Source organism: Arthrobacter sp. KN11-1C (assembly GCF_052180225.1).
In the GTDB taxonomy this organism is placed as follows: domain Bacteria; phylum Actinomycetota; class Actinomycetes; order Actinomycetales; family Micrococcaceae; genus Arthrobacter.
In genome coordinates this window covers 1,707,851-1,821,341 of sequence record NZ_CP197467.1, presented here as the reverse complement: position 1 = coordinate 1,821,341, position 113,491 = coordinate 1,707,851, and the positions used below count along the sequence as shown (strand labels likewise).

General features: G+C 63.9%; 104 protein-coding genes, 6 tRNA genes, 1 other RNA gene and 2 riboswitches (2 of these 113 cut by a window edge). Of the genes, 33 read left to right on the top strand and 78 right to left on the bottom strand.

Translation table 11 applies throughout. The annotated features are described in order from the left end of the window. Positions 1 to 636, bottom strand: partial view of an aromatic ring-hydroxylating dioxygenase subunit alpha gene (locus tag ACSBOX_RS08540; protein WP_442545612.1) — the 5' portion only. It extends 459 nt beyond the left edge of the window; the window shows 636 of its 1,095 coding nt (coding positions 1–636); the start codon lies at positions 634 to 636; the stop codon falls past the left edge of the window. A gap of 174 nt (positions 637 to 810) precedes the next feature. Between ACSBOX_RS08540 and ACSBOX_RS08535 the strand changes: the two genes are divergently transcribed. Continuing rightward, complete coding sequence (locus ACSBOX_RS08535) at positions 811 to 1,395, top strand: helix-turn-helix transcriptional regulator (RefSeq protein ID WP_442545611.1); 585 nt, start codon at positions 811 to 813, stop codon at positions 1,393 to 1,395. Between the two features lie 149 nt (positions 1,396 to 1,544). Here ACSBOX_RS08535 and ACSBOX_RS08530 read toward each other — a convergent pair. The 12 genes from ACSBOX_RS08530 to ACSBOX_RS08475 form a co-directional block, all read right to left on the bottom strand. Then, positions 1,545 to 1,620: transfer RNA gene (locus ACSBOX_RS08530), tRNA-Ala, on the bottom strand. 143 nt (positions 1,621 to 1,763) lie between these two features. Further along, positions 1,764 to 2,162: a ribosome silencing factor gene (rsfS, locus tag ACSBOX_RS08525; RefSeq protein WP_059389355.1), complete on the bottom strand. Its 399-nt coding sequence runs from the start codon at positions 2,160 to 2,162 to the stop codon at positions 1,764 to 1,766. Positions 2,163 to 2,225: 63 nt separating this feature from the next. Further along, positions 2,226 to 3,467, bottom strand: coding sequence for a hypothetical protein (locus tag ACSBOX_RS08520; protein ID WP_442545610.1), 1,242 nt, complete (start codon positions 3,465 to 3,467; stop codon positions 2,226 to 2,228). A gap of 7 nt (positions 3,468 to 3,474) precedes the next feature. Continuing rightward, positions 3,475 to 4,095: a nicotinate-nucleotide adenylyltransferase gene (gene nadD, locus ACSBOX_RS08515; protein WP_442545609.1), complete on the bottom strand. Its 621-nt coding sequence runs from the start codon at positions 4,093 to 4,095 to the stop codon at positions 3,475 to 3,477. Positions 4,096 to 4,150: 55 nt separating this feature from the next. Then, positions 4,151 to 4,384: a hypothetical protein gene (locus ACSBOX_RS08510; protein ID WP_442545608.1), complete on the bottom strand. Its 234-nt coding sequence runs from the start codon at positions 4,382 to 4,384 to the stop codon at positions 4,151 to 4,153. A gap of 79 nt (positions 4,385 to 4,463) precedes the next feature. Then, positions 4,464 to 5,834, bottom strand: coding sequence for a glutamate-5-semialdehyde dehydrogenase (locus tag ACSBOX_RS08505; protein WP_442545607.1), 1,371 nt, complete (start codon positions 5,832 to 5,834; stop codon positions 4,464 to 4,466). Beyond that, the gene (gene proB / locus ACSBOX_RS08500; RefSeq protein ID WP_442545606.1) at positions 5,831 to 7,021 is read right to left on the bottom strand and encodes a glutamate 5-kinase; all 1,191 of its coding nucleotides are present in this window, start codon (positions 7,019 to 7,021) and stop codon (positions 5,831 to 5,833) included. Before proB ends, ACSBOX_RS08505 begins: the two co-directional genes overlap by 4 nt. Beyond that, on the bottom strand, positions 7,011 to 8,600 hold the full coding sequence (obgE, locus tag ACSBOX_RS08495; protein WP_442545605.1) for a GTPase ObgE: 1,590 nt from the start codon (positions 8,598 to 8,600) through the stop codon (positions 7,011 to 7,013). The genes proB and obgE overlap by 11 nt, the downstream gene beginning before the upstream one ends. A 143-nt stretch (positions 8,601 to 8,743) precedes the next feature. Further along, on the bottom strand, positions 8,744 to 9,007 hold the full coding sequence (gene rpmA / locus ACSBOX_RS08490; protein WP_003803426.1) for a 50S ribosomal protein L27: 264 nt from the start codon (positions 9,005 to 9,007) through the stop codon (positions 8,744 to 8,746). A 60-nt stretch (positions 9,008 to 9,067) separates the two neighbouring features. Then, complete coding sequence (gene rplU, locus ACSBOX_RS08485; RefSeq protein WP_028267456.1) at positions 9,068 to 9,376, bottom strand: 50S ribosomal protein L21; 309 nt, start codon at positions 9,374 to 9,376, stop codon at positions 9,068 to 9,070. Between the two features lie 421 nt (positions 9,377 to 9,797). Beyond that, entirely contained in the window at positions 9,798 to 11,318 is a 1,521-nt protein-coding gene (gene thiD / locus ACSBOX_RS08480; protein WP_442545604.1) for a bifunctional hydroxymethylpyrimidine kinase/phosphomethylpyrimidine kinase, read from the bottom strand. Then, a riboswitch (TPP riboswitch) is annotated at positions 11,310 to 11,406 on the bottom strand. (Overlaps the previous gene by 9 nt.) A 148-nt stretch (positions 11,407 to 11,554) precedes the next feature. Continuing rightward, positions 11,555 to 14,686 carry an Rne/Rng family ribonuclease gene (locus ACSBOX_RS08475; protein WP_442545603.1) on the bottom strand — a complete coding sequence of 1,044 codons (3,132 nt, stop codon included), beginning with the start codon at positions 14,684 to 14,686 and terminating at the stop codon, positions 11,555 to 11,557. Positions 14,687 to 15,155: 469 nt separating this feature from the next. Here ACSBOX_RS08475 and ACSBOX_RS08470 point away from each other — a divergent pair, with 469 nt between their 5' ends. Continuing rightward, positions 15,156 to 15,851 carry a vitamin K epoxide reductase family protein gene (locus ACSBOX_RS08470; RefSeq protein WP_442545602.1) on the top strand — a complete coding sequence of 232 codons (696 nt, stop codon included), beginning with the start codon at positions 15,156 to 15,158 and terminating at the stop codon, positions 15,849 to 15,851. 73 nt (positions 15,852 to 15,924) lie between these two features. On the opposite strand, the gene ndk is transcribed toward ACSBOX_RS08470, so the two are convergent. From ndk to ACSBOX_RS08440, 6 genes are all read right to left on the bottom strand, one after another. Next, positions 15,925 to 16,344, bottom strand: coding sequence for a nucleoside-diphosphate kinase (gene ndk / locus ACSBOX_RS08465; protein WP_442545601.1), 420 nt, complete (start codon positions 16,342 to 16,344; stop codon positions 15,925 to 15,927). Positions 16,345 to 16,397: 53 nt separating this feature from the next. Further along, entirely contained in the window at positions 16,398 to 16,844 is a 447-nt protein-coding gene (locus ACSBOX_RS08460; RefSeq protein ID WP_442545600.1) for a DUF4233 domain-containing protein, read from the bottom strand. Positions 16,845 to 16,846: 2 nt separating this feature from the next. Continuing rightward, positions 16,847 to 18,208: a bifunctional folylpolyglutamate synthase/dihydrofolate synthase gene (locus tag ACSBOX_RS08455; protein ID WP_442545599.1), complete on the bottom strand. Its 1,362-nt coding sequence runs from the start codon at positions 18,206 to 18,208 to the stop codon at positions 16,847 to 16,849. 3 nt (positions 18,209 to 18,211) lie between these two features. Then, the gene (ileS, locus tag ACSBOX_RS08450) at positions 18,212 to 21,529 is read right to left on the bottom strand and encodes an isoleucine--tRNA ligase (RefSeq protein ID WP_442545995.1); all 3,318 of its coding nucleotides are present in this window, start codon (positions 21,527 to 21,529) and stop codon (positions 18,212 to 18,214) included. A gap of 327 nt (positions 21,530 to 21,856) precedes the next feature. After that, the gene (locus tag ACSBOX_RS08445; protein WP_442545598.1) at positions 21,857 to 22,615 is read right to left on the bottom strand and encodes an SDR family oxidoreductase; all 759 of its coding nucleotides are present in this window, start codon (positions 22,613 to 22,615) and stop codon (positions 21,857 to 21,859) included. Next, positions 22,608 to 23,555, bottom strand: a complete 948-nt coding sequence (locus ACSBOX_RS08440) for a hypothetical protein (protein ID WP_442545597.1) — start codon at positions 23,553 to 23,555, stop codon at positions 22,608 to 22,610. The genes ACSBOX_RS08445 and ACSBOX_RS08440 overlap by 8 nt, the downstream gene beginning before the upstream one ends. 249 nt (positions 23,556 to 23,804) lie before the next feature. On the opposite strand from ACSBOX_RS08440, the gene valS reads away from it, so the two are divergent. Together valS and ACSBOX_RS08430 are read left to right on the top strand one after the other, a co-directional pair. Next, positions 23,805 to 26,426, top strand: a complete 2,622-nt coding sequence (gene valS, locus ACSBOX_RS08435) for a valine--tRNA ligase (RefSeq protein WP_442545596.1) — start codon at positions 23,805 to 23,807, stop codon at positions 26,424 to 26,426. A gap of 362 nt (positions 26,427 to 26,788) precedes the next feature. Beyond that, the gene (locus ACSBOX_RS08430) at positions 26,789 to 27,664 is read left to right on the top strand and encodes an Fpg/Nei family DNA glycosylase (protein WP_442545595.1); all 876 of its coding nucleotides are present in this window, start codon (positions 26,789 to 26,791) and stop codon (positions 27,662 to 27,664) included. 55 nt (positions 27,665 to 27,719) lie between these two features. On the opposite strand, the gene ACSBOX_RS08425 is transcribed toward ACSBOX_RS08430, so the two are convergent. The 6 genes from ACSBOX_RS08425 to ACSBOX_RS08400 form a co-directional block, all read right to left on the bottom strand. Further along, positions 27,720 to 28,289, bottom strand: coding sequence for a mycothiol-dependent nitroreductase Rv2466c family protein (locus tag ACSBOX_RS08425; protein ID WP_442545994.1), 570 nt, complete (start codon positions 28,287 to 28,289; stop codon positions 27,720 to 27,722). Positions 28,290 to 28,414: 125 nt separating this feature from the next. After that, positions 28,415 to 29,701 (bottom strand): ATP-dependent Clp protease ATP-binding subunit ClpX, encoded by a 1,287-nt coding sequence (gene clpX / locus ACSBOX_RS08420; protein ID WP_078108672.1) that lies wholly within the window; start codon positions 29,699 to 29,701, stop codon positions 28,415 to 28,417. A gap of 184 nt (positions 29,702 to 29,885) precedes the next feature. Next, complete coding sequence (locus ACSBOX_RS08415; protein WP_078108671.1) at positions 29,886 to 30,545, bottom strand: ATP-dependent Clp protease proteolytic subunit; 660 nt, start codon at positions 30,543 to 30,545, stop codon at positions 29,886 to 29,888. 36 nt (positions 30,546 to 30,581) lie between these two features. Then, on the bottom strand, positions 30,582 to 31,211 hold the full coding sequence (locus tag ACSBOX_RS08410) for an ATP-dependent Clp protease proteolytic subunit (RefSeq protein ID WP_442545993.1): 630 nt from the start codon (positions 31,209 to 31,211) through the stop codon (positions 30,582 to 30,584). 242 nt (positions 31,212 to 31,453) lie between these two features. Then, positions 31,454 to 32,821: a trigger factor gene (tig, locus tag ACSBOX_RS08405; RefSeq protein WP_442545594.1), complete on the bottom strand. Its 1,368-nt coding sequence runs from the start codon at positions 32,819 to 32,821 to the stop codon at positions 31,454 to 31,456. Positions 32,822 to 32,889: 68 nt separating this feature from the next. Next, positions 32,890 to 32,964 (bottom strand) — tRNA-Pro (locus ACSBOX_RS08400). A 153-nt stretch (positions 32,965 to 33,117) separates the two neighbouring features. Here ACSBOX_RS08400 and ACSBOX_RS08395 point away from each other — a divergent pair. After that, a tRNA-Gly gene (locus tag ACSBOX_RS08395) sits at positions 33,118 to 33,191 on the top strand. Positions 33,192 to 33,276: 85 nt separating this feature from the next. Here ACSBOX_RS08395 and ACSBOX_RS08390 read toward each other — a convergent pair. The 3 genes from ACSBOX_RS08390 to ACSBOX_RS08380 all read right to left on the bottom strand — a co-directional run bounded on the left by ACSBOX_RS08390 (position 33,277) and on the right by ACSBOX_RS08380 (position 35,798). Continuing rightward, positions 33,277 to 34,179, bottom strand: coding sequence for an Fpg/Nei family DNA glycosylase (locus tag ACSBOX_RS08390; protein ID WP_442545593.1), 903 nt, complete (start codon positions 34,177 to 34,179; stop codon positions 33,277 to 33,279). Beyond that, a complete protein-coding gene (locus tag ACSBOX_RS08385; protein WP_442545992.1) occupies positions 34,179 to 34,619 on the bottom strand; it encodes a ribose-5-phosphate isomerase in 441 nt (146 codons plus the stop codon). The genes ACSBOX_RS08390 and ACSBOX_RS08385 overlap by 1 nt, the downstream gene beginning before the upstream one ends. Positions 34,620 to 34,796: 177 nt before the next feature. Beyond that, positions 34,797 to 35,798, bottom strand: coding sequence for a hypothetical protein (locus tag ACSBOX_RS08380; protein ID WP_442545592.1), 1,002 nt, complete (start codon positions 35,796 to 35,798; stop codon positions 34,797 to 34,799). A gap of 137 nt (positions 35,799 to 35,935) precedes the next feature. Between ACSBOX_RS08380 and pepN the strand changes: the two genes are divergently transcribed. The 4 genes from pepN (at position 35,936) to ACSBOX_RS08360 (ending at position 40,425) form a co-directional block, all read left to right on the top strand. Continuing rightward, entirely contained in the window at positions 35,936 to 38,497 is a 2,562-nt protein-coding gene (gene pepN / locus ACSBOX_RS08375; protein WP_442545591.1) for an aminopeptidase N, read from the top strand. A 100-nt stretch (positions 38,498 to 38,597) separates the two neighbouring features. Beyond that, on the top strand, positions 38,598 to 39,077 hold the full coding sequence (locus ACSBOX_RS08370; RefSeq protein ID WP_442545590.1) for an OsmC family protein: 480 nt from the start codon (positions 38,598 to 38,600) through the stop codon (positions 39,075 to 39,077). 147 nt (positions 39,078 to 39,224) lie between these two features. Further along, entirely contained in the window at positions 39,225 to 39,950 is a 726-nt protein-coding gene (locus ACSBOX_RS08365) for a mechanosensitive ion channel family protein (protein WP_442545589.1), read from the top strand. Between the two features lie 55 nt (positions 39,951 to 40,005). Further along, complete coding sequence (locus tag ACSBOX_RS08360; RefSeq protein ID WP_442545991.1) at positions 40,006 to 40,425, top strand: globin; 420 nt, start codon at positions 40,006 to 40,008, stop codon at positions 40,423 to 40,425. A 111-nt stretch (positions 40,426 to 40,536) separates the two neighbouring features. Here ACSBOX_RS08360 and ACSBOX_RS08355 read toward each other — a convergent pair whose 3' ends face one another. Then, positions 40,537 to 41,211, bottom strand: a complete 675-nt coding sequence (locus tag ACSBOX_RS08355) for a hypothetical protein (protein ID WP_442545588.1) — start codon at positions 41,209 to 41,211, stop codon at positions 40,537 to 40,539. Between the two features lie 63 nt (positions 41,212 to 41,274). On the opposite strand from ACSBOX_RS08355, the gene tesB reads away from it, so the two are divergent. Next, complete coding sequence (gene tesB, locus ACSBOX_RS08350; protein ID WP_442545587.1) at positions 41,275 to 42,183, top strand: acyl-CoA thioesterase II; 909 nt, start codon at positions 41,275 to 41,277, stop codon at positions 42,181 to 42,183. A 129-nt stretch (positions 42,184 to 42,312) separates the two neighbouring features. Here the strand turns inward: tesB and ettA are convergent, their stop codons facing one another. From ettA to ACSBOX_RS08335, 3 genes are all read right to left on the bottom strand, one after another. Further along, on the bottom strand, positions 42,313 to 43,995 hold the full coding sequence (gene ettA, locus ACSBOX_RS08345) for an energy-dependent translational throttle protein EttA (RefSeq protein ID WP_078108659.1): 1,683 nt from the start codon (positions 43,993 to 43,995) through the stop codon (positions 42,313 to 42,315). A 47-nt stretch (positions 43,996 to 44,042) separates the two neighbouring features. Next, positions 44,043 to 44,312: a DUF6993 domain-containing protein gene (locus ACSBOX_RS08340; RefSeq protein ID WP_416030512.1), complete on the bottom strand. Its 270-nt coding sequence runs from the start codon at positions 44,310 to 44,312 to the stop codon at positions 44,043 to 44,045. 372 nt (positions 44,313 to 44,684) lie between these two features. Further along, a complete protein-coding gene (locus ACSBOX_RS08335; protein WP_442545586.1) occupies positions 44,685 to 45,251 on the bottom strand; it encodes a single-stranded DNA-binding protein in 567 nt (188 codons plus the stop codon). A 218-nt stretch (positions 45,252 to 45,469) separates the two neighbouring features. On the opposite strand from ACSBOX_RS08335, the gene ACSBOX_RS08330 reads away from it, so the two are divergent. Next, positions 45,470 to 45,542, top strand: a tRNA-Arg gene (locus ACSBOX_RS08330). 136 nt (positions 45,543 to 45,678) lie between these two features. Here the strand turns inward: ACSBOX_RS08330 and map are convergent. Further along, positions 45,679 to 46,446, bottom strand: coding sequence for a type I methionyl aminopeptidase (gene map, locus ACSBOX_RS08325; protein ID WP_442545585.1), 768 nt, complete (start codon positions 46,444 to 46,446; stop codon positions 45,679 to 45,681). Between the two features lie 134 nt (positions 46,447 to 46,580). Between map and ACSBOX_RS08320 the strand changes: the two genes are divergently transcribed. Further along, a complete protein-coding gene (locus ACSBOX_RS08320) occupies positions 46,581 to 47,258 on the top strand; it encodes a DNA alkylation repair protein (RefSeq protein WP_442545584.1) in 678 nt (225 codons plus the stop codon). A gap of 7 nt (positions 47,259 to 47,265) precedes the next feature. On the opposite strand, the gene mptB (ACSBOX_RS08315) is transcribed toward ACSBOX_RS08320, so the two are convergent. Beyond that, a complete protein-coding gene (gene mptB, locus ACSBOX_RS08315; protein ID WP_442545583.1) occupies positions 47,266 to 48,888 on the bottom strand; it encodes a polyprenol phosphomannose-dependent alpha 1,6 mannosyltransferase MptB in 1,623 nt (540 codons plus the stop codon). A gap of 293 nt (positions 48,889 to 49,181) precedes the next feature. Here mptB (ACSBOX_RS08315) and ACSBOX_RS08310 point away from each other — a divergent pair, with 293 nt between their 5' ends. Next, the gene (locus ACSBOX_RS08310; protein ID WP_442545990.1) at positions 49,182 to 50,495 is read left to right on the top strand and encodes a glycosyltransferase family 87 protein; all 1,314 of its coding nucleotides are present in this window, start codon (positions 49,182 to 49,184) and stop codon (positions 50,493 to 50,495) included. 34 nt (positions 50,496 to 50,529) lie between these two features. Beyond that, positions 50,530 to 51,783: a glycosyltransferase 87 family protein gene (locus ACSBOX_RS08305; protein WP_442545582.1), complete on the top strand. Its 1,254-nt coding sequence runs from the start codon at positions 50,530 to 50,532 to the stop codon at positions 51,781 to 51,783. Here the strand turns inward: ACSBOX_RS08305 and mptB (ACSBOX_RS08300) are convergent. Then, a complete protein-coding gene (mptB, locus tag ACSBOX_RS08300) occupies positions 51,767 to 53,392 on the bottom strand; it encodes a polyprenol phosphomannose-dependent alpha 1,6 mannosyltransferase MptB (RefSeq protein ID WP_442545989.1) in 1,626 nt (541 codons plus the stop codon). The two genes, ACSBOX_RS08305 and mptB (ACSBOX_RS08300), sit on opposite strands and share 17 nt — an antisense overlap. Positions 53,393 to 53,585: 193 nt before the next feature. Between mptB (ACSBOX_RS08300) and orn the strand changes: the two genes are divergently transcribed. The 4 genes from orn to ACSBOX_RS08280 all read left to right on the top strand — a co-directional run bounded on the left by orn (position 53,586) and on the right by ACSBOX_RS08280 (position 55,925). After that, a complete protein-coding gene (gene orn / locus ACSBOX_RS08295; protein WP_442545988.1) occupies positions 53,586 to 54,170 on the top strand; it encodes an oligoribonuclease in 585 nt (194 codons plus the stop codon). Positions 54,171 to 54,300: 130 nt separating this feature from the next. Next, positions 54,301 to 54,373 (top strand) — tRNA-His (locus ACSBOX_RS08290). 124 nt (positions 54,374 to 54,497) lie between these two features. Continuing rightward, positions 54,498 to 55,070, top strand: coding sequence for a peptide deformylase (gene def, locus ACSBOX_RS08285; RefSeq protein WP_442545581.1), 573 nt, complete (start codon positions 54,498 to 54,500; stop codon positions 55,068 to 55,070). A gap of 3 nt (positions 55,071 to 55,073) precedes the next feature. Next, entirely contained in the window at positions 55,074 to 55,925 is an 852-nt protein-coding gene (locus ACSBOX_RS08280; RefSeq protein ID WP_442545580.1) for an acyltransferase domain-containing protein, read from the top strand. Between the two features lie 15 nt (positions 55,926 to 55,940). Here the strand turns inward: ACSBOX_RS08280 and ACSBOX_RS08275 are convergent, their stop codons facing one another. The 4 genes from ACSBOX_RS08275 to rnpB form a co-directional block, all read right to left on the bottom strand. Next, complete coding sequence (locus ACSBOX_RS08275; RefSeq protein WP_442545579.1) at positions 55,941 to 56,738, bottom strand: HNH endonuclease family protein; 798 nt, start codon at positions 56,736 to 56,738, stop codon at positions 55,941 to 55,943. Positions 56,739 to 56,835: 97 nt separating this feature from the next. Further along, on the bottom strand, positions 56,836 to 57,045 hold the full coding sequence (locus ACSBOX_RS08270; RefSeq protein ID WP_442545578.1) for a hypothetical protein: 210 nt from the start codon (positions 57,043 to 57,045) through the stop codon (positions 56,836 to 56,838). A gap of 85 nt (positions 57,046 to 57,130) precedes the next feature. Continuing rightward, positions 57,131 to 58,591 (bottom strand): glyceraldehyde-3-phosphate dehydrogenase, encoded by a 1,461-nt coding sequence (locus ACSBOX_RS08265; protein WP_442545577.1) that lies wholly within the window; start codon positions 58,589 to 58,591, stop codon positions 57,131 to 57,133. Between the two features lie 281 nt (positions 58,592 to 58,872). Beyond that, positions 58,873 to 59,263: RNase P RNA component class A (gene rnpB, locus ACSBOX_RS08260), an RNA gene on the bottom strand. 103 nt (positions 59,264 to 59,366) lie between these two features. On the opposite strand from rnpB, the gene ACSBOX_RS08255 reads away from it, so the two are divergent. After that, on the top strand, positions 59,367 to 60,131 hold the full coding sequence (locus tag ACSBOX_RS08255) for a YaaA family protein (RefSeq protein WP_442545576.1): 765 nt from the start codon (positions 59,367 to 59,369) through the stop codon (positions 60,129 to 60,131). Positions 60,132 to 60,202: 71 nt separating this feature from the next. On the opposite strand, the gene ACSBOX_RS08250 is transcribed toward ACSBOX_RS08255, so the two are convergent. Beyond that, positions 60,203 to 60,940, bottom strand: a complete 738-nt coding sequence (locus tag ACSBOX_RS08250; RefSeq protein ID WP_442545575.1) for a zinc ribbon domain-containing protein — start codon at positions 60,938 to 60,940, stop codon at positions 60,203 to 60,205. 110 nt (positions 60,941 to 61,050) lie between these two features. Then, positions 61,051 to 61,962 (bottom strand): Nif3-like dinuclear metal center hexameric protein, encoded by a 912-nt coding sequence (locus ACSBOX_RS08245; RefSeq protein ID WP_442545574.1) that lies wholly within the window; start codon positions 61,960 to 61,962, stop codon positions 61,051 to 61,053. 146 nt (positions 61,963 to 62,108) lie between these two features. Here ACSBOX_RS08245 and msrA point away from each other — a divergent pair, with 146 nt between their 5' ends. From msrA to epsC, 3 genes are all read left to right on the top strand, one after another. Continuing rightward, positions 62,109 to 62,633 (top strand): peptide-methionine (S)-S-oxide reductase MsrA, encoded by a 525-nt coding sequence (gene msrA / locus ACSBOX_RS08240; protein ID WP_059387765.1) that lies wholly within the window; start codon positions 62,109 to 62,111, stop codon positions 62,631 to 62,633. Positions 62,634 to 62,708: 75 nt separating this feature from the next. Beyond that, positions 62,709 to 63,644: a cysteine synthase A gene (cysK, locus tag ACSBOX_RS08235; RefSeq protein WP_059387764.1), complete on the top strand. Its 936-nt coding sequence runs from the start codon at positions 62,709 to 62,711 to the stop codon at positions 63,642 to 63,644. 50 nt (positions 63,645 to 63,694) lie between these two features. Further along, positions 63,695 to 64,279, top strand: a complete 585-nt coding sequence (gene epsC / locus ACSBOX_RS08230) for a serine O-acetyltransferase EpsC (RefSeq protein ID WP_059387763.1) — start codon at positions 63,695 to 63,697, stop codon at positions 64,277 to 64,279. Here the strand turns inward: epsC and ACSBOX_RS08225 are convergent. Both ACSBOX_RS08225 and gndA read right to left on the bottom strand, forming a co-directional pair. Next, a complete protein-coding gene (locus tag ACSBOX_RS08225) occupies positions 64,276 to 65,109 on the bottom strand; it encodes an oxidoreductase (protein WP_442545573.1) in 834 nt (277 codons plus the stop codon). The genes epsC and ACSBOX_RS08225 overlap by 4 nt on opposite strands. Before the next feature lie 135 nt (positions 65,110 to 65,244). Continuing rightward, positions 65,245 to 66,681: an NADP-dependent phosphogluconate dehydrogenase gene (gene gndA, locus ACSBOX_RS08220; protein ID WP_442545572.1), complete on the bottom strand. Its 1,437-nt coding sequence runs from the start codon at positions 66,679 to 66,681 to the stop codon at positions 65,245 to 65,247. Between the two features lie 231 nt (positions 66,682 to 66,912). Here gndA and ACSBOX_RS08215 point away from each other — a divergent pair, with 231 nt between their 5' ends. Then, entirely contained in the window at positions 66,913 to 67,641 is a 729-nt protein-coding gene (locus ACSBOX_RS08215; protein WP_442545571.1) for a FadR/GntR family transcriptional regulator, read from the top strand. Positions 67,642 to 67,669: 28 nt separating this feature from the next. Here the strand turns inward: ACSBOX_RS08215 and ACSBOX_RS08210 are convergent, their stop codons facing one another. From ACSBOX_RS08210 to ACSBOX_RS08200, 3 genes are read right to left on the bottom strand one after another with little or no spacing between them, the layout of a single operon-like run. Continuing rightward, the gene (locus tag ACSBOX_RS08210) at positions 67,670 to 68,728 is read right to left on the bottom strand and encodes an L-idonate 5-dehydrogenase (RefSeq protein WP_442545570.1); all 1,059 of its coding nucleotides are present in this window, start codon (positions 68,726 to 68,728) and stop codon (positions 67,670 to 67,672) included. Then, on the bottom strand, positions 68,728 to 69,498 hold the full coding sequence (locus ACSBOX_RS08205) for an SDR family oxidoreductase (protein WP_078108638.1): 771 nt from the start codon (positions 69,496 to 69,498) through the stop codon (positions 68,728 to 68,730). The genes ACSBOX_RS08210 and ACSBOX_RS08205 overlap by 1 nt, the downstream gene beginning before the upstream one ends. A gap of 14 nt (positions 69,499 to 69,512) precedes the next feature. After that, positions 69,513 to 70,424, bottom strand: coding sequence for an NAD(P)-dependent oxidoreductase (locus ACSBOX_RS08200; RefSeq protein ID WP_442545569.1), 912 nt, complete (start codon positions 70,422 to 70,424; stop codon positions 69,513 to 69,515). Between the two features lie 71 nt (positions 70,425 to 70,495). Between ACSBOX_RS08200 and ACSBOX_RS08195 the strand changes: the two genes are divergently transcribed. After that, positions 70,496 to 71,563, top strand: coding sequence for a D-2-hydroxyacid dehydrogenase (locus ACSBOX_RS08195; protein WP_442545568.1), 1,068 nt, complete (start codon positions 70,496 to 70,498; stop codon positions 71,561 to 71,563). 277 nt (positions 71,564 to 71,840) lie between these two features. Here the strand turns inward: ACSBOX_RS08195 and ACSBOX_RS08190 are convergent, their stop codons facing one another. The 7 genes from ACSBOX_RS08190 to ACSBOX_RS08160 form a co-directional block, all read right to left on the bottom strand. Further along, positions 71,841 to 73,196, bottom strand: a complete 1,356-nt coding sequence (locus ACSBOX_RS08190; RefSeq protein ID WP_442545567.1) for an MFS transporter — start codon at positions 73,194 to 73,196, stop codon at positions 71,841 to 71,843. A gap of 154 nt (positions 73,197 to 73,350) precedes the next feature. Continuing rightward, positions 73,351 to 74,148, bottom strand: coding sequence for an IclR family transcriptional regulator (locus ACSBOX_RS08185; protein WP_442545566.1), 798 nt, complete (start codon positions 74,146 to 74,148; stop codon positions 73,351 to 73,353). 287 nt (positions 74,149 to 74,435) lie between these two features. After that, complete coding sequence (locus ACSBOX_RS08180; protein ID WP_442545565.1) at positions 74,436 to 74,963, bottom strand: methyltransferase family protein; 528 nt, start codon at positions 74,961 to 74,963, stop codon at positions 74,436 to 74,438. Between the two features lie 112 nt (positions 74,964 to 75,075). Then, positions 75,076 to 75,151, bottom strand: a tRNA-Val gene (locus tag ACSBOX_RS08175). Positions 75,152 to 75,233: 82 nt separating this feature from the next. Continuing rightward, positions 75,234 to 76,166: a Sir2 family NAD-dependent protein deacetylase gene (locus ACSBOX_RS08170; protein ID WP_442545564.1), complete on the bottom strand. Its 933-nt coding sequence runs from the start codon at positions 76,164 to 76,166 to the stop codon at positions 75,234 to 75,236. 5 nt (positions 76,167 to 76,171) lie between these two features. After that, positions 76,172 to 76,675 (bottom strand): peroxiredoxin, encoded by a 504-nt coding sequence (locus tag ACSBOX_RS08165; RefSeq protein WP_442545563.1) that lies wholly within the window; start codon positions 76,673 to 76,675, stop codon positions 76,172 to 76,174. Beyond that, positions 76,672 to 77,094, bottom strand: a complete 423-nt coding sequence (locus ACSBOX_RS08160) for a DUF3052 domain-containing protein (RefSeq protein WP_078108631.1) — start codon at positions 77,092 to 77,094, stop codon at positions 76,672 to 76,674. Before ACSBOX_RS08160 ends, ACSBOX_RS08165 begins: the two co-directional genes overlap by 4 nt. A gap of 400 nt (positions 77,095 to 77,494) precedes the next feature. On the opposite strand from ACSBOX_RS08160, the gene aceE reads away from it, so the two are divergent. Next, the gene (aceE, locus tag ACSBOX_RS08155) at positions 77,495 to 80,263 is read left to right on the top strand and encodes a pyruvate dehydrogenase (acetyl-transferring), homodimeric type (protein ID WP_442545562.1); all 2,769 of its coding nucleotides are present in this window, start codon (positions 77,495 to 77,497) and stop codon (positions 80,261 to 80,263) included. Here the strand turns inward: aceE and ACSBOX_RS08150 are convergent. Beyond that, positions 80,260 to 80,457, bottom strand: coding sequence for a hypothetical protein (locus ACSBOX_RS08150; RefSeq protein ID WP_442545561.1), 198 nt, complete (start codon positions 80,455 to 80,457; stop codon positions 80,260 to 80,262). The genes aceE and ACSBOX_RS08150 overlap by 4 nt on opposite strands. Before the next feature lie 3 nt (positions 80,458 to 80,460). Between ACSBOX_RS08150 and ACSBOX_RS08145 the strand changes: the two genes are divergently transcribed. The 5 genes from ACSBOX_RS08145 (at position 80,461) to fabF (ending at position 85,511) form a co-directional block, all read left to right on the top strand. Further along, complete coding sequence (locus ACSBOX_RS08145; RefSeq protein WP_442545560.1) at positions 80,461 to 81,705, top strand: PucR family transcriptional regulator; 1,245 nt, start codon at positions 80,461 to 80,463, stop codon at positions 81,703 to 81,705. Between the two features lie 88 nt (positions 81,706 to 81,793). After that, positions 81,794 to 82,723 (top strand): ACP S-malonyltransferase, encoded by a 930-nt coding sequence (locus tag ACSBOX_RS08140; protein WP_442545559.1) that lies wholly within the window; start codon positions 81,794 to 81,796, stop codon positions 82,721 to 82,723. Next, the gene (locus ACSBOX_RS08135; RefSeq protein ID WP_442545558.1) at positions 82,720 to 83,781 is read left to right on the top strand and encodes a beta-ketoacyl-ACP synthase III; all 1,062 of its coding nucleotides are present in this window, start codon (positions 82,720 to 82,722) and stop codon (positions 83,779 to 83,781) included. Before ACSBOX_RS08140 ends, ACSBOX_RS08135 begins: the two co-directional genes overlap by 4 nt. A 108-nt stretch (positions 83,782 to 83,889) precedes the next feature. Further along, complete coding sequence (locus ACSBOX_RS08130; RefSeq protein WP_028267518.1) at positions 83,890 to 84,135, top strand: acyl carrier protein; 246 nt, start codon at positions 83,890 to 83,892, stop codon at positions 84,133 to 84,135. Between the two features lie 140 nt (positions 84,136 to 84,275). Next, a complete protein-coding gene (gene fabF, locus ACSBOX_RS08125; protein ID WP_241710849.1) occupies positions 84,276 to 85,511 on the top strand; it encodes a beta-ketoacyl-ACP synthase II in 1,236 nt (411 codons plus the stop codon). Positions 85,512 to 85,632: 121 nt separating this feature from the next. Here fabF and ACSBOX_RS08120 read toward each other — a convergent pair whose 3' ends face one another. From ACSBOX_RS08120 to ACSBOX_RS08035, 18 genes are all read right to left on the bottom strand, one after another. Beyond that, the gene (locus ACSBOX_RS08120; RefSeq protein ID WP_078108617.1) at positions 85,633 to 86,136 is read right to left on the bottom strand and encodes a DUF3145 domain-containing protein; all 504 of its coding nucleotides are present in this window, start codon (positions 86,134 to 86,136) and stop codon (positions 85,633 to 85,635) included. Positions 86,137 to 86,396: 260 nt separating this feature from the next. Beyond that, a complete protein-coding gene (locus ACSBOX_RS08115; protein WP_442545557.1) occupies positions 86,397 to 87,362 on the bottom strand; it encodes a tyrosine recombinase XerC in 966 nt (321 codons plus the stop codon). Positions 87,363 to 87,652: 290 nt separating this feature from the next. After that, the gene (locus ACSBOX_RS08110; RefSeq protein WP_442545556.1) at positions 87,653 to 87,988 is read right to left on the bottom strand and encodes a hypothetical protein; all 336 of its coding nucleotides are present in this window, start codon (positions 87,986 to 87,988) and stop codon (positions 87,653 to 87,655) included. A gap of 141 nt (positions 87,989 to 88,129) precedes the next feature. Continuing rightward, positions 88,130 to 89,356, bottom strand: a complete 1,227-nt coding sequence (dprA, locus tag ACSBOX_RS08105; protein ID WP_442545555.1) for a DNA-processing protein DprA — start codon at positions 89,354 to 89,356, stop codon at positions 88,130 to 88,132. Between the two features lie 11 nt (positions 89,357 to 89,367). Further along, positions 89,368 to 90,909, bottom strand: a complete 1,542-nt coding sequence (locus tag ACSBOX_RS08100; RefSeq protein WP_442545554.1) for a YifB family Mg chelatase-like AAA ATPase — start codon at positions 90,907 to 90,909, stop codon at positions 89,368 to 89,370. Further along, positions 90,910 to 91,266 (bottom strand): YraN family protein, encoded by a 357-nt coding sequence (locus ACSBOX_RS08095; protein ID WP_442545553.1) that lies wholly within the window; start codon positions 91,264 to 91,266, stop codon positions 90,910 to 90,912. A 128-nt stretch (positions 91,267 to 91,394) separates the two neighbouring features. Continuing rightward, the gene (locus ACSBOX_RS08090; RefSeq protein ID WP_028267525.1) at positions 91,395 to 91,739 is read right to left on the bottom strand and encodes a DUF2469 domain-containing protein; all 345 of its coding nucleotides are present in this window, start codon (positions 91,737 to 91,739) and stop codon (positions 91,395 to 91,397) included. A gap of 78 nt (positions 91,740 to 91,817) precedes the next feature. Further along, positions 91,818 to 92,564, bottom strand: coding sequence for a ribonuclease HII (locus tag ACSBOX_RS08085; protein ID WP_442545987.1), 747 nt, complete (start codon positions 92,562 to 92,564; stop codon positions 91,818 to 91,820). Then, complete coding sequence (gene lepB / locus ACSBOX_RS08080; protein ID WP_442545552.1) at positions 92,564 to 93,511, bottom strand: signal peptidase I; 948 nt, start codon at positions 93,509 to 93,511, stop codon at positions 92,564 to 92,566. The genes ACSBOX_RS08085 and lepB (ACSBOX_RS08080) overlap by 1 nt, the downstream gene beginning before the upstream one ends. Next, the gene (lepB, locus tag ACSBOX_RS08075) at positions 93,512 to 94,189 is read right to left on the bottom strand and encodes a signal peptidase I (RefSeq protein ID WP_442545551.1); all 678 of its coding nucleotides are present in this window, start codon (positions 94,187 to 94,189) and stop codon (positions 93,512 to 93,514) included. 78 nt (positions 94,190 to 94,267) lie between these two features. After that, positions 94,268 to 94,627 (bottom strand): 50S ribosomal protein L19, encoded by a 360-nt coding sequence (rplS, locus tag ACSBOX_RS08070; protein WP_059387674.1) that lies wholly within the window; start codon positions 94,625 to 94,627, stop codon positions 94,268 to 94,270. 289 nt (positions 94,628 to 94,916) lie between these two features. Further along, entirely contained in the window at positions 94,917 to 95,762 is an 846-nt protein-coding gene (gene trmD, locus ACSBOX_RS08065) for a tRNA (guanosine(37)-N1)-methyltransferase TrmD (RefSeq protein WP_442545550.1), read from the bottom strand. Beyond that, positions 95,763 to 96,326: a ribosome maturation factor RimM gene (gene rimM / locus ACSBOX_RS08060; RefSeq protein ID WP_442545549.1), complete on the bottom strand. Its 564-nt coding sequence runs from the start codon at positions 96,324 to 96,326 to the stop codon at positions 95,763 to 95,765. Positions 96,327 to 96,452: 126 nt separating this feature from the next. After that, positions 96,453 to 96,695, bottom strand: coding sequence for an RNA-binding protein (locus ACSBOX_RS08055; RefSeq protein ID WP_028267532.1), 243 nt, complete (start codon positions 96,693 to 96,695; stop codon positions 96,453 to 96,455). A gap of 1 nt (position 96,696) precedes the next feature. Beyond that, complete coding sequence (rpsP, locus tag ACSBOX_RS08050; protein ID WP_059387673.1) at positions 96,697 to 97,119, bottom strand: 30S ribosomal protein S16; 423 nt, start codon at positions 97,117 to 97,119, stop codon at positions 96,697 to 96,699. 195 nt (positions 97,120 to 97,314) lie between these two features. After that, a complete protein-coding gene (locus tag ACSBOX_RS08045) occupies positions 97,315 to 97,758 on the bottom strand; it encodes a hypothetical protein (protein ID WP_442545548.1) in 444 nt (147 codons plus the stop codon). Between the two features lie 71 nt (positions 97,759 to 97,829). Further along, a complete protein-coding gene (locus ACSBOX_RS08040) occupies positions 97,830 to 98,708 on the bottom strand; it encodes a VOC family protein (protein WP_442545547.1) in 879 nt (292 codons plus the stop codon). Positions 98,709 to 98,786: 78 nt separating this feature from the next. Beyond that, positions 98,787 to 99,881: an amidohydrolase family protein gene (locus ACSBOX_RS08035; protein WP_442545546.1), complete on the bottom strand. Its 1,095-nt coding sequence runs from the start codon at positions 99,879 to 99,881 to the stop codon at positions 98,787 to 98,789. Between the two features lie 93 nt (positions 99,882 to 99,974). Continuing rightward, a riboswitch (TPP riboswitch) is annotated at positions 99,975 to 100,082 on the top strand. Between ACSBOX_RS08035 and thiC the strand changes: the two genes are divergently transcribed. Further along, a complete protein-coding gene (gene thiC, locus ACSBOX_RS08030; protein ID WP_442545545.1) occupies positions 100,077 to 101,906 on the top strand; it encodes a phosphomethylpyrimidine synthase ThiC in 1,830 nt (609 codons plus the stop codon). It overlaps the preceding riboswitch by 6 nt. Here thiC and ACSBOX_RS08025 read toward each other — a convergent pair whose 3' ends face one another. Continuing rightward, positions 101,907 to 102,656: an alpha/beta hydrolase gene (locus ACSBOX_RS08025; RefSeq protein ID WP_442545544.1), complete on the bottom strand. Its 750-nt coding sequence runs from the start codon at positions 102,654 to 102,656 to the stop codon at positions 101,907 to 101,909. 145 nt (positions 102,657 to 102,801) lie between these two features. After that, the gene (gene ffh / locus ACSBOX_RS08020) at positions 102,802 to 104,367 is read right to left on the bottom strand and encodes a signal recognition particle protein (protein ID WP_442545543.1); all 1,566 of its coding nucleotides are present in this window, start codon (positions 104,365 to 104,367) and stop codon (positions 102,802 to 102,804) included. Between the two features lie 151 nt (positions 104,368 to 104,518). Between ffh and ACSBOX_RS08015 the strand changes: the two genes are divergently transcribed. Next, positions 104,519 to 105,919, top strand: coding sequence for a glucose-6-phosphate dehydrogenase (locus ACSBOX_RS08015; RefSeq protein WP_442545542.1), 1,401 nt, complete (start codon positions 104,519 to 104,521; stop codon positions 105,917 to 105,919). A gap of 87 nt (positions 105,920 to 106,006) precedes the next feature. Here the strand turns inward: ACSBOX_RS08015 and ACSBOX_RS08010 are convergent, their stop codons facing one another. Then, complete coding sequence (locus ACSBOX_RS08010; protein WP_028264639.1) at positions 106,007 to 106,345, bottom strand: P-II family nitrogen regulator; 339 nt, start codon at positions 106,343 to 106,345, stop codon at positions 106,007 to 106,009. Continuing rightward, complete coding sequence (locus tag ACSBOX_RS08005; protein ID WP_442545541.1) at positions 106,342 to 107,682, bottom strand: ammonium transporter; 1,341 nt, start codon at positions 107,680 to 107,682, stop codon at positions 106,342 to 106,344. Before ACSBOX_RS08005 ends, ACSBOX_RS08010 begins: the two co-directional genes overlap by 4 nt. 223 nt (positions 107,683 to 107,905) lie before the next feature. Here ACSBOX_RS08005 and ACSBOX_RS08000 point away from each other — a divergent pair, with 223 nt between their 5' ends. After that, positions 107,906 to 109,150, top strand: a complete 1,245-nt coding sequence (locus ACSBOX_RS08000) for an MFS transporter (RefSeq protein WP_442545540.1) — start codon at positions 107,906 to 107,908, stop codon at positions 109,148 to 109,150. Positions 109,151 to 109,217: 67 nt separating this feature from the next. Here the strand turns inward: ACSBOX_RS08000 and ftsY are convergent, their stop codons facing one another. Continuing rightward, positions 109,218 to 110,441, bottom strand: a complete 1,224-nt coding sequence (ftsY, locus tag ACSBOX_RS07995; protein WP_442545539.1) for a signal recognition particle-docking protein FtsY — start codon at positions 110,439 to 110,441, stop codon at positions 109,218 to 109,220. Between the two features lie 20 nt (positions 110,442 to 110,461). Beyond that, a protein-coding gene (gene smc, locus ACSBOX_RS07990) for a chromosome segregation protein SMC (protein ID WP_442545538.1) crosses the window boundary here: on the bottom strand, positions 110,462 to 113,491 show its 3' portion. Its footprint extends 564 nt past the window's final position; only the last 3,030 of its 3,594 coding nucleotides appear in the window; its start codon lies off the right edge, out of view; the stop codon is at positions 110,462 to 110,464.

Here is a 113,491-nt window from a genome sequence, read left to right as displayed (position 1 = left end):
TGCGTCGATGTTGAACATCCATCGGGACACCGTCACGGTCCCGTCGTCGTGCGCCACGGTGAAGTCGGACTCGCTGAGCTCGTCCTGTCCTATCGAGGAGGAGTGGATGAATTCCTCGTGCGTGAGGTCCATGAGGTTGTCCAGCACCAGCTGGAAGTTGCAGGGGGCGTGGATGGTTTCGCCATCGCCTGCCCATTCCGTGGAGTCCAACTGGTACATGTCCGGAACCAGCGAGGGGTCGGCTTTTGTGGGATCCCCGAGCCACACCCACACGTAGCGATGCCGCTCCACTACGGGGAAGGACGGCACGGTAGCGCTGGGATTGATGGTCTCCTGCGCCGGCATGGAGACGCAGCGGCCGGCTGAGTTGTAGACGATGCCATGGTACGGGCATTGGATCTGGTCCTTGCTGAGGGTTTTGCCCATGGACAGCGGTGCCAGCCGGTGCCAGCACGCGTCAGCCAGGGCCACCGCTTTGCCGTCCTCCGTGCGGTACAGAGCCAGCGGCCGGCCGGCCACCTTGCGTGACATCGGCTTGCGGGTCACTTCCTTGTCCCAGGCGGCGACGTACCAGACATTCAGCGGGTAGCCGAGGACCTTGTTGGTGGTGGAGCTTTGTGTGCGGACTTCAGTCATGGTTCTTCCTTCCAGTCGCCGGTCCGGCGTCGACCATGACGCCGCCGGGTGGGTGGTCTTGGAATGCTGCGGTTCGCCCTGCTACGAATGAGTATCTATCTCCATAGTTAGTGCGTTGGATCACAGACTATCTATCGATATAGTTATTGGCAAGAGCTAAGAATGGAGTCATTCATGAGTCTTCGCTACGCGTTGCTGGCACTGCTTTCCGTTGAGCCAATGACCGGTTACGACTTGTCCAAACGCTTCGAGTCGTCGGTGGCCTACGTCTGGCACGCTCCCGATTCGCAGATCTATCCGGAGTTGCGGAAGATGGAAAAAGACGGACTGCTTGCCGGCGAGGACATCCCCTGGGGGCCGCGGGGCAAGAAGACGCAATACCGGATCACAACGGAAGGCAGGGAAGCTTTCCGAAAATGGATGAACACACCCTTGGAGTACGCCCGCGAACGGGATCCAGTTCACCTCAAAGCGGCCTACTTGGAGTGGGCGGACCCTGATGCCGCGCGGGACCATATGCAGGCACACATCGATTACCACACCCTGCGCCGGGAGCAGTGGGCAGGGATGATCGAGGAATTGAAGAACGGCACGAATGTGATGTTGGCGAAGCGACTTGCTGTAACTCCGGAAACGGATCACCGTCGAACCGTGGAGTACAAGATCTTCACCTATGAAGGCCTGATTGCCCGCGCGGAGACGGAAATAGAATGGGGCCGCCGCGGCCTGGAGCTCATCAATTCACTCGAGCGCTCGTAACCGCAGAGGCCGACGCGGCCAACAGAGGGCCACCAACGCCAAAACACCCAGGAAACGAAAAGAGCCACCCAATCGGGTGGCTCTTTCGACTTCCAAAAAGCAGAGGCCCCGCCCGGAACTTCGAACCAAAGTCCCAAACAAGGCCTCTATGGTGGAGCTGAGGGGACTCGAACCCCTGACCCCCTGCATGCCATGCAGGTGCGCTACCAGCTGCGCCACAGCCCCATATTTTCGCTGCTTCACGAACCGTGAACAGGCCGGAAAACCCCGTCCAGTTTTCGGATTCCTCCGAAGCAACTCAAATATCTTAGAACAGCATTTCCGATAATTCCAAATCGGGCATATTCAGTTGGTTTGCGCCTGAAAGCCTAGGATTCCTCGACGGCGGGAGCCTTCGCGGAGGCATCGTCGCCGAGCTCCAGGTCCACTACCGGGCAGTCTTTCCAGAGACGCTCCAGGGCGTAGAAGACCCTGTCCTCGGAGTGCTGGACGTGCACCACGATGTCGGCGTAGTCCAACAGGACCCAGCGGCCTTCGGAACGTCCTTCGCGGCGGACGGGGCGGAGATCCTGCTTGAGCAGTTCTTCCTCGATGCCGTCGACGATGGCGTTGACCTGGCGTTCGGTCGGGGCCGAAGCAATCAGGAAGACGTCGGTCAGGGCCAGACGTTCGCTGACATCCAGGGCGATGATGTCCTCGGCCAACTTGTCCGCTGCCGCGCGGGCGGCGTGGCGGGCCAAGAGGACGGATTGTTCATGTGCAGTCACGGGACTCCTTGTATGCGGCTTCGAGAATGAACGAAGCCTGTTTGGTGGCAAAAGCCGTTGTGGTCAGCGGGAAAGTCCGCTGGTGATCATGATGATGCCCGCAATCAGGGCGATGGCTCCGATGCCAACGAGTCCGAGGACCAGAAGCCGGGTACGCTGGGCGCGCCCAAGTCCCGCCGTCGCGGCGTCGAGCGGTTCAAGTCCGTAAGCCGAACTTGCAGAAACGGGCGGATGTTCGGCCGCTTCCGCGAATGCCTGGCCGTCCGATGCGGAGTCCGACGCCGGGCGTCGGCCTGCCGCTTTCGCAGCGGCCTCGGCGCGCGCCAAGACTCCTGCCCGGCCGCGCATGCTGCGGGGCTTGCCCGACGCCGACTGCCCCGGCTTCAGTTTCGGCGCAGGGGACGTCACCAGGGGAACAAAGGTGGTGCCGGGAGGCTTCATGACGGGACGATCGAGTCCCGGAACCTTCACGAATTCAAGGGGCGTCACCATGGCCAGGTTGCTCGCCGCGGACGGTTCAGCACGGGCCTGGGCAGGACGGCTGTTCTGCTCGGCAAGCTTCTGCTTGGCCATTGCCCTCTTGTTGAGGATCGCCTCGCGTTCGGCCTGGGCGATTTGTTCAGCCAAAACAACCGGATCCGCCGGCTCAGCGTCGGTTCCGGATGCCTCGGATTCAGCGGCAGGGACCTTTTGCACGGCGGATTCCATTGCCGCGATCTGCTCGAGCTTGTTGGTCTGGTTGTTGGCTTGGGCGGCGAGGAGCTCACGGGCCATCAAGGCCTGCTCCACCGTCATTTCCGGGGCGCCGGGAGGTGGGCCTGCCGTGATGCGGACACCACCGCCAGGCGATGCGCCTTTGCGATCCGGTCCGGGCTGTTGTTTGGCCGGAGTCTGGGCCGGGATGCTGGATGTCCTCGGCCCGGATCCTGGTACCGGTACAACGGGGATCGCCGAGGTTCCTGGGGCAACTTCTTCCTGCAGCTGCTGCAGGCGCAACTGACGGCGCGTGGGCGGACCGCCGCGGGAAAGCTGCTGTTCCTTATCCGCGAGTTCCTTGATCGCGCGGAGGGCCGCGCGGTCACGTGCGCGCGCCTGGGAAGAACGTTCCGAGGCGGGTTGGGCGTCCAGCGGAGCATCGGCCACCCGGCGCACCCGATTGACCGAAGCGCCACCGGACGCGTGGTTGGCGTCGTCGGTGGTCACGGCCTCGGCTACCGCGGGACGTGCGCCGGTTTCTTCCACGCGTGCGTCCCGGGCTCGCCGAAGCTCGCGCCGGCTAGGGATGGGGGGCTGTTCCTGGCTCATTCAAAACTCACTCGGTACGGGCTTGGTGTTCTGGTCCGGTCATAGCATGCAGGGGCTCCCCCATGCCGGGTGTGCCCGAGTACAGCTTGTATTTGGCGATGTACTGCACTACGCCGTCAGGTACGAGGTACCACACCGGGTTGCCTGCGCCCACGCGGGCGCGGCAATCCGTCGAGGAAATCGCCATGGCGGGCACTTCCAAGAGACTGACGTCCTCCCTGCCCATGCCATCAAGAACATGACCCGGCCTGGTGACGCCGACAAAATGCGCCAAGGACCACAGCTCATCGACGTCTTTCCAGGACAGAATCTGCGCCAGGGCATCCGCGCCGGTGATGAAGAACAGGTCTGCGTCCGGCCGCTGCTTCCGGAGATCCCGCAAGGTGTCGATGGTGAACGTGGGACCGGGGCGGTCCACATCCACCCGGCTCACCGTGAAATTGGGGTTTGAGGCCGTGGCAATAACCGTCATCAAATAGCGGTGCTCCGCCTCGCTGACCTGCTTGTGCGATTTCTGCCAGGGCTCTCCGGTGGGCACGAAGACCACCTCGTCCAAGCGGAACTTGGCAGAAACCTCACTGGCAGCAACCAAGTGGCCGTGGTGGATGGGATCGAAGGTCCCGCCCATCACGCCCAAGCGATGCCGGCGCCCCGTTTCCTCGAAGGGTTTTGCGGCGGAAATGTTAGTGACCCAGCCCTGGGTGCTTGGCCGGGTGCTGGCGGTGCGGATCCGAGTGCTCGTCGACGGCGTCGTGACGGTTGCCGAGGTTCGTGTAGGAGACCGCCACGAACATCAGGACCAGGAGGATGGAGAAAATGGTGATCCCGAAGACGAAGGGAGGAGCCCACAACGGCGCCGGGGCCTCACTCTCGCCCCCTTGAGCGAGAATGGAAATGGCGATCTGCTGAAACTGCATTTTCTCCCCTAGCGGTTCAAAGGATTTCGACGGCGGATCCTCCCACCGTTCAGGACTTCTGTTCTATGTTACAGCGTCGCTAGCCCCGGATCTGGCCTTCACCCTGCACGATCCACTTGGTGGTGGTCAACTCCGTGAGGCCCATGGGACCGCGTGCGTGCAGCTTCTGGGTAGAGATTCCCACCTCGGCACCCAGGCCAAGCTCGCCTCCATCGGTGAAACGCGTGGAAGCGTTCACGATGACCGCCGCAGAGTCGATGTCCGCAATGAACTTCTCGGCGTTCGCCAGGTTGTTCGTCAGGATGGCTTCCGTGTGGCCCGTGGACCATTTGCGGATGTGCGCGACTGCCTCATCCAGGTTGTCCACCATGGCAACGGCGAGGTCAAGGTCCATGTATTCCGTGGCCCAATCGACGTCGTCGGCGGGGACTGTCTCCACGGAACCGGACAGCGCCGCTTGAATCCGGGGGTCGGCATGAAGGGTGACTCCCGCGGACCGCAAAGCCGTGGCGACGGCGGGCAGCACCGTGGATTTCGAGTGCACCAGGAGCGTCTCCACGGTATTGCACACGCTGGGGCGCTGGGTCTTGGCGTTGAGCAGGATATCGACGGCCATCTCTTCGCTGGCGGATTCGTCGATGAAGATGTGCACATTGCCTTCGCCGGTCTCAATGACGGGCACGGAAGAGTTGTTCACCACGGTCTGAATCAAATCCCGCCCACCACGGGGAATCAGCACGTCCACCCGGCCACGGGCACGCATCAGGACATTGGCACCCTCGCGGCCGAATTGGTCCACGCTCTGGACGGCGTCGGACGGCAAGCCCACCGATTCCAGCGCGTCACGGAGGATGGTCACAAGGGCTGCGTTGGTGTGGGCGGCAGCCGATCCACCGCGCAGGATCACGGCATTGCCGCTCTTCAAGGCAAGTCCGGCGATGTCGACAGTGACATTGGGGCGGGCCTCGTAGATCGCTGCGACCACACCCATGGGCACGTTGACCTGGCGCAAGCGCAGTCCGTTGGGGAGGGTCTGGCCACGGACGACGTTGCCCACGGGATCCGGCAAGCCGGCAAGGTTCTCAAGGGCAGCCACAAGTCCGTCGATGCGGGCAGGAGTCAGCGTCAAACGGTCCAGCATGGCAGCGTAGGTTCCGTTGTTGCGGCCGGACTCGACATCCTTGGCGTTGGCAGCGAGGATTGACGCCTGCTGTTCCCGGAGGGCTGCGCCGATGGCGTGCAGCGCGCGGTCCTTCCAGGCGCGGTTCGCCTGGGCCATGCGCCGCGCGGCCTGCCGCGAGCGGTCCGCAATCGAATGCACGGCCGCTTCCACCTGCTCGGGCGTGAGCGGCGCGGTTCCCAGCTCCGGGGTTTCCGGCACCTGGCCGGCATTGCCGGAAGCCAGGGTGTCAGTCATCACAGGAGAATCAGGGGTAAGGGCCTCAGTCATTCTCCAAGTTTAGTGGAGCGGGGCTGCTGAACCAGTACGAGGTCGTCAACATGAACAACTACGCGGTCATATCCGCGGCCAAGGTCCTTGGCGAGCTCCTTGGTCGAGCGGCCAAGCATGCGGGGAAGCTCTTCCACGGAATAGTTCACCAGGCCCCGGGCTATCACGGCGCCTTCGGCGGAAACCATCTCCACGGGATCGCCTGGCTCGAAGTCCCCTTGCACCGACGATATTCCGGCGGGCAGCAACGAAGTGTGACGGTCGCGCACCGCCCTGACGGCACCGTCGTCGAGCACCAAACGGCCGCGGACCGAAGCGAGGTGGGCCAGCCACAGCAGGCGTACTGGCTTGCGGTTGCCGTTGATGGCGAACCATGTGCCCACGTCCGCGCCGGCCAGTGCCGCGGCGGCATTGGCCGTGGACGTCACGAGGGCGTGGATCCCGGAGCCCGCGGCGATCGACGCCGCTTCCACCTTGGTAGTCATGCCACCGGTACCGACGCCGGCCTTGCCGGCCTTTCCGATGGTCACGCCGACGAGGTCAGCGGGACCTGTGACGAGCGGAATACGCTTGGCACCCAACGACGGCGGACCGTCATACAGGGCGTCGACATCGGAAAGCAGGACCAACGCGTCGGCCCGCACAAGGTGCGCCACCAAAGCGGCCAGGCGATCGTTGTCACCGAAGCGGATTTCGTGCGTAGCCACGGTGTCGTTTTCGTTCACAACGGGCACGACGCCGAGGTTCAGCAAGCGGTCCAGCGCCCGGTAGGCGTTGCTGTGCTGCGTGCGACGCATCAGGTCATCCGCCGTCAACAGGACCTGGCTGACCGTGACCCCGTGTGCCGCAAACGCCTGAGAGTAGCGCGCCATCAAAAGCCCTTGGCCCACACTGGCCGCAGCCTGTTGCGTGGCGAGGTCCTTGGGACGCTTGGCGAGACCGAGCGGAGCAAGGCCCGCCGCGATGGCACCGGAGGAGACCAGGATGATCTCGGTCCCCGAATTGCGCTTCTCGGCCAGGGCATGGACGAGTGCCGTCAGCGCCTTCTCCGAGATGCCGCCTTTGATGCTGGTCAGCGAGGACGAACCCACTTTGACCACGATCCGCTTGGCGCCGGCCAGGGCCTGGCGTTCTGCGGTGTCGTCGCCGTCAACGGCTTCAGCGATGCGGGCCGTGCTAGTCGTCATTTTCGGCTTCCAGGCCGCTTTCCTTCAGGGGCTGGGCTGCGCGACGGCGGCTGACGGACTCGGTCCAGATGCCCGCCTTGCGCTCGGCTTCGAGCTCGGCCCGCGCGGCAGCCTTGGCCTCGCGGCGTTCGATCTGCTCATCACGCTTCTGCGAACGGGTGGGACGGTCGCCGATGTCGGCAACACGGATGTCGGTGCCTCGAGGCGTCGCCAAGAGTTCGGCGCCCGCCATCATGGTGGGCTCCCAGTCGAAGACGACGCCGTCCTCTTCGCCGATCACCACGGTGTCGCCCGGGACGGCACCCATCTTGAACAACTCGTTTTCGATGCCGAGCTTGGCGAGGCGATCGGCCAGGTAGCCGATGGCTTCCTCGTTGGTGAAGTCGGTCTGCTTGACCCAGCGGACCGGCTTCTCCCCCAATACCCGGAAGAGCGGCTCGAGGTTCTTTTCCTCGCGGCGGATCTTGAAGCCGGACTCATTGACTGCACGCGGGCGGAGAACGGGCGCTGCGACCTTGGGAGGCGCAATGGCAACGGCCTTGCGGGCGGCCATGACGATCTCGCCCATGGCGAAGCTCAATTGGCGCAGGCCTTCATGGCTCGTAGCGGAGACTTCGAAGACGCGGTAGCCGCGCTGTTCCAGTTCGGGACGGACGAACTCGGCCATGTCCCGGCCGTCGGGCAGATCCACTTTGTTGAGGACCACAAGCTTGGGGCGCTCGTTCAGGGGGACAACTTCGCCGTCAACGCCGGCGTAGCTCATGTCCACTGCGTACTTGTCCAGCTCTTGCTCGATGATCGCAAGATCCGAGAGCGGATCCCTGTCGGCTTCCAAGGTCCCGCAGTCCAGCACGTGCACCAGCGCCGCGCAACGCTCTACGTGGCGGAGGAAGTTGTGGCCAAGGCCCTTGCCTTCGCTGGCGCCCTCGATCAACCCGGGGACGTCGGCAATGGTGAACCGGACCTCACCGGCTTGCACCACGCCAAGGTTGGGGATCAGGGTAGTGAACGGATAGTCGGCGATCTTGGGCCGAGCCGCCGACATCGCCGCGACAAGGCTCGACTTGCCTGCGGAGGGGAAGCCAACCAGCGCGATGTCCGCAATGGACTTCAGTTCCAGGACGATGTCGCTGGACTCGCCTTCGATGCCGAGGAGGGCGAAACCCGGTGCCCGGCGCTTCTGGGAAGACAACGACGAGTTACCGAGGCCGCCCAGGCCGCCTGCGGCGGCGACGAACTCGGTGCCTTCACCGACGAGGTCGGCGAGGACGACGCCGTCCTTGGTCTTGATCACGGTGCCGTCCGGGACGGGAAGCACAAGGGTTTCACCGTTCTTGCCACCGCGCCAGTCGCCCATGCCGGGGCCGCCATTGGTCGCGTGGCGGTGCGGAGCGTGGTGGTAATCAAGCAAAGTGGTGGTCTGGGCATCGACGCGCAGGATGACGTCGCCGCCATTGCCGCCGTTGCCGCCGTCGGGTCCGCCGAGCGGCTTGAACTTCTCGCGCTTAACAGAGACACAGCCGTGGCCGCCTGTTCCGCCGGATACGTGAAGTACTACCCGGTCTACGAAGGTCGCCACGTGTTTCTCCTCTTTGTGGAAATTACTGCTTGAATGCGCGTTGCGGGCTCATGCGCCGCCGCCCGCCCTAGTAAATTCTAGTGCGGTTAAAAAGACAGGTGGAGCGGGCCATACGGCCCGCTCCACCCGTTCAGAACGTGTTTTTACTCTGCAGCTGCAGCAGCAACGATGTTCACTACGCGACGGCCACGGCGAGTACCGAACTCAACCGCACCTGCCTGCAGGGCGAACAGGGTGTCGTCGCCACCGCGGCCGACGCCGGCGCCCGGGTGGAAGTGGGTGCCGCGCTGGCGGACGATGATCTCGCCTGCGGAAACGACCTGGCCACCGAAGCGCTTCACGCCGAGGTACTGGGCGTTGGAGTCACGACCGTTGCGAGTGGAGCTCGCGCCTTTTTTATGTGCCATTTGAAATGCCTGCCTTTAAATTCTGGGGAATCTGTTGAAAACCTGAACAGCAACCAGTGGTTACTTGATACCGGTGATCTTGATCTTGGTCAGTTCTTGACGGTGACCCTGGCGCTTCTTGTAGCCGGTCTTGTTCTTGAACTTCTGGATGACGATCTTCGGACCACGGAGGTCTTCGAGGATCTCAGCCGTAACCTTGACCTTGGCCAGATCCGCAGCAGCGGAGGTGACCTTGTCACCGTCCACCAGGAGCAGTGCGGGCAGCTCAAGGGTGCTGCCGGCTCCACCGGGGACGCGGTTCAGGGTTACGTAGTCTCCAACGGAAACCTTTTCTTGGCGGCCGCCTGCGCGGACAATCGCGTACACCACTTGGGCACTCACTTCTCTCGACGTTTATTACTAAATTTGCGTGCGGAACCCCGATCCGAAAACGGGCCTGGTTCACGCTGTGCCTCAACGCCGTGGACTCCGGTACGGAATCCATGAGTCATCCCTCGAACAAATCCAAGTGAAATGTCAATTCCAAATGAAAGGTCTCTAGGGGCATAACCCAAGTGTTGGCGTAAGCACCGAAGATCTAGATTACGCTAGTTTCGCCTTCGGCTGCAAATGAGGCCAGGTCCGGAGGCTGCCACGTGATGGCTGCCACAGACTGGCTATGCCGCCATCCGGTACCGTGCCCGTCCACCTTACCCTGCCGACCGGGAAAAGCTTGGATCCTCACGCCGACACGCTGCGGCGTCCGCCGGAAAGGCCCCGATATCCCATCCTTACGCACCGGGAAACGGGTTCAAGCATGCAGCCTTGGGGCATCGAAGAACGCAGTTTCATAGCGGCAGGATTCGGAGAATGCCTCCATCATGGCCGTGCGCTCGGCAGGAGAAGCGGCCCTCGCGGCGGCATCCGTGATGTCGATCGCCTTGCGGGTGGCCTCGGCGAACGCCTCGTCCGCATAAGTGCGCAGCCAGTCGGCATAAGGGTGCTCGTCCGACGCTCCGGCCTGAAGATAGCCATGGTGGAGCTGCTGTCCCACCTCGGCGTACAACCAGTAGCAGGGCAGCACGGCAGCCAACAGCACGGCATAGCTGCCCGACGCAGACGCCGCGAGCAAGTGGTCGACGTAGGCCTTCGTGACGGGGCCTTGCTTTTCGCTTACCTGGCGTCCGCTGAGCCAATTCCGATGCAGCTCGGACTCGACTTCAAGGCACATCTGCGAGCCGCGGGCCCAGAACAGCTGTTCGTTTTCGCTGGGGGCGAGGGCGCTTGCCCTGGCCAGGACCCTGGAATAGCCGTTGAGATAAAGGGCATCCTGCGACAGGTAATAGCTGAACTGCGCTTCGCTGAGGCCACCGGTTTGCAAATGCTGGATGAAGTCCAGGCCATAAATGGCCGCAAGTTCCGATTGGGCGGCGTCCCACATCCGGACGGCGAAATCCCCCGGCCGCAGCTCTTGCTGAAGCGCGTGGAAATGATGGATCGGCCCGTTGCCCTTCCCCACTTCCAGCACCCCGGACTGGGTCAGCGCCTCCTGGAGCCAAGGCTTGACCACGCGCAAGGCAGATTCCCAATCGCCGAGCCGCGCCTTGGCCGTCGCCATCGCCGACGACAGGGAACATCCCGTGCCGTGGCTGTTGCGGGTCTCCACACGTTGGCCGGCGAATTCCACCACGTCCTGGCTCAGGACTCCCCCGGTGTTGACCAAGGCATCGGGGCAGCCCGCTCCCTGCAGATGGCCGCCCTTCACCAGGACGGTGTTTCCGCAGGCAGCTGCCAGTCGTTTGCCTTGCTCCAACGCCGATGCCCAGTCGGTCGCCTCAGCTTCGCCAAGCAGCATGGCCAGTTCGGGAAGGTTGGGGGTCACCAAGTCGGCGAGGGGCAGAAGTTCCCGCAGCGCGGTTTCAGCGGATTCCGCGAGGAGCCGGTCTCCACTGGTGGCGATCATCACCGGATCCAGCACGACGACGGCGGGGCGCACCTCGCCGAGCCAGCGGCGGACCTCGTGGATGACCGCGGCGTCCCCGAGCATGCCGATTTTGACGGCATCAACAATGATGTCGTCGCTGATGGCATCCAATTGCTGCCTCAGGAACTCCACGGGAGGCACATGGACGGCAGTGACTCCTTGCGTGTTTTGTACAGTGAGGGCCGTGATGACGGCCATGCCGTAGCCGCCGTTGGCCGCGATGCTCTTCAGGTCGGCTTGGATTCCGGCGCCACCCGAGGGATCCGAGCCGGCAATGCTGAGGACCCTGGGGATGGGGTTCTGGACAGCCTTGAGCGGGTAGACGGCTGATTGCGCCGAAACAGTCATACGAGACATCCCTTCGCCGGTGCTAACCGGACAGGTTCAACGGGTTTGGTCTCAGCCGGCTTGGTGCGCGGCACCCCGTGTCAGTCCCTTAGCTTAACCCGGATGACACCTCGCCCGCTGAAATCGCCCAATGCAACCGCACCGTGCGGGGATCCGGTGAATCAGCCGGAAACGCAGAAGCCCCGGCCGTTTCCACGAGGGTGGAAACGGCCGGGGCTTCGGGCAGGGTACTGCGTTTAGAGTTCGGACTTCGGCACGCCGACTCCGAGAATGATCGGTTCGGCTGCCGGAGCCGACTTGGCCGGTGCAGCGTCCGGTGCCTTGGCCTCGTGTGCGGCCCCACCGGAGGCAGCCACAGCGACCTCGTGGTGCTCGACGTTGGTGGCGTTGGCGGCACCCTGGGCACGGCTGGCACTGCGGTTGCGGCGCCCTCGGCGTCCACGCAGACCCGAGTCCGGAGATTCCCCGCTTGCAACGCCCACGCGGGCCCCTGCTGGGGATTCCTGGGCTTCCGTGGCTGCCGGGGCGGTGCCGGGTGCTTCTCCGAGTCCCGCGAACGCCTGAGCCAACAGATCCAGGCTCATGGCCGGTGCGCCACTTGCAGGTTCCTCTTCGTGGTGGACGAAGGGCAACGCCACTTCCTCGCCGCCGAATCGCAGCACAGGCTTCGAACGTTCCTCTCCACCCGATGCAGCGGCAGGAGCCGGGGCGGCCGGGGCTGCCGGAGTTGCTTCGGCTAGGTGCCCGTCAGCGAGCAATTCCGCCGCGTGGTGGAGCTCGTCGTCGTGCAGGTGGGCAGCGTGGGCTGCCGCCGCGATGGTGGCAAGGGCGGCGCGGGTGGCTGCCTGGCGGTTCGGATCAGTGGATTCCACCGTGTGGACGGGCACCGGAGGGGCGACCGGGAGTTCGGCAGTTCCCTGGCCCGTGCCCCTGCCGCGGCGGCGCTTGCGCTGCTCCGGGCGGACGGCCGGCTGTGACTCAGTGCGCGGGTGGTGGTGTTCGGCTGCCACTACGTTTGCCCGACGGTGCTCGACAGGCTCGTCGTGCGTGACGATTCCGCGCCCTGCGCACGTCTCGCACTGCTCGCCGAAGACCTCAAGCAGGCCCGTGCCCATGCGCTTGCGGGTCATCTGGACCAAACCAAGGGACGTCACTTCCGCGACCTGGTGCTTGGTGCGGTCCCGGCCGAGGCACTCGACCAGGCGGCGCAATACGAGGTCGCGGTTGGATTCCAGGACCATGTCGATGAAGTCGATGACGATGATTCCGCCGATGTCGCGCAAGCGCAACTGGCGAACCACTTCCTCGGCAGCCTCAAGGTTGTTCTTGGTGACGGTTTCCTCGAGGTTGCCACCGCTGCCGGTGAACTTCCCGGTGTTGACGTCGACAACCGTCATGGCCTCGGTGCGGTCGATCACGAGCGAACCACCGGAGGGCAGGAAGACCTTGCGTTCCAGCGCCTTGTGGATCTGCTCGTCCACGCGCCAGGCCGAGAAGATGTCCTGGTCCGAGGTCCACTTCTCAAGGCGTCCCACCAGGTCCGGCGCCACGTACGTGACATAGGCCTCGATGGTGTCCCAGGCTTCGTCGCCGGAGACGATCAGCTTGGAGAAGTCCTCGTTGAAGACGTCGCGGACAACCTTGATGGTGAGGTCCGGTTCGCCGTACAGGAGCTCCGGGGCCAGGATTTTGGTGGACGTGGACTGGCTTTCGATGCCTTCCCACTGGGCCCGCAGGCGGTTGATATCGTGCGTCAGCTCTTCCTCGGAAGCACCTTCGGCGGCCGTGCGGACAATGACGCCCGCGTTCTCCGGGAGGCGATCCTTGAGGATCTTCTTCAGGCGGTTGCGCTCGACGTCGGGCAGCTTGCGGGAGATGCCGGTCATTGAACCGCCGGGCACGTACACGAGGTACCGGCCGGGAAGCGAAATCTGGCTCGTCAGGCGCGCGCCCTTGTGGCCCACGGGGTCCTTGGTCACCTGGACCAGCACGGAATCGCCTGATTTCAGCGCATTTTCAATGCGGCGCGGTTTGCCTTCCAGGGTGACGGCATCCCAATTGACTTCACCGGCGTAGAGCACTGCGTTGCGGCCGCGTCCGATGTCGACGAATGCCGCTTCCATCGACGGAAGCACGTTCTGGACCTTGCCCAGATAGACATTGCCGATGAGGGAATCCTGCTGGGTCTTGGACACGAAGTGCTCCGCGAGCACGCCGTCTTCGAGGACACCGATCTGGATCCTGTCGTCGCGCTGGCGAACGATCATCTGGCGGTCGACGGACTCACGGCGGGCCAGGAATTCGGCCTCGGTGATGACCTGGCGGCGGCGGCCGGTCTCGCGGGACTCGCGGCGGCGCTGCTTCTTGGCTTCAAGGCGGGTGGAGCCCTTGACGCTCGTGACACGGTCCGAACTGCTGGTGGACTCGACGTGCGGGCGCGGAGCGCGGACACGGGTGACCGTGTTGGGGGGATCGTCGTCCCCGCCACCTGTCAGCTCCAGGTCCTGATCGCCACGGCGACGGCGACGGCGACGGCGGGAGGTCACGCCTTCTTCGAGGACTTCCTCGGTACCGGCTTCTGCCTCGTCCTCGGATTCCGCGGCGGTTTCTTCTCCCGCGGCTTCATCACGCTCGGTCCCCCGGCGTCCACGACGGCCACGGCTGCGACGCCGACGGCGGCTTCCGGATTCGTCCAGTTCGTTGTCCTCGGAAACTTCCTCGGCCTCGGCCCGCGGTTCTTCTTCGACCACGGCCGGACGGGGGACGGCGCTCAAATCCGGCGCCTGGAAGAGCATGGACGTGACGGAGGCCGGCTCCAGGAACAGCGAAGCGATCGGGCTTGCGGCTTCCGCCTCGACGGCCGGCTCCTCAGCCGTTTCCTCACTTGCTTCCTCGGGCACAACTTCCGCAACCGGAGCTTCGACCACTGCTTCTTCGGCAACGGGCTCGGTGCTCTTGGCTTTCGTCGTACGACGACGGCGGACCGGCTTTTCGGGGGCAGTTTCGGCCTCTGCGGCTACTTCAGGTACGACGACGGCAGCATCCGGTGCCTCGCCGCCTCCGGTGGAAGCTTCTTCGGCGAAACCGGGCAACGGTTCGGGAGTTTCGACCTTCTTGCGCGACCTGCTGCGCCGGACAGGAGCCTTGGGCTCTTCGGTGTCCACCGACTCGGCGAGCGGCTCAACGGTGGCTGCGGCAGCTCCGGCGTCGGGGGTTGCGTCCGCAGCGAGCGGCTCAACGGGGGTCGCGTCCGCGGCGACCGTCTTCGGCGCCGCCTTGCGGCGGGTGCGGGTGACCTTCTTGGGTGCTTCAGTGGTCTCAGCGGACGCCGCATCTTCGGCGGCGGCTACAACTTGCTCATTATCCATATGTGGCAACACTCCTGCCCTTGCGCAACCGCCACATCCGGTGCCCAGAGGGGCAATATTGTCAAAACCCGCAGGCGTTGACAGAAGTCAGTAGTGTTCTTTCCGGTTCGCACCAGCATGGGGGTGCGGCATCCACGGAAAGCCGGCTTCGCTCCAAACCCGTTGTTCTAACAACACAACCAGGTGCCGTCCATTGCCACTGCGGCGCTTCCGCGGATCATTGGATCCTGGGCATGCCCTGCATATGACTGGCGGTCTTGGGAACAAGATACCGGACCGGATTCCGCATGTGGATCGGCTTCCGGCCATGTTCATTCTCTCACACGCCCGCACTCCCGGCAGGAAGCACGCCCTGAAACCTTCCGTGCCGTCGCCCTCGCTGGACGCGTCCTCCAGCCGCCGCGGCTAGAATCCTCCCAAGAGCACTCCCCGGTTCCGCGCCGGGCCTCCCAGAAAAGGACAGCCAACCATGCCGAGCCCCGCCAGCCCGAACCTGGCCAACAACGATGCCCGATCCCTCCGGCAGGAGAACGCGAAAACGCCCGACGGGAAGAACGCCGCGGACACCGCATTGCCGCGCATGGTCCGCGACCGCCCCTTTGCGTGGCTGCTCCTCGCCACCGGTGCCATAGCGTGGCTTGCATCCGGGGCGCTCGTGCTCGAAAAGCTGCAGGTCCTCATCGACCCGAACCACATAACGGCCTGCGACCTCAATCCCTGGGTATCGTGCGGCAGCGTCATGAAGACGCCGCAGAGTTCGGTTTTCGGTTTCCCCAACATGTTCATCGGCATTGTCGCGTTCGCCGTGATCATCACCACGGCCATGGCAATCTTTGCGGGGGCCAAGTTCGCCCGCTGGTACTGGATCGGCCTCCAGACCGGCGTCACACTGGGCTTCATCTTCATCGTCTGGCTATGGTCCCAGGCACTGTATGTCATTCACATCCTGTGCCCGTTCTGCATGGTGGTGTGGGCATGCATGATCCCGCTCTTCGTCTTCGTGACCATCAGGAACGTGGCGCACGGGGTCATTCCAGCGCCGGCAGGCCTGGCGAAGATCCTGGCCGAATCCGGCTGGATCATTTCCGCGCTGCTCTACGTTGGCGTGATCGCCAGCATCTTCTTTGCCTTCATCAACGTCTTCATCGGCACGTCGGGTTACTGAGCATTTCTTAACCGCCGAAGGGGCCCATGTTCGCGTGAACATGGGCCCCTTCCGCTTTTGGTGTGTCTGGAAACTACGCGCCGAACCAGATCTTGATCTCGCGCTCGGCGGAGTCCACCGAATCGGAACCGTGGACGAGGTTCTGCTGCACAGCCAGGCCCCAGTCACGGCCGAAGTCGCCACGGATGGTGCCGGGCGCCGCCGTCGTCGGGTCCGTGGTTCCCGCAAGGGAACGGAAGCCTTCGATCACGCGGTGACCCTCGAAGATGGCAGCGACAACCGGGCCGCTGAGCATGAATTCGACCAGCGGCTCGTAGAACGGCTTGCCCAGGTGCTCTTCGTAGTGCTCCTCCAGCAGATCGCGGGTGGCGTTGACCTTCTTCAATTCGACCAAGGAGTATCCCTTGGACTCGATGCGGGCGAGGATGCTGCCGCTCAAGTTGCGGGCGACGCCGTCGGGCTTGATCAGTACAAGGGTGCGCTCAATGCTCACGGTTGCTCCAATGTTGGATGTGTGGGTTTCCCAGCCAGTTTACGGGGTTTCGCTCAGGCTGATTGCCCGGCGGAATCTTCCCCGTGCGAAGCGTTCCATTCGGCTTGCTCACGATCGCGCTGGGCGTTCTCGCGGTCGATCCTCATGCCGGCCCGGATGCCGTACCACCAGCAGGCCGCGAAGAGGACTCCCACCACGAACATCGTGGGCTCGACGAAGCCTGAAAGAATCAGGACCAGCTGCATTGCCCAGCCGACGCCGATGCCCCACGGCCTGCTGAGCACGGCACAGGCAAGGATCAGCACGACGCTCAAGGTGATGCCGAAGCCCAGCACCAGTGCAGGCTCTCCACGCTTCAGTCCGAAGACAGCCAAGGTGGCGAAGAACGCGACGAAGGCCTCCAAAAGCAGCACGGTCGAAGCGAACATCACCTTGGTGGAGCGGCGCTTCTTGGGCATCCCGGGCCGCCATTCGCGCTGGGCTTTGGTGAGTTTGGCCATGCTCAGGAACCTACCTTCCCGAGGAGCATGCGCGCTTCCGCCACTACGGTGATGGACCCCGTGACGAGGACGCCGCCGGCCAGGTCATCGTTGGCTTCGGCACGCTCCACGGCCCACTCGATCGCGTCATCCAGCTTCTCGGCGATGTGGACGTTGTCCGCACCGAAGCCAAGGTCGACGGCGAGATCGGCCAGTTGCGCGGCCGGAATGGCCCGCGGCGAGCTGGACTGCGTGAAACAGAACTCCTCTGCCAGTCCGCCCAGGGATTCCTTGAGCTGCCGCAGGATTTCTTCGGCGTCCTTTTCCTTCAAGACCCCGAGGACCACCACGAGTTTGCTGAAGCTGAAGGCCTCTTCGATTGCCTCGGCTGAGACGCGGATGCCCTCAGGGTTGTGGGCGGCATCCACGATGATCGTGGGAGCGGTGCGCACCACCTCAAGACGGCCAGGCGAGGTGACGTTGCCGAAAGCCTCGCGCAGGACGTCGCCGTCGAGCTCCTTCTCGCCTCCGCCGAGGAAAGCTTCCAAGGCCGCGACGGCGACTGCCGCGTTCTCGGCCTGGTGGGCGCCGTGCAACGGCAGCAGCAGGTCCTCATAGCGGCCTGCGAGCCCCTGGATGGTAAGCACTTGGCCTCCGACGGCGACGCTGCGGGACTCGACGCCGAATTCGACGCCTTCGAAGCGGAACGGCACCCCCACCTCGCGGGCCTTCTCAAGGAGCACCTGGGCGGCGTCCACCGGCTGGGCCGCGCTGATCAGGAAGCCGCCGGGCTTGATGATTCCGGCCTTCTCGTGGGCAATGTCCTCAGTGGTGTCGCCGAGGAGATCCGTGTGGTCGAGCGAAATCGGCGTCACCACGGAAACCTGTCCGTCGCCCACATTCGTGGCATCGGTGATGCCGCCCAGGCCAACCTCGATGACAGCGACGTTGACGGGCTGGTCAGCGAAGATCGCGAAGCCCAGGATGGTCAGGCACTCGAAGTACGTGAGCCGGGGCTGCCCCTCGGCCTCAAGTTCCTTGTCCACGATTTCGAGGTACGGCCGGATCTCGTCCCAGATCCGGACAAAGGTCTCGTCCGAAACCGGCTCGCCGTCGATGCTGATGCGCTCGGTGACCTTGGACAGGTGCGGACTCGTGTAGCGGCCGGTGCTCAAGCCGTGGGCGCGAAGCCCCGACTCGATCATGCGGGCGGTGGATGTCTTGCCGTTGGTGCCCGTGATGTGGATGATCGGGAACGCCTTGTTGGGCTCCCCCAGCACGTCCATGGCCCGGTACAGGGGCGCGAGCCGCGGCTCCATTTTGTTTTCCGGGGCGCGCCCCAGGAGTTCGGCGTAGACGCTTTCTACGGAGAATTCGTCGCTCATGTACTAGGCCTCGATCTTGGTAACGGTGATCTGCGGCTCGGCGGCGTCGCCGGTGACGACGGGGTCGAGCTTGAGGGACAGGGTTTCGGTCTTGACCAGCTCTTCATTGGCGCGCAAGGCGTCAACCACGTCGTGGACGGCCAGGACGGTGGTGTGGATGCGGTCGCTGACGTTGAGTCCTGCGTCCTTGCGGGCCTGCTGGATGGCGCGGACCATGTCCCGCGCCAGGCCTTCGGCAGCCAGCTCCGGAGTGACTGCGGTGTTCAGGACCACGAAACCACCGCCCTGAAGGACAGCGACGGCAGCGGACGAACCGTCAGCGGATTCCGCGACGACAGTCTCGAGCGTGTACTCCTGCGGTTCCAGCTCGAGGCCGCCGGCCGTGACCACTCCTTCATCGGAAACAGACCAATCGCCGGACTTGGAGCCCTTGATGGCCTGCTGGACGTTCTTGCCCAGCCGTGGGCCTGCCGCGCGGGCATTGACCACGAGTTTCTGCTCGATCCCGAATTCCTCCGGCGACGCCGTAGCGGCGTCCAGGAGCCGGACCGAGCGCAGGTTCAGTTCATCCGCGACGACGGCGGCGAATCCTTCCAGCGCGTCCGCACCGGGTGCCACCACCGTGAGCTCCTGGAGCGGCAGGCGGACGCGAAGGTTGGCGGCCTTGCGCAGGCTGGAGCCCGTGGAACAGATCTGCTGCACCCGGTCCATGGCCTCGACGAGTTCCGGGTTTGCCGGGAACAGCGAGGCCTCGGGCCAGTCAGCCAAGTGCACGGAACGCCCTCCGGTCAGGCCGCGCCAGATCTCCTCGGAAACCAAGGGAAGCAGCGACGCCGAGACGCGGCAGACTGCCTCGAGTGCCGTGTAGAGGGCGTCGAAGGCGTCGGTGTTCTCGTCGAAGAAGCGCTGCCGGCTGCGTCGGACATACCAGTTGGTGAGCATGTCCAAGTAGCTGCGCAGTTCATCGCAAGCCCCGGAAATGTCGTATTCATCCAGGCTCGAGGTGATGTTGCGGACGAGGTCGCCGGTGTTTGCCAGCAAGTACTGGTCCAGGGTGTCCGCGTAGCCGTCGTAGCGCAGTTTGGCGTCATAACCGGCGCCGCCGTTTGAAGCGTTCGTGTACAGCGTGAAGAAACTGTAGACGTTCCACAATGGCAGGATGACTTGGCGGACGCCGTCGCGGATTCCCTGTTCGGTGACCACGAGGTTGCCGCCGCGCAGGATGGGGCTGGACATCAGGAACCAGCGCATGGCGTCCGAGCCGTCGCGGTCCAGGACCTCGGAGACGTCCGGGTAGTTGCGCAGGCTCTTGGACATCTTCTGCCCGTCCGAACCCAGGACGATGCCGTGGCTGATCACGTTGCGGAAGGCCGGCCGGTCGAAGAGTGCCGTGGACAGGATGTGCAGCATGTAGAACCAGCCGCGGGTCTGCCCGATGTACTCGACGATGAAGTCGGCAGGGTTGTGGGTCTCGAACCATTCCTCGTTTTGGAACGGATAGTGCACCTGGCCGTAGGGCATGGAGCCGGAGTCGAACCAGACGTCCAGCACGTCCTCCACCCGGCGCATGGTGGACTGGCCCTCTTCGGGAGAGCGCGGGTCGTCAGGGTTGGGCCGGGTCAGTTCGTCGATGAACGGGCGGTGCAGGTCAACCTGGCCGCTGTTGTTCATCGGAAGGCGGCCGAAATCGGCCTCCATCTCGGCGAGGGAGCCGTAAACGTCCGTGCGCGGGTACTCGGGATCGTCGGACTGCCACACCGGGATCGGCGAGCCCCAGTAGCGGTTGCGGCTGATGGACCAGTCGCGGGCGTTGGCCAGCCACTTGCCGAACTGTCCGTCCTTGACGTTCCCCGGGATCCAGTTGATCTCCTGGTTCAGTTCGGACATCCGGTCCTTGAACTTGGTGACCTCCACATACCAGGAAGACACGGCACGGTAGATCAAGGGGTTGCGGCAGCGCCAGCAGTGCGGGTAACTGTGCTCGTAGCTGGCCTGGCGAACCAGGCGACCGCCGGAACGGAGTGCCTGCGTGATCGGCTTGTTGGCATCGAACACCTGCAGTCCGGAGATTTCAGCGAGCGGTCCGTGCGCGAACAGGTGGAGGAACTTGGCGCCTTCGTCGACGGAAAGGACCACGGGGATGCCTGCGTCCTCGCAGACCTTCTGGTCATCTTCACCGTAGGCCGGGGCCTGGTGGACGATGCCCGTACCGTCGGTGGTGGTGACGTAGTCCGCCACGAGGAAACGCCAGCCGTTCTGGGTGCCGTATTTCTCGGTGTCGGAGAAGTAGTCCCACAGCGGCTCGTATTCCAGGCCCGCCAACTCGGTGCCCGTGAAGGTGGCGGTGACGGCGGCAGTAGCGGCAGCGCCGTCGTCGTACCCCAGGTCCTTCGCGTAGCTGCCGAGCAGATCGGCGGCCAGCAGGAAGCTGCCCGTCACCGGAGCCTCCGCGGAGGCGGCCTTGATGCCGTTGGGACCGGCGGGAACCACCGCGTAGGAGATGTCCGGCCCGACCGCGAGCGCGAGGTTGGTAGGCAGGGTCCAGGGGGTCGTGGTCCACGCGAGCGCCTGCACGCCGGCAAGGGACTTGGAGAGCTCGGATTCCCCGGCCTTGATGGGGAAGGTCACCGTGACGGTCTGGTCCTGGCGGTTCTTGTAGACATCGTCATCCATGCGCAGCTCATGGTTGGACAGCGGCGTCTCGTCCTTCCAGCAGTACGGCAGGACGCGGTACCCGTTGTAGGTGAGGCCCTTCTCGTGGAGCTGCTTGAAGGCCCACAGGACAGACTCCATGTACTCGACGTTGAGGGTTTTGTAGTCGTTGTCGAAGTCCACCCAGCGTGCCTGGCGCGTGACGTAGCTCTTCCATTCGTCCGCGTATTTCATGACGGAGGCACGGCAGGCGTCGTTGAACTTGTCGATGCCCATCGCTTCGATCTGGGTCTTGTCCGTCATGCCCAGTTGCTTCATGGCCTCGAGTTCAGCGGGCAGCCCGTGGGTATCCCAGCCGAAGCGCCGTTCGACGCGCTTGCCGCGCTGGGTCTGGTAGCGGCCCACCAGGTCCTTGGCGTAGCCGGTCAGGAGGTGGCCGTAGTGGGGCAGCCCGTTGGCGAAGGGAGGACCGTCGTAGAAGACGAACTCGTTGCTGCCGGGGTGTCCACCGGGCAGATCGGCGCTGCGGTTGTCGATGCTGGCTTGGAAGGTGCCGTCTTCATCCCAGTACTTGAGGATGCGCTCTTCGATCTCCGGGAACTTCACGGAGGCGGACACCCCTCGCGAGGTGCCGGACGGAGTTGTGGAGGCCTTGGGGTAATACGTCATCTCTTCATCCTGGGTTGAGCCGGTGAACACAAAGTTTCATTCAGGATGCGAGGACGGCGCCAGCTGCGTTGTTTCCAACTGCGCCGGTACCGCGGTACCACCTCACTTACCGCCGCTGGTGCTGCTCCCTGTGAAGGGGAGCCGTTCCGGCGTCGGCCGCTCATTGCTGCTGTGACGGGCTTACCCGTCCGGTTCTACTGACTCCCATGGTGGCGGGGGCGTTCTTCCGGAAGCTCACCGGTGATGTCCGGGTCAAAGCTTGTGCCACAAGTCTAGCGGCAGCGGCGCCGCGAGCTCCACTTGGGCGGAACGCGCGGCGCCTCGACCTTAGCCCTTGCGGATCAACTTGTGGGTAGCTGCCTGTGCCACCGGGCGGACGATGATCTCGTCGAGGTTGATGTGGTGCGGGACGGAGACCGCGTACTTGACGACGTCGGCGACGTCCTCGGGGGTGAGCGGCTTCTCGACCCCGGCGTACACCTTAGCCGCCGCGGTGGCATCGCCGAGGCGATTGAGCGCGAATTCCTCCGTTTGGACGAGGCCGGGTGCCACCTCGATCACGCGGATGTTGTTCTCGGCCTCTTCAAGGCGCAGGGCACCGGTCATGGCGTGCTGTGCGAACTTGGCCGCGTTGTACCCGCCGCCGCCCTCGTAGGCCGTGAATCCCGCAGTCGATGTGAGGTTCAGGACAGTGCCCTCTCCGTTGGCCCGCAGCATCGGGAGGAAGGCCCGGGTCAGCTTCAGGGTGCCGAGCACGTTGACTTGGTACATCCAGTCCCAGTCTTCGGTCTGCGCGTTGGCCAGGGTGTCTGCGCCCCGTGCGCCGCCGGCGATGTTGATGAGCGTGTCCGCTCCCCCTGCTTCGGTGACGGCGGAGAGCAAGGCCGCGACATCGTCGTCGTTGGTGATATCCGCGGCGAACGGCACAGCGCCGCTCTCGGCGCCGAGTGCCTCAAGCCGCTCGGCACGGCGGGCGACGGCGAATACCTTCCATCCATCGGCGGCGAGGGCCCGCACCGTGGCTTCGCCGATTCCGGTGCTGGCGCCGGTCACTACTGCGGTCTTCGTCTGTACTTCCTCAGTCATGGCACCAGCCTATCTCCGACTCCTCCCCCTCCCAGTTGTCCCATTCACCGTTTCCCTTGCGCTGGATGTCAACACCAAGCGCACCAGCTCTCTCTGCCCTCACCAAGGCTGGGACAGACGGCGCGGAATTCATCGCCGAGAGTGCCCCGGACACAATGGGCAGCACAGAATTCGGATCTCGGAGTACCCAACTCGCTGGAATACGCACCACGGGGATCCCTTGCATAACCAAGGAATTCCAGCGATTGCGGTCGTTCTCGAATTCCCGTGGCCCCGAATGGAACCTCCGGCCATCAACTTCGTAGACGAGTGCCCCATTGACGACACCATCCACTCGGCCCACTCCGGCGATCTGCACTTGCGTGTTCACCCGGAATCCTGCGTCTTCGAGGGCCAGGCGCGCCAAAGTCTCAGGCATGGACTGCGAATCGGCACGGATCCTGGCAATCAGGAGGCGGATCCGCCAGTCGTGGGATCCCGAGAAATGCGCTTTGAGGTCCCTCAGCATGACGCGTCCGCCCGCAACGGCCCCTTCTGCCACGACGAGTGCCTGCCACGCCGGAACACACCTGAAGGCCTGGCACACCGCGTCGAATTCTGAAACCACGAGCTGCTTGGCTGAACGTTTGCCCCGATGGACCACACAGCCCGGAATCTTCTTGGCGCTGTCCCTGACAACGTGGGGCACGGCGGCCGGTTTCCAGACCCAAAGGCCCCGGGCCGACGCCGCAGACACGCACGCCAAGGACACATTCTGCCCGGCTGCTTTGACAATGTCGGGCCTGGCCGACGGAAGAGCATACGTACCGCGCGCAGTCTTCACCAAGAGCCCGTGGTCCACAAGCTCCCGAATTTGGAACCTGTCGAGGCCCATCCGCCGTAAATGGCTGAAGCGGCATACACCCCAATTGCGCTGAAGCATGCGCTGAATCTCGTCCATGGTTCAACCGTGCTTCGCGCCGACAAGGCAATTCCAGCCGTCAAGTGCCGTATGTGGACATCCCGCCGACCGCGTTCCTCCCCAGCTGTCCCATCGCCGGTGACGGGTGTGGGCCTTGTCAATACCACCCGCCCCACGCTCATCCTGGGACGCAGACAGTGGGACAACTGGAAGAGGGAGCAAGGGCGGCCCGCTGCTACTGCACCTCCGGGTGCCACGGAACAAAGGGGGCCATGAAACAATTGGCGCATGGCTGAATCAACGCAGGGTACAGACACGCCCGCCACCGCCCCCATCAACGTTCCCGACAAGCCGGCCCTTGAAGGCCTTGAGGCTGCCCTGACGCAGCGCTGGCTGGACGAAGGAACCTACAAGTTCAACCCGGACACCACCCGGGAGCAGGTCTACTCGATCGACACTCCCCCGCCCACCGCATCCGGCTCGCTCCACGTGGGCCACATGTTCTCGTTCACGCAGACGGATGTGCAGGCCCGCTACATGCGCATGACCGGCAAGAACGTCTTCTACCCGATGGGCTGGGACGACAACGGTCTGCCCACCGAGCGCCGCGTGCAGAACTACTACGGCGTCCGCTGCGATCCCGCCATTCCCTACAACGCCGACTACCGTCCGCCGGCACAGCCTGCGAAGAACCAGCGCGACTTCGACGTCGTCTCGCGGCAGAACTTCATCGAACTCTGCGAGGAACTCGCCGTCGAGGATGAAAAGGTCTTCGAGAACCTGTTCCAGACCCTCGGCCTGTCCGTTGACTGGGACCTGACGTACCGCACCATCGACGACACCTCCCGTGCCGTGTCCCAGCGCGCCTTCATTGCCAACCTGAACGCCGGGGACGCCTACATGGCCGAAGCACCGACGCTGTGGGACGTGACCTTCCGCACCGCAGTCGCGCAGGCCGAGCTGGAAGACCGTGACGTCGCCGGCGCGTACTACCGCTACCCCTTCTTCACTGCTGACGGCGAGAAGATCTACATCGAGACAACGCGTCCGGAACTGCTCGCAGCGTGCGCGGCGCTGGTGGCAAACCCCGACGACGAGCGCTACCAGCCGCTGTTCGGCAAGACCGTCACGTCTCCCCTGTTCGACGTCGAACTCGAGGTTAAGGCCCACCCGCTCGCCAAGGCGGACAAGGGATCCGGCATCGCCATGGTCTGTACCTTCGGCGACCTGACCGACGTCACCTGGTGGCGAGAGCTGCAGTTGCCCACACGCGCCATCATGGGCCGTGACGGACGCATCATCGCGGAGACCCCTGAGTGGATCACTACCGACGCCGGCAAGGAAGCCTACGCGGCGATTGCCGGCAAGACGGCGTTCTCCGCCAAGGAGGCAGTGGTCGAGCTGCTCATTGCCGCGGATCTGCTGGACGGCGAGCCCAAGAAGATCACGCACCCCGTGAACTTCTTCGAGAAGGGCGACAAGCCCCTTGAAGTTGTCACGTCGCGCCAGTGGTACATCCGCAATGGCGGACGGGACGAGGACCGCCGCGAACGATTGATCGCGCGCGGACACGAGATCGAATTCCACCCGTCCTTCATGCGTTCCCGCTACGAGAACTGGATCAGCGGGCTCAACGGCGATTGGCTCGTTTCGCGTCAGCGCTTCTTCGGTGTGCCGATTCCCGTCTGGTACCCGCTGGATGCGCAGGGCAACCCGGACTACGAAAACCCGATCCTGCCGTCCGACGAATCCTTGCCCGTAGACCCCGCGGCAGACGCGGCACCCGGCTTCGACGAGTCCCAGCGCGAGCAGCCCAACGGCTTCATCGGCGACGCCGATGTCCTGGACACCTGGGCCACGTCTTCGCTGACTCCGCAGATCGTGGGCGGCTGGAGCCGTGACGAGGAACTGTTCGGCAAGGTTTACCCCTTCGACCTCCGCCCCCAGGGCCACGACATCATCCGCACCTGGCTCTTCTCCTCGGCTGTCCGGGCTGATGCCTTGCAGGACAGCGCCCCATGGAAGCACGCAGCCATCTCGGGCTGGATCCTGGACCCGGACCGCAAGAAGATGTCCAAGTCCAAGGGCAACGTGGTTGTTCCCACCGACGTCCTGAACGAATTCGGCTCGGACGCCGTCCGCTACTGGGCCGCCTCGGCCAAGCTCGGCGCGGACACGGCGTACGAGATCGCCCAGATGAAGATCGGCCGCCGCCTGGCGATCAAGTTGCTCAACGCCTCCAAGTTCGTGCTGAACCTGGGCGCCACGGAGAACTCGGTGGTCGGCTCGGACCTGTCCGTCCTGAGCAACCCCCTGGACCGCGCACTTTTGGCGCAGCTTGCCGACGTCGTGGCCCAGTCCACCAAGGCGTTCGACAACTACGACTATGCCCGTGCCCTGCAGATCACGGAATCGTTCTTCTGGCAGTTCACGGACGACTACGTGGAGCTCATCAAGGACCGCGCCTACGGTGCGGCCGGCGAGACTGAGCAGGCCTCCGTGCTTGCTGCCCTCGCCACCACGCTGGATTCGCTGTTGCGCCTTTTCGCGCCGTTCCTGCCCTTCGCCACCGAAGAAGTCTGGAGCTGGTGGCGCACGGGTTCGGTCCACCGGGCGCCGTGGCCGTCGGCCGTGGAAATCGTCGACGGCGACACCACCATGCTGGGCACGGTCGGCATCGCGCTGAGCGGCATCCGCAAGGCCAAGTCCGAAGCCAAGGTCAAGCAGCGCACCGAGGTCCTCTCCGCCACCATCAGCGCAACCGAGTCGTTTGTTGCACAACTGGAAGCCGGACTGGGAGACCTGAAGGCCGCGGCCAACGCACAGGAGATCTCGCTGGTAGCAGGGGACGGCGAACTCACCGTGAGCGACGTCGTCCTGGCACCCGCCGAGGAGCCCGCGCAAGCGTAGTTCGTAAGGTGCCCGGGAGTTTCCGGGCAAAGGGGAAGCCCCATCAGCGTTTAGCCGTTGGTGGGGCTTCGACTCTTCGGCTGCTTGGTGACGTCTTGGCAGTCTGGCGGAATCCTCGGACTTTCAGGTCTTCCTACCTCGTCACAGGTAGCTTGCATCCAACTTTGCCGAAGGCTGCGTCAGATACATATCACTGAATCTCTGGTTTCCGTGTCCCTCTTCTTTCGAAGTGGGTAAGTTCTATTCTTGACCTGCTCCCCAGCCAGCACAAGCCCCCTTCGGGAACTACTGCTCTGTAATTCGGGGCTTCAAGGCATGCCTCCAGGGTTCTGGACATGGGGGCTTTGTGGCACAGTGTTGCTATGCCAGAACTTCCCGAAGTGGCCGGGTTGACTGCCTTCCTGGGCAGGAATCTTCTCGATGCCGAACTGACGAAGATTCAGATCACTTCCTTTGCCGTGCTGAAGACGGCCGATCCCCCGTACTCAGCCCTGGAGGGTCGCAAGATCGTCGGGGTGGAACGCTTCGGCAAGTTCGTCAGTCTCGACGCCGAGGGCATCCATTTCATCTTCCACCTCGCCAAAGCCGGGTGGCTGCGCTACACGGAGCAGCCATCGCAAGCCCAGCTACGGATGGGCGGCAGCAATATTGCCGCGAGGCTCGGCTTCACCAAGGGCGACGGCTCGACTCACGTCGGCGTCGACCTCACGGAGGCGGGAACGAAGAAAAGCCTGGCCATCTACGTGGTGCGCGACCCCTTGGACGTTCCCGGGATCGCGACGCTCGGCCCGGACCCGCTGGGCCCCGAATTCACGGAAGAAACACTGGCCGGAATCCTGGCCGCAAGCCCGCACCAGATCAAGGGGCTCCTTCGGAGCCAAAGTGTCATTGCCGGCATCGGCAACGCCTACAGTGACGAAATCCTGCACGCCGCGAAGATTTCACCGTTCGCGATCGCCAAGTCGCTGGACCAGGGCACAACCCATGTCCTCTATGAGTCCATCGAAAGCATCCTGGGCGCGGCCGTCACGGTGGCCGTCGGGAAGGCCTCCAGCGAACTCAAGGACACGAAGCGCAGCACCATGCGGGTCCACGGCAGGGCGGGACAGCCCTGCCCAGTGTGTGGAACCACGATCCGCGAGGTGTCCTTTGCCGACACGGCTTTGCAGTACTGCCCTGTCTGCCAGACGAACGGAAAGATCCTCGCGGACCGCAGAACCTCGCGATTCCTGAAATAGCCTGCGGCTTAGACGACGGCCCAGGCTACTTGAATTCAGACGGGTTGAATTCCCGCTAGTTGAATTCGGGGCTTTCCGTGCGGCTGCGCTTCAGCTCGAAGAAGTGCGGGTAGCCGGCGAGGGTAACGGTGGCGTCCCAGATCCGGCCGGCTTCCTCGCCACGGGGAATACGGGTGAGGACCGGGCCGAAGAAGGCCGTGCCGTTGACCGCGACCACTGGCGTGCCGACGTCCTGGCCCACGAGGGAGATTCCCGCTTCGTGGCTGGCACGCAACTGGACATCGTATTCCTCGGAATCGGCAAAGCGGGCCAACTCGGCAGGCAGGCCGGTTTCAGCCAATGCCTTGGAGATGACCTCGGCGAAATCCTTGATGCCTTCGTGGTGGATGAGTGAACCCATCGCGTCGTACAACGGCTTGATGTACTCATCTCCGTGCAGCTCGCGGGCGGCAATGATGACGCGGACCGGTCCCCAGCCCAGCTTCATCTTCTCGGTGTATTCAGCAGGCAGCTCGCGGCCTTCATTGAGGACGGAGAGGCTCATGACGTTCCAGGTGGTTTGGATGCCACGGACGTCTTCGACTTCGCCGATCCAGCGGGAGGTCACCCAGGCAAAAGGGCACATGGGATCGAACCAGAAATCAACCTTGTTGGCGGTCTGCTCGGGCACAGGGAAACTCCTTGGGTAGGAAGAAAGGGACGCGGCTGCCGGACGAACGGGTGTCCGGCACCAATCATGCAAACCCCAGGCTAGGCGGACTTATTCCGACGCTTCGCAACGACCTCGTGCGCGATCATGGTGGGCTGGCCCTTCTTGGCCACGGCGTCGGCGGTAATGACAACGCTCGCGATGTCGTCCCTGCTGGGCAGGTCGAACATGACCGGGAGCAGCACTTCCTCCATGATGGCGCGCAGGCCACGGGCTCCGGTGCCGCGTTCCAAGGCTTGGTCCGCAATCGAGTCAAGGGCGTCATCGTCGAACAACAACTCCACGCCGTCCAGCTGGAACATCTTCTGGTACTGCTTGATCAGGGCGTTCTTGGGCTTGGAGAGAATCTGGATGAGCGCGGAACGGTCAAGGTTGGACACGGTGGTGATCACGGGCAGGCGTCCGATGAATTCAGGAATGAGCCCGAACTTGAGCAGATCCTCCGGCATCACCTCGCCGTAGCTGTCAGCGTTGTCCTTGACCTCGTTGAGCGGGGCCCCGAAACCAATCCCTTTGCGGCCAGAGCGGGATCCGATGATGTCCTCGAGCCCGGCGAACGCACCGGCAACAATGAACAGCACGTTGGTGGTGTCGATCTGGATGAATTCCTGATGCGGGTGTTTGCGTCCGCCCTGTGGCGGAACCGAAGCCACTGTGCCTTCGAGGATCTTCAGGAGTGCCTGCTGAACGCCTTCGCCTGACACATCGCGCGTGATGGACGGGTTCTCGCTCTTGCGCGAAATCTTGTCGATCTCGTCGATGTAGATAATGCCCTGTTCGGCCTTCTTGACGTCATAGTCCGCGGCCTGGATGAGCTTCAGCAGGATGTTTTCAACGTCTTCGCCGACGTATCCGGCCTCAGTCAGGGCCGTTGCATCGGCGACGGCGAAGGGGACGTTAAGACGGCGGGCCAGGGTTTGTGCCAAGTAGGTCTTGCCGCACCCGGTGGGGCCGATCAGCAGGATGTTGGATTTGGCGATCTCCACGTCTTCGTGGTGTCCGCCTTCGCCAAGGCCGGTCTTGGGCGCGTGGCCCGCCTGGATGCGCTTGTAGTGGTTGTACACCGCGACGGCGAGGGAGCGCTTCGCGGGTTCCTGGCCGATCACGTACTCCTGGAGGAAATCGAAGATCTCCCTCGGCTTGGGCAACTCGAAGCTGCCAAGATCCGATACTTCCGCGAGTTCCTCTTCGATGATCTCGTTGCAGAGTTCGATGCACTCGTCGCAGATGTACACGCCGGGCCCGGCAATCAGCTTCCGAACCTGCTTCTGGCTCTTTCCGCAGAAAGAACACTTCAGCAGATCCGTGCTCTCGCCAATCCGAGCCATGTGGGAATCCCTTCGTTTCATGCGGGTGGTGCAGCCCCGTACCTATCTTCCAAGAACGGAAGATCGCAGCGGGGGCGCCACCATGACAACTTCCACTGTAGGTCACAATGGGCTGCTTGGGTTGAAACAGAACGCCGATGCGGCCCATATTTCCTGAACCGCACCGGCGTCGAGTTTTTGCCAGCTACCTGGCGATCGCCTGGGGCTTGATCTTGCGGGAATCGAGCACCTGGTCGATCAATCCGTAGTCCATCGCCTCAGCGGCGGTGAGGATCTTGTCGCGCTCGATGTCATTGTTGACCTGCTCGGAGGTACGGCCCGAGTGGTGGGCCAGCGTGTCCTCGAGCCACGTGCGCATGCGCATCACTTCGGCCGCCTGGATCTCGAGGTCCGAAGCCTGTCCACCCTGGCCGCCTGACAGGGCCGGCTGGTGGATCAGGACGCGGGCGTTCGGCAACGCGAGGCGCTTACCGGGAGTGCCGGCGGCGAGCAGCACTGCTGCGGCGCTGGCGGCCTGTCCCAGGCAAACGGTCTGGATCTCGGGACGGATGTACTGCATGGTGTCGTAGATAGCCGTCATGGCCGTGAACGAACCGCCCGGGGAGTTGATGTACAACGTGATGTCGCGGTCCGGGTCCGTGGACTCGAGCACGAGCAGCTGGGCCATGATGTCGTCAGCCGAAGCGTCGTCAACCTGGACACCGAGGAAGATGATGCGGTCCTCGAAGAGCTTGGTGTACGGGTCCTGGCGCTTGAAGCCGTAGGGCGTGCGCTCCTCGAACTGCGGGAGGACGTAACGGCTGGACGGGAGATTACCGGCAGACCATCCAAAGTTGTAGTTCATTTTATTGCTCCTGATCTGAATGTTTCTTGGTGCCGGTTACTTCTCGGAGTTCGACGGGGTCTCGGAATTCGAGGAATTGGCCGTTCCGCCACCGCCGGCAACCGAGCCTGCGTGTGCGGCGATCTTGTCGAAGAAGCCGTAGTCGAGAGCGTCGACGGCCGTGAACCACTTGTCGCGGTCGTTGTCCTTGAGGATGGTCTCCACGGTCTGTCCAGTCTGTTCGGCTGTCAGCTCGGCCATGACCTTCTTCATGTGCAGGATCAGCTCCGCCTGGATCTTGATGTCCGACGCCGTTCCACCGATGCCGCCGGAAGGCTGGTGCATCAGGATGCGTGCGTTCGGAGTGGCGTAGCGCTTGCCCTTGGTGCCCGAGGAAAGGAGGAACTGGCCCATGGAGGCTGCCAACCCGGTGGCGACGGTCACGACGTCGTTCGGAATGAACTGCATCGTGTCGTAGATGGCCATGCCGGCAGTCACCGAGCCGCCGGGAGAGTTGATGTACAGGTAGATGTCCTTCTCCGGGTCTTCAGCGGAGAGAAGGAGGAGCTGGGAGCAGATCGCATTGGCGTTTTCATCGCGGACTTCGGATCCGAGCCAGATGATGCGCTCTTTCAGCAGGCGGTTGTAGATGTAGTTGTCCTGGGCCGCTGGATCGACGGTTGCCATCCTGGGCGCCTCTGCGTGCTGTGACATAAGTACTTACCTCTCGCTGGTGACAGGGCCATTGCTGAACTTGCCATCCCTGATCTTCACTACTTGGACACTAACCGTTTTCCACGGCGATTTGTTCTCCCAAATCGCACTGTTCGCTGACGGCGCACGATTGCCGAAGAGCTCGCTTTCCATGCTCACCGGGCTTAAACCAAGCCGCCCCCGGATCAAGGATCCGGGGGCGGCGAGAGTTGAAACTAGAACTTCACTGCAGCGGGGTCGTCGCTCGGAACAACGGCTGCATCTTCAGCTTCCTCGACAGAAGCCTCTTCGCCGGCGGGGCGCACGAAGTCGCTGAGGTCGACCTTGTTGCCTTCGGAGTCGACAACCTCGGCCTGGCCGAGGACCACTGCGAGGGCCTTACGGCGGCGTACCTCGGAAACCATCATGGGAACCTGGCCGCTCTGATCGATGATCTGGGCGAACTGGTTCGGGTCCATGCCGTACTGGCTTGCGGTTGTGACGATGTAGTCGATCAGCTCGTTCTGGCTGACGCTCACTTCTTCCTTGTCGGCAATGGCGTCAAGGATGATCTCGTTCTGGAAGGCGCGGGCCGTGTTGGCCTTGACCTCGGCGCGGTGCTCCTCGGTGTCGTGCTCGCCTTCACCGTGGGCGTTCTCGGCGTTGAAGTGCGCTTCGAGCTGCTCCTCGACCACAGAGTCCGGAACCGGAACCTCGATGAGCTCGACGAGCTTGTCCAGGACCTTGTCGCGGGCTTCGACGCCCTGGCCGACGACCTTGGACTCAGCGGCCTGCTTGGCAAGGTCTTCGCGGAGTTCGGCAAGGGTGTCGAACTCAGACGCCAGCTGGGCGAAATCGTCGTTGGCCTCGGGGAGCTCGCGCTCCTTGACGGTCTTGACAGCAACCTTGACCTGGGCTGCCTCACCGGCGTGCTCGCCGCCAACCAGCGTGGTGTCGAAGATTGCTTCCTCTTCGGCGGAGAGGCCGGTGACGGCCTCGTCGAGGCCTTCAAGCATGGTGCCGGCGCCAACCTGGTAGGACAGGCCGGTGGCGGAGTCAATCTCGGCGCCGTCGATCGTGGCGGTGATGTCGATGGTCAGGAAGTCACCATCGGCGGCCGGGCGGTCAACGGACTTCAGCGTGCCGAAGCGGCCGCGGAGCTCGTCGAGGGCCTTGTCGACGTCGGCGTCGGAGGAATCCGCTGCAGCGACCTCGACCTTGATGCCGGCGTAGTCCGGGAGCTCAACCTCGGGACGGACGTCGATCTCAACCTGGAACTTCAGTTCACCGTCGGTCGACGACGGGTCCGGAACCTCGGTGATCTCAACCTCGGGGCGGCTCAGCGGGCGAAGGCCGGCTTCCTGGACGGCAGCCTGGTACCAGCCGTTGAGGCCATCGTTGATGGCAGTCTCCAGGACGTAGCCGCGGCCGACGCGCTGGTCAACCAGCTTGGAAGGAACCTTGCCCTTGCGGAACCCGGGAACCTGGATTTGCGAAGCTACGGTCTTGTAAGCGGCATCGATGCTCGGCTTCAGTTCCTCAAAGGGAACCTCAACGTTGAGCTTGACCCGCGTGGCGGTGAGGTTCTCGACAGCGCTCTTCACAGTCTAAGTACTCCTGGTTTTGTGGGATGGGGTTCTGCCGCGTCCCGGACCGGGACAGGCACACAGAGTCGGGGTGACAGGATTTGAACCTGCGACTTCCTGCTCCCAAAGCAGGCGCTCTAGCCAAGCTGAGCTACACCCCGTGAATGCACAGGACAGTCTACGGGCATCTCGCCGGAGAATGCACATTTGACACTTGGCCCCTGAATTAGGTTTAGTTATATCCGGCTTCAACAGCCGCCGGAAAGATGCGCGGAACACTCCCCGAGGTTTGGAGGGTGCATGCGGTCTTGCCCGGGGACGTAGCTTAATGGTAAAGCCTCAGTCTTCCAAACTGATTACGCGGGTTCGATTCCCGTCGTCCCCTCCATGGTACGAAGGGCCCCTCACTGAGGGGCCCTTCGTGTTTTCAGGATGCAACCGGTGAGCGCGGTGCACCAGGTCAGCGCCGGACTTCAGTTCTGGCAGCCGGGGCACCAGTAGAGTTTGCGCGCACCGATCTCGGCCATCCCCACCGTTTCGCCGCATCGCCGGCAAACCTGCCCCTGCCGCTTGTAGACAAAGTGGGCCTCGCCGTCGAGCGCTTCTGCGTTCCCGCCGCTCCACAATGCCGATGGCGTCGTAACAATCCGGCCGTCGCGGACGCCGTCGGACATCGCCGTCACGCTGTCATCCCACAGTCGTCCGGCAGTTTCCGGGTCCAGGGAGCTGCCCGGAGTCCACGGATCGACGCCCTGGCGGAACAGCACTTCCGCGCGATAGATGTTGCCGATTCCGGCCACGACCGACTGGTCCATGAGGAGGAGCCCGACGGCGGTCTTGCGGCGCAGCAGGCGGCGGACGAACTCCTCGCGGTCGCCGGGGCGGTTGTGGAGCGGGTCCGGACCCAAGCGGGCAAGGACAGCAGCGGCCTCTGCCTCGGTGATCGCTGCGCACGTGGTGGCGCCCCTGAGGTCTGCCCAGCCGTTCGCCGCGACGAGGCGCACGCGGACTGCACCAACAGGCTCGGGCGGACCCGAGTAGCGGCTTCCCAGGCTTCCTATGCCGGCTTCCTGGGCGAAGCTCTCGCGTTCGCCGATCCGCCGCGGCGCCCCGATGCTCGAGGCCCCGCGGAAGGATTCATCGCCACCGAAGCTCCACGCACCGTAGAGACCCAGATGGACATGCAGAACCAACCCATGGTCAAAACGCAGGAAGAGCTGCTTGCCGTGCGCCGTCGCTTCGAGCAGCTCGTGGCGGTCCAAAAGCGCTGCGCCCGCGACGAACCGGCCTTGTGGGCTGGAGACCTCCAGAACCTGCCCGGCAAAGACATCCTGGAACTGGCGTGCCAGGCGATGGATGGAATGCCCTTCAGGCATTAGGCAACGATTTCGCCGGTGTTCTCGTAGGTGGCGATCTTTCCGATGCGGCGCACGTGGCGTTCGTCGTTGCTGAACGGTTCTTCCAGGAAGGCCTCGATCAGTCCGGTGGCTTCCTCGACCGTGTGCTGGCGTCCGCCCACGGCGACGACATTGGCGTCGTTGTGCTCTCGGGCCAGTTTCGCAGTGGAGAGGTTCCAGGCAAGCGCTGCCCGGACACCCTTGACCTTGTTCGCGGCAATTTGTTCGCCGTTGCCGGATCCGCCCAGGACGATGCCCAATGCGTGAACGCCCGCCTCTTGGTCGGCGACCACGGCAGCAGCCGCGTTGATGCAGAACGAGGGGTAGTCGTCGAGGGCGTCGTACACCTTGGGACCGTGGTCGACGACGTCGTAGCCCTTGGCCGCCAGGTGGCTTACGAGGTGGGCGCTCAGCTCCATGCCGGCGTGGTCCGTGGCGATGTGGACGCGGGGTGTGGTCACAGGAAGTCCATTCAGTCTGGCGCGCGAACGCGGCAAAGCCGGGCGCGGCGGTGAGGGATGCGGTTCCTAGGTTACTAGGATCGGGCACCAGCCCACCTCTTAAGACGAAGCCCCCGGTTCGATGCCCTCCGGCCCTCAGGTGGCCGGTGGCTGCTCGCCGCGTTGGGCACGCGCCGCGACACGGTTCAGGATCCCCGCGAGCCGGTCCGCCGTGGCCGAGGTCCCGGCGCTGAACGCCACCCTGCGGCCGCTGACCTGGCGCACGACGACGGCGGGACCGCTGCTGACGAGCATGGCCGTGGCCCCTCCGTGGTGCCGGAGTCCCCAGCCACCGAAGTCGGCGGCCCTGACTTCCTGGGCGGCCGCGCCTGCGATGTCCACGGCCGGCACCGTGAGCACCCTGAGTACGCCCGCGACGAAGACCTGCACCCCGCCACGGTCCGCCCGCACCCGGACGAAAAGGAAACACGCCCCGACGACGGCGACCACGGCCAGCAATGCGCCCAACCACGGCAGCGCAATCGCGATCAGCATGGCGGGAAACAACGTGGCCACGCAGATCATGACGAACACCGAACTCCGCGCGTGGACCCACAGCAACATGGAATCCTCTGCCAGGCCGGGGTCTTCCGTGCGGATCCTTTCGGCCTCGAGGGCTGCGTCGTCTTCCGGTGTCCAGTGCGGATCAGGCTTGAATGCCATCATCATAACGATGCCGAGCGGCAACGCCGCGCCCGAGCCCAACGCGAGGACGGTCGGATCGACGTGCGAGCCGCGGGCGTCGGCAAGGCCCGTTTGCCCCACGAGTCCGGCGGCCAGCACAGCGGTGATGAAGAGGGTCACCATGAGGCCCAAGCCCATCATGACCCGGCGCATCATCACGGGCCGGGAAAGGGGAACCGCCTGGAGGAACACGAGCCACCCTGCCACGACCAGAATCCCTCCTCCGCCCAGGACATAGGCGAGGAACGGAGCAAAGCTGATTCCGCCGTCGGCGTTCCACGCGATGGCGACAGGATCCGGAAGGTTGTTGCGCAACATGAGTGCGCACGCGGCGAACGCGGCGGCCAGCAGCAGCGGAAATGCCACCGCAAAGCGGAGTGCCCGGAGGTCCATGGAGTCGCGCATCTTTCCCATATTCCAACGCTACCCCGAGCCGGCGACACTGTGATCGAGCTTCCTTGCCAAGCCGGAATCAAGTGAAAGAATGACTTCACAGCGCCGGCGCTGGCTGAAACCAACCGGCTTCTCGAAACCATTCTTGGAGGCAAACCTTGCCAGGCCTGAACCTGACGCGCGCCGAAGCCGGACAGCGCGCAGAATTGCTCACCGTGAGCTCGTACGATGTCACCCTCGACTTGACGAAGGGCTCCACGGTCTTCGGCTCCACCACGGTGGTGAAGTTCTCCGCCGTCGAGGGCTCCTCGAGCTTTATCGACGCGATCACGGACACCGTGCACAGCGTGACCCTGAACGGCACCGAGCTCGATCCCGCGGCGGTGTCCGACGGTGTGCGCATCCAGCTGCCCGGTCTCGCCGCCGAGAACGAACTGACGGTTGTGGCCGACGCCCCCTACATGAACACAGGTGAAGGCCTGCACCGCTTCGTGGACCCGGTGGACAACGAGGTCTACCTGTACACACAGTTCGAGGTGCCGGATTCCCGACGCATGTTCGCCGTGTTCGAGCAACCGGACCTGAAGGCGGCATTCACTTTCACGGTCACGGCGCCTTCGCACTGGGACCTGATCTCCAACTCGCCCACTCCGGTACCGGTGGAAACAACTCCAGGGGACGACGGCGGTGCGCGCTCCGTCTGGAGCTTCGCCCCCACTCCCCGCATCTCCTCCTACGTCACCGCCTTGATCGCGGGACCGTACCAGTCCGTGCGCAGCAAGGTCACGAGCTCCGATGGCCGCGTCATCCCGCTCGGCGTGTTCGCCCGCAAGTCCCTCATGCAGTACCTGGACGCCGACAACATCTTTGAACTGACCTGCCAGGGATTCGAGTTCTTCGAGGCCCAGTTCGGATTCCCGTATCCCTTCGAGAAGTACGATCAGCTCTTCGTTCCCGAGTTCAATGCCGGCGCCATGGAAAACGCCGGCGCGGTAACCATTCTCGAAGGCTACGTCTTCCGCGGAAAAGTCACCGGTGCCCAGATCGAACGCCGCGCCATCACCGTGCTGCACGAGCTGGCCCACATGTGGTTCGGGGACCTCGTCACGATGCGCTGGTGGAACGACCTCTGGCTCAACGAGTCGTTTGCCGAGTACATGTCCCACCTCGCCGCAGTCGAAAACACCGAATTCGACCGGGCCTGGACCACCTTTGCCTCGGTGGAAAAATCCTGGGCATACCGGCAGGACCAGTTGCCCACGACGCACCCGATTTTCGCCGAGATCAACGACCTCCAGGACGTCGAGGTCAACTTCGATGGCATCACCTATGCCAAGGGAGCTTCCGTGCTGAGGCAATTGGTTGCTTGGGTGGGACCGGAAGAGTTCATGGCCGGAGTCCGCGAATACTTCCGGAAGCACGCGTGGCAGAACACCGAGCTGGTGGACCTCATGAAGGAACTCGAAGCTGCCAGCGGCCGCGACCTGGACCAGTGGGGCAAGCTCTGGCTCGAGACTGCCGGAGTCAACACCCTCTCCCCCGAGCTTGAGGTCGACGCCGACGGCACCATCACGTCTTTCGCGATCGTCCAGACGGCCATCGAGGAGCAGCCGACACTGCGGCCGCACCGCCTCGCCGTCGGGTTCTACAAGCTCTCCGCCGAAGGCAAGCTTGAGAGGACCCACAGGGAGGAGCTCGACGTCGACGGGCCCCGCACCGAGGTCCCCGCCCTTTCCGGAATGGCACGCCCGGACCTGGTCTTGCTCAACGACGACGACCTCGCCTACGCCAAAGTGCGCCTCGACCCCACCTCCTTGGCCACCGCGAAGACCCACCTGAAGGACTTCGCGGGCAGCCTGCCGCGCACCCTGGTGTGGGGCTCGGCCTGGGATGCGGCCCGCGACGGCGAAACCCCGGCCCGTGGCTACGCCGAGCTGATCCTGGCGAACATTGCGTCCGAGACCGATTCCTCCGTGATCCAGACCCAGCTCCGCCAGCTCGCGACCACCTTGACCTACTACGTCGCAGCGGAGCACAAGGACGCAGCGACCGTGGCTGCCGCGGACACGCTCTGGGAACTCTCGAGCACCGCGGCCGCAGGATCGGACGCCCAGCTCCAATTCGTGAAGTCCTTCGCGCTGCTCGCTTCGAGCAACCCGCAGTTGGACAACGTCCAGGCGCTCCTCGACGGCGGCACGGTCCTCGATGGCCTGACAGTTGACCAGGACCTGCGCTGGGAACTCCTCGCCGCCTTGGTGGTGGGCGGGCGCCAAGGCCAGGACCGGATCGACGCCGAGCTGGAGCGCGACCACACGGCCAATGGCCAAAACGCCGCCGCCCTGGCAACGGCGGCCCTTCCCACTCCCGAGGCGAAGGCCGCAGCGTGGAAGAAGATCGTGGTCACGGGCGAGCTTTCGAACGCCATTCAGAGCTCCGCCGTCACGGGCTTCACCCGCGTGTTGGACACCTCCCTGTTGGAGCCGTACGCCGAAGAGTACTTTGAGGCAGTGCCCGAGATCGTTGCCAACCGCACTCACGCGCTGGCCCAGCAGATCGTCGTCGGGCTTTATCCGGCGCAGCTCACCACGCAAGCCACGGTTGACCGCACGGACAAGTTCCTCGCAGAACTGCCGGCGGATAGCAGCGCCCTGCGGCGCATGATGCTCGAAAACCGCGACGGCGTCGCCCGTGCTTTGAAGGCCCGCGCGGCAGACGTCTAGAAGCCGTCGGATAAGTCACCAACAGGCCCCGGTTCCGCTTCAACGGAACCGGGGCCTGTCCGTGTGCCGCCCTGGAAAGCACCGCCGCTAGACTTTCCGCATGAGCCTGGACGAACACCACTACTCCCTGACCGTGCGCTGGACCGGAAATCTGGGCACAGGGACTTCCAGCTACCGCGGCTATACCAGGGACCACGACGTCGAGATCCCGGGCCTGCCCGTCCTGAAGGGATCCTCGGACCCCACCTTCCATGGCGACCGTAGCCGGTACAACCCCGAACAACTGCTCCTCACCGCCCTGTCGCAGTGCCACATGCTGTCTTTCCTGCACGTCGCGGTCAAGCACGGCGTGGTGGTCACCGACTATGTCGACCATGCCGAAGGCATGATGAGGCTCAATCGCGATGGCAGCGGCCAGTTCGAGAACGTCACCTTGAAGCCGCAGGTCACGGTTGCGGACGCGGCCCATATTTCCCTCGTGGACGAATTGCACCACGAGGCCAACCAGGTCTGCTTCATCGCCCGGAGCGTCAATTTTCCGGTTCTTCATGAGCCGAGCACGACGGCGGCCGCGGGCTAACCGGAGCACGGGAATGCTGTTCCGCCGGGAACCACGATGCGGATCCGGCCACGCTACGGCGATAGGGTTGAGCGTGGACAGAGTGTTCAGCGCCCGGCAATCAAGGGCCCGGCGAACAATTGGATCCCGTGAGGAGCATTCCCGCACATGAACGTCGCCTCGTCGACCGACAACATCGTGGCCGATGCAGCCAAAATCGATTACGCGTCAATCTTCGTGACGCTGGGCATCGGATTGGTGTTCTGGGTTGTGGCCCGGTTCATCATCCTGCGTATTACCCGCAGAGTGGCCGAGGGCACCAGTTTCTTCAAGAAACCGCATTTCAGGTGGGTTCAGCCCGCCTTCCGGGCGCTCGACCATGAACGGCGCGCCCAACGAGCGCACACCATCGGCTCGCTGCTGACCAGCGTGCTGAGCGTGGTGGTGGTGGTCATCGTCATCATCTACGTCCTCAAATACCTGAGCGTGGACATTGCGCCGCTGCTCACGAGCGTCGGTATTTTGGGTGTTGCCATCGGCTTCGGCGCCCAACAACTCATCCGCGATTTCCTGTCCGGCATCTTCATCACCATCGAGGACCAGTTCGGGATCGGCGATGTGATCGTCACCACCGAAGTGATCGGCACCGTTGAATCGGTAGGCCTGCGGATCACCCGGCTCCGGGCTGAAGACGGCGCCATCTGGTATCTGCGCAACGGAGAAATCCTGAGGGTGGGCAACCGCTCGCAAGGCGACTACGTGCCGGAGGAACCAGCCGATCCGGACGTTCCGCCTGCACCCCCAGGCACCGCGCCTGCCGAAACCGCAGCATCGGGCGCTCCTCCATCCCCGAAGGAATCCCTCAAGATTCAAGAGCAGAAAGCAGGTGAGTGAGGTGGGCAGCCAGCCGGAAGCCACAGCGCCGCAGCCGGCAGAACGGCGGCAACTGATGCAAAACGACCCCTTCAGCCAGCCTGCCTACACCGACAGCTTCTACGAGGCCATCGGTGGCCACGACACTTTCGTGAAACTCATCGATGTCTTCTACGACGGCGTCGCCGCAGACCCGTTGCTCCGGCCCATGTACCCGGAACAAGACCTCGCCCCCGCCAAGCGACGGTTCCTCATGTTCCTTGAGCAGTATTGGGGCGGCCCGGGCACCTATAGCGAGGAACGCGGGCACCCCCGATTGAGGATGCGGCATATGCCGTTCCAGGTGACACCCGAGGCCAAGGACCGCTGGCTCTTCCACATGCGCGCGGCAGTCGATTCGCTCGGCTTGTCGCCGCTTCACGAAGGTACCCTGTGGGACTACATGGAGCGGGCTGCGCTGACGATGGTCAACAGCCCGTCGGTCCAGCAGCCCTGAGCATGTAAGCGAGGGGCTGTGCGGCCATGGGATTGGACTGGGACGGCCTAGAGTGGGGCAGCAGGGTCCCTACGTGGCGCGGAACGCGACACGAAAGGGCCTGCCCCAATCTCAGCGGGCCTGGAAGCCCAGGCCTGATCCCGATCGTGCCAGGATGTGGCCCCGGCTCCCGCTGAGCCGGAACCAGCGGCCGTTGCGGAAGAGCCGGTGTTCCCCGTCGCCAAGGAAGCCGAGCGCCAAGGCCGCGAACGCCGCGCCCGCGGGCACGCCGTAAAGGCCCGGAATCTCCCGCCCCCACACCGCGGCCCTGGCGTTGTTGACGATCAATGCGCCAGGCTGTTCCGGAACAATCCCGGCCACCGCGGCAATGCCCGCATTCGCTACAGACTTCAGCTCGGCGTCGGGCACGGAACCCAGCGGCTCCCAGCCGCCGCGGGGTGCCCCGACTCCCGCCCACGATTCGGAAACGGTCGACGGCGGGATCGGCAGCTCGACGTCGTCGGCACCGGAACGCGCCAAGCGGTCCAGGACCGAGGACAGCGTCACGGTCACGTCGGCGTGCGCGTCATCGGCGAGGGCGATGGTCCGTAGCCCGAGAATGGTGGGGGTCGATTCGCCCAGGAGCCGGGGCCTCAAAACGCACACATATGCAGCCAGGACCCGCCCGGAGGCCTGCAGCCGGATGGCGCCATCGTCGATGCTCTTGGCACGCGTGACATAAGTGCGGAGGTCCGCCAGATCACGGGGATCGACGAAATGGAAGGACTGGGTCAATACATCGGACACATCATCGACTCTACCGGCATGTCCGCGGTTGAGAGGGGTCAGGGTGGCGTCTAGAGTCGAACCATGACTGACGCGCATGCCGGCCTGGACCATCAGGTTGCCCTTGAGGACCCCACATCCACCCTCATCGAGCTGTTGTCCCTTGCCGACTTCGACGGCGCGAGGACAGCCGAGGACATCTTCCTTGGACCGTCGCAGAAACAGCCGCGCCACCGGGTGTTCGGCGGCCAGGTGCTCGCCCAGTCACTCGTGGCCGGCATGCGCACCGTAGAGGAGGACCGGACGGTCCATTCGATGCACGGCTATTTCCTCCGTCCAGGAGATGCCAACCAGCCCATCACGTTCAGCGTTGAACGACTGCGTGACGGCCGCTCATTCTCCGCACGCCGGGTGCACGCCTACCAGGAAGGCCAACCGATCCTGTCGATGATCGCGTCCTTCCAGACAGAAGCCGAGGGCGTGGAACACCAGGCCTCGATGCCCGCAGGAATCCCGGATCCCGAAACCCTGCCGAGCACCGCGGAGCTTCTGCAGAAGTACGACCACCCGCTTGCCCGCCACATGTCATTCGAGCGGCCCTTCGATGTCCGCCACGTGGATCCCGCGATCTACGTGGAAGCGCCCGAGGACCGGGTAGCCAGCAATGCCGTCTGGATGAAGACCTTCGGCCCGATGCCCGACGATCCCAACCTTCATCTGGCTGCCCTGGCGTATGCGAGCGACTACACCATCCTGGAATCGGTGCTCCGCAAGAACGGATTGAGCTGGATGACGCCCGGAATGAGCGTCGCGAGCCTGGACCACGCCATGTGGTGGCATCGCCCGGTCCGCGTGGACGAATGGCTGCTCTACGTGCAGGAGTCCCCCAGCGCCCAAGGCGCCCGCGGACTTGCCACGGGCAAGATCTTCAGCCGGGATGGCCAGCACGTCGCCACGGTGGCGCAGGAGGGCATGCTCCGGATCCCGTCGTAGCTGCCCGCGACGCTGCCGCAATTCGGCCGAGATTCTGCGCAGCTTGTGCGAAACACAGAAGGCCGGCGCCCCGGAAGAAAATCCTCTTGGATTCTATGGGGGCGCCGGCCTTTGTGGTGCAATCCGCTTTTAGTCGCGGGTCAGCTTGCGGTGCGTGACGCGGTGCGGCTTGGCAGCGTCCGGACCGAGGCGTTCCACCTTGTTCTCCTCGTAGGACTCGAAGTTGCCCTCGAACCAGTACCACTTCGACGGGTTCTCCTCGTCGCCTTCGTAGGCGAGGATGTGGGTGGCGACCCGGTCGAGGAACCACCGGTCGTGCGAGACCACGACGGCGCAGCCGGGGAACTCGAGCAGTGCGTTCTCAAGGCTGCTGAGGGTTTCGACGTCGAGGTCGTTGGTGGGCTCGTCAAGAAGCAGGAGGTTTCCGCCCTGCTTCAGGGTCAGTGCCAGGTTCAGGCGGTTGCGCTCACCACCGGAGAGCACCCCGGCCTTCTTCTGCTGGTCCGGCCCCTTGAAGCCGAAAGCCGCGACGTAGGCACGCGAAGGCATCTCAACATGGCCGACCTGGATGAAGTCCAGTCCGTCCGAGACGACCTCCCACAGGGTCTTGTTTGGGTCGATGCCGCCACGGCTCTGGTCGGCGTAGGAGATCTTGACCGAGTCACCGATCTTGAGGTCGCCGCCGTCGAGCGGTTCCAGCCCGACGATGGTCTTGAACAGCGTGGTCTTGCCCACACCGTTGGGACCGATGACACCGACGATGCCGTTACGGGGAAGCGTGAACGAAAGCCCGTCGATCAGGGTCCGGTCATCGAAGCCCTTCTGCAGGTTCTTCGCTTCCAGAACCAGGCCGCCCAGACGCGGTCCCGGCGGGATCTGGATTTCCTCGAAGTCGAGCTTCCTGGTGCGGTCAGCCTCGGCTGCCATTTCCTCGTACCGGGCCAGACGGGCCTTCGACTTGGTCTGGCGGCCCTTGGCGTTGGAGCGGACCCACTCGAGTTCCTCGGTGAGGCGCTTGGCCTGCTTGGCGTCCTTCTTGCCCTGGATTTCGAGGCGGGCGCGCTTCTTCTCCAAGTACGTGGAGTAGTTGCCTTCATACGGGTAAAGGCGTCCTCGGTCTACTTCACAGATCCACTCGGCGACGTGGTCCAGGAAGTAGCGGTCGTGAGTGATGGCGAGGACGGCACCGGGGTAGGAAGAGAGGTGCTGCTCCAGCCACAGCACGCTTTCGGCGTCCAAGTGGTTGGTGGGCTCGTCAAGAAGCAGGAGGTCAGGCTTTTGCAGCAGGAGCTTGCAGAGCGCTACCCGGCGGCGCTCACCACCGGACAAGACAGTCACGTCGGAATCGCCCGGCGGGCAGCGAAGCGCATCCATGGCCTGCTCGAGCTGGGAATCGATGTCCCACGCATCTGCAGCGTCGATGGCTTCCTGGAGGTGGCCCATTTCCTCCAGCAGGGTGTCGTAGTCGGCGTCCGGGTTGGCCATTTCCTCGGAGATCGCGTTGAAGCGCTGGATCTTCGAGTAGATCTCGCCCACGCCTTCCTGGACGTTGCCCAGGACGGTCTTTTCCTCGTTCAGGGGCGGCTCCTGCAGGAGGATGCCCACGGAATAGCCGGGGCTGAGGCGGGCTTCGCCGTTCGACGGTGTGTCGATACCAGCCATGATCTTCAGGATCGTGGATTTGCCGGCTCCGTTCGGGCCAACGACGCCGATCTTCGCGCCAGGGAAGAACGACATGCTGACATCGTCCAGGATTAGTTTTTCGCCAACGGCCTTGCGAGCCTTGGTCATCGTATAAATGAATTCCGCCATGCCGTTAAATCTAATGGGTGGCAAGGCATAACTCACATTCGGCCCTGCTAGTGGGAATCCCCGACGAAGCATTTGCCGCTGGCCAACACGGGAAGGACCGACACTGAAACCTGGCCGTCCCTGATCTCGCCCATCACACAGTCCTTGTCCAGTTTGGCCGCGGTCTCGATGGCGTCGACATCCAGTCCCGTTGGCGTCTTGCTCGCGGACACCTCGACGGCAGAGGCGGGGATGCCTGCCGAAACGAGTTGCGATCGCAGCGCATCCTGTGCCGGTTTGGGCGTTGTGGCCACAACGGTTTTGAGTACGGACTCCATGGTCTGCTTCAGGGCCGCAGTCCCAGGGCTGAGCGAAGCCGATGCCCCAGGGCTTGCAGCACCTGGTGTGGTAACGGGGGTGGCGCTGGCTGTACGCGATGGGGTCGGCGATGAAGCCGGGGTGCTTGCTGACACGACAGGAGCAGGCGGCGTGCAGCCGGCTACCAGCCCGGCCACGAGCAAGGGCACCGCAAGCAGCAAAACTCGGCTTCCGGCCGCTTGGCGGCGTACTGATGGTTTTCGCGGCGTTCCCCTGCTCATCACCCGGCCATTCTGCCATGCGGCGCGCTACCCGGTGCGCCGCATGGCAACCGCGGAGGTCCGTGGCATCTGCCGTTTCAGGCGCCGTCGTCATCTGGGGACTGGGTCACGTCAGGCAGTCGCGTCCACAAGTTCTCCGGTGCGGGTATCAACGAGAACCGACGCGCCGCCTTCTTCAGCCGACAGGACTACTTCCCGCTCGGCTGCGGCATTGCCATCCTCGTCGTCCTGCAGGCCGTCCTCACTATCATCATCCGCCGAAGGCCAGGGATTCTCCGGCACAACCTCCGGGGCCACCGGTATGTTCTGCGGGATGGTGCTGCTCGAGGTCCGGATGAAGTTCGCCGAGCCCCACATGAGATCGTGCCCCACCGATTCCGCGACGATTTCGGCAACATGATAGATCTTGCCGTCGTGTTCCCATTGCCTCAACTTGAGTTTCCCGACCACGATGACGCGCTGGCCCTTCTTGACGCTGCATCCAATGTTGCCCGCGAGATGCCTGAACGCCTCGACGCTGAACCAATTGGTGTTGCCATCCACCCAGGCATCGTTGGCGCGGTCGAACCTGCGCTCCGTGGAACCCAGCCGGAACGAGGCAGTTCCCGTTCCACCCGGCGTCGTCGAACTTTTGGGTTCCGTCGCAACGAAGCCCCGGACAGTGATGATGTCGTTCATGGTTGTGTCCTAACGTGAGTTGAGCTGCCTGTCTGGCCCTTTCAGCTTCACGTGCCGCGCAGGTCCGCGGCAGTATCCACTTCGCGTATGTGGATAGCCGGACCGGATGCCCGCTTGTGGGGGACGAGTCACGCCCGAAACCGGGCTGACAACAAGGGCAGCCGCCGCGATGTAAACTCTTGGTGGCGCCACAGCCACGTGCTGTTCGTGCGCCGCCTGCCTCGGTAGCTCAGAGGATAGAGCAGGAGCCTTCTAATCTCTTGGTCGGGGGTTCGATTCCCTCCCGGGGCACCCAAAGAGCGGCTCTGACCTGCGGAAACGTGGTTCAGAGCCGCTCTTGGGCTTGTCTATCAAGGCGCCGCGCGGAAGGCGGTGCCTGGAAGCCGTTCACCGGCCTGCGGCGCTGATTTCCCGCGCACCGATCCAACTAAGGCAGTGTCAAAACAAGCGGGCCATCTGCCGTGATAGCCACCGTGTGTTCGCTGTGGGCCGCGCGGCGGCCGTTGGCGGAGCGCAGGGTCCACTGGTCGTCGTCGTGGTAGTAGTCATCGCTGCCGCCCAGAATCAGCATGGGCTCTATAGCGATCACCAGGCCCTCCACGAGCTTCACTCCACGGCCCGGCCGGCCGATGTTCGGCACGGTCGGCTCGGCGTGCATGGTCCGGCCAATGCCGTGCCCGCCGTGATCGGCAAGGATCCCGTAGCCGCTGCGCTTGGCTTCCCCGCCAATGGCATACGCAAGGTCGCCCATCTTGTTTCCAATCCGGGCAGCCTCGATTCCACGGGCGAGGGCGGCATCCGTGGCGTCGATCAGCTCCTGGTCCACCGGATCCGGAGTGCCCACGATGAAGCTGACCGCCGCGTCCCCGCACCATCCCTGCACAAAGGCCCCGCAATCGACGCTCAATAGGTCGCCGTCCTGCAAGACATATCCGTCCGGGATCCCGTGCACCACGGCGTCGTTGACGCTCGTGCAAATGACCCCCGAAAACGGCGTCGGCGCCCAACGCGGACGATAATCCAGGAACGCAGGCGTGGCCCCGGCAGCCTCAATGAAAGCGGCAGCCACATCATCGAGTTCCTTGAGCGACACCCCGACGGCGGCGTGCGAACGAACCGCCGAAAGAGTGTTCGCCACCACTCTCCCGGCTTCACGCATGAGCGCAATCTCCTCTGGCGCCTTCACCATGGACACTGAGGCCTCCAAGCATAGGAACAAGGGGCCGGAAACGGCCACCGGACGGACTCCTCCCACTCTATGGCCGCCGTCGTCCGAGTCAACCGGGCGGCGAATCCGCTGCGACCCACGAGTTGTCCTGAAGTCGCGGTATGGAACCCCGAAGAATCGCAGTCATCCGGGAACGCTTGCAGAAAGAGGCGGATCCCGATCGAGCGCAAGCGGCCCAGGCGTACATGAAATCATCGATGCCTTCCCTCGGCGTCAGGGTCCCTGTTGTCCGTCGCTTGGTGCTGGCGACCGCGAAGGAACTGCCTTTCGGCTCCCCTGCCGAAATTCGTGACGATGTCCGCCTGCTGTGGCGGGAGGCCACATGGCGTGAAGAACGCTACGCGGCGATCGACCTGACCTCGCTCACGTCCGTCGCCAAGGATCTGGAGATGTTGCCGCTGTACGAAGAGATCATCCGCACAGGTGCGTGGTGGGACTTCGTTGACGGCGTTTCGGACCGTATTTGCGCCCTTCTACAACACCACCGGGGCACGATGACCCCACTCCTGCGGACATGGGCAAGCGACGATGACTTCTGGATCCGTCGCGCGGCCATCACCTCCCAGCTCAAGGCAAAGTCCGCCACGGACCAGGATCTTCTCGCCACGGCGCTGGACGCCAACCTGGGCGACAAGGAGTTCTTTATCAGGAAAGCGATCGGGTGGACCTTGCGGGAATACGCCAAGACCGATCCCCAGTGGGTTCGGGGCTACGTGGAAACCCGAAAGACCAGGCTGAGCCCGTTGTCCCTCCGTGAGGCGATGAAACCCCTCGGCTGAATCCGATTCAGGACTTCGGCTTGAGCCTGAGCTTCAGAATCCCGCGGCGAGGGCGGAACAGCACGTGGGTTTTCTTGTCAAAGAACACTAAATAGGCGATGAAAGAGACCCCTATGGCGATGGCCACCCCGCGCACCACCTCGATCGGGATCCATTGGAAGACGCTCAATTGGTCGGTCAGCGCGATGAGGGTGAAGAAGGCTGTCAAATAGAAGACCGTCCGAAGCTGGGCGCCGTCGGCGATGCCGGTCACCGCAAAGAACACCAGCAGCCACACCATGTACCACGGCTGGATTACCGGCGCGAGGACTACGACGGCGGCGAAGGCCCAGGCCATCCTGCGGAGCACGGTCTTATTGAATTCGGATTCCTGCTCGAGCGGCGCGGGCATTCCGATTCCATGCCCGGGCGTCCGCACAGCGAGCCAGACGATCGCAAGCGCCGAAACCGCTGTTCCGGCGGTCTGGATAACATCCGTCACGGGAACGCCTGGACCACCGAATAGTCCGACGACGAGTCCCGCCAGGTGTGCGAGCAAGCCCACCGGCGCGTACCAGATCCAGACGGCGCCGGGGGTCTGGAGGGCACCCAGCCAGCCGAATCCCAGTCCGTTCACCAGTCCCGCAGCGGCGAGGAGCCCCAGGGACAGACCCAGCGTGGCCGTCCAACAGAGCATCCTGCGTCCCCAACCGGCTCGGGAACCTGCCCACAGCAGTCCGGCAAAAGGCAAGGCAATCAAAGTGATCGGCTTGATGGCGATCGAGGCCGTGATCAACAAGATTCCAAGCACGGGGCGTTTGACCGAGGCGAAGTACAGTCCTGCAACAACCAGTCCCAACATCAGGGAATCGTTGTGCGCGCTGGCGATGAAGTTGATCAGGAGAACCGGGTTGAGGACTCCAAGCCAAAGTGCCCGCTCCGGGTTCACTCCGTGGAGCGCAGCCAAGCGGGGAACGTACACAGCGAGGAGTATGACCCCTGCGAGGGCAGCCAGGCGGAAGGGAATGAGTGCGAGCTCGGGGACGCCGGCGCTCACCCACACGGCACCCTGTTCGATCCAGAGCCACAGCGGACCGTACGGGGTTGGTGCTTCCGTCCACAACTTGTCCGGCCCGAGTGAAAAGTAATTGCTCAGAGCCGAGATGCCGTTGGTGTATGGATTCAGGCCTTGCTCCATGAGCCGGCCTTGGCCGATGTAGGCATATGCGTCCCTGCTGAACAACGGCAAGCTGAACATCATCGGGAGAGCCCACATCCACAATGCGCGCCGCAGCACGGGACGTGAGGACGGGTTCCATCCGCCGATCCGCTGGGCAAGGCGCAGCCAGGAGCGGAGGAGCAGGAGTGCACCGAGGCAGAGCATCACCGTGCATACGATCACACCAGCCGGGGACGTCCGGGCCATGATGAAGAGGGGCGTACGGATCAGGGAGCCGCTGGTTGTTGCCATCCAGCCGACTCCTACCGAACCTGCCACCATCAGCAAAGACCCGACGAACCCTTGGACGATTGCCGTCCTTGCCGCTTTGGCTATCACGGTGCCGTGTACCGGGGCGTTGGAGTCGCCAAGCGCCTCTGGATGAGCCAACGAACTCCCCACCTCACGCTCACGAAACTTCGACGTCACCATCAAACAAAATCCTGTCCGGTTCCCTGCCGCGTCCGGCCAAAGTGGTACTGCCTGCTGCCATGGATTAATGCAACTGTAGCATCGCCGCCCCTGTCCCTCCGGGGCCAGCCGGACCATGGGTCTGCCCGCGAAAGGGGCCTGAGATAGGATGAACTGGGCTCTGGTTTGATCCCGAAGACCCATAGCCACACTGGTTCCGCGTGAAATTCAAGGAGCCGATGTTGTCTGGAACGGCTCCGGCCGTTACGGCTTGCGACACCCTGCGACACCGACTACCTAGCAAGGATCCTCCCATTTCCACGGACTCATTCTTCAGCGCGCTCACACGGTTCCGTCACCGTGTTCTTCCCCCTTCGCTGGAGGCAAGGCTCAATTCCCCCAAAGGCCTGCTTGTCGGCTTCTGCGTCGTGCACTTGGTCTTCCTGGTGTTCGCGCTGATCCTTTCCCTGCGCGGCGAGGCCTTTAGCGACACCTTCATCTACCGGGACTGGACCTCCGCCGGGTTCCGGGATGAGAATCTCAGCGGTGGGCCCAGCCCTTGGGTCTACCCCGTTCTCGCCTTGGTGCCTATGGCCATCGCGGGCTTGGCTGGACCCGGCCCGTTCTTCTTTCTCTGGGTACTCATGATCACTCTGCTCAACGGCGTGGCGCTCTCCAAGCTCACGGGACGGGGCCGCCGTCGCGAGGCCATCCCGGCGGGATGGTGGTGGCTGGTCTTCGTCTTCATCATGGGCTGGCTGGGGTTCGCCCGGGTGGACGGATTGACTGCCCCCATCGTGCTGATCGCCTTGGCGTACGGCGTATCGCACCCTTTCATTGCCTCGACCCTCCTGAGTATCGCCACCTGGATGAAGGTTTGGCCGGCCGCCGTCATGCTTTCGCTCTTCACCGTGGTCAAGCAGAGAACCAAAGTGGTGGCTGCCGGAATTCTCACCAGCGTTCTGGTCATCGCCCTCACGGCTGCCGTGGGTCAACTGCCCAGGCTCCTTAACTTCCTGACCCAGCAGGGCGATCGTGGCATGCAGTTGGAAGCCACCTTCACCACTCCTTGGTTGTGGCTCTCGGTCCTCCATGTGGGTGGCTCGAGGATGTACATGAACACGGACATCAACTCGATGCAAGTGGATGGTCCCGGCACCGCCTTCATGTCCTTCCTCATGCAGCCCCTTCTCGCCCTGGCCGCGATCCTGGTGGCCGCCCTGACCTTCTGGGCACTCCACAACGGCAAGCGAACCGGCGGAGCCGACCGAACCGAACTGTTGTTGGCCGGATCCCTCACGATGGCCACGGCATTTGTCGCGTTCAACAAGGTCGGGTCACCCCAGTTCATGGTGTGGCTCGCGCCCGCCGTCGCGGTCGGGCTTGCCCACAGCTGGAAGGAATGGCGCGTTCCCGCGGCGATGCTCATCGCCATTGCAGTGGCCACATACTTCATCTACCCCCTCTTCTATGACGCACTCAGCCACAACAACCCCTTGATGGCCTTGGTTTTGACGATACGAAATGTCCTGCTGGTGGTCCTGTTCTGCTGGTCCGTGCGCCGCCTGTACCTTTTGGGCAAGAAGATCCCGGCCAACGAACCGGCCGCCGCTGCCAAGGAGTCCTGAGATTTCCGTTCGATTCTTTGACGGGCTGGCCCGCGTGCGCGACGCCGCCCTGCCGCCTGCCGCCGTCGCCTGGTTCGGCCGTCCGTCCAGCGTCTGGTGGGGTTTCGCCGCCGTCCATGTGTATTTCCTAGGTTGGATGGCAAGCTTCTTCCTGTCCGGAAACACGTTCAGCGACACAGAGCAGTACCGCCAATGGGCGACGACCGGCTACAACCCCGCCGACCTCCACGGGGCGATCAGTCCTTGGGTATACCCGGTGCTCGCCCAGATTCCGATCTTCCTGGCCAACATCGCCGGCCCCGGCCCGTATCTGCTGGTGTGGACGCTGATCATCACTGCGCTCAATGCCGCCGGCTTGTTCATCCTGACGCACGGCCCGCGAAAGAAAGCGGGAATTGCTCCCGCGTGGTGGTGGCTGTTCTTCACCGTTTTCATGGGCTACCTGAGCTTCGCCCGGGTCGAGGGCATCACGGCCCCGATCGTGTTGGTCGCGCTGCTGTACGCCGCGACGCGGCCCGTGGCAGCAGGCATCCTCCTCAGCATCGCCACATGGATCAAAGTCTGGCCGGCTGCTGTCCTGGTACCCATCGTCATCGCGAGCCACCGCAGGCTGCGGATCATCGCGTGCGGGGCCGCCGTAACCGCGGCCGTCGCACTGGGCACCTACCTTTCGGGCGGCCTGCCACACATCCTCGACTTTTTGACCAACCAGGGCGAACGCGGCATGCAACTGGAAGCCACGTTCTCCACCCCATGGGTCTGGTTGAGCGTGCTCAACCTCGGCGGCTCCAAAATCGCGGACAACGTCGCCATCAATTCCACCGAGGTGTACGGCCCGGGAGCCAATGTGGCGGCATTCATGATGCAGCCGCTCTTGGTGCTTGCCGCCGTCGCCGGCTCCGCCCTTTTGATTTGGGCCCTTCGGCGTGGCGCCGAAGCGGAAGAGCTGTTCCTCGAAGGCGCCCTCATGATGACCACCGCATTCATCGTGTTCAACAAGGTGGGCTCGCCGCAATTCATCATCTGGCTTGCGCCGGTGGTTATCGCGGGGCTGACCCACGATTGGAATCGCTGGCGGGTTCCCGCCGCGCTCCTCATGGGGATCGCCATGACGACTTTTGTGATCTACCCGTTGTTCTACACGCCGCTGATCCATGCCAACCCGGTGATGGCAGCGGTGCTCACCACACGGAACGTGCTTTTGGTTGTCCTGCTCTGGTGGTCCGTGCAGCGGACGGTGGAACTGGGCCGCAAGTCCGGCGCAAGAACTGCTATTCGGAGCGCCTGAGACGCTGCTCGAGCCGACGGAGCAGCTGCGCAGGAGTGGAACGGATCAGCAGCCTGCGGGTGTGAACATCCAACACCATCAGGTAGACAGTGAATCCCAGGGCCACCAGGAATGACAGGGAGGATACCTTGACGTTCAACTCCACGAAGGACAGCACCGAAATCTGGTCCTGCGCTCCAAACGCGACGAAAAACGTGACCGCAATATAGAGGGATTTGATCTGCCAGTCGTCCCTGATTCCCGTGACCGCGAGCAGCGGGATGAACCAGAGGATGTACCACGGCTGGATGATCGGGGAAAGCATGACGACGGCGGCAAACGCCAGGGCCGCGCGGCGCACCAGCCGTGAATAGTCGCCGCGGAACATCAGCACCACCACCAGCCCGATTCCGATCCACTTCATGAGGGTCCGGAGCCCCGTGGCCATGGTGGACCCGGGCAGGCCCAGGAGATTGGCGATCATCTCGACCTGCTGGCCCAGGAAGCCGGAGGGAGAATATCCCGTGTAGCCGGGTGTGGGATCGAGGATGGCCCAGACCCAGCCAAAGCCAAGGTTGTAGGGAATTCCGCTCACTGCCAGGACCGCAAAACTGATACCCGCCGTCGTGCCCCAGAACAGGAACTTGCGGGGCCAACTCGCGGCAGGGCCAGCCCACATGAGTCCTATGAAGGGCAAGAGAAGCACCGTGATCGGCTTGATGCCGATGGAAGCCGTCACCAGCAGGAGCCCGGTGATATGGCGTCCCGTGGCTGCGAAGTACATTCCGGCCACGGCCAGGCCCACCATGAGGGCATCGTTGTGGGCGCTGGCCACGAAGCTGATGAGAAAGAGCGGGTTCGCTACGGCGATCCACAGCGCGCGGCCGGGATTGATTCCGTGCATTTCGGCGAGCCTGGGGACATAAATCACGCACAGCACCACTCCGACGGTTGCCAGAACGCGAAAGAGCAAAACGGAAAAATCGGGCTGGGCGTCGGTGATGCCCACCACCCATCTGGCCAGCCACAGGAAGTAGGGCCCGTATGGCGTCTTGGCTTCTGCCCAGGCCGGATCGGCTCCCAGCGAGAACCAGTTGCTGAGCGAGGAAATGCCCGCGGTGTACGGGTTCTGGCCTTCCAGCACCAGCCTGCCTTGGCCGGTGTAGGCGTAAACGTCGCGGGAATAGATGGGCACGGCAAACATCAGGGGCGCCGCCCACGCCGCAACGGCGACAACCACGGATCTGAGTGAGCCGGGACCCCAGTCCTTGAGTCTTTGCCCGAGCCGCAACCATGACCGGACCAAAAGCATGGCGCCCGCCGTCAGCAGGATGGTGGAGGTCGTCACGCCCCAGCCCTCAGTGCGCAGGGCAATGACAAGGGGGTGCCTGAACATGGGCGAGCCGTTGGCGATCCAGCCGGCGCCGATCGAACCGACGAAGATCATGAGGGATCCAAAGAATCCTTGCCAGATTGCCACGTAGGCCTTCACCTGGCCGGGGATTCCAACGCCGAAGTGCGCGGAATTCGGGGAATAGAGACCTGCGACGGCCTTCTCCGACGGCGCCGCGGGTTCCTTTGCTTCATCCCGGCTATCTGAGGTGCCCACGCCCGTTCCGCCTGCCGTCATGATATTCCAGTCCCTACCTACATTGGTCCAGCTCATCGATGCAGGCAACAACCGCTCGACAACGGCCCAGTTTACCAGCAGCACTACGCCGCAGGCGCGGAATGGAGCGCCCCGCCACCCTCCCCGCGCGCCCGAACGGTAGGCTGGGCCAGTGCCTATTACAAATGAACGCATCGTCTGGATCGACTGTGAGATGACCGGTCTCGATCTGGAAAACGACGCCCTGATCGAGGTCGCGGCCCTGGTCACCGATTCGGAGCTGAACATCCTGGGTGACGGCGTGGACGTCGTCATCAAGCCTGAGGACGCCGCGCTTGAGCAGATGAACGACTTCGTCCGCGACATGCACACCCGTTCGAAGCTCTTGGACGAGCTCCCCCATGGCAAGACCATGGCCGAAGCCGAAGCAATCGTCCTGGAGTACATCGAGAAGTGGGTACCGGATCCGAAGAAGGCGCCGTTGGGTGGCAACTCGGTCGGAACTGACCGGATGTTCCTCGCGCGGGACATGCCCACCATCGTCGAACACCTCCACTACCGGGTCATCGACGTCAGCACCATCAAGGAACTCTCGCGCCGATGGTTCCCCCGCGCATACTTCCAGTCGCCTGCCAAACATGGCGGCCACCGCGCGCTCGGCGACATCAGGGACTCCATCGACGAACTGCGCTACTACCGCGAAGCTGTGTTCGTCCCGGCTCCCGGACCTGATACCGCAACGGCCCAGAAGATTTCCAAGCAGATTGCAGCGGGTCCGGAGACGCCGGCAGGCACGTGATCTGCGGCACGTTTTCGGGAATTTTCAACCAAACGGCCAAAAGTGGCAAAACCATTCCCCAAGACGGGGTATAGTTTTTGTCGTTGCCTTCGCAGCTAACGGGTCATTCCGAAAGCATAAAAGGCACATGGTGGGCGTAGCTCAGTTGGCAGAGCGCCTGGTTGTGGTCCAGGAGGTCGCGGGTTCAACCCCCGTCGCTCACCCTCACGAGATCGGTAGCAGTTTATCGATCGCAGCCAAAGGCCGTACTGGTTATCCAGTGCGGCCTTTGCTCTGTCCGGGCCGATGTCGGCCATTCCAGACCCGAGAACCAGAGGAACACCTGACATGACCGTCCTGCCAGTCACCATCTGGGGCGAGCCCGTGCTTCACCGCCGGGCGAGCGAAGTGGAAGTGTTCGACGACGAACTGCGCGCCTTGATTGCCGACATGTTCGAGACGAACGACGTCGCCAACGGCGTAGGGTTGGCCGCACCCCAGGTGGGGGTCGGAAAACGGATCTTCATCTTCAAATACGCGAATGAGGACGACGCTCCGGACGAAGGCGTTCTGGTGAACCCGGTCCTCACTCTCTCCAAGGTCCCGGGCGCGCTTCCCGATCCCGAGGAAGACGTCGAAGGCTGCCTGTCATTCCCCGGGGAGCACTACCCCCTCCAGAGGGCCGAATGGGCCCGCGTCCAGGGCTTCGACGGCTACGGCAACCCGGTGGATTTCGTCGCCACGGGTTGGTTCGCGAGGATCATGCAGCACGAATTCGACCACCTTGACGGCAAGCTCTACGTGAACCGCCTGGTTGACCGCTACGCCAAGAAGGCCATGAAGCAGGCAAAGAAGAACGGCTGGGGCGTGCCCGGCCTGAGCTGGATGCCGGGTGTCGACCCGGACCCCTTCGGACACTGAGCCATGGCCGGCATCGCGCAGGACGAATTGTTCGGGCTTCTCGACATCCACGGTGAGGACGCCGTGGAGTGTGCCTCGCTGCTGGCGTCACCTCCAGGAGACGGCACCCGGCGGGCCCTTGCAAGCCTTGACTCCCGCCTGGGTACCTTCCCGAGCACGTCTGCGTCCGCGGATGGCTGCAGCGAAACCGACTGGATCGAGGCGCTCTTGCGCTTCGCACCTGTGGTCCACCGTCATCATCTTTCCCTTGGCATCCCACCGGAAGCATCCGCCGTGATCCTGGCGGATGTGGGACTGAACCTCCGCATCAACCGACGGGTTCATGCACGCTTCGGCCTGGACACGTGGGCGTGGCTGACCCTCCACATGGCCGGAAACATCTTCCGGATCGGCCGCTTGCAATTCCACCTTGTCCGCGGCGACGCGGAAGCCTCGGGCGACGCGGGTGGCTCATGGGTGCTGGGCGTGCACATTCCGGAGGATGGCGGCCTCTCCCCTGCCCTCGTGGACGCGAGTTTGAGCCAGGCCCGGGAGTTCTTCGACCGATACTTCCCGGACAAGGCGGTTTCCGTGGCGAGCTGCGACTCCTGGATGCTGGATCCCTACCTGGCCCTTCAACTGCCGCACAGCAACATCGCGTCTTTTGCCCGCCGATTCACCGTGGACCGCTGCTCAGATGCTCCGAGCGACGCCGTCTACTTCACGTTCCGGCAGCGGGGAATGGAAAACCTCGATCGGCTCCCCCGCGAGACTTCGCTTCAGCGGGTGGTCCTGGAAAGGATCGACGACGGCGGGGTCTGGCAGCTTGGCCACGGCCATCTGGCGCTTCCCCCAGCGCGGAGGACCCAGGCTTGACGCGGCCTGAGGCGGCTACATCGCCCTGATGGTCTGCTGGCCGGGGCACGAGTCCAGGACGCGCTTCATGGCGTCCTTCTCCGCTTGGGTGACCCAAAGCCGGTAGGCGGCTTTGACGGAAATCTGCCGGGCGACGTAGTGGCAGCGAAAGCCCTTGTTGGCAGGGAGCCAGCTCGCGGCGTCGCTCGCGCCCTTCTTCACATTGGCGGGACCATCGACCGCAACCAGGTTGAGGGGGTCATTGGCGAGGCTTTGGCGCTGTTTGGCAGTGAGCTGTTGGGCGCCTTTCTGCCAGGCGTCCCCGAGAGCCACCACATGGTCGATCTGTACGGCCGAGCTGCTTTCGGAGCCCCTGCGGAAGTGGATGTCCTGCCCGATGTACGGCTCGCGTAGTTCCCCGGACGCGATCCTGCATTTCGAGCCCGCCGTGAACTCCGTTGCCGTCAGATCGCGCCTCAGGATGTCGTTCCTGGTATCGCAGCCGTTCCGGTCGACGTCGAGCCATGCCTGGCCGAACTCGTTGCGGTCGTAGTTGTCCTTGGCGGCACGCCCCTTCACGGGAAGCGCCTCAAGGGCATCAACGGCTGGACCGACGGGTACCGGCTGAACAGCGTCCACCGGCTTCATCCAACCCGGATCAAAGACGGGAGCTTCCGTGGGTCCGTTGCCCGGGTCTTGGCCAACGTCGAACTGGCCATTGGTGAAGAACCATCCGATGCCGGCCAGTCCACCCGCGACGATGACTATCACCAACACCCAGGCCTGCCGGGACTGGCGGCGGGCGCGTCGATACGCGGCCCAGGTGGTGCTCAAGGGATTGCGTCCTTTCGGGGAGGAATACGTCCCTTGAGACTAGATCAGGGCTCAGACACCGACGTCGATATCCCCAGTGTGGAGGACAAGTCGCGGCCTACTGCTCCTTGGTGACCCGTTTCAAGTCGTCGGCTGCCAGCTCCAGAAGCGACCCCAACTGGATGACGCGGTCCTCAGCGATATCACCCGCTGCGTGTGCTGCCTTGGCTTCGTCGAGCAGCCGCTGGGCTTCCTTGAGGTTGGCGCGCGCGACGTCCAGGGCGTGTTCCAGGGTTGTTTCGTGTTCCAGAATCTTTTCGCTGTCCATGCGTCCATTCTTGTCAGGTTTCCCGGCTGATACCAGCGCATCAGCCGGGAATACCCTGTGTCTTTCCTGGCCCGGCCAGCGCCGTTCAGACGCCGGCGGGCTCCAATGTTGCCTTGGGCTCAAGGTCAACGGCAACGCCGCGTGCCGGGAACGACGGCGGGTTCACGCCGGCCATTTCCTCCATGACGCGTACTACCTGGCAGGAGTAGCCGAATTCGTTGTCGTACCAGACGTAGACCACGAGGTGCTTGTCGGTGGCGATGGTGGCCAGGCCGTCCACGATGCCTGCACGACGGGAACCCACGAAGTCGGTGGAGACGACCTCGGGTGAGTCGATGAAGTCGATCTGCTTGCGCAGCTCCGAGTGCAGGGACATCTCGCGGAGGTAGTTGTTGACCTCGTCCTTCGTGGTTCCCTTTTCAAGGTTCAGGTTCAGGATGGCCATCGACACGTCCGGGGTGGGGACGCGGATCGCGTTTCCGGTCAGCTTGCCCTGCAGTTCCGGAAGAGCCTTCGCCACTGCCTTGGCCGCACCCGTTTCGGTGATGACCATGTTCAGGGCAGCAGAGCGGCCGCGGCGGTCGCCCTTGTGGAAGTTATCGATCAGGTTCTGGTCGTTCGTGAAGGAGTGCACGGTTTCCACGTGGCCGTGGATGACGCCGAACTTGTCGTTGAGCGCCTTGAGCACGGGGGTGATGGCGTTCGTGGTGCAGGACGCCGCGGTGACGATCGTGTCCGTGTCCTCGATGGAGGAATGGTTGATGCCGTGGACGATGTTCTTCAGATCGCCCTTGCCCGGAGCCGTGAGCAACACGCGGGCCACACCCTTGCTCTGCAGGTGCTGGGACAGGCCCTCGGCGTCGCGCCAACGGCCCGTGTTATCGACCACCAGGGCGTCCTTGATCCCGTAGGCCGTGTAGTCGACGGTGGAGGGGTTGTCCGAGTAGATGACCTGGATCTGCACACCGTTGGCCGTGATCGTGTTGGCGGCCTCGTCCACGCGGATGGTGCCTTCGAAGGAACCGTGCACCGAGTCGCGGCGCAGCAGGCTGGCACGCTTGACGAGGTCGTTCTCAGCGCCCTTGCGGACCACGATCGCGCGGAGCCGCAGGCCGTGCCCGCCGCCGGCCTTTTCGATCAGGAGGCGGGCCAGCAGGCGGCCGATGCGGCCGAAACCGTAGAGCACGACGTCGGTGCTGGTCCGGTCGTCCGCGCCGCGGCGCCCGACAACTTCGGCAAGTTCGGCGCGGAGGAAGTCTTCCAGGGGCGTTCCCGCAGCCTCGGCCTTGTACTTCTCGTTCAGGCGGGCGATGTCGATCGCAGCGGCCCCGAGGTCAAGCTGGGCGAGGATGTTCAGGAGCGGCGCGGTTTCTTCGAGACGGAGTTCGTCCTTGCTCATCCGGCGCGCGAAACGGTGGGCTTTCAGGATGTTCATCGACGACTTGTTGATCAAGCTGCGCCCGTGGATGCTCGTCACCACGTTGTTCTCACGGTACAGCCGGCCGATCACCGGAATCATGGCCTCGGCCAGCGCTTCGCGGCCCATCCACGTATCAAGACAAGAATCTGATGACTGGCTCACAGAACTACCTTCCTAGGGTCAGCTACATACGTCCTCGTACGTAGATGGCGGCCGCCCGGAGTAATCCTGCGGCACTGGCATCGGCGGGACTTCGGTCTGCCCGGACACCTCGAACGCTGCAAAGAAAAACCGCCGGCTGCGAACGCAGAACCGGCGGTGGAACTTCTACGTTCACTGTCCATTCTAAGGTCTGGCAGGGGAGGCCTTGGCCGCCGGAATGCGTGAAATCACTCACACAAGGCTGAGGGATGGGTTGACCGATACGCCGGGTTCTGTCCTCCCGCGCCGTTGCCGGCGAAGGAGTGGCGACCATCCATCTACGAACGCCGTTGCCGACGCCCTCCAGCGGCCTACCCGGACACTCGGGCGAGCAGCCCTCGATCGTGCCCTGTCTGGCCTTGCTCCGGGTGGGGTTTACCTAGCCTCCCTGGTCACCCAAGGAGCTGGTGGTCTCTTACACCACCGTTTCACCCTTACCTGCTGCCCGCCTGTGCTGGCACAAGCGGCGCGGGCGGTCTGTTCTCTGTGGCACTGGCCTGCGGGTTACCCCGAGTGGGCGTTACCCACCACCCTGCCCTGTGGAGCCCGGACGTTCCTCGAGCCACTCACGTGGCGCGCGGCCGCCTAGTCAACCCATCCGCCGTCCAGTCTACCGGCGTCGGGCGCTCCGTATTTCCGGAAAGCACTCCCGGGCTGAACGTCTGCCAGATGGCTCCCGTATTGCGGCTAATATCGACTGGTGCTGATTCTGCTGCCGCCCTCCGAAGGCAAGACCCCCGCTGAGAAGGGCTCCGCCGTCGAATGGGAGTCCCTGAGCTTTCCGGAACTCAACAGCTACCGGGCCAAGGTGCTCGACGCGCTGGGCCTGGTCAGCGCGCATGAGGACGCCCTCGCCCTCCTGGGGGTGGGCGCGTCCTTGAAGGACGACGTCGAACGCAATACCCGGCTCCACGACGAACCCGCGGCCCCGGCCCACCAGGTATATTCCGGGGTTCTCTACGACGCGCTCGGCTACAAGACCCTGACACCGGCGCAGCGCCGCAAGGCGGTCGAGTCGATCCTCGTGGTGTCCGCCCTGTGGGGCGCCATCGGCTTCGGCGACCACGTGCCCGCCTACCGCTTGTCCATGGGAACGGCACTGCCCGACGTCGGGCGCCTCGCCTCGTTCTGGAAGCCGCAGCTCACGCAGGCCCTCGCCTCGCGCGTGGAGGGCGAGCTGCTGGTGGACTGCCGCTCCAGCACTTATGCCGCGGCCTGGGCTCCGCCGGCGGCGCAGACAGTCTCCGTCAACGTCTTTTCCGAGTCCCATGGAAAGCGCACCGTGGTCAGCCACTTCGCCAAGCACACCCGCGGCGAACTGGCCCGGCACTTGTTGAACCGTCGAGGCAAGGCGCCCGGAACGCCCGGACAGTTGCTCAAGGCCGCCTCGGAAAAATGGACGGCGGAGTTGACGGAAGGCACGGCGCGCAAGCCGCACACCCTCAGCATCATCCTCCCCAACTAGCTCGCAGTTAATGTCGTTTTCAGGGCTGAAAACGACATTAAGTGCGAGTTAGTTGGGTGGGGAACAGGCGGTTAGTTCCACTCGGCGGAGCGCACCAGGATGCAGCCGGAATCAGGGCAGAACACGATCTCGTCCTCGGCCGCAGCCTTGACCTCGGCAAGGTCGCCGGGGCTGAGGGTCATTCCCGAGCCTTCGGACTTCCCGTGGAACAGCCTGGCGGCCCCGACGCCACGCCTGGCGAGGGTCTTTTCGTAGATGGCCACCATCCCGGCGTCGAGCCCTTCGGCGAAACCGGACCGCTGGGCGCGCACCTCGGCCTCTTCGGCAACGATCTCGGCGATCGCGGCGTCCAGCTCGGCACGGATCCCGGAGAACGAACCCTGGATGTCATCGACGATCTGCTGTTGCGCGGCTTGGCGCTCCCTGAGTCCGTCCAAGCGTTCCAGGATTTCCAGCTCGACATCCTCGAGGTCCGAACGGCGCTTGTTCAGTGACGCGATATCGCTTTGCAGCGCGACAAGGTCCTTGGAGAGTCCGGTGCCGCTGTTCAACCTTGCTTCGTCCCGTGCAATGCGGCTAGCCACTTGCTCGACGTCGGCCTCTGACCTGCGCAGCTCTGTTTCGGCGTCGTGGACGGCAAGTTTCGCGGTTCCGAGCGCACCGTTGGCCACACTGAGGGCGTCCTGCAGGTCGGTGATGCGGGGGTCGGTCTCCAAGGTGCGACGGCGGTTCGCCAAGGATTTGAGCTTCGCATCCAACCCCTGCAGTTCGAGCAATTTCAACTGTTCCGCCGGTGCTGCCTTGGCCACGCTTACCTCCGCTTGATCGTGCCGGGGTTGGTATTCAGCCCCAGCCAGGCCTCGGGCCTGCTTGTGTCGACTCTATCGCCTAGACTGCTCCCCTGCCTCGCACACCAGGCTTAGCCGGGAGTCAGGATGAAGTCCCACGGATCGCTGTTGGTGGTTGCCACACGGATCTCGACGTCGTGGCCTTGGTCCGCGAGCACGTTGCCGAGCGCTTCGGCCGCGGCCGGCAGCCAGAGCCACTCGCTCGCGAAATGCGATACGTCAATGAGGTACGGCCTGCCGTCAACGGCGGCTTCGCGCGCCTCGGACGCCGGGTGGTGCCGCATATCCGCGGTGACGTAGATGTCCGCCTGGCTGGCGCGGACGGCGTCGAAGAGGCTGTCGCCGGCACCGCCGCAGACGGCTACGCGGCGCACGAGCCCGTCCTTGTCCCCGGCCACCCGCACGCCTCCGGCCACTGAGGGCAGTATTTCGAACACGCGTGCGGCGAAGTCTCCCAGGGTCATGAGTTCGGGCAGGTCACCGACCCTGCCGATCCCCTCTTCCGGCAGTCCGTGGGCAGCAGGCGCCAGCGGAACCACGTTGTCCAGTCCGAACGCGTCGGCGAGGACATCCGAAACGCCTCCGACGGCGGAGTCCCCGTTCGTGTGCACGGTCAGCAGACCGGTACCCGACTCAATAAGCCGATGGACAGCCAGGCCCTTGGCGCTCGTGGCAGCTACGGAGGTGACGCCCTTGAGCAGCAACGGATGGTGCACGACGAGGAGCTCGGCTCCCCATTCGATGGCCTCTTCGATAGCGGCGAGGGTCGGATCCACAGCGAACATGACCTTGGAGACGGCGGCGGTTGGCCGTCCGACCACCAGTCCTACCTCGTCCCATTCCTCGGCGAGCGATTCCGGCCAGAGCTCCTCCACTGCCAAGAGGACCTGACCGAGCGTTGGGGTACCTGGCGTCCCGGCCGCACCATTCTCCGGTTCTTCGCCGGATCCTGTGTCTGCAACCGCGGTGTTCACAGCTTCCATGCATTACATTCTTGCGCATCCGGCGGCCAAGTCGCGCTTGCGGCCACCCGACGGCTTGAGATTGTTGCCACCGGCCGGGTCCGTGCCGTCACAGTCCCGTAAGGTTGTGCGGGAATCATCCAGGACTCCCGGCCATTGAAGAGATCATGAAAACTTTTGTACTTGGCGGAGGCTGCTTCTGGTGCCTCGATGCCGTCTATCAGAAGACCAAGGGCGTCAGTTCCGTGGTTTCCGGCTACACGGGCGGGCACATCCGCAACCCTGACTATTACGATGTCTGCTCCGGGATGACCGGCCATGCGGAGGTCGTCGCCGTGACTTTCGACGAGGACATCATTCCGGCGGACATCATCCTGGACATGTTCTTCGCCCTGCACGATCCCACCACGCTCAACCGCCAGGGATACGACGTCGGAACCCAGTACCGTTCCTCGATGTTCTACACCACCACGGAAGAAAAGATCCTCTTCGAAGAGGCCATCCTCCGGAACCAGGAACTGTGGTCCAAGCCGATTGTGACCGAGGTGAGCAGGCTGCCGGAGTTCTACGAAGCCGAGTCCATCCACCAGGACTACTACGCCAAGTTCCCCGAGCAGGGCTATTGCCAGGTCATCATCAACCCCAAGCTCGCCAAGGCCCGGAAATATTACTCTTCGTGGCTCCGCGCGTAGCAGCGTGTAGCACCGCTCGTTAGGCTGACCTCAGCAGTAGCTATTTCAGCGAATTCAGAGAATAGGCATGATTACATGGCACGGATCTACGACGACGTCACCCAGCTGATCGGCGGAACCCCCCTGGTCCGCTTGAACAGGCTCACCGAAGGCTTGGACGCCACGGTTGCCGTGAAGCTGGAGTTCTACAACCCCGCCAACAGCGTCAAAGACCGTATTGGCGTCGCCATCGTCGACGCCGCCGAGAAATCCGGTGCGCTGAAGCCGGGCGGCACCATCGTCGAAGGAACGTCGGGCAACACCGGCATCGCGCTGGCCCTGGTCGGCGCGGCGCGCGGTTACAAGGTCATCCTGACCATGCCGGAAACCATGTCCACTGAGCGTCGCGTCATGCTGCGGGCCTACGGTGCCGAGATTGTCCTGACCCCGGGCTCTGAAGGCATGCGCGGCGCGGTCGAGAAGGCACAGGAGATCGTCGCCAACACCGAGAACTCCATCTGGGCCCAGCAGTTCGCCAACGAGGCCAACCCGGCAATCCACCGCGCCACCACGGCCGAGGAAATCTGGGCGGACACCGAAGGCGGAGTGGACATCTTCGTCGGCGGCGTCGGCACGGGCGGCACCATCACCGGCGTCGGGCAGGTCCTGAAGGAGCGCAAGCCCGAGATCCAGATCGTGGCCGTTGAGCCCAAGGACTCCCCCATCCTGAACGGCGGCGCCCCGGGCCCGCACAAGATCCAGGGCCTCGGCGCGAACTTCATTCCGGAAATCCTGGACACCAACGTCTATGACGAGGTCCTTGACGCAACCCTTGAGGACTCCGTGGCCACCGCACGCGCCCTCGGCACCAAGGAAGGCATCTTGGGCGGCATCTCGGCCGGCGCGGCCGTCTGGGGTGCGCTCGAGCTCGCGAAGCGTCCGGAGAACAAGGACAAGCTCATCGTGGCAATCGTTCCCGACTTCGGCGAACGTTACATCTCCACCGTGCTTTTTGACGATATTCGCGGCTGATTGCGGACCCCGCGCAACCGCTTTCTTTCATTTCCTGTAGAAAGGTCTTTGTGAGCTTCTTCGCAAGACTTATGGAGGACCTCGAGGCCGCCCGGTCACATGACCCGGCGGCCCGAGGTTCCTTTGAGAACTTTTTTGCCTACTCCGGCCTGCATGCCATCTGGGCGCACCGCCTGACCCACAAATTGTGGCAGAACCCCGAGCTGCGCTTCCCCGCACGGCTGATTTCCCAGCTCGCCCGGTTCCTGACCGGCATCGAGATCCACCCAGGCGCGACCATCGGCCGCAGGTTCTTCATTGACCACGGCATGGGCGTAGTCATCGGTGAGACCGCCGAAATCGGCGAAGACGTCATGATCTACCACGGCGTGACGCTGGGTGGACGTTCCTTGGCCAAGGTCAAGCGACACCCCACCATCGGAGACCGCGTCACCATCGGAGCCGGGGCGAAGGTCCTTGGGCCCATCACCATCGGCGCCGACAGTGCCATCGGTGCCAACGCCGTCGTGGTCAAGGACGCCCCGCCCGAGTCGATCATCACCGGTGTTCCCGCAACATGGCGGCACCGCGACGCGAAGAGCGAGACCAAACCCGCCGTCGATCCCGCCGAGTACTACATCGAGTACCGGATCTAGCCGGAAAAGCGCTTGTAGGCGTTCCAGAAAACGTTGTCGAAGGCCCGGTCGGGAAGCACCCTGCGCAGGGCCAGGATGGTCCAGGCTCCCCTGCCCACGGGGTATCGGGTCCTGGGCCGTCGCGACGTTGCCGCGTGAAGGATAGCGCCCGCCACCACCCGCGGGTGCGTCGACAGCGCGGTTCCCGATGTCGACGCCAAAGCGGCCGCCACGATCCCGGCCTGCTCGCGATATGGTCCATGTCCCGACACCGTCAGCAGGCTCTCCCCCGCGATGGTTCCCCATTCCGTGTCCGTGCCGGCGGGCTCGATGATTGCCACATCGATGCCATGCGGCTTCAGTTCCAGGCGCAGGGAGTCGCTCATGCCCTCGACGGCGAACTTGGTTCCGTGGTACCAGGCACCGAGGGGTTCATACATCTTGCCGCCGATCGAGGAGACGTTGATGATTCTGCCGGACCCCGCAGCCCGCATCGCGGGGATCACCAGCTGGGACATCCGGGCGAGACCGAAGACGTTGACTTCGAACTGCCGCCGGCCTTCGTCCAACGGCACCTCTTCCAAAGAACCGTAGGACCCGTACCCGGCGTTGTTGACCAGCACGTCGATCCGTCCCTGCTCGGCCACAACGAGGTCCACAGCGGCCTTCATCGAGCCTTCCTCAGTGACGTCGAGGGACAACACCTTGATTCCGTGGGCCTTCAGCGGCTCCATTTTTTCGACCCGCCGCGCTCCCGCGTACACGACCATTCCTGCTTTGCTGAGCTTGATAGCGGCTTCGAAACCGATCCCGGTTGATGCACCTGTGACAAATGCGACGCGTTGCGGCATGGACTGCTCCTCGTGTTGCGTATGGCGTTTTCTTTCCGGACCTGGCTACGGCAAAGGCCGGCGCCTCCACAGTATCGGGGAAGTGCCGGCCTTTGCTTTGAACAAAGCCTGTCCCCAGGGGGGACAGCGCGGGTTCTAGTGGGTGTCGACTGCCGAGACCTCGGACTTGTCCTCGCCCCACAGGGTGTGGAAGGTTCCCTCGGCGTCAACGCGGCCGTAGGTGTGCGCACCGAAGAGGTCGCGCTGTCCCTGGATGACGGCTGCAGCGAGGCGCTTGCGGCGAAGTCCGTCGTAGTAGGCCAGCGAGGAGGAGAACACGGGAACCGGGATGCCCAGCTGGACAGCCGTGGCCACCACGCGGCGCCATGCCGGCAGCGCGCCGGCGATCGCCTTGGTGAAGACCGGGGCGAACAGCAGGTTGGCCGGCTTCTCCTCGGCAGCGTAGGCGTTGGTGATTTCCTTGAGCAGCTCAGCGCGGATGATGCAGCCGCCGCGCCACAGCGAAGCGATCTCATCGAGCTTGAGGTCCCAGCCGTATTCCTTCGCGGCCGAGGTCAGCATGTCCAGGCCCTGGGCGTAGGAAACCAGCTTGGAGGCGTAGAGCGCCTGGCGGACGTCCTCGACGAAGTTCTCGGGGACGTCGACGGCGATTTCCTCGCCGGCGAGCAGCTCCTGGCCGAGCTTGCGCTGCTCTGCCTGTGAAGACAGTGCCCGGGCAAAGACGGACTCTGCGATGCCCGAGACCGGGGAGCCGAGCTCGAGGGCGGAGATGACCGTCCAGCGGCCGGTGCCCTTCTGGCCGGCAGCGTCCACGACGACGTCGACGAACGGTTTGCCCGTCTTGGCGTCGACGTGGCCCAGGACCTCTGCGGAGATTTCGATCAGGAAGGAAGCGAGTTCGCCCTTGTTCCATTCGCTGAAGATCTTGGACTGCTCGGCCGGCTCGATGCCGGCGCCGGAGCGCAGGAGATCGAAGGCTTCGCCGATGACCTGCATGTCGGCGTATTCAATGCCGTTGTGGACCATCTTGACGAAGTGTCCGGCACCGTCGGTGCCGATCCACGCGCAGCACGGCTTGCCGTCAACCTTGGCGGAGATCTTTTCGAGCAGCGGGCCCAGGGCGTCGTAAGACTCCTTGGAACCGCCGGGCATGATGGAGGGGCCGTTGAGGGCACCCTCTTCGCCGCCGGAAACGCCGACGCCTACGAAGTGCAGGTCCTTCTCGGCCAGGGCGGATTCGCGGCGGCGGGTGTCCTCGTAGTGCGAGTTGCCGGCGTCGATCACGATGTCACCGGGTTCCAGCAGGGGAACGAGCTGGTCGATGACGGCGTCAACCGGCTTGCCGGCCTTCACCATGATCAGGACACGGCGGGGCTTCTCGAGGGAGTCCACGAGTTCCTGGAGGGTTTCCGTGCGGATGAAGTCGCCGTCCGTGCCGTGCTTGGCCAGCAGGGCGTCGGTCTTTTCGACGGAGCGGTTGTGCAGGGCAACGGTGAAGCCGTTGCGGGCCAGGTTGCGGGCCAGATTGGCGCCCATCACCGCGAGGCCGGTGACACCGATGTGTGCTGACATCAAAACTCCAATTCATTCTTGTGCATCGAGTCCTGCTAGGAGCGAGGAAACGCTTTCTAGAGCAGTAGCTGGAATAAACCATACGTATTCGGACCACGTCTGGGAAAGTTGAGCCCACGTTTTGGAAACGTCCGCGTCACAAAAGAGTCTATGTTGCGGGCCCGCGCTGTGGGGAGTTCCCCGGCCCGGGCTTCCGCTGACGGAGTGCTCAACGCCACTATGCTTACGACTATGTCAACCAGTCTCCACTACCGCGCTGTCGAGCATCTGGGTACCCGGATCGTCGGCGGTAAGCTCCCCACCGGCCACGTCATGCTGGCTGAGCACCTTGAGGAGGAGCTCAAGGTGTCACGCTCGGTGGTGCGGGAAGCCGTCAGGGTACTGCAGTCTTTGGGACTGGTGGAAACCATCAAGCGTGTCGGCATCCGGGTGCTCCCCGCGCACCGCTGGAATCCCTTCGATCCGCTGGTGATCCGCTGGCGGCTGGCCGGAGAAGGGCGTGGCGCACAGTTGCGCTCCCTCGCGGAACTCCGCTCCGCCGTCGAGCCCGTGGCCGCGGAACTGGCCGCGGAAAACGCTCCGGAGTCCCTGCGCAGCGAGCTGTTGGACATTTCCCTGGCCATGCGTGATGCGGGCCGTGCGGGCGACATGCCCACATTCCTGGACCTCGACATCCGCTTTCATGCCTTGGTGCTCTCCGGTTCCGGCAATGAAATGTTCGCGAACCTGATCGGGCAGGTCACCGAGACCCTCACCGGCCGGACCGTTCACGGGCTCATGCCCGAACATCCGAAGGAAGCGGCCCTGCAATGGCATCTGGATGTAGCCCAGGGCATCCGGGACGGCGACGGCGACAAGGCCCGCGAGGCCTCCTCCAACATCATGCGGGAGACCATCGCGGACCTGTCACCGGACTGGGAAGGCCAGCCACGGGTGTTCGTTCCAGTGGAGCGGCGCTGACGGCTGAAAGCCCGCGCCGCTCGAGGACCTAGGCCACAGGCTGGAAGTTCAGCAGGACTTTCCCCGATTCGGCCGAGTTCCTGGCCACCTCGAAGGCCTCCAGGCCGCGGTCCAGCGTGAATTCGTGGGTGACCACCGGATCCACATAGAGCGAACCGTCCGCGAGCGCCGCAATGACCTCGTCGATCTCGTCGTTGAAACGGAACGACCCGAGCAGTTCGAGCTCGCGGGTGATGGCCAGCGAAATGAAGACCGGCTGCGGTCCGGAGGGCAGCAGCCCGACCATGACTACCTTCCCGCCGCGTACCGCACCCTTGATGGCCGACGCCAGTCCGAAGTGGCTGCCGGAAGACTCGATGACGACGTCGGCTTCCACTGCGGCGATGGCCTCTGCATCATCGCCCTTGAGGACCTCGTCGGCGCCCACCGCACGCGCGATCTCAAGAGGCTTGTCGTGCATGTCGACCGCGACGATCCGGGTTGCCCCCGCGCGTTTGAGGACGGCAACTGCCAGCGCGCCGATCGGACCGCTTCCGATCACCAAGGCTGTCTTGCCGGCCACGTCACCCGCGCGGGCGACGGCGTGCCAGGCAACGCTGGCCGGCTCCACCAGCGCCGCCGTGCGCAAGCCCAGCGTGGCCGGAAGGGCCCGGAGCATGCGCGACGGCAGGGTGGCGTAGCGGCTGAAGGCTCCGTCCGTGTGCGGGTACCGCGCGGCACTTCCGAGGTAGGTGCAGCCCGGCGAGAGGTTGGGCCGGTCTTCCGGATACTTGGCGGCGCCGGGAGCAGGGGTTGCCGGGTGCACTGCGACGGCGGTTCCGGCCGCCGGTCCGCTGCCATCGGCGGCCTGCTGGACGACTGTGCCGACGATTTCGTGGCCGAGGACCATCGGGGCCTTGAGGATTGACTCCCCCGCCGCGCCATGGAGCCAATAGTGCAGGTCCGAGCCGCAAATGCCGCCGTAGGCGATCTCGACGACGGCCTGGTCAGGAGTGGGAACAACGAGGGCTATGTCCTCGATGCGAAGGTCGCCGGCGGCGTGGGCCACCACCGCGGGTGAAGACTGGGGAAGCTGGAAATCGCTCATTAGACGACCACCGTCATTCCGCCGTCGACGAAGATCGTCTGGCCGTTGACGAAGTTCGATGCCTCCGAGGCAAGCCATACCGCCGGACCGGCGAGATCCGCCACAGTGCCCCATCGGTGGGCCGGCGTACGGCCAAGGATCCAGGAGTTGAAGTCGGGGTCGTCCACGAGGTTCTGGGTCATTTCGGTGTGGATGTAGCCCGGCGCGATGCCGTTGATCTGAAGGCCGGAGGCCGCCCACTCGGCGGTCATGGCGCGTGTCAGGTTGCGGAGCCCACCCTTGGCCGCGACATAGGGGGCGATCGTGGGGCGCGCCAGGTCGGTCTGCACCGAGCAGATGTTGATGATCTTGCCCCGGCCGCGCGGGATCATGTGGCGGGCGGCTTCGCGTCCTACGAGGAAGGCGCTCGTGAGGTCGGTGGTGATGACCCGCTCCCAGTCCTTCACATCCAGGTCCAGCATCGGGACGCGGTGTTGGATTCCCGCATTGTTGACGAGGATATCGAGCGGGCCGACGTTCTCCTCGACCCAGGCAATGCCCCGGGCCGCTTCGGTGTCGCTCGTGACGTCGAATGCGCAGCTGTGGATGCGCCCGGGACCGAAGTCCGCCGCCATGGCGGCTTCCGCGTCCTTGAGCCGTTCCGTGTTGATGCCGTTGAGGACGACGGTGGCACCGGCGTCGGCCAATCCGCGGGCCAGCGCGTTGCCGATGCCGCGGCTGGATCCTGTCACGAGCGCAACGCGCCCGGTGAGATCGAAGAGTCCACTCATGGTTGTTTCCTTACTTAGTTCGAAGGGCTTAGGGAAGAGTCGCTGAGGTTGGCGATGGCCTGGCGGACAACTGCGAGGTCCTGGTCGCCAAGTCCCTGATCGATCAGTTCGCGGTAGAGTTCGACGCCGGCTGTCGCCATCGGGACGGCGGCGCCGGCCGCTTCAGCACTTTGGAGGACGAATGTGAGGTCCTTGTGCATGAACTTCGCGGGACCTGTGGGCGCGTAATCCTTGGCTGCGAGGCGTGGGCCGACAAACTCCAGGACCCGGCTTCCGGCAAGTCCGCCGGCCAGGACCTCGAAGAGGGCAGAAGCATCCATGCCCGAGCGCTCGGCGAGTTCAGCGGCTTCGGCGAGCGCCGCCGTCGTGGTCCCGACGATCAATTGGTTACAGGCCTTCGCGAGCGAACCGGCGCCCAGCTTGCCCATCCGGCGGACGGTGGTTCCCATGGATTGGAGGAGGGGCAGCGATCGTTGGAAGTCTTCTTCGCCGGCGCCGACCATGATCGCCAGTGTGCCGTCTTGCGCGCCTTTGGTGCCCCCGCTGACCGGAGCATCGACGACGGCGGCGTTCCCACCACTTGCGCTATGGACCATTCGGCCGAACTCCTGCACGGCGGTCGGGGACACGCTGCTCATGACGATGAGCGTGGTTCCCGGAACCGGTGCGTCGGAGCGCCAGGAGTCGAGCAGCGGCGCGGCTGCCTCCTCGATGTACGAAAGATCCGGAAGCATGAAAATGATGACGGGTTGGTCCCGGAGTCCGGCAACCGACTCCGCGCGTTTCCCGCCAAGCTTTTCCAATTCGGCGAGCGCACCGGCTGAACGATTCCAGGCTGTCACCTCCCAGCCGTTGCCGAGCAGATTGGCTGCCATGGGGAAGCCCATGAACCCGAGTCCCACGAAACCTGCGGTCTTGGCGGTCATCTTTCGCGTACACCTCACTTCTTTGTGGTTCATCTTTCAAAAACTGTTCAATATCCTAGCCTCAATTCAGTATGATGAACACCATGACGACTGATGAACTCACCATCGCGATCGCTGTCCCGCTCGAAGCTGAGCATGTGGAGCGAATCCGCGCCGTAGATCCGAGCATTACAGTGCTCTACGAACCCGAGCTGCTTCCTCCGGAACGCTTCCCGGCCGACCACTCGGGCGATCCGGACTTCAAGCGGACTCCCGAACAAGAGGAACGCTACTGGTCCATGTTGAGCAAGGCCCAGATCCTCTATGGCTTCCCCAACGAGAATCCGGCAGGCCTGGCCCGCATCGCGCAAAGCAACCCGCACCTGCAGTGGATCCACGCCATGGCCGCAGGTGCGGGTGGCGCCGTGAAGGCTTCCGGCCTCGACAGCGAGACCTTGCAGAAGTTCAAGGTCACCACGTCGGCTGGCGTGCATGCGCTTCCGCTGGCTGAATTCGCAGCCTTGGGCATCCTCAACGGGTTCAAGCGCAGCGGGGAACTTGCCCAGGACCAGGCTGCGAAGGTCTGGCCCGAGCTGCGCACCCCCACCAAACTTGTGAACGGTTCCAAGCTGGTCATCACGGGCCTCGGCGAAATCGGCCTCGAGACCGCCCGCATCGCCCGCGTCCTTGGAATGAAGGTAAGCGGAACCAAGCGGAACGTCGAAGCGATCGAAGGAATCGATGAGGTCGCAGACAACGATGGCCTGCCGGGCCTCCTGGCTAGCGCCGACGCCGTCGTCAACACCCTCCCCGGCACGCCGTACACGGAGAAACTCTTCAACCACGACGTCTTCTCGGCGATGAAGCCCGGCACGGTGTTCGTCAACGTCGGGCGTGGAACGGTGGTTGACGAAGAGGCGCTCCTCGAAGCCCTGGACAACGGGCAGGTGTCCTACGCCTGCCTGGACGTCTTCGCCGTCGAGCCGCTCCCCCAGGACAGCCCGCTGTGGAACCACCCGAAGGTGATGGTCTCGCCGCACACGTCGGCACTCAGCGCCGCGGAAAACCGCCTCATCGCCGAGCGCTTCGCCAGCAACCTGCGCACGTTCCTGGACGGCGGGGAGCTCCCCCACCTCGTGGACACGGTGCACTTCTACTAAACCGCCGACTTCCCGGCGCCATCCTGGCGGCCCCTCCGGTATTCCGGAGGGGCCGCTTTGCTGTGTGGGCGGCCTTGCTGGCGGGCTGGTCTGGCTGGCCGGGCACGTGAAGACGTCAAACCGGGGCTTGTTTGCCGTTCCGGGGCAACTAGTCCCGGTCTCAGAAACAAGCTCCAGACCGGAGGACGATCCCCGCGCATTGGGCACGAAAAAGCGGCGGCCCCTTCCGAACTTCGGAGGGGCCGCCGCCGCTTGGGTACGTCAAGTACGGGGATCCTTACTTCGCGTCCTCCAGCGAGAGGAGGTCACGGCCCGCTGTTTCCGGGGTGAAGAACGTGGTGATATATGAAATCAGCGCCAGCACCAGCGAGTAGACCGCAAGGACCACCCAGGAGTTGCCTGTGGCGGCAAGCAGGATGGCACCGAAGACGGGAACCAAGCCGCCGGCCAGAACGGCAGACAGTTCGCGGCTCAAGGCAACGCCGGTGAATCGATACTGCGAACCGAACAATTCCGGCAGCAGCGGGCACTGTGGGCCAAGCATGGACTGCACACCGAGGGCGATGCCAACCACCATGACGGCCCACACAAGGGTGACGTTGCCAAGAGTTACGAGATAGAAGGCGGGAATAGCGAAGATCGCCTGGAACAGGGCTCCGTAGCGGTACACCTTCACTCGCCCGATCCGGTCCGACAAGGCGCCGAACGTCACCACCATGACGGCGGCGAATCCTGCCGCGATCAGCAGGCCGACCGGCCCGATGAACTTGTCGCCCGGGAAGACGCCTTCCTTGACGGAAATGAAGGAGATGAGAAGTGTTCCGTAGATGGACGAGTTGCCGTTTTCGCCCATGCGGAGGCCGATGCCGATCAACACGTTCTTCTTGGAGTGCCTCAGAAGTTCGCCGACGGGGTTCTTCACCACGTTCTTGTGCTTCTCCAGCTCCTGGAACACCGGAGTTTCCTTCAGCCTGAGACGGATGAAAATCGCGACGACGATCAGGATGCAGCTGGCAAGGAACGGCACACGCCACAGCCAGCCTTCAAGCACGCTTTTGTTGGCCATGCCAATCAGCGCGAAGGTACCGGCACCAAGGAGCGTTCCGAGCTGGATTCCGACGAAGGGCAGCGAAGCGAAGTAGCCGCGGCGCTTTGGCGGAGCCACTTCGGAGATCAGGGTTGTTGCGCCGGCCTGCTCGGCTCCGGCACCGAGGCCCTGGACGATGCGAAGCACCACAAGGAGGACAGCGCCAAGCATGCCTGCTTGATCGAACGTCGGGAGCAAGCCGATTGCGAAGCTCGCGAGGCCCATCATGCCGATGGTCATCAGGAGGACCATCTTGCGGCCGAAGCGGTCTCCGATGAACCCGAAGAAGATGCCGCCGAAGGGGCGTGCCGCGAATCCGACGCCGTAGGTAGCGAACGACGCGATCAGCGCGCCGCTGTCTCCCAAGGGCTTGAAGAACAGCGGCCCGAAGATCAGGGCCGAAGCCAGACCGTAAATGTAGAAGTCGTAGTACTCCAGAGCGGATCCTACGGAGCTGGCAAGAGTTGCCCTTCGCAGCTGTTCCGGCTCAACTACCGCGCCGTCCGTGTCAGCAAGCTTTGTCTTAGTACGAGTTGTCACAAGCACTCCCTCAAGAACACTCCAGACCCCCGTTGGCCTGGCGAGATAGTGTCAGCCGCCATGGCGTGAATCACTATATTGAACAGAGTACAGTACGTTGGACAAGTTTCAAGTGGTGTAATCAGATTTATTTATGACCCCGTCCGGGCGGTCAGATCCGTTATCCCATCGGGTTGCCCAGCGAGTGGGCGAGCTCCTTGAGTTCCTTCACCATGAGGGCGGCCTGCTCCTCGGAAAAAGTGGCCTTCAGGGCTGTCACCGAGAGACCCAGGCTGGGGCCATGCGCCCCGTGGGTAGGGACGGGCACGGCAAGGCAAACCACGCCGAGAGTGGATTCCTCGTCCTCCAGGGCGTAGCCCTGCTTGCGGATCGCGGCCACCTGGGCCTTGAGCTCAGCGGCGCTCCGGAGGGACTTCGGGGTCATGACAGGGAGCTCCACGTCGTCCGGGAACATTGCTTCAATGTCATGGTCGTGAAGCTGCGCCAGGAGGACCTTGCCGACGGCGCTCAGGGACAGCGGCATTTTGTCGCCGATGTTCGACGTGAGCCGGACGGCCGGGTGCCCTTCGTAGCGTGCCAGGTAAATGATGTGGTCGCCATCGATCATCGCAATCCGCACTGTTTCGCCGGAGAGCGTTGGCGCCTGTTCGCAGAACTTGTAAAACTCCTGCACTTCGTCGAGCCGGCTGAGGTAGGCGGCACCAAGTTCAACCAGCTTCCGGCCGAGCGAAAAATCGGCACCTTCGCGGGTAATCAACCGGGCTTCCTCAAGAGCCATGAGCAGGTTTGATGTGGAAGACTTCGGAATCCCGAGCTCCCTCGAAAGATCGCTGAGTGTCAGGCGGCCCGACGGCGCCTCCGCCAAGGCATCCAGGACCGCGGCTGCGCGGGTCACGGCAGGCGCCGGCGAGGAGCTTCCCAATCCTTCGGTGGAACGGTGGGTGCGGGAATCGGCCATGATTCTCCTTCGCAATCGGGCGTCTGGCGCAGAGTGGGCGCGTGCCAGGCAGAAACGCTACCCAGGGGCAGCGGAACTCCAGTCCGAGGCACAACGCTTGTTCAATCCACTGAACAATCACCATCATAGTGGCTTGGTGACGGGATGGGACTCGCCGGACGGAGAACGGCTTCCTTTCCATATCCAGAAATTCTCTGTATATTCATCTATGAGCTCTCCACCGCGGCATCCCCCAATAGTCGCGGTGGAGAGCTTTTCCAATTCCCCGCTGGGGATCAGGCGCGAAGCTAGCCCTGCTGCTGCCAAGGAGTGAGGCGTGGCAGCCAGCGCGGAACGTTGGCGCGGTAGTCCTCATACTCGGCGCCGAACTTACGTGCCAGCGTCGGCTCCTCATGCAATCTGACGACAGCCACCACGGGAACTGCGCCCAGCGCCGCCAGGCCAAACAGCTTCGGCTCTCCGAACAGAAGACCCTGTCCGGTGAGTGCGGCGCCAATGCCCACGTAGATGGGGTTCCGCACGAACCTGTAGAAACCGCTGACCACGAGGTTCTTCGGTGGCGCAAAGTGTGCCGGCGTGCCGATTCCTTCAAGTGCGAACCTCGCAAACGAATTGGTGATCACCGCCGCGCCTACGCCGATCAGCACTACACCTGCGCACTGGGCCGCCAGTCCGCCCGGCACGGGGCGCCGCACTTTCCAACGGGTCATTACCCACGGCAGTAAGCCTGCGAAGGTTGCGGGGGCCAAGGCGAACACCGCCGTACCGATTTCCGCCAGCCTCTTGTCACGCGCTGCATCTACGGACGCTGTCATGCTGCCATTCTGAACCGCGAAACGATTGGCCACAACCATCGGAGCCCGGGGGCCCTGAATAAAACGAAAGAGCCCCCGGACTGCGTTTCCGCAGCTCAGGGGCTCTTCTTCTTGGTGGGTCCTACCGGGATCGAACCGATGACATCCACGGTGTAAACGTGGCGCTCTACCAGCTGAGCTAAAGACCCAAAACACTGGTTTCCGCACCCTCGGCGCTTCAACCAACGAACATGTACTCTACCGGATCAATCGCCCGGAACACTAATCGACTCACTTGGACGGGAGCAGATCGGGAAGCTCAGCGGCAAGCCAGGCCAGCGCGCCGCTGACTCCTGCTTCCAGTTTGAGATCCGCGAATCCGTCGCCGCGGGTCGGACCACGATTGATGATCACTACCGGCTTGCCGAGTTTGGCTGCGTGCCGCACGAACCTCAGCCCGCTCATGACGGTCAGCGAAGAACCCGCCACCAGCAGCGCCCCGGCTTCGTCCACCATGGAATAGGCGCGCTGCACGCGATCCTTGGGCACATTTTCACCGAAGTACACGAAGTCGGGCTTGAGCGTTCCACCGCATACGGGACAAACAGCGACGACAAACGATCGGATGAGTTCGGGATCCTCCACCGAGGCATCGGCGTCCGGTGCCATTTCCACGACGCCGGAAGCCTGGGCGGCTTCGAGGAAGCCGGGATTGATTTCCTCGAGAATGGATGCCAAGAGCCGTCGCGTGAAGACGTGCCCCTCGTCCAGGCAGATCACGCGATCGTAGCGGCCGTGCAGGTCCACCACATTGATACTGCCGGCGTCCTCATGCAGACGGTCCACGTTCTGGGTGATGAGTCCCGTGAGCAGCCCGCGCCGTTCAAGGAGCGCGACGGCGGCATGCCCGGCATTCGGGTCCGCGTGCCTGAGGTGGGACCATCCAAGGTGATTCCTCGCCCAGTAGCGACGCCGGTTCACAGGGCTTCCGATGAACTCCTGGAAGGTCATAGGATTCCGCGGTGCGGCTCCAGGGCCGCGATAGTCAGGGATGCCGGAATCCGTGCTCAGGCCGGCGCCCGTCAAAACAGCAAGCCTCTTGCCGCCGAGAATCCCGCCGGCCTGGCGGAGAAGCTCCACCTCGCCCGCATCCAGCTCAGCCGCAGGCGCCGGCGGAAGTATGGCGAAGCCAGTCATTCCGACGCCGGGCCGTTGGGCGCTCATCGGCGCTAGGCCTGGCCAAGTGCGGACAATGCCTCGCGGTATTCCGCTAAGTCGCGTGCCTGGCCTCGCGGATTGACGACGACATAGCGGACGATGCCCGCGGCGTCAATGATGAAAGTGCCCCGCAACGACATTCCGGTAGCTGCATCAAACACGCCATACTTCTCGGCAACTTGGCCGTGCGGCCAGAAGTCCGCCAGGAGATCGAACTCGTAGCCTTCCTTGTCCGCGTACGCCCGCAAGGCAAACTTGCTGTCCACCGACACCCCAAGGACTGTGGCGTTGGCGTGTTCGAAAATACCCAGATTGTCACGGATCTCGCACAGCTCCCCCGTGCAGATTCCGGAGAAAGCGAAAGGATAGAAGACCACCACCACGTTGCGGCCGCGGAAACCAGACAAGCGCACCGGTTCCCCAAACTGGTTCACGAGCTCAAAATCCGGGGCTTCCTGGCCCACAACGGGAACTCCCGGATGCAGTCCGGGAGGGTTCAACCTGGAGTGGGTCACTTGTTCTTCTTGCGCGCTACAAGCCGCGTGGCGCTCCAGTCCTTGGAGACGCCTGCGGAGGTGGTGCAATGCAAGCCGGCAGTGGGAGCCGCGTCCTGGATATCCGAAGGTGAGACGTAGTTGTCACGGCCTGACTTGGGGGTCAGTACCCAAACCACGCCGCCTTCACCCAGGGTGGTCAGTGAATCCACCAGTGCGTCGACAAGGTCTCCATCACCATCGCGCCACCAGAAAATGACCGCATCCACTACCTCGTGATCGTCTTCGTCAAGCAGCTCGGAACCTGTGAGTTCCTCAATGTCTTCACGCAAATCGAAATCGACATCATCGTCGTAACCGAGTTCCTGAATTAGATCCCCATCTTTGAAACCCAATCTTTCCGCCACATTTACCGATGTGGCGGCGTCGGCCTCGCTCACGTTTCCTCCTCTTGAAGTGATTTCGATTACTACAAGCCAACACCCTTTGGGCGTGTGCTTCAAGCCATTGTCCCGCGTTCCACCATAATCCGCGCCCCGGCCACGGCTAAAGCCATGGTGACGATCGGCGCTGTAGCCATGGCTGCAGCTACAACTGCCTACGATGTAACAGCTTGAGTGTGACATACAACGCCTTCACGACCGCGCGGCTACGCATCGCGGCTCGTACAAAGCTACAGTGGCCATTGAAGACTTTGGCTGCAGGGCAACCGCCCGCCGCGAATAGCGCAGCTCAAGCTCAAGAGAACCTGCCCGGCGCACATGACCGGGCTGTTGTAACCGATATGTCGCACACGCCGCGTTCATGACGGGCAGTTACCCTGCCGGACCTGAGGCGACGATGAATGCGCCAAAAGAGAGGTTGGACGTGGCTGCAGGAGAAGAGACCTCACACATCCTTAGCGGGTTGACTTCCCAGCTGCCTGATCGTGATCCGGAAGAGACTGCCGAGTGGGTTGAGTCTTTGGATGCGTTGATCAGGGAGCAGGGCACGGAGCGGGCGCAGTTCATCATGCGCAGCCTGCTTCAGCGGGCGGGGTCCCAGTCGGTGGGGGTGCCGATGGTGACGACCACCGATTACGTGAACACGATCCCGGCGGACCAGGAAGCGGTCTTCCCGGGCAACGAGGAGTTCGAGCGCCGGTACCGGGCGTACATGCGCTGGAACGCGGCCGTGATGGTGCACCGGGCGCAGCGAGCCGACATCGGGGTGGGCGGGCACATCTCCACCTACGCCGGGGCCGCGACCCTGTACGAGGTCGGATTCAACCACTTCTTCCGCGGCAAGGACCACGCCTCGGGCGGGGACCAGGTCTTCTTCCAGGGACACGCGTCCCCGGGCATGTACGCGAGGGCGTTCATGGAAGGCCGGCTCTCCGAGGAGGACCTGGACGGGTTCCGGCAGGAAAAGTCCAAACAGGGCCACGCGCTCTCTTCCTACCCGCACCCGCGCCTGATGCCCGACTTCTGGGAATTCCCCACCGTGTCCATGGGCATCGGCCCGATGAACGCGATCTACCAGGCCCAGTCCAACCGCTACCTGCACGACCGCGGCCTGAAAGACACCTCCGATCAGCAGGTCTGGGCGTTCCTGGGCGACGGGGAAATGGACGAGCCCGAGTCCCGCGGCCTGCTCCAGCTCGCCGCGAACGAGAACCTGGACAACCTGAACTTCGTGATCAACTGCAACCTCCAGCGCCTGGACGGGCCCGTCCGGGGCAACGGGAAGATCATGCAGGAACTGGAAGCGTTCTTCCGCGGCGCGGGCTGGAACGTCATCAAGGTCGTCTGGGGCCGGGAATGGGACGAGCTCCTGGCCAAGGACACCGACGGGTCCCTGGTGAAGATCATGAACGAAACCGTCGACGGGGACTACCAGACCTACAAGGCCGAATCCGGCGGGTTCGTCCGCGAACACTTCTTCGGGAAAACCCCGGCCACCAAGGACATGGTCGCGGACCTGGACGACAACCAGATCTGGAACCTCAAACGCGGCGGCCACGACTACCGCAAGGTCTACGCCGCGTACAAGGCCGCCACGGAGTTCAAGGGCAAACCCACCGTGATCCTGGCCAAGACCGTCAAGGGCTACGGACTCGGACCCCACTTCGAGGGCCGCAACGCGACCCACCAAATGAAGAAACTCACCATGGAAGACCTCAAGGCCTTCCGTGACCACCTGCGCATCCCCATCACCGACGAGCAGCTCGACACCGATCTGTACCGTCCCCCGTACTACCACCCCGGCATGGACGCCCCGGAAATCCAGTACATGATGGACCGCCGCGCAGCCCTGGGCGGGTCCGTTCCCGAACGCCGTTCCGCCCACACCCCGGTGACCCTGCCCGAGGCCAAGTCCTACGAAGTCGCCAAGCGCGGCTCCGGCAAGCAGCAGGCTGCCACCACCATGGCCTTCGTGAGGCTCCTGAAGGACCTCATGCGGGACAAGAACTTCGGCAAACGCTTCGTCCCGGTCGTCCCGGACGAGTCGCGGACCTTCGGCATGGACGCGTTCTTCCCGACCGCGAAGATCTACAACCCCAAGGGCCAGAACTACCTCTCCGTGGACCGGGACCTCGTCCTGGCCTACAAGGAATCCCCCATGGGCCAGCTCATCCACCCCGGCATCAACGAAGCCGGCGCCGTCGCGGCCTTCACCGCCGCCGGCACCGCCTACGCCACCCACGGCGAACCCCTCGTGCCGATCTACGTGTTCTACTCCATGTTCGGCTTCCAACGCACCGGCGACGCCTTCTGGGCCGCCGCGGACCAAATGACCCGCGGCTTCATCATCGGCGCCACCGCAGGACGGACCACCCTCACCGGCGAAGGACTCCAACACGCCGACGGACACTCCCCCATCCTGGCCTCCACCAACCCCGCCGTCCTCACCTACGACCCCGCCTACGGCTACGAAATCGGACACATCATCCGCGACGGCCTCGAACGCATGTACGGTGAGAACTCCGCCGACCGGAACCTCATGTACTACCTCACCGTGTACAACGAGCCCATCAGCCAGCCCGCGGAACCGGAGAACCTCGACACCGAAGGCCTCCTCAAGGGCATCTACCTGCTCAGCCCGGCGAAAACCGACGGGCCCCGCGCGCAGCTCCTGGCCTCCGGCGTCTCGGTCCCCTGGGCCCTGGAAGCCCAGAAAGTCCTCGCCCAGGACTGGGGAGTCTCCGCCGACGTGTGGTCCGTGACCTCCTGGAACGAACTCCGACGCGACGGACTCGCCGCCGAAGAACACGCCTTCCTGAACCCCGGCGAAGAACCCCGCACCCCGTTCGTCGCCCAGCAACTCGCAGGCGCCACCGGACCGGTCATCGCCGTCACCGACTACATGAAGGCCGTCCCGGACCAGATCCGCCAATTCATCCCCAACGAATTCGCCTCCCTCGGCGCCGACGGCTTCGGATTCTCCGACACCCGCCAAGCCGCACGACGCTTCTTCAAAAACGACACCCACTCCATCGTCGTGAAGGCCCTCCAACTCCTCGCCCGCCGCGGCGAAGTTGACGCCCAGGCACCGGCCCTGGCAATCGAGAAGTACAGCCTCCTAGATGTCAACGCCGGCACCACCGGCGGGGCGGGCGGCGAAAGCTAAGCCTCCAGCGAAGCAAAGCCAAGCGACATCTCGACGGCGGTCCGCACCGAAAGGTGCGGGCCGCCGTCGGGCTTTAACGCCTTTGCCGACCAGCGCCCGCAGCGCCGTTCGGTGCAGCGGGCGCGTGACGCGTACCAATCGCAGTTGTAGCCTTCGCACAAATGGAGCTTGTGGATGATGCGCCGTATGCTCAAGGCATGGCAGAGCCGATTCAAACCCCCGCGAAACGTAAAGCGGCTGCGCGCACGGTAACACCGGAAAAGGCGGAGACCCTCAAGCGGCTCCGTGCCAACGTGGGGCAACTGTCCACCACCACCATGCGCAAGCTTGAGAAATCATTGCCGTGGTACAGCCGGCTGAGCTCCGACGAACGTTCAGCGTTGGGCCTGGTTGCCCAAAACGGAATCGCGGCTTTCGTGACGTGGTACGAGAGGCCGAGCTCGCCGTCGTGGATCCTGACGGATGTCTTCGGGAATGCTCCTACCGAGCTGACCCGCTCAATCAGCCTGCAAAAGGCCCTCCAGCTGATCCGGATCGTCGTCGAAGTGGTCGAGGACCAGGTCCCGGTGATCGCGCCCGAAGCCGACCAACCTTCCTTGCGCGAAGCGGTCCTGCGCTATTCGCGGGAAGTTGCGTTCGCCGCCGCGGATGTCTACGCCCGCGCCGCCGAGTCCCGCGGTTCCTGGGACACCCGGCTCGAAGCGCTCATTGTGGACGCCATCCTCCGCGGCGAGAATACCGATGCCCTTCGTTCCCGCATCGCGGCCCTCGGCTGGAAGGCACAGGAGCGTTTCACGGTGATGGTGGGAAACTCGCCATCGGAACCGAGCGCAAGCTATGTGAGCGAGTTGCGCCGGACCGCCGGACGGTACGCGGAGGACGCCCTGGTAGGCATCCAGGGCGACCGCCTCATCCTGATTCTGGGTGGCGTGCAGGACCGCGACACCGCGTACCTGAAACTCAGCGAACTGTTCGCACCGGGCGCGGTGGTCTACGGACCCGAGGCCGGCTCCCTGTTGGAAGCCAGCAGCTCCGCCCAGGCAGCCTTCGCCGGTCTCACCGCCGCCAAGGCCTGGCCGTCGGCTCCGCGACCGGTCGCCGCGGACGACCTCCTCCCGGAACGCGTCGTCTCAGGCGACGACGCCGCCCGCCGCTCCCTCATCAAGAACATCTACCGGCCACTGCTCGCCGCTTCCAACGGCCTGGTTGAAACCCTCGGCACCTATTTGGAACTCGGCCATTCCCTCGAAGCGACTGCCCGCGAACTGTTCGTCCACGCGAACACCGTGCGGTATCGTCTCAAGCGCGTCTGCGACGTCACAGGGTGGGACCCGCTCCTCCCGCGGGAGGCTTTCGTGCTCCAAACCGCGCTGGTCGTGGGCAGGCTTTCGGCCCAGCCAAAGGCGGCGCCGGAGCGTCACGGTACCCGATCCGCGGGTTGAACCGTTGTAGACTTCCTACAAACTGACCCAGTGAGCTTGGTGTACGCAAACACCAGTAGTTCACGCGGCAATTTGGAAAGCTGGTTACGTGCTTGCAATCGTCTGCCCTGGACAGGGCTCCCAGACCCCTGGATTTTTGGCCCCTTGGCTGGAGCTCCCTTCCGTAGAAGGCCATTTGGCCTCCCTGAGCGAAATCGCAGGCATCGACCTCAAGGCCCACGGCACCACCTCCGATGAAGAAATCATCAAGGACACTGCGGTCGCGCAGCCCTTGATCGTCGCCGCAGGCCTCGTGGCAGCGAAATCGCTGTTCGACGTCGAACTCAGCACCCTTCCGATCGTCCTGGCCGGCCACTCGGTCGGGGAAATCACGGCCTCGGCGCTGGCGGGTGTCCTGAGCGAAGAAGAAGCCATGACGTTTGTCCGCGAGCGTGCCAACAACATGGCCGCTGCCGCGGCGGTCACCCCCACAGGAATGAGTGCCGTCGTCGGCGGCGATCCGGCCGAGGTGCTTTCAGCCATCGAGGCTGCCGGCGCAACTCCCGCGAATGTCAACGGCGCGGGCCAGACCGTAGCCGCAGGCACGTTCGAACAGCTCCAGACACTTGCTGACAACCCTCCGGCCAAAGCCAGGGTGATCCCGCTGAAGGTCGCCGGAGCATTCCACACCTCCCACATGGCTCCGGCCGTGAGCGCACTCGAAGCACTGCGCCCTTCACTCAAGCCGCAGGCTCCCACGGTTCCGTTGCTCTCGAACTTCGACGGCCAGGAAGTGACCGACGGCGGCGCCGCCGTCGAAAGCTTGATCGCCCAGGTTTCGCGCCCGGTGCGTTGGGACCTCTGCATGGAGAACCTTGTCCAGCGCGGGGTCACCGGCCTCATCGAACTGGCACCGGCCGGCACCCTGGCGGGCCTCGCCAAGCGCGGCATGCCGGGCGTGAAAACCGTCGCCGTCAAGACACCGGACGATTTGTCCGCTGCACTTGCACTCTTCGCGGAATTGGAGGGAGACGCATGAGCGCCCCAGTACTCAAGCAGGCACCGACGAAAGAATTCTCACGCATTGTGGGCATCGGGGCATACCGCCCTGACATCATCGTCACCAACGACGACGTCTGCCAGTGGATCGATTCCTCGGACGAATGGATCCGGCAGCGCACGGGCATCGTGACCCGCCACCGCGCTGCGGCCGATGTCAGCGTCATCGACATGGCCGAGGGTGCTGCCCGTGAGGCGCTCAAGCAGGCCGGCATCGAGGCCTCCCAGCTCGGGGCAGTCATCGTCTCCACCGTCACGCACCCGTATGCCACACCGTCCGCGGCTGCCGCCCTGACCGACCGCTTGGGCGCCACGCCGGCACCGGCCTTCGACATCTCCGCGGCATGTGCGGGCTACTGCTACGGCATTGCCCAGGGCGATGCCCTGGTCCGCTCGGGCGCGGCTGAATACGTCCTGGTGGTCGGCGCCGAGAAGCTCTCCGACGTCATCGACAACCATGAGCGAACCATTTCCTTCCTCCTTGGAGACGGCGCCGGCGCCGTGATCATCGGCCCGTCCGACACACCCGGCATTGCCCCGTCCGTCTGGGGATCCGATGGCAGCAAGTGGAACGCGATCGGCATGACGCATTCCCTCGACGAAGTCCGCAACCTCGGCGAGACTGCCCGCCATTCGGACGAATCCGACGATCAGGCCATTATTTCCGCAGCGCAGGATGTCTGGCCGACGCTCCGCCAGGACGGCCAGACGGTATTCCGTTGGGCCGTCTGGGAAATGGCGAAGGTTGCACAGCAAGCCCTCGACGCCGCAGGGATCGAAGCCTCGGATCTCGCCGCCTTTGTCCCCCACCAGGCGAACATGCGGATCATCGACGAAATGGTCAAGAAGCTCAAACTTCCCGAGACCGTGGTGGTTGCGCGGGACATCGCCGACGCGGGAAACACGTCCGCCGCTTCCATTCCGCTGGCCACGCACCGGCTCCTGAAGGAGAACCCGGAGCTCAGCGGTGGCCTTGCCTTGCAGATCGGCTTCGGTGCCGGCCTGGTGTTCGGCGCCCAAGTGATCGTCCTTCCTTAACTCGGGCGGCCTCTGCCTTCCAACTGAATAGTGCTTTGAAACCCAAGCCGTATCCGCGGTTTGCCCCCATTTCCGGCAATAGCCGGACAACAAGAAAAGGAGCCAACAATGGCTAGCAACGAAGAAATCCTGGCCGGCCTGGCTGAAATCGTGAACGAAGAGACCGGCCTCGCCACCGAAGCCGTGGAGCTGGACAAGTCCTTCACCGAGGACCTGGACATCGACTCCATCTCCATGATGACCATCGTCGTCAACGCTGAAGAGAAGTTCGGCGTCCGCATCCCGGACGAAGAGGTCAAGAACCTCAAGACCGTCGGCGACGCCGTCAACTTCATCTCGAACGCACAGGCCTAGCCTGGCCTCAACTGTGCCGGACTTCGGGTGCGACCTGTTGCATCCGAAGTCCGGCACAGCTGCTATATCTCCCAAAGTTTTTTCCTGCCTTCCCAGTGAGAACAGCACATGGGCTGGCTGATCCGACAGAGAGTGATCGCATGGCACGCAAAGTAGTCATAACCGGTCTGGGCGCCACAACGCCCATCGGCGGCGACGTCCCCACAATGTGGAAGAACGCGCTCAAAGGGGTCTCCGGTGCCCACACACTCGAGGACGAGTGGGTTGCCAAGTATGACCTTCCGGTCCACTTTGCCGCCCGGTGCTCGACGCCGGCCCTCGAGGTCCTGAGCCGCGTTGAAGCCAAGCGCATGGACCCCTCCACGCAGTTCGGTGTCATCGCCGCACGCGAGGCCTGGGCAGATTCCGGTATTACCGAAATCGACCACGACCGCCTTGCCGTGGCCTTCGCCACGGGCATCGGCGGCGTGTGGACGCTCCTGGACGCTTGGGACACGCTGAGGGAAAAGGGTCCCCGCCGGGTCCTTCCCATGACAGTTCCGATGCTCATGCCGAACGGCGTCGCCGCGGCGGTCAGCCTCGACCTTGGTGCCCGCGCCGGTGCGCACACCCCGGTCTCCGCCTGCGCTTCCGGTACCGAAGCCATGCACCTCGGCCTGGATCTCATCCGCTCGGGCAAGGCCGACGTCGTCGTGTGCGGTGGCGCCGAAGCCGCCATCCACCCGATGCCGCTTGCCGCGTTTTCCTCGATGCAGGCGCTCTCCCGCCGCAATGACGATCCTGAGCACGCTTCGCGGCCTTATGACCGCGACCGCGACGGCTTCGTCATGGGTGAAGGCGCCGGCGCCCTGGTCCTGGAAGCCGAGGAGCACGCGATCGCCCGCGGCGCGCGCATCTACGCTGAGCTCGCCGGCACTTCAGTCACGGCTGACGCCTACCACATCACGGCGCCGGACCCGGAAGGCCTGGGCGCTACCCGCGCGTTGAAGGCTGCGATGTTCGACGGCCGCATCCAGGCCGAGGACGTCGTGCACGTCAACGCCCACGCCACTTCGACGCCCGTCGGTGACAAGCCCGAGTACACGGCGCTCCGTGCGGCACTGGGCGCCCATGTCGACAATGTGGCGGTCTCCGCCACCAAGTCGCAGATGGGGCACCTGTTGGGCGCTTCAGGGGCCGTGGAAGCCGTACTGACCGTACTCGCCGTCTACGAACGCCAGGCTCCGTTGACCATCAACCTTGAGAACCAGGATCCGGAGATCCCGCTCGACGTCGTCACTTCGGCTCGCACTTTGCCTGCCGGCGACATCGTCGCTTTGAGCAACTCTTTCGGTTTCGGCGGCCACAACGCAGTCATCGCCATCCGCAACGTCTGACGGTTGCACCAGCTCCGGCGCGCAAGCCAGGCACAAGAGGAGGGCCCCACCGCGGTGGGGCCCTCCTCTTTGCTATGGAGAAATTGTCTCGGTACGTCGTTCCTCAGCGACGAGGTGCTTGCTAACCGACTTGGTGAAGCCAACGCACGGGGGCACCTTCAGCGGCGTGCCGGAAAGGCTCGAGCTCTTCGTCCCAGGCCTCGCCGAGAGCCAAGGAAAGTTCGTGGTAGACCGCGGCAGGATCTCCCGCTCCCGATTCGTAGGCGTAGCGGATGCGATCCTCGGTCACCATGATGTTGCCGTGGACATCGGTGACGGCATGGAAAATTCCCAGCTCCGGCGTGTGCGACCAACGCGCGCCGTCCACGCCCTGGCTGGGCTCCTCGGTGACTTCATAGCGAAGGTGTGCCCACCCGCGCAACGCCGAAGCCAACTGGGCACCCGTTCCGGGGACGCCGGCCCAGGAGAGCTCGGCGCGGAACATTCCGGGCGCGGCTGGTTGAGGGGTCCACTCAAGATCGGTCCGCTTGTCAACGACCGATCCAATGGCCCACTCAACGTGAGGGCACAACGCGGTAGGGGCCGAATGCACAAACAAGACACCGCGGGTTATTGCAACAGACATTCCATCCTCCATAGCTGTAGGTACGTCTTCCCCAACGACCTCTGCCTGGATGAAATTTTGTTGCGCGGGTGCCGCGCTGTTCCGGTTTTCCCTACCTATCTATGATTTTTTCCGCAGCGGAAGAACATTCAAGTTTTGGTTGAAAGTTTCCCCACAGTGCTTTCATTTTGCCGTACGGACCGGAATTACGCCAGTGCGATTCCCGGACGGGCCGTTTTTCTCCCTTTGGACTGTTCGAAGTGTTGCACGGTTTCTTGTCCTTACGCACGAGGATGGGCTTGTTGGTAGCTCTTGCGAAGCCGGTCCACGGAGACGTGGGTGTAGATCTGTGTTGTTGCGAGGCTGCTGTGTCCCAGAATTTCCTGCACCGCACGCAAGTCCGCCCCGCCGTCGAGCAAATGGGTGGCGGCAGTGTGGCGCAACGCGTGGGGTCCGGTTGCCGCGGTATCCCCCAAGGCTGCAAGGAGGTCGTTGACGACACTGCGGGCCTGGCGCTGATCGATACGGTTGCCCCGTGAACTGAGGAAAAGTGCCGGTCCGCTACGCTCGGTTGCGAGCCGCGGACGGCCGCGGCGAAGCCAGTCGTCGACGGCGAGCGCAGCCGGCACCCCGTAGGGCACCGTCCGTTCCTTGTTTCCTTTACCGAGCACGCGAAGAGTCCGGCGGTCCTGATCGAGATCATCGATGTCCAGGCCGGCAAGCTCGCCGACGCGGATCCCTGTGGCATACAGAAGTTCGACGACGGCGCGGTTTCTCAGCGGCATCGGGGAGCCATCGGCGGCTGCCCCTGACAGGTTCTCGAAGATCCTGGAGACCTGCTGCTGGTGAAGCACTCCAGGGAGTGTGTGGTCCCGTTTGGGGGCCTGGAGGCGAATAGCAGGGTCCGAGGTGATGAGTTCTTCCCTCAGGGCCCAGGAGGTGAATGCGCGGGCCGTCGCGGCATGCCGGGCGAGTGTTGCCCTGGATCGGCCGGATTCGCTTTGCGCCCCCAGCCAACGCCGGAGGGTGCCGAGTTCCAAATCTGCGAGCTTCTCTACCCCCTCAGCGGCAGCGAAGCGCAGCAGGTTCTCGACGTCCGCGATGTACGCCCTCACGGTGTGGGCGGACCTGGCCCGTTCGCTTTCGAGGTAACGCCGGAAGTCCTGGACGGATCCGGCGAGTGCTTCGGGGAGCGGTTTCTCTTGCACCCTTCCACTGTGCCAGCCGAGGGGCCTGGTGGCTGCCATCGCCACGTTCGGCCTTTTTTCACCTATGAGCCATGGACCTGTACATCCTGTAGTACTGCCAAAGGAGCAAGCCCTGCCAGACCGCGATAATAGCCCAGAGCCATACCGGTCCGGGGCCGCCTCGGACGAACCAGACTGCTCCCGCGATCAAAACGAGACCGATTTGCTGTCCAATCACGAACCTCGCGGGCTGAACCCTTGACTTCATCATGTCCACATCATCCCCTCTCCAGCGTGGTTAGTCTCGAGGAGCAACTATCCACAGCTCCAGACGACACCCGCACCTCCCGCTATAGCACCGATGCCATATACAGCCCAGCCCACCGCCCCACCTGCGGGAAGGGAGGGATAAATTGAAAATCACCGCGGGCTTCGAGCCGCGCCCGGAGCGCTGTCCGAGTCGCATCAGCCTCAGGACTATGCAAAAGCGAAACCAGATCTTGGTCGCTTCCTGCGAACGCCTCATCGATAGCAGCCTCGATAGCCTGATCGGTTTTCGAACTTGGGAACGTGACATCGCTGTGAACCGGATTCGAAAAAGTCGGTGACGCCGTGGCCCCTTGGGCTGGGAAAATGAGCAATGCAATCGCGGCAAAGATGGAAAGTACGTTTACTTTCACAGTCATTTCGGCTCCTTTGCTGAAACGACAGAAGGACGATCCCCGGTGTCGTCCCTACCGACGCTACGGCTGCGTGGAGTTAACCGATAGTTGACTGTCAATTAAGTTTCGAATTTGACCCCCTCAACCTGCCATCCAGTCCGAAAATCACCCTTGCTTCCCAGACCTCTTCCACGAGCCGCCCACTGATACCGCCAAGCTCAACAGGCCAAGGCGTCCAAGACCTGCCCTGACGGACTCGGGACTGAGTCCTGCGACGACGGCAAGCTTCTCCACCGAGCTCGTCGAACGGATGGGCAGGGCGTCGAGCAGGATCAGGTCCTCTAGGGTGAGTCCGTCGTGGTCTGAGGCGGCCGTCGCTTTTTCACCGACGAGCCCTTCACCGCTCGATCCCGCCAGTTCAACGATTTCGCCGACATCCGTGACGCAGACAGCCCCGCCATCCCTGAGGAGCCGATGGCAGCCTGCGGAGTTGGCACTATGGATGGATCCCGGTACGGTCGCGACCGTCCTGCCGATTGATTCAGCATGATGGGCCGTATTCAGGGCTCCCGAACGCCATCGCGCTTCCACCACCACGGTCACGGCCGCCAAAGCGGCGATAATCCTGTTCCGCTGGAGGAACCTGTAACGGGTGGGCGCCGAGCCCGGGGGAACCTCCGCGATGACCGCCCCTTGGTTCGCCACGGCACGCAGCAGATCCTCATTTCCGGATGGGTAGTATCGGTCCACGCCGCCGGCCATCACCGCGATGGTCGGCATGTCGCCGGTGCCTCCGGCCAAAGCCCCGCGGTGCGCATGGGCGTCGATCCCGTACGCCCCTCCAGACACCACGGTGCAGCCGCGCTGGCCCAGCCCATAGGCGAAGTCGCCCGTGACGGAGGCCCCGTAGCTGGTGCTGTCCCGTGAGCCGACAAGGGCCACGACCCGCTTTGCGGGTGGGAATTCCACTTCGTGTCCCCGCCACCACAAACACAGCGGCTCATGAAGGCCCAGATCCGCCAACTGCACGGGCCATAGCCGGTCGCCGGGGACGATCATGCGGCCGCCCAGGCGTTGCATGGTGGCAAGATCCCGTTCCGGGGCAAGGTCCGGGATCCTTGGCGCCCACCGCCGAAGTGCAGCCGCCAATCCGGCCCCAACAGAAGAAGCCCCGTTGTCAACCAACAGGGAGGCCACTTCCTGCTCAAGCCCGGGCCCGGGTGGGAGCTCGCCGGTTGCTATTTTGAGGCCGTCAACGGCGCCAGCCGCCTGTACCAACGCGAGCCCTGCCGCATCTTGTGGTTCCATCAACCGAGACAGCGCTGCCCGGGCAAGTCGCTCCCTTTTCCTGTCCGGAGCGTCCTGCGTGAGTTGGTTGTGGTGTTCAGTCATGCCGTGTCCTTTCATGCGGCCGCAACCGCCTGCCGCAAGCCGAGGGCCTGCCCGATATCGTCGCTGTGGGGTTGGTCCCTGTGGCCCAGATCCGCAAGGGTCCAAGCCAAACGGAGGACCCGGTCGTAACCTCTCGCAGTGAGGATTCCGCGTTCCAAGGAGGTATCCAGAATCTTCGTGGTCGCGGAAGGGAGCCGCAGCTCGCCGCGCAGCAAGCGCCCGGGAACCTGCGAATTGGTTTCCATCCCGAGACTCCCCAGGCGTTGACGCTGCCGTGAACGCGCGGCCTGGACCCTCGATGCGACGGTGGCGGTGTCTTCCTCCGCACCGGCTTGCCCGAAGTCCGCGAGGGAAACACGCTCCACCTGAAGCTGGATGTCCACCCTGTCCAGCAACGGCCCGGACATCCGCCCGAAGTAGCGGCGCCGCATCACCGGAGTGCACGTGCAATCGACTCCCTTGCCGGTGGCCTTCCCACAGGGACAAGGATTGGCCGCGAGCACCAGTTGGAAGCGCGCCGGATATGCTGCCGTGCCTGCAGAGCGATGAATGACCAGCTCTCCGCTTTCCAGGGGTTGCCGCAGGGCGTCCAGGACCCGGCGTTCGTACTCTGGCGCCTCGTCCAGGAACAAGACTCCACGGTGCGCCCGTGATGCCGCCCCGGGCCGAGGGAGGCCGGAACCACCGCCGATGATTGCTGCCGCGGTGGCGCTGTGATGGGGGTTCTCAAAGGGCGGCCGCCGCAACAGCTGTACCGAATCGACATGGACAGCCGAAAGCGAATGGATCGCCGTGACCTCCATGGCTTCCCGGTCCCCCAAATCCGGCAAGAGCCCCGGGAGCCGCTCGGCAAGCATCGTCTTGCCCGCCCCGGGCGGACCACAAAGCAGCACATGATGTGCCCCGGCCGCCGCAACCTCCAAGGCACGGCGGGCATCGCCCTGCCCGGAGACATCACAAAGATCCGGAACAACCGCGGTACCGGCATCCCCATCTCCTGGAACGTCACCGTCGGCCGGGTCATAATCCAAGGCCAGGTCCTGCGGATTGGCACCGAAATCAAAGGCAAGGCGGGCCAAGGTCTTGTAGCCGCGGACCACCGCACCCGGAACCAACTCCGCCTCGGCGACGTTTGCCTGGGCCACCACAATCTCGGGGTGGCCTGCCTGAACGGCCGCCATGACTGCCGGCAGGATGCCGCGAACCGGCCTCAACCTGCCATCCAGTCCCAACTCGGCAATGAACACCGTATCTTCGGTGGAACGGATATCACCAGCAGCGCGCAACACTGCCATGGTGATCGCGAGGTCGAAACCCGAGCCGCGCTTCGGCAGCGAGGCTGGAATCAGGTTCGCGGTGATCTTCCGACGACTCAGCGGGATGCCTGAATTCTGTGCCGCGGAACGAATGCGCTCCTTGGCTTCGTTCAGGGAAGCATCCGGCAGCCCTAGAATCACAAAGCTAGGAAGTGTCTGGCCGATATCCGCCTCAACCTCCACGATGTAGCCGTTCAGGCCAAGCAGCGCCACCGAGTAGCTCCGGCCGACGCCCATCTAGCCCACACCCTTGAGGTGCTCAAGCTGCGGCTCGCCCACGCCGTCGTCGATGATTCCCACAACGTCCACCCGACGGCGCAGGGCGCGCAGCTCGTGATCGCGGCACCAGAAAAGAGCCAGGCGATGGAGCCGGGCGAGTTTCGCGGCGCCGACCGCTTCGAAAGGATGCCCGTAGGCAAGGTTCTTCCGTGTCTTGACCTCGGCGATCACCAAGGTGTCACCGTCGAGCGCCACGATATCGATCTCGCCCTCGGAACATCTCCAATTGCGGTCCACAATCCGCATTCCCTGGGTTTCAAGAAAAGCGACAGCCAGCGCTTCACCGTGCCGGCCCAACAAGTCTTTGGCTTTCATGACCACCTCCGCTTCCAGCCTGGAGGCGCGGAGAAACCAAAGACAGGGGGCAGTTCGGCTATGTGGGAAACTCCGTCAGCCGGACGGTGTGGAGGAAGAGTGGGCGGGCCTTCCTAGTCGCCCGGGGCCTAGTTACCCAGGTTGCCGAGATCCCCTAGGTCGCCGTCCTTCGGCAGGGAAAGTTCCTCGTTGCGCGGCAGTTCTTCGACGTTGACGTCCTTGAACGTAATGACCCGGACATTCTTCACGAATCGGGCCGAACGGTAGACGTCCCACACCCAGGCATCCTGGAGGGTCAAGTCGAAATAGACCTCGCCGTCGGCACTGCGGGCCTGCAGGTCAACGTGGTTTGCCAGATAAAACCGGCGTTCGGTCTCGACAACGTAGCTGAACAAACCAACGACGTCGCGGTATTCGCGGTAGAGCTGCAGCTCCATGTCGGTTTCGTAGTTCTCAAGATCCTCGGCACTCATAGATCCATCTTGCACCATAGAGCGGGCGCACGCCGCCACGGCCCGGCCGGCCCAGTCCAGGACGCGGAAAAGCGGAGGCTAGAGCAGGTTCCAGCTGGTCCGGTGGTACTGCGTAGGACCCAATGATCTGAGGGCATCACGGTGGAACGACGTGGCGTAGCCCTTGTTCTCGCTCCAGCCAAACGCCGGATATTCCTCGTGCAGCCCAAGCATGATGTGGTCGCGCGCTACCTTGGCAAGCACACTGGCGGCGGCGACGCTGAGGCAGCTCATGTCTGCCTTCACCCGCGTGTGGACCGGCGCCTCACAAGCAGGTCCGGAGGGCTCGGCGTCGAACAACGAACCTTGGCCCTGGGGCGAGAGCCAGTTGTGGCTGCCATCCAGCAGGACGAGGTCCGGATGCACGCCCGAAGCGAGAATCTCGAACCAGGCGCGTGTTCCGGCAAGGCGCAGGGCACCCACAATTCCCAGCGCATCGATTTCCGCCGAACTTGCGTGGCCTACCGCGGAACCAACTGCCCATTCGCGTACCAGCGGTTCCAACCGCTCACGCTCCTCCGGTTTGAGAAGCTTGCTGTCGCGAACACCGGCGAGCAGGCCGTGGTCCGCGAGGTCGACGACGGCGATCCCCACCGAGACCGGTCCGGCGAGGGCTCCACGGCCTACTTCATCGACACCTGCCAGAAGGGTGACTCCCGGAGCCAGGAAACCCCGTTCGACATCCAGGGTCGGAAATTCAGGAGCGTGCTTGGTCCGCGCCGCGGGTTTCCGCTGCGCTCGAACCGGAGTTGCCGCTCCCGCCGTCCTGGTCCCTGCGGGCGCCATCATTTGCCCGCTGGAGCCGTGGGTGAAGCCGTGTTCTGGGGCGACGGCGCAGGGACGTTGCGGAAGACATCGGAGTGGTTGTCGAGGATCTGCCAACGGTTGATGGGCCACGCAATGACCGTGGCTTGGCCCTCGACGTCGGAGATGTCGATGAAACCACCGTTGACTGATTGGTGTTCGCGGGAGTCGGCGGAGTTGTTGCGGTTGTCGCCCATAACCCAAATTTTGCCCGCAGGGACCACTACATCGAAAGGCTTGGCCAGCGGAACCTGGGCAGGATTGATGTAGCTCTCGTTGAGGACCGTGCCGTTGACGCTGACGCGGGCGGAACTGTCGCAGCAGGAGACCCTGTCCCCCGGCAGGCCGATCACGCGCTTGACGAGGTGTTGGTTTGTCTCGTCAGGGAGCAACCCGACGAACACAAGTCCGTCCTGGAACCATTTGAACGGCCCGGGCGCAGCCTTCTGCGTGGGCGGCAGCCATCCCTGCGTGTCCTTGAAGACCACGATGTCGCCGCGCTGCAGCGCGAAAGGTTGCGGGACCAGCAGATTGACGAAGATCCGGTCGTCCACGTCAAGGGTGTTGACCATGGACTCGGAAGGAATGAAGAAGGCCCGGAACAGGAAAGTCTTGATGAGGAAAGACAACACGATGGCGATGACCACCACGGTGCCGATTTCCCTGAGCCAGCCGAGGAACGGACTGCCGTGGGTTTTGCCGGCGGTTTCGGGCTGATCGCTTTCGCCCGAGTCCAATCGCGAGCCCCGCCGCGCAGCGCGGCGCGGAGACTCCTGCTCCTCGGAAGCGGCCGCGTTCGAGCCAGTCGCCCTGCCCGCCGCCGGATCGGCGTCGTCCGCTGCAAGATCCATGGCGGAAGCGGACGTTCCGTCCAGGAGCCGGGCGTCGTCGTCGTGCCGTTCCGGCTTCCCGGGAGTTGTCTCGGGCATCTATTGTCCGTTCTTCGAGGTTGTACCGGCCTGCGCAGGGCGAGGCAGTTCTGCAAATCTATCAAGCGGCCAGACAATCCGGACCGGACGCCCGATGACACGCTCCAGCGGCACCATTCCTCCGCCGGGTGCGCCCAGCAGGCCCCGGGAATCGGCCGATCGTGAACGGTGGTCTCCCATGAGCCACAATCGGTCGCTGGGAACGATGACATCGAATCTCTGCTCGCTCGGCGTGTCGCCGGGATACAGATAGGGTTCCTCAAGCGGCTGACCGTTGACTGTGAGTTTGCCGCCGTTGCCACAACAAACAACATGGTCTCCGGGGAGCCCGATGACACGTTTGACGTATGTCGTATCGCTTCCCGTCAGGCCCAGCCAATGGCCCGTGGCGGCCACGGCGTCGGCAAAAGCTCCTTTGCCGCTGTTCAGCGGGGCAAAGGTTCCCCTGCCGTCGAAGACCACGATGTCTCCCCGGCGGATAGGCTCCGCCGCGAAATCGGTCCGGGACACCAGGATGCGGTCTCCGGTGCCCAGGATCGGCTCCATGGACTCGGAGGGGATGAAGTAGACATCGAGCCACAACGACCGGACAAGCCCGCTGATAGCCACGGCAAGGACAAGTGCGAGCAAAACAAAACGCCAGCCCTGTTTCCGGGGCTGGCGTTTTGCGTGGTCCATGATTCGTTTCCTGTTGCGTTGCGGATTTCTCCGGCGCAGGCCGGACACGAATCCAGGACCCGCTGTTGGTCGAAAGACCTACTTGCCGGTGGCGAAGTCGCGCTTTTCCTTGATCTTCGCAGCCTTGCCGCGCAGTGCGCGCATGTAGTAGAGCTTGGCGCGGCGGACGTCACCCTTGGTGACGACCTCGATCTTCTCGATGATCGGGGAGTGAACCGGGAAGGTACGCTCTACGCCGACACCGAAGGAAACCTTGCGGACCGTGAAGGTTTCGCGAACGCCGTCACCCTGGCGGCCCAGGACGAAGCCCTGGAAGACCTGGACACGGGAGTTCTTGCCTTCGATGATGTTCACGTGAACCTTGATGGTGTCACCCGCGCGGAACTCGGGAACATCGTTACGCAGCGAAGCTGCATCTACGCTATCGAGGATATGCATTAATCCACTCCTAGTGAACGCCACAGGTCATCCACTTTGGGTCACGGCGGTCAAGCCCGGGGCGCAAGGCCGTCCGGAAATTACCGCCGAAGATTTTCAAAGTCCGGTACCACCACTGATTGGCGGTTCCGGGTTGTCAGGCTGTTGGTGACGCTCCCCCTGTGGCAGGCGCGAACCCAGTAGACACAAGGGTTAATTCTGCCACACCCCGGGAGTTCCGGCCAATCCCGCGAATGCGGCCCGGTTCCCGCGGACGGCTGGCGGATGAGGCTGCCCGACGGCGGCAGGCTCAGTCCGGGAGGTCGCTGTCCGGGCGGCGTCGCAGCCGGCCGTCGACGACGTTGTACCCGAGGTCGCCGAAAGCCGTGCGGTCTGCGCGTGTCAGGCGGCCGGCGTCGAACTCTTCGAGGAGGTCCGGGCGGCGTTCCGCCGTGCGGCGGAACTGTTCGTGGCGTCGCCATTGGGCAATCCTGCCGTGGTTGCCGCTCAAAAGGACGGCGGGCACGTCGCGATCGCGCCAGGACGAGGGCTTCGTGTAGACCGGGTACTCAAGCAAGCCGTCCGCATGGGATTCCTCCACCAACGACTCGGGATTGCCGACGACGCCCGGAAGCAATCGTCCGATGGCCTCGACCATGGCCAGGACTGCAACCTCCCCGCCGTTGAGGACGTAGTCGCCCAAACTGACCGGGCGGACGGTGAAGTGTCCGGCCGCCCATTCCATGACGCGCTCGTCGATGCCTTCGTAGCGGCCGCAGGCGAAAACGAGCTGCTCTTCCTCGGCGAGCTCATACGCGAGGGCCTGGTTGAAGCGCTCCCCCGCGGGCGACGGGACAATCAGGACCGGTTTTTTGGCCGGTGCGTCCGATGAGCGCTCAGGTCCGGCAGTTCCGGCATCGGCACTCCACGCGTCGGCGATGGATTCCAGGGCCTGGGCCCAGGGCTCGGGTTTCATGACCATGCCCGCACCGCCGCCATACGGAGTGTCGTCCACCGTGCGGTGCTTGTCCGTGGTGAAGGTCCTCAAGTCATGGACATTGAGCTCCAAGAGCCCATCCTGGCGGGCCTTGCCTATGAGGGAAAGCTCGAGCGGCGCCAGGTACTCGGGAAAGATGCTGACGACATCGATGCGCATCTACGCGTCATCCTTGGTGTCGGCGTCGTCCTCTTCCGCGTCGCCCGCGGAAGCCTCGGTGTTCAGTTCGAAGAGGCCCGGCGGAGGCGTGAGCAACACGTAGCCGTCCTCGACGTTGACCTCGGGCACGATTTCCTCGACGAAAGGCACCAGGATTTCCTTGCCGTCCGCGTCTTCAATCACCAGCAGGTCCTGGACCGGCATGGTGTTGAGTGCGGTCACTTTGCCTACTGCCTGAGAGCCGACCCGCACCTCAAGGCCGACGAGCTCATGCTCGTACCAGCCTTCGTCGTCGTCCTCTTCCAGCTCTTCCGTCTCGATGAACAGCTTCGCGCCGCGGATTTCCTCCGCCTGGTTGCGCGTGGAGATCTCTTCGAAACCGAGCAACAGGATGTCCTTGTTCCACCGGGCGCTGCTGATGGTCAGGGGACCGGCTTTTGCGGGCTCCACCACGAATTCGGTCCCCGGGACGAAACGATCGCCGGGGGCATCAGTGAGCACCTGGACGGTGACTTCGCCGCGGATTCCGTGGGGCTTGCCGATTCGGGCGACCTGGAGCTGCATGTGTTCCTCTGGTTTCTTCGCTGGGCCGACTAGGACCAGGACTGGGGATTTGCTCGTAAAACAATCCGGCCCCTCCACCATAATCTGGTGAAGGGGCCGGATCTAAGACAAGTATTGCTGAGCGCGTTACCGGCGGCGGTCGGTGTCGACGACGTCGACCCTGACCTGCTCGCCGCCCGCCAATGCCGCAATCACGGTGCGCAAAGCGCGTGCGGTGCGACCCTGGCGACCGATCACCCGTCCGAGGTCGTCCTGGTGAACACGTACCTCGAGGGATTCCCCGCGGCGGTTGTTCTTGGCACTGACCTTGACGTCCTCAGGGCTGTCAACGATCCCACGGACCAAGTGCTCGAGCGCTTCTGCCAGCAATTTACTCAGCCTCGGTGGTCTCTGCTTCAGCGTCAGCGGGAGCTTCAGTTGCTTCCGACTGCTTGGCCTTCTTGGTGATGGCTTCCGGGATGATGACGGAACCCTTCTCCGGTGCAACGAAAGCAGGCTTGGCGACCTTGGTCTTCAGCGTGCCTTCCTGGCCCGGGAGGCCCTTGAACTTCTGCCAGTCACCGGTGATCTTGAGGATCGCAGCAACCTGCTCGGTCGGCTGGGCGCCGACGGACAGCCAGTACTGTGCACGCTCGGAGACAACCTCGATGTACGAGGGCTCTTCGGTGGGATGGTACTTGCCGATTTCTTCAATCGCACGGCCATCGCGCTTGGCGCGGGAGTCCATGACGACGATGCGGTAGTACGGTGCGCGCATCTTACCGAAGCGCTTAAGGCGAATCTTTACGGCCACTTTTGTGGTCACTCCTGTTTCTGAAACGGGGTTGAGCCCGTCGTTCTGCACCCGTGGGGCGGGCCATACTTGAGGGTTCCAAAGGACAAGATGCACACACGGAGAGAGGGGCCGCGCAGATCGAGTACCTGTCCATTGTGCCAGATGGCAGACAGTATTTCGAACGCGCGGTCCGTGCGGCGGGTTTAGTGCGGCTTACTGCTCGGCGGACCAGACGTAGAGGCCGGCGCGTTCGGCCTTTTCGACGTCGCTCGCGAGCGCCGCCAATTGCTGGACGTACAGCCGGGACTGTTGGGCATCAAAGGGCATGTCCTCCTGGGCCGCCCAGCGTTCGGCGACGTCGTCGAGGATGCTTCCTTCTCCCTCGGTCTCGTAGCTGAGCAGTTCGGACAGGGCACGCACCATAGCTTCGGGGACCCCGAGCAAGGCGTCACTGGTGACGTCCACCAAAGCGAGCTCATAGTCGGCACCGGCTGCATGCACGGCCGTGCCGGCGAGGTCGCCAAGCTGTTCTACTTCGAAATCGCTGATTCCCGGGATCCGGACCGCGGCGCCGGATAGGTCACTGCCCTTCTCCAGGGCAGCGGCCCTCTTGAGTGCTTCATCGTGGGTGGCAACAAAGATTTCAGCAAAGCCCATGGAAACTACTCTCATTCATTCGTGGCTACGGAGCTGCGGCGCGGCGGCCGAAAATGCGCCACGCCGTCGGATCAAGCGTAGCGGACGGCGACGCGCAGCCGGTTGCGCCACGGGTCCTCGAAGCGCAGTTCCTGGCCGGTGTGGTGGGCGGCGATGCCGGCAACCTTGAGGCGGTCCGCGAGCGCGCCGACGTCGTCGCCTGACGGCACTTCGATGACCACCTCGCCGAGACCGAGCGTGTCCTTGCGCGGACCCGCACCGCGGCTGTTCCACACGTTCATGGCCATGTGGTGGTGGTACCCGCCCGCGGAGACGAACAGGGCCTGCCCGTGCCAGCCGGCGGTCTGCTCGAAGCCGAGAGTGTCGACGTAGAAGTCATGGGCGGTCTTGACGTCGCCCACTTGGAGGTGGACATGCCCGACGCCGGCGCCCGCCTCATGCTGGCCGGTCACCGCCGTTTCGCTCAGATACTGCTGGAGGTAGCGCTGCGGAGGGAGCGGCAGGCTGTCCATGACGACCGAATTGCCGTTCCACTCCCAGCCCTCGCGGGGCTTGTCGTAGTAGAGCTCGATGCCGTTGCCCTCGGGGTCGGTGAAGTAGAAGGCCTCGCTGACCAGGTGGTCCGCGCTGCCGACGAAGGCGTGGGGCTCGTACTGCGCCGCGGAGGCAACAGTTGCGGCGAGGGATGACTGGTCCGCGAAGAGCAGAGCCGTGTGGAAGAGTCCGGCCTCTCCGCGACCCGGGATCTGGAGCCCGGAGGCGGGGGCGAGGTGCACCAACGGCTTGCCGAGCCGGCCGAAGTAGAGCCCGCCGTCCTGCTCGGCGACGACCTCCAGGCCGAGCGCCCGCTCGTAGTAGTCGCCCATGAGCTTCATGTCCCCCACTTTGAGCATGACGGTGCCCATGGTGAGTTCTGCAGGAAGGAGATCCTGGCTGGATGTGGTGGTCATGTGAAACTCCCGGCTTTTTGTGGCGCCGCCCTTCGGCAACCTCTATATATCTAAATTACTTGAAGCTTCAATTTATTCCTAATGCCCGGCACGTCGGGAAAGGTGCCCCCTCAACACGGTGCACTGCGGTTTCAACACCACCTCAAGGGACGCGCGGGGATCGTTTGCGTAGAGCACGACGTCGGCACTGGCGCCTTCGCTGATGGCGTCGGCCCCCAGCCACTCGCGGGCGGACCAGCAGGCGGCGTCGAGCGCGGCGGCCGGCGGCAGGCCGGCCCGGTGCAGTTCCAGGATCTCCTCGCCGATCCGGCCGTGCTTGATGACGCTGCCGGCGTCCGTCCCGGCGTATACCCGCACCCCGGCGTCGAACGCCTCGAGGATCCGCTCATGCCGACGCTCCCAGAGCGCGATCATGTGGGCGGCGTAACGGGGGAACTTCGCTTCCGCCTGTTTCGCGATGTCCGGGAACGTCGCAATGTTGATGAGGGTGGGGACGATCGGTACGCCTTGGTCCAGCAGCCGGGGAATGTGGTGCGGCAACAATCCGGTGGCGTGCTCGATGCAGTCGATGCCGGCGTCGAGCATGTCGTCGATGGTCCCTTCGGCGAAGCAATGGGCGGTCACCCGGGCCCCCTCGTCGTGCGCCGCCGCGACAGCGTCCTTGACGACGGCCGCCGGAAAGGACGGGCCGAGATCCCCGGCGGAGCGGTCGATCCAGTCCCCGACGATCTTGACCCAGCCGTCCCCGGACCGTGCCTGCTTGCGCACCGCTTCCACCAGATCCTCCGGCTCGACTTCTTCGGCCAGCCCGGGGATGTAACGGCGTTGCCTCGCGATATGCCTGCCCGCGCGGATGATTCTGGGCATGTCCGTGCGGCGCTGCAGCCAGCGCGTGTCGCTCGCGGAACCGGCGTCGCGGATCAAGAGAGTCCCGGCCTTCCTGTCCGCCGTCGCCTGCAAGCGGGCAGTCTCCTCGTCGACAGCTCCGCCCTTGCCCAAGCCAACATGGCAATGCGCGTCGACCAAGCCGGGCAGCACCCATCCATCCAGCACTACGTCCGGTTTCGCGAGGGGGCGGACAAAGGTCATCCGTCCGTCGACCGACCAGAGACCTCGCAGTTCCTCCTCCGGCCCGGTGAGGACAGCGCCGCTGAATTCGATGATTTCCGCCATGAATCCACCCTAGACTCAGGCGCCGTCGCCGGGGCAGTCACATCTGTCCTCGGTCACATCTGTCTCGAGGACTCCCGGCTGTGGTAGCTTCATCTACGACCACACGGGGGCCCTTGCAAGGGCTGAGATCGGGCTGACGCAGCCTGCGACCGTTGAACCTGTCCGGGTAATGCCGGCGAAGGAAGTGAGTACTCCTTGAGCACCAAAGAAACACAGCTGAGCCCTGCCCAAAACGAATCGGCGCAGGAGGTGACACAGTCGCTCAAGTCGCATTCCCTCGCGTTCCTGGAGGACACAGCGACGGGAATCCGTGTCCCGGTCACGGAAATAGCCCTGGAACCATCTCCCAACGGCGAGGCCAACGCCCCCTTCCGGGTGTACCGCACGGCAGGGCCGGGGAGTAATCCCGTAGTGGGCCTCGAACCGTTCCGGAGCGAGTGGATCGAAGCACGTGGCGACACCGAGGCTTACAGCGGCCGCGAACGGAACCTGCTCGACGACGGCAAATCGGCCGTGCGCCGCGGAGCCGCCTCCGCGGAGTGGAAGGGCGCACAGCCGGTGCCCCGCCGCGCCGTCGACGGCAAGACCGTGACGCAGATGCATTACGCCAAACAGGGCATCGTCACGCCCGAAATGCAATTCGTGGCACTTCGCGAGAACTGCGATGTGGAACTGGTCCGCAGCGAAGTCGCCGCCGGCCGGGCCATCATCCCCAACAACATCAACCACCCCGAATCCGAACCGATGATCATCGGCAAGGCGTTCCTGGTGAAGATCAATGCCAACATCGGCAATTCGGCCGTCACCAGCTCCATCGCTGAAGAAGTGGACAAGTTGCAGTGGGCCACGCAATGGGGCGCCGACACCGTCATGGACCTGTCCACGGGTGACGACATCCACACCACCCGCGAATGGATCATCCGCAACTCCCCCGTACCGATCGGCACCGTGCCGATTTACCAGGCCCTCGAGAAGGTCAACGGAGAAGCCAACAAACTCAGCTGGGAGATCTTCCGCGACACCGTCATTGAACAATGCGAGCAGGGCGTGGACTACATGACCATCCACGCCGGCGTGTTGCTGCGGTACGTGCCGCTCACCGCGAACCGCGTGACGGGCATCGTTTCCCGCGGCGGCTCCATCATGGCGGGCTGGTGCCTGGCGCACCACGAGGAAAACTTCCTCTACACGCATTTCGACGAACTCTGCGAAATCTTCGCCAAGTACGACGTCGCGTTCTCGCTGGGTGATGGACTGCGCCCGGGAGCGACGGCGGACGCCAACGATGCCGCACAGTTCGCCGAGCTCGACACCTTGGCCGAGCTGACGAAGCGGGCATGGGAATTCGACGTCCAGGTCATGGTGGAGGGCCCCGGCCACATTCCGTTCCACTTGGTGCGGGAGAACGTGGAGCGTCAGCAGGAGCTGTGCGACGGCGCCCCGTTCTACACCCTGGGACCCTTGGTCACCGACGTCGCTCCGGGCTACGACCACATCACCTCAGCCATCGGCGCCACGGAAATCGCACGCTACGGAACCGCGATGCTCTGCTATGTCACCCCGAAGGAACACTTGGGCCTGCCAAACAAGGACGACGTCAAGACCGGTGTGATCACCTACAAGATCGCCGCCCACGCCGCGGACCTCGCCAAGGGACACCCGGGCGCCCACGAGCGCGACGATGCCCTCTCCAAGGCCCGCTTCGAGTTCCGCTGGCGTGACCAGTTCGCCTTGTCGTTGGATCCGGTCACGGCGGAAGCGTTCCATGACGAGACGCTCCCGGCCGAACCGGCCAAGACGGCACACTTCTGTTCGATGTGCGGACCGAAATTCTGCTCCATGCGGATCAGCCAGGACATCCGCGACGAGTACGGCTCCGCGGATTCCCAAGCGGCCATCGCGGAAATGTTTAGCGGGATGCGCGAAAAGAGCGCTGAGTTCCTGGCATCGGGCGGCAAGGTCTATTTGCCCGAGCTTGAAGTTCCCGGAGGAAACCGCGGCGCGAATTCAGGAAGCCTGAACTGATCAGGACGCTTGGACTGATCCTGCGCGGCTGACGTCCGCGATGAAGGAGCGGATGATCCGGTCTCCTTCAACGGAGTCATGAGGCCGGTGTCCTCCAGCCGCAACGCGGCGGAGGGCGCCGGTTTCCTGCAGGTAGCCGGCGATCTCTTCGTACAGGGGCTCCCAACCACCGGTCAGGACAAGCGTGGGGACTCCAGGCACGATGTGCAGGGGCGCTTCCCACGGCGGAGCCTGGAGCCGCAGCCGCCGGGCGGTCCGGCGGGCCTCGGGGGTGCTGAGGACCGCCGCCTCGGAGGAAAACGCGCGGCGGACAAATTCGCGCTGGTAATCGTCATCGCTGAGTTCGTGCCGGACCCGGAACAACGGCTCCATGAGTGCCCGGTAAGCCGCAGTGGCGGGCAATTCGGCCGTCAATGAAAGACAAGCCGGCTCCACCAAGACGAGGGACCGGACCAGGTCCGGCCGTTCCACCGCGGCCAACATGGCGGAAATCGCGCCTTGGGAATGCGCTACGACATGGCCGCCACGCGAAGGGCCCGGGGTTGACGCGGCTTCCCGCGCTCCGAGACACTCCAAGATGATGTCCACATCGGTGGCAACATCGGATTCCAAAGGCTCGGCCTGCGCATCGAAGCCGTGGCGTTTCAGGAAGAGCGCATCGTACTGCAGCGCCATGCCGTGTTGCTTCGGCCAGGCGGCAGCGCCGAATGTGCCTGCTCCATGGACGAACACAACGCGCTGCTTTTGCATCCACCCAGCCTATGGCACGGGACGGACAACCCAACTCATCCCCGCCGCAAGCGAACCCCGGCGGCGTGGTGCCCAACTGACTAGCAGTTGTTGTCGTTCTGAGCCCTCAAAACGACACCTACTGCGAGCTAGTTGGGTGGGACGGCTACTTGCCGAGGAACTTGTCGAAGCCCTTCGGCAGGTTGAGCTGCGAGGGGTCGAAGTCGCCGGATGGCTGGCCGAATGCCGCGCCGGTGCGAACAGCGTTAGCCCGCTTGTTCTCGGCGTCGCGCAATTCCTGGGCAGCCTTGGCGGGGTTTCCGGAACGGGCCTTCTTTTTGGGCGCGTTCTTGCTCGCCTTGCGGGAACCGCCACCGAGGCCGGGCATGCCGGGCATCCCTGGCATGCCGCCGCCCTGGGCCAGCTTCTTCATCATCTTCTGGGCCTGCGCGAAACGCTCCAGGAGGCCGTTGACCTCGGAGACGTGCACACCGGAACCACGGGCGATGCGGGCGCGGCGGGAACCGTTGATGATTTTCGGAGCCAAACGCTCGTGCGGGGTCATGGAGCGGACAATCGCCTCCACGCGATCGATTTCCCGCTCGTCGAACTGCTCCAACTGCTGGCGGATGTTCTGCGCACCCGGCATCATCATGAGCATCTTCTTCATGGAGCCCATGTTGCGGATCTGTTGCATCTGGGCGAGGAAGTCGTCCAGGGTGAAGTCTTCCTGGTCGGCGAACTTCTTCGCCATCCGGGCAGCTTCGTCCTTGTCCCAGTTCTTCTCTGCCTGTTCGATCAGGGTAAGAACGTCACCCATATCGAGGATGCGGGACGCCATGCGGTCCGGGTGGAACAGTTCGAAGTCGTCCAGGCCTTCGCCGGTGGACGCGAACATGACCGGCTTCCCGGTGACGGACGCGACCGAGAGGGCGGCACCACCGCGGGCGTCGCCGTCGAGCTTCGACAGCACGACACCCGTGAAGTTGACGCCCTCATCGAAGGCAACCGCCGTGTTGACGGCGTCCTGGCCGATCATGGAGTCGATCACGAACAGCACTTCGTTCGGGATGATGGCCTGGCGGATGCGGCGCGCCTGGTCCATCATCTCGGCGTCGACGCCGAGGCGTCCCGCGGTGTCCACGATCACGACGTCGTGCAGCTTCTGGCGGGCCTCGTCGACGCCGGCACGTGCGACGGCGACCGGGTCGCCCGTGGGAACATCCAGATCCGAGGTGGTGCCCGGGTGCGGAGCAAAGACGGGAACACCGGCGCGTTCGCCGACGATCTGGAGCTGCGTCACGGCGTTGGGACGCTGGAGGTCGGCAGCAACAAGTACGGGGCTGTGGCCTTGGGCCTTAAGCCACTTGGCAAGCTTGCCGGCGAGAGTGGTCTTACCAGCACCCTGCAAGCCGGCGAGCATGATGATGGTGGGGCCGGTCTTCGCCAAGCGGATACGGCGGGTTTCGCCACCGAGGATCTCCTGGAGCTCCTCATTGACGATCTTCACGATCTGCTGGCTCGGGTTCAGGGCCGCGGAAACCTCAGCGCCCAGGGCGCGTTCGCGGATGCGGGCTGTGAACTCGCGGACTACGGGAACGGCAACGTCGGCGTCCAAGAGGGCACGCCGGATCTCCCGGACGGTGGCGTCGACGTCGGCCTCGGTGAGGCGGCCCTTGCCACGGAGATTCTTGAAGGTTGCTGTCAACCGGTCAGAGAGTGAATTGAACACGCGCCGTGCACTTCTTTCAATGGTCTACGAATGGCGGCCGTTCCGGCGCACCAATATCTTGACGATTCCTGCCCCAAACAAATCTGACTCAACTGAGGGACTCGACTATCTAGGGTACCAAGACGCGCCTGCAAGATGGCATGCTGGCACAGTGACCAGCAAAACAACAGTAAATACGTTGCTCATCCTAGGCGCCTCCGGAGATCTGACGGGCCGATTGCTGTTACCGGGCCTTGCCCGGCTCGTGGCCGGCGGACTCGCGGACGGCCTGAAGCTTGTCGGAGCCGGTTCCGACCCGTGGACGTCCCAGCAGTGGACCAAACGTGTAGGCGGGGCCTTCGAAGATGCCGCCAAGGGTGCAGGTGCCGCCGGCAAGAAGGCAATCGCTTCCCTGGAGAAAAATACCGAATACCATCAGGTGGATGTCACTGCGGATGGCCAGCTCGCGACGCTCCTGGCAGGGCTCGAAGCGCCAATCGCCGTCTATTTCGCTTTGCCGCCCCACATTAGCCAGAAGGCCTGTGAAGTCCTCACCGCCCAAGAGCTTCCCGCGGGAACAAGCCTGGTGATGGAGAAACCCTTCGGATCCAGTTCAGAATCAGCACGGGAACTCAACAAGACCCTCGCCGCTTTGGTCCCGGAAGACCACATCCACCGCGTGGACCATTTCCTTGGCAAGGCCACTGTGTTCAACATCCTGGGCCTGCGCTTCGCCAACAGGTTCCTGGAGCCGGTGTGGAACAGGGACCACATCGAGAAGGTGGAGATCATCTTCGACGAAGACCTCGCCCTCGAAGGGCGTGCGCGCTACTACGACGGAGCAGGCGCCCTCAAGGACATGATTCAGAGCCATTTGCTCCACATCATGGCGCTGCTGGCCATCGATGCCCCTTCCAGCATCGGCGAGCGCGATCTCCGCGACGCGATTTCGACGGTGCTGCGTGCGAGCAGCATCACCGCGCCGTACAAGAAGTCCACCCGACGCGCGAGGTACACAGCCGGCCGAATCGGCGACCGCGACGTGCCGGACTATGTCGCAGAGGACGGCGTGGACCCTGCCCGTGAAACGGAGACCCTCGCAGAAGTCGAAGTGGGAATCGACAATTGGCGCTGGAAAGGCGTCCCCTTCATCCTGCGCTCAGGAAAGGCGTTGGGTGCCGCGCGGAAAGAGGCGATCGTCACCTTCCGTCCCGTCCCGCACCTGCCGACCGGATTCGAGGGCGTGGACTCCCCCAACCAGCTGCGCATCGGTTTCGGTCCTGACACCCTGCAGCTCGACGTCGACGTCAATGGTCCCGGAAACATCTTCACGCTGGATCGCGTGACGCTCGACGCACAAATGAATGCTTCCGATCTGCTGCCCTACGGAGAAGTGTTGGAGGGCGTCATCACCGGCGATCCCCTGCTTTCAGTCCGCGGCGACACCGCCGTCGACTGCTGGCGGATCATCGAACCCGTGATCAAGGCCTGGGCCAAGGATTCCGTGCCGCTCGAAGAGTACGACGCCGGCGGGCCCGGTCCCGCGGACTGGCCCACCGCCGTCGGGGGCTAAGCAGGCGGCCGCGCTCCTGCGGAAGCGCACACGCAAGAGGGGCCGGGTACCTTTCCAGGTACCCGGCCCCTCTTCTGCGTTGGTGCCTTAGATGGCTGCTGCGCCCCGCTCGCCCGTGCGGACACGGACTGCTTCGTAGACGTCCACGGTCCATACCTTGCCGTCACCGGCACGGCCCGTGTTGGAGGAAGCAATCAGGACATCGAGGATGTCGTCTGCCTGCTCATCCGTGGCCAGGACCTCCACGCGGATCTTGGGAAGCAGGTCCACGTTGTACTCGGCTCCGCGGTACACCTCGGTGTATCCGCGCTGCCGGCCGTAGCCGCTGGCCGCGCTGACCGTCAGTCCCTGTACCCCGTATGCTTCGAGCCCCTCGCGGATGGCGTCGAGCTTCTCCGGGCGGACGATCGCCGTGATGAGTTTCATGCCTGGACACTCTCCTTGCCTGATACGGATGCTTCGTCAGCTGCCTCGGGCTCGGCCGAGGACTTTCCGGTGATGAGATCGTGAAGGGGCTGGAAGCTTCCGCCGTGGCCGCCGACGCCGAACTCGTATGCCGTCTCGGCGTGCAGGCTGAGGTCTGCACCGGCGATCTCCTGGCGTTCGGAGATCCGGAAGCCCATGAGCTTGTGGATCGGGTAGGCGATGATGAAGGTCATCACGCCGGTGAAGATGATCGAGCACAGTGCCGCCAGGGACTGCGCAACCAACTGGGTGGTGCCGCCGCCGTAGAACAGGCCCGCGGGACCCTGGGTCGGGGTGGCGAGGAAGCCGATGGCCACGGTGCCGATGATGCCGGACACCAAGTGGACACCGACGACGTCGAGCGAGTCGTCGTAGCCAAGCTTGAACTTGAGGCCGACCGCGAGGGCCGAAGCTACACCGGCTGCTACACCGAGGGCGATGGCGCCGAGCGGGGAAACGTTGGCACAAGCCGGGGTGATCGCAACCAGGCCGGCGACGACGCCCGAAGCCGCACCAAGCGAGGTGGGGTGGCCGTCACGGATGCGCTCCACGACAAGCCAGCCGAGCATGGCCGCTGCCGGCGCGACGAGAGTGTTGATCCAAATCAGGCCAGCCTGCTGCACAGTTGCCGCAGCACCGGCGTTGAAGCCAAACCAGCCGAACCAGAGGATGGCCGCGCCAAGCATGACCAAGGGCACGTTGTGCGGGCGGTGGTTCGGGTCCTTGCCGAAGCCTTTGCGGTTGCCGATGATCAGGACGAGGATGAGGCCTGCCACACCGGCGTTGATGTGCACTACGGTGCCGCCGGCGAAGTCAATGACGGGAGCGAAGGTCTGGCCGAACCAGCCGGTTGCCGAGAAGAGACCGCCGCCCCAGACCATGTAGGCCAAGGGGGCGTAGACGAGAGTTGCCCAGATCGGGGTGAACAGCGTCCAGGCCGAGAACTTTGCGCGGTCCGCGATGGCACCGGAGATGAGGGCGACAGTGATGATCGCGAAGGTTGCGGCGTAACCGACGTGGAGCAGGTCTGCCGGATCGGTGAAGTTGTGCAGGCCGAAGTGGCTGAACGGGTTCGCGAAGATCTCGAAGAAGTTGTCCGTGTTGCTCGTGGACATCGAGGCGCCCCAGAGGACCCACACGAGGGTCACTGTGCCGATGGCGATGAAGCTCATCATCATCATGTTCAGGGCGGCCTTGGCACGGGTCATGCCACCATAGAAGAATGCCAGGCCCGGGGTCATGAACAGCACGAATGCTGATGCGACCAGGAGCCAAACGAGACCGGCGGTGAAGTCCATGTCTACGTCCTCTCTGCTTTAGATGCGGGCTGAGCCGCCTGTCCCAACGCATTTGCGTTCTACATAAGAGTTTTGCGGGGCAGTGTTTCACCTGCGAAGGTTTTAGATTGCAGGGCTGTTACAAGAACTTCTCGAACGTAAATGGTGCATATCACCCTTGTTACGGATATGTTTCGTCAGTTCCATTTCCCCGCGTTCCAACTAGCCAGAGGACCCCGACACCATGACCGCAAGCCCCGAATCCCGCGCCGAACAAGGGGCGAGGGCCGCCAAGGCTGAAATGCCACGGGACATCAAGGTGATGCTGGCGGCGGCGTTCCTGATTGCATTGGGTTTTGGACTCGTTGCGCCCGTGCTTCCCCAGTTCGCCACGACGTTCGACGTCGGGGCAACGGCAGCCGCGGTGATCGTGAGCATTTTCGCCTTCATGCGCCTGGTGTTCGCCCCTGCCGGGGGCGCCCTGATGGGCCGCTTTGGCGAACGTCCTGTGTACATCGCAGGGTTGCTGATAGTGGCGGCGTCGACGGCGGCGTGCGCCTTCGCGCAGAGCTATTGGCAGCTGCTGGTCTTCCGGGGACTCGGCGGAGCCGGTTCTGTCATGTTCACGGTTGCAGCAATGGGCCTCTTGATCAGGCTCGCCCCTCCGGAAAGCCGCGGGCGGGTCTCCGGCGCGTACGCCTCGGCCTTCCTGATCGGCAGCGTCCTGGGTCCGGTGGTCGGTGGACTGCTGGCCGGATTCGGGCTGCGCGTACCGTTCCTCGCCTACGCGGCAGCCTTGGTCCTGGCTGCTTTGGTTGTCCGCACGCAGCTGACGGGAAGTTCAGGGGCAGCGAAGCAAGGCGGTGCGGCGGGGCCGGCAATGCGCATGAAGGATGCCCTGGGCGATTCTGCCTACCGGGCCGCCCTGTTCTCCAGTTTCAGCAACGGCTGGGCGACCCTCGGTGTGCGCATGGCCACGGTGCCGTTGTTCGCAGTGGTTGTGCTGGCCGGAGGATCGACCTCCGCGGGTTGGGCGCTGGCCGTGTTTGCGGGGGGAAACGCCCTGGCCCTGACCTTCTCGGGCCGTATGGCCGACAATTTCGGCCGCAAGCCCATGATGCTGTTGGGCTTGGTGGTCACCGGACTGGCCACCGCCACTATCGGCTTGACCGGCAACCTTCCCGCGTTCTTCGCGGCGTCCGCCGCGGCCGGCTTCGGCTCCGGCTTGCTGAACCCGGCCCAGCAGGCCGCCGTCGGGGACATCATTGGTCGTGGCCGCTCCGGTGGCAAGGTGCTGGCGGTCTTCCAGATGGCTTCCGACGCCGGAGCAATCGTAGGCCCCGTCCTGGTTGGCCTCCTGGCGGACGGACTTGGCTACGGCTGGGCGTTCGGTGCCACCGGCGGGATCCTCCTGCTCGCCGCCGTCGGCTGGTCCGCGGCGCGCGAGCCGATGCCCCGCGCCCCGGAACCCGTCGACTCACCCAACTAACTCGCAGTTGTTGTCGTTTTCAGGCCTGAAAACGACAACAACTGCGAGCTAGTTGGGCTGGAAGCGGCTAGTTGAGCAGCGCGTCGACGAAGGCTTCGGGCTCGAACGGCGCGAGGTCGTCCGGTCCTTCGCCGAGGCCGACAAGCTTGACCGGCACGCCGAGGGCCCTTTGGATCGCGACGACGATACCGCCCTTAGCGGTGCCGTCGAGCTTCGTGAGCACGATTCCCGTGATGTTGACTACCTCGGAAAAGACCTTGGCCTGGTTCAGGCCGTTCTGGCCCGTGGTCGCATCCAGTACCAGCAGGACTTCGTCCACTTCGGCCAGCTTCTCGATGACGCGCTTGACCTTGCTGAGCTCGTCCATGAGGCCCACCTTGTTTTGCAGGCGGCCCGCGGTGTCGATCATGACGACGTCGACTTCCTGCTCAATGCCGGACTTGACGGCTTCATAGGCGACAGAGGCCGGGTCCGCGCCGACGACGTGCGACCTGACGGTTGCGACGCCGACCCGCTGGCCCCACGTGGCGAGCTGCTCCGCGGCCGCTGCGCGGAAGGTGTCGGCTGCGCCCAGCAGGACGTCCTTGTCTTCGGCGACGAGAACACGCGCCAGCTTGCCGACGGTGGTGGTCTTGCCCACGCCGTTGACGCCGACGACGATCATGATGGCCGGGTGGGCTCCCTTGCGTTCCACGTTCAAACTGCGGTCCATCGTGGGGTCCACAAGCTTGATGAGTTCCTCGCGCAGGAGGGCCTTGACGTCCTCCGGGCTGCGGGTGCCCTGGACCTTGACCCGTGCACGGAGGGCATCGACGAGCTGCATGGTGGGCTCGGTGCCGAGGTCGGCGAGGAGCAGTGTCTCTTCGACTTCGTCCCAGACGTTTTCGTCGATCTTGTCGCTTGAAAGCAGGGCCAGGAGACCCTTGCCGAGAATGCTGTTGGATTTGACCAACCGCGCGCGAAGCCGGTTGAGGCGGCCCTCGACGGGCGCGGGGGTCTCCACCTGGATAAGCTCCAGGCCGGCTGCGTCGTCCGGAACGTCGGTCTCCGGTACGGCAAGGTCGGCGGGTTCGACGACGGGACCGGGAACGGTGCGGTCAGGTGCGGTCCCGGGGGCGTCGTCGACGATCGTTCCGCCGCCTGCCGGCGCCTTGTCAGCGGGGTCGTTGGCGTCGCGCGTTCCAGCGTAAGTCGAAGAGGACTTCCGCGCCTTGAGCAGGACAGGAATCAGCCCTCCGACCACCACGATGGCAGCGACAATGGACAAAATAATGGGGAGGAGATCGTTCACTCCCCTAGCTTCTCATAAAGCTAGACCTCGGCACCGAGCCTCTGGCTGATGACGGTGGACACGCCGTCGCCCCGCATTGTCACTCCGTAGAGGGCGTCCGCGACTTCCATGGTCCGCTTCTGGTGCGTAATGACAATCAACTGGCTGGACTCCCGGAGCTCTTCGAAAATCGTGATGAGCCTGCCCAGGTTCGTGTCGTCCAGCGCCGCTTCCACTTCGTCCATGACGTAGAAAGGCGAAGGCCGCGCCTTGAAAATCGCGACGAGCAGCGCCACAGCGGTGAGTGACCGTTCGCCGCCGGAAAGCAAGGACAATCGTTTGATCTTCTTGCCGGCAGGCCGTGCTTCGACCTCGATGCCGGTGGTCAACATGTCATCGGGGTCCGTCAGCACCAATTTGCCTTCCCCGCCGGGGAAGAGCCGGGCAAAGACGTGGTCGAACTGCTTGGAAGTATCGGCGAAGGCCTCGGCAAAGACCTGTTGGACGCGCTTGTCCACTTCCTTGATGATGTCCAGAAGGTCTTTGCGACTGGATTTAAGGTCTTCCAGTTGCGTGCTCAGGAATTGGTGGCGCTCCTCGAGTGCGGCAAATTCCTCCAGCGCCAGGGGGTTCACTTTGCCAAGGGCGGCGAGGTCCCGTTCGGCCTTGCGGAGCCGTTTCTCCTGCTCGGCGCGGACAAAGGGAACACCCTCGGCGATGGCGTTCCCGTCCTCGTCCACCGGAGCCCGGAGTTCGGCCCACTTGTCGACGGAAGCGGCGGGCACGGGAACGGGCTGCTCCGGGCCGAAATCGGCCACGAGTTGTTCCGCCGAGAGCCCGAGCTCCTCGATGGCGCGCGTTTCCAACGCTTCGATCCGGAGCCTTTGCTGGGCCCGGGCGAGTTCGTCGCGGTGGACCGAATCCGTCAGCCCGGCCAGTTCGTGGGCCAATTTCTCGTTGCTGCTCCGGACATCAGCGAGTTCCTTTTCGCGCTGCTCCCGGACTGCCTCGGCGACATCGCGGTCGCGGGCGGCCAGGTCCACTGAAACATCGACGAACCGTATGGCCTGTTCGACGGCGGAAGCGACTGCGGCGGCCCGCTCGGCTTGCGCTTTGCGGCGCATCGCCCGGCGCGCTGCCTCCTCGCGTGCACGCCGTTCGCTCGCGGCGGCCCGTTCGAGGGATGCAGCCCGGTTGCTGGTGGCGGCGAGCTGTTCCTCGGCACTCCGCAACCCGAGCCTGACTTCCATCTCACGGGAGCGGGCATCACTGGCGGCCCTGGCCAAGGCATCGCGGTGTTCCGTGGAAGGCTCTTCCTCCTGCGGGGCCTCTTGTGCCGCGGCCAGCCGCTCCGCCGCAAGCTCAAGTGATTCCTCTGCCACGGCGATGTTCAGTTCGGCTTTGGCCAGGGACTCCGCCATTCGATCGCGTTCCGCGACGGCGCTGCGCACTTGGGAATTCAGGTGGCCAAGCCGTTCCGCGACGGCAGCCAGGCGGGCATCCGAATCGTGAAGTTTGTCCAGCGCCGCGTTCGCCCGTTCCTGGGCATCGGCGCGGCGTGCTTCGGCTCCAGCCAGGGCGAACTTGCCCCTTTCAAGACGGGCGGTGAGCTCCCGGAGCCGGGTCTCGGCGTCGTCCACCGCGGCCTGGACCTCAAGAAGCGACGGCGCCGTCGCCGATCCGCCGTCCACCGTCAGTGCCCTGAAGACGTCGCCTTCGAGGGTCACCGCAGTGAGGCCCGGGTTGCCGGCAATGAGGCTTGCCGCCGCACGCAGGTCGTCGACGACGGCGGTGCGCGCCAGGAGGGTCAGCGCGCCACTTGCTTCGGGAGCGTCCGTCGCCACCAACTCGGCGGCCCAGCGCACACCGTCGGGGAGCGTCGGCAATTCGTGCTGCCCGGGCCCCGGATCCACGGTGGGCACCGCGCCTGCCACCAAAAGCGAGGCACGTCCGGCGTCGGCGTCCTTCAACAACTGCATCGCGGCGACGGCCCCCGCACCGTCGGCCACCACGACCGCGTCCGAAGCACTGCCAAGCGCTGCGGCAACGGCGGTCTCGTACCCGGACTCCACCGTCACGAGGGAAGCAAGCGAACCCAGGATGCCGGGGTGGTCCGAGGACAGAAGCCGCGAAGAGCCATCCTTGCGGTTGAGGCCAAGCTGCAGAGCATCGCGGCGGGCGGTGAGCGCATCGCGTTCGCGGACTTCGTCGCGTTCGGCGGCTTTCAACGCTTCGATCTCGGCGTTGATTTCGTCAAGAAGGGCGCTGGCGTCCTCGTATTCGGCGTCGAGGCTTTCTTCGCCGTCTTCAACGCCGGCCACTTGGGACTCAAGGGCCGTGAACTCGCTTTGCGCGTGGCGACGCCGCTCTTCGCCGGCTGCCAGCGAGTCCCTGAGCCTGCCCAGCTCAGCCTCGGCCGCTTCGGCCCGGGAACGTGCGGCAGCCAACTGGCCGACGAGTTTCGCAAGGCCTTCACGGCGATCGGCTGCCGCCCGCAGCACTGCTGTCAGGCGTTTGTCCTCGGCCGCGGCCAGGTTCTCGGCTTCCTGTTTGGCTGCCGTGGCCTCGAGGAGGCCCGCTTGCTTCGCCAGGATGTCGTGCTCCAGCTCCGACTGTTCCTGCCGGACCCGGGCGGCCTGCCGGTCCAGGTGGTCCGGGTCGCGGCCTGAATCCGGGGCAACATCGGAAGAACCGAGGAGGCGGCGGCGTTCGGTAGCGAGTGATCCGAGGGCGCGAAGCCGGTCCCTCGCGGCGGACAGCTGGTACCAGTTGTCCCTGGCCGCGTTGAGCCTGGGTGTGGCCTCAGCCGCGAGTTGCTCAAGGCGGATCTGGCGTTGACGGCCTGCACCGAGCTCCGATTCGACTACCTCGCGGCGCTCTTTCAGGGCGGCTTCGTCGGCCACGTCCTTCTCCAGCGCGCGGGTGAGCCGGACAAGATCATCCGCCAACAGCCTGGATTTTGCGTCGCGTACATCGAACTGCACGGTCTGGGCGCGGCGGGCGACTTCGGCCTGTTTGCCCAGCGGCGTCAGTTGACGGCGGATTTCCGCCGTGAGGTCGCCAAGGCGTTG

Bases quoted from the DNA above. Each gene is read 5' to 3' on its own strand.
- ACSBOX_RS08535 (WP_442545611.1), top strand. From the start codon at position 811: ATGAGTCTTCGCTACGCGTTGCTGGCACTGCTTTCCGTTGAGCCAATG.
- ACSBOX_RS08365 (WP_442545589.1), top strand. From the start codon at position 39,225: ATGAACGTCGCCTCGTCGACCGACAACATCGTGGCCGATGCAGCCAAA.
- dprA (WP_442545555.1), bottom strand. From the start codon at position 89,356: ATGACTGAACACCACAACCAACTCACGCAGGACGCTCCGGACAGGAAA.
- rplS (WP_059387674.1), bottom strand. From the start codon at position 94,627: ATGCATATCCTCGATAGCGTAGATGCAGCTTCGCTGCGTAACGATGTT.
- ACSBOX_RS08335 (WP_442545586.1), bottom strand. From the start codon at position 45,251: ATGAACGACATCATCACTGTCCGGGGCTTCGTTGCGACGGAACCCAAA.
- ACSBOX_RS08460 (WP_442545600.1), bottom strand. From the start codon at position 16,844: ATGGCCAAACTCACCAAAGCCCAGCGCGAATGGCGGCCCGGGATGCCC.
- ACSBOX_RS08035 (WP_442545546.1), bottom strand. From the start codon at position 99,881: ATGGCGGAAATCATCGAATTCAGCGGCGCTGTCCTCACCGGGCCGGAG.
- thiD (WP_442545604.1), bottom strand. From the start codon at position 11,318: ATGACTGTTTCGGCGCAATCAGCCGTCTACCCGCTCAAGGCTGTCCAG.
- ACSBOX_RS08110 (WP_442545556.1), bottom strand. From the start codon at position 87,988: ATGACTGTGAAAGTAAACGTACTTTCCATCTTTGCCGCGATTGCATTG.
- ACSBOX_RS08455 (WP_442545599.1), bottom strand. From the start codon at position 18,208: ATGAGCGACGAATTCTCCGTAGAAAGCGTCTACGCCGAACTCCTGGGG.
- ACSBOX_RS08085 (WP_442545987.1), bottom strand. From the start codon at position 92,564: ATGGCGCCCGCAGGGACCAGGACGGCGGGAGCGGCAACTCCGGTTCGA.
- ACSBOX_RS08115 (WP_442545557.1), bottom strand. From the start codon at position 87,362: ATGGCAGCCACCAGGCCCCTCGGCTGGCACAGTGGAAGGGTGCAAGAG.
- cysK (WP_059387764.1), top strand. From the start codon at position 62,709: ATGGCACGGATCTACGACGACGTCACCCAGCTGATCGGCGGAACCCCC.
- orn (WP_442545988.1), top strand. From the start codon at position 53,586: ATGACCGGTCTCGATCTGGAAAACGACGCCCTGATCGAGGTCGCGGCC.
- ACSBOX_RS08475 (WP_442545603.1), bottom strand. From the start codon at position 14,686: ATGGATAATGAGCAAGTTGTAGCCGCCGCCGAAGATGCGGCGTCCGCT.
- ACSBOX_RS08135 (WP_442545558.1), top strand. From the start codon at position 82,720: ATGAGCGCCCCAGTACTCAAGCAGGCACCGACGAAAGAATTCTCACGC.
- rpmA (WP_003803426.1), bottom strand. From the start codon at position 9,007: ATGGCACATAAAAAAGGCGCGAGCTCCACTCGCAACGGTCGTGACTCC.
- ACSBOX_RS08425 (WP_442545994.1), bottom strand. From the start codon at position 28,289: ATGTGCCCTTTTGCCTGGGTGACCTCCCGCTGGATCGGCGAAGTCGAA.
- lepB (WP_442545551.1), bottom strand. From the start codon at position 94,189: ATGGACCACGCAAAACGCCAGCCCCGGAAACAGGGCTGGCGTTTTGTT.
- ACSBOX_RS08410 (WP_442545993.1), bottom strand. From the start codon at position 31,211: ATGGCAACCGTCGATCCAGCGGCCCAGGACAACTACATCTACAACCGC.
- ACSBOX_RS08025 (WP_442545544.1), bottom strand. From the start codon at position 102,656: ATGCAAAAGCAGCGCGTTGTGTTCGTCCATGGAGCAGGCACATTCGGC.
- nadD (WP_442545609.1), bottom strand. From the start codon at position 4,095: ATGGGCGGGACCTTCGATCCCATCCACCACGGCCACTTGGTTGCTGCC.
- ACSBOX_RS08430 (WP_442545595.1), top strand. From the start codon at position 26,789: ATGCCAGAACTTCCCGAAGTGGCCGGGTTGACTGCCTTCCTGGGCAGG.
- ACSBOX_RS08505 (WP_442545607.1), bottom strand. From the start codon at position 5,834: ATGACTGAGGCCCTTACCCCTGATTCTCCTGTGATGACTGACACCCTG.
- ACSBOX_RS08040 (WP_442545547.1), bottom strand. From the start codon at position 98,708: ATGACCACCACATCCAGCCAGGATCTCCTTCCTGCAGAACTCACCATG.
- gndA (WP_442545572.1), bottom strand. From the start codon at position 66,681: ATGTCAGCACACATCGGTGTCACCGGCCTCGCGGTGATGGGCGCCAAT.
- ACSBOX_RS08120 (WP_078108617.1), bottom strand. From the start codon at position 86,136: ATGTCTGTTGCAATAACCCGCGGTGTCTTGTTTGTGCATTCGGCCCCT.
- mptB (WP_442545583.1), bottom strand. From the start codon at position 48,888: ATGGTGACGTCGAAGTTTCGTGAGCGTGAGGTGGGGAGTTCGTTGGCT.
- clpX (WP_078108672.1), bottom strand. From the start codon at position 29,701: ATGGCTCGGATTGGCGAGAGCACGGATCTGCTGAAGTGTTCTTTCTGC.
- ACSBOX_RS08205 (WP_078108638.1), bottom strand. From the start codon at position 69,498: ATGAGTGGACTCTTCGATCTCACCGGGCGCGTTGCGCTCGTGACAGGA.
- ACSBOX_RS08000 (WP_442545540.1), top strand. From the start codon at position 107,906: ATGACCGCAAGCCCCGAATCCCGCGCCGAACAAGGGGCGAGGGCCGCC.
- ileS (WP_442545995.1), bottom strand. From the start codon at position 21,529: ATGACGTATTACCCCAAGGCCTCCACAACTCCGTCCGGCACCTCGCGA.
- ACSBOX_RS08245 (WP_442545574.1), bottom strand. From the start codon at position 61,962: ATGGAAGCTGTGAACACCGCGGTTGCAGACACAGGATCCGGCGAAGAA.
- ACSBOX_RS08090 (WP_028267525.1), bottom strand. From the start codon at position 91,739: ATGAGTGCCGAGGATCTTGAGAACTACGAAACCGACATGGAGCTGCAG.
- aceE (WP_442545562.1), top strand. From the start codon at position 77,495: ATGAATGCGCCAAAAGAGAGGTTGGACGTGGCTGCAGGAGAAGAGACC.
- ACSBOX_RS08195 (WP_442545568.1), top strand. From the start codon at position 70,496: ATGATGAACACCATGACGACTGATGAACTCACCATCGCGATCGCTGTC.
- ACSBOX_RS08520 (WP_442545610.1), bottom strand. From the start codon at position 3,467: ATGAGCCAGGAACAGCCCCCCATCCCTAGCCGGCGCGAGCTTCGGCGA.
- ACSBOX_RS08045 (WP_442545548.1), bottom strand. From the start codon at position 97,758: ATGGGCTTTGCTGAAATCTTTGTTGCCACCCACGATGAAGCACTCAAG.
- ACSBOX_RS08170 (WP_442545564.1), bottom strand. From the start codon at position 76,166: ATGAGCGCCCAACGGCCCGGCGTCGGAATGACTGGCTTCGCCATACTT.
- valS (WP_442545596.1), top strand. From the start codon at position 23,805: ATGGCTGAATCAACGCAGGGTACAGACACGCCCGCCACCGCCCCCATC.
- ACSBOX_RS08320 (WP_442545584.1), top strand. From the start codon at position 46,581: ATGGAACCCCGAAGAATCGCAGTCATCCGGGAACGCTTGCAGAAAGAG.
- ACSBOX_RS08270 (WP_442545578.1), bottom strand. From the start codon at position 57,045: ATGGACAGCGAAAAGATTCTGGAACACGAAACAACCCTGGAACACGCC.
- ACSBOX_RS08470 (WP_442545602.1), top strand. From the start codon at position 15,156: ATGCCGAGCCCCGCCAGCCCGAACCTGGCCAACAACGATGCCCGATCC.
- ACSBOX_RS08510 (WP_442545608.1), bottom strand. From the start codon at position 4,384: ATGCAGTTTCAGCAGATCGCCATTTCCATTCTCGCTCAAGGGGGCGAG.
- ACSBOX_RS08145 (WP_442545560.1), top strand. From the start codon at position 80,461: ATGGCAGAGCCGATTCAAACCCCCGCGAAACGTAAAGCGGCTGCGCGC.
- fabF (WP_241710849.1), top strand. From the start codon at position 84,276: ATGGCACGCAAAGTAGTCATAACCGGTCTGGGCGCCACAACGCCCATC.
- lepB (WP_442545552.1), bottom strand. From the start codon at position 93,511: ATGCCCGAGACAACTCCCGGGAAGCCGGAACGGCACGACGACGACGCC.
- ACSBOX_RS08340 (WP_416030512.1), bottom strand. From the start codon at position 44,312: ATGGAGTCCGTACTCAAAACCGTTGTGGCCACAACGCCCAAACCGGCA.
- ACSBOX_RS08370 (WP_442545590.1), top strand. From the start codon at position 38,598: ATGAGCCTGGACGAACACCACTACTCCCTGACCGTGCGCTGGACCGGA.
- ACSBOX_RS08180 (WP_442545565.1), bottom strand. From the start codon at position 74,963: ATGACAGCGTCCGTAGATGCAGCGCGTGACAAGAGGCTGGCGGAAATC.
- ACSBOX_RS08280 (WP_442545580.1), top strand. From the start codon at position 55,074: ATGGCCGGCATCGCGCAGGACGAATTGTTCGGGCTTCTCGACATCCAC.
- def (WP_442545581.1), top strand. From the start codon at position 54,498: ATGACCGTCCTGCCAGTCACCATCTGGGGCGAGCCCGTGCTTCACCGC.
- ACSBOX_RS08360 (WP_442545991.1), top strand. From the start codon at position 40,006: ATGCAAAACGACCCCTTCAGCCAGCCTGCCTACACCGACAGCTTCTAC.
- ACSBOX_RS08415 (WP_078108671.1), bottom strand. From the start codon at position 30,545: ATGAACTACAACTTTGGATGGTCTGCCGGTAATCTCCCGTCCAGCCGT.
- ACSBOX_RS08185 (WP_442545566.1), bottom strand. From the start codon at position 74,148: ATGGCCGATTCCCGCACCCACCGTTCCACCGAAGGATTGGGAAGCTCC.
- proB (WP_442545606.1), bottom strand. From the start codon at position 7,021: ATGACGACTAGCACGGCCCGCATCGCTGAAGCCGTTGACGGCGACGAC.
- ACSBOX_RS08390 (WP_442545593.1), bottom strand. From the start codon at position 34,179: ATGCCTGAAGGGCATTCCATCCATCGCCTGGCACGCCAGTTCCAGGAT.
- ACSBOX_RS08100 (WP_442545554.1), bottom strand. From the start codon at position 90,909: ATGGGCGTCGGCCGGAGCTACTCGGTGGCGCTGCTTGGCCTGAACGGC.
- ACSBOX_RS08385 (WP_442545992.1), bottom strand. From the start codon at position 34,619: ATGGAGCTGAGCGCCCACCTCGTAAGCCACCTGGCGGCCAAGGGCTAC.
- rimM (WP_442545549.1), bottom strand. From the start codon at position 96,326: ATGCAGCTCCAGGTCGCCCGAATCGGCAAGCCCCACGGAATCCGCGGC.
- ACSBOX_RS08380 (WP_442545592.1), bottom strand. From the start codon at position 35,798: ATGGGAAAGATGCGCGACTCCATGGACCTCCGGGCACTCCGCTTTGCG.
- ACSBOX_RS08095 (WP_442545553.1), bottom strand. From the start codon at position 91,266: ATGAAAGCCAAAGACTTGTTGGGCCGGCACGGTGAAGCGCTGGCTGTC.
- mptB (WP_442545989.1), bottom strand. From the start codon at position 53,392: ATGACGGCAGGCGGAACGGGCGTGGGCACCTCAGATAGCCGGGATGAA.
- ettA (WP_078108659.1), bottom strand. From the start codon at position 43,995: ATGGCGGAATTCATTTATACGATGACCAAGGCTCGCAAGGCCGTTGGC.
- ACSBOX_RS08445 (WP_442545598.1), bottom strand. From the start codon at position 22,615: ATGACTGAGGAAGTACAGACGAAGACCGCAGTAGTGACCGGCGCCAGC.
- ACSBOX_RS08005 (WP_442545541.1), bottom strand. From the start codon at position 107,682: ATGGACTTCACCGCCGGTCTCGTTTGGCTCCTGGTCGCATCAGCATTC.
- msrA (WP_059387765.1), top strand. From the start codon at position 62,109: ATGAAAACTTTTGTACTTGGCGGAGGCTGCTTCTGGTGCCTCGATGCC.
- ACSBOX_RS08130 (WP_028267518.1), top strand. From the start codon at position 83,890: ATGGCTAGCAACGAAGAAATCCTGGCCGGCCTGGCTGAAATCGTGAAC.
- trmD (WP_442545550.1), bottom strand. From the start codon at position 95,762: ATGCGCATCGATGTCGTCAGCATCTTTCCCGAGTACCTGGCGCCGCTC.
- ACSBOX_RS08440 (WP_442545597.1), bottom strand. From the start codon at position 23,555: ATGGACGAGATTCAGCGCATGCTTCAGCGCAATTGGGGTGTATGCCGC.
- tesB (WP_442545587.1), top strand. From the start codon at position 41,275: ATGACTGACGCGCATGCCGGCCTGGACCATCAGGTTGCCCTTGAGGAC.
- ACSBOX_RS08225 (WP_442545573.1), bottom strand. From the start codon at position 65,109: ATGCCGCAACGCGTCGCATTTGTCACAGGTGCATCAACCGGGATCGGT.
- ACSBOX_RS08010 (WP_028264639.1), bottom strand. From the start codon at position 106,345: ATGAAACTCATCACGGCGATCGTCCGCCCGGAGAAGCTCGACGCCATC.
- ACSBOX_RS08215 (WP_442545571.1), top strand. From the start codon at position 66,913: ATGTCAACCAGTCTCCACTACCGCGCTGTCGAGCATCTGGGTACCCGG.
- ACSBOX_RS08200 (WP_442545569.1), bottom strand. From the start codon at position 70,424: ATGACCGCCAAGACCGCAGGTTTCGTGGGACTCGGGTTCATGGGCTTC.
- ACSBOX_RS08210 (WP_442545570.1), bottom strand. From the start codon at position 68,728: ATGAGCGATTTCCAGCTTCCCCAGTCTTCACCCGCGGTGGTGGCCCAC.
- ACSBOX_RS08265 (WP_442545577.1), bottom strand. From the start codon at position 58,591: ATGGGCCGCGAAGCGCTGGCCGAGGCCATGATTCCGGTGATCGGCCGG.